Annotated in this window: 98 protein-coding genes, 1 pseudogene and 1 CRISPR repeat array (1 of these 100 running past the window's edge); of the genes and pseudogenes, 55 read left to right on the top strand and 44 right to left on the bottom strand. The window is 45.7% G+C overall.

What is annotated here, in order from left to right:
• The 7 genes and pseudogenes from AO382_RS10425 to AO382_RS03710 form a co-directional block, all read right to left on the bottom strand.
• Nucleotides 1–374 (bottom strand): annotated as a pseudogene (locus AO382_RS10425) (IS5 family transposase); its annotated part reaches 261 nt to the left of the window's first position; the annotation flags it as partial.
• 480 nt (nt 375–854) lie between these two features.
• Entirely contained in the window at nt 855–1049 is a 195-nt protein-coding gene (locus AO382_RS10420; RefSeq protein ID WP_081261357.1) for a type II toxin-antitoxin system YafQ family toxin, read from the bottom strand.
• Nucleotides 1027–1314: a type II toxin-antitoxin system RelB/DinJ family antitoxin gene (locus AO382_RS03730; RefSeq protein WP_064618307.1), complete on the bottom strand. Its 288-nt coding sequence runs from the start codon at nt 1312–1314 to the stop codon at nt 1027–1029. The genes AO382_RS10420 and AO382_RS03730 overlap by 23 nt, the downstream gene beginning before the upstream one ends.
• 149 nt (nt 1315–1463) lie before the next feature.
• A complete protein-coding gene (locus tag AO382_RS03725; RefSeq protein ID WP_064618305.1) occupies nt 1464–1757 on the bottom strand; it encodes a type II toxin-antitoxin system RelE family toxin in 294 nt (97 codons plus the stop codon).
• Nucleotides 1747–1995: a type II toxin-antitoxin system Phd/YefM family antitoxin gene (locus AO382_RS03720; RefSeq protein ID WP_064618303.1), complete on the bottom strand. Its 249-nt coding sequence runs from the start codon at nt 1993–1995 to the stop codon at nt 1747–1749. The genes AO382_RS03725 and AO382_RS03720 overlap by 11 nt, the downstream gene beginning before the upstream one ends.
• Before the next feature lie 252 nt (nt 1996–2247).
• On the bottom strand, nt 2248–2511 hold the full coding sequence (locus tag AO382_RS03715) for a thermonuclease family protein (RefSeq protein WP_064618302.1): 264 nt from the start codon (nt 2509–2511) through the stop codon (nt 2248–2250).
• A gap of 230 nt (nt 2512–2741) precedes the next feature.
• Nucleotides 2742–3098, bottom strand: a complete 357-nt coding sequence (locus tag AO382_RS03710; RefSeq protein ID WP_064618300.1) for a hypothetical protein — start codon at nt 3096–3098, stop codon at nt 2742–2744.
• Nucleotides 3099–3202: 104 nt separating this feature from the next.
• On the opposite strand from AO382_RS03710, the gene AO382_RS03705 reads away from it, so the two are divergent.
• On the top strand, nt 3203–3457 hold the full coding sequence (locus AO382_RS03705; RefSeq protein WP_064618298.1) for a hypothetical protein: 255 nt from the start codon (nt 3203–3205) through the stop codon (nt 3455–3457).
• A gap of 30 nt (nt 3458–3487) precedes the next feature.
• On the opposite strand, the gene AO382_RS03700 is transcribed toward AO382_RS03705, so the two are convergent.
• Together AO382_RS03700 and AO382_RS03695 are read right to left on the bottom strand one after the other, a co-directional pair.
• Nucleotides 3488–3907, bottom strand: coding sequence for a lytic transglycosylase domain-containing protein (locus AO382_RS03700; protein ID WP_064618297.1), 420 nt, complete (start codon nt 3905–3907; stop codon nt 3488–3490).
• A 139-nt stretch (nt 3908–4046) separates the two neighbouring features.
• Nucleotides 4047–4475, bottom strand: a complete 429-nt coding sequence (locus AO382_RS03695) for a hypothetical protein (protein WP_064618295.1) — start codon at nt 4473–4475, stop codon at nt 4047–4049.
• 43 nt (nt 4476–4518) lie between these two features.
• A CRISPR array of direct repeats spans nt 4519–5989; the repeat unit is 28 nt; unit sequence TTTCTAAGCGACCTGTGCGGTCGTGAAG.
• Between the two features lie 285 nt (nt 5990–6274).
• Between AO382_RS03695 and cas1f the strand changes: the two genes are divergently transcribed.
• From cas1f to AO382_RS03625, 14 genes are all read left to right on the top strand, one after another.
• Nucleotides 6275–7225: a type I-F CRISPR-associated endonuclease Cas1f gene (gene cas1f / locus AO382_RS03690; RefSeq protein WP_064618293.1), complete on the top strand. Its 951-nt coding sequence runs from the start codon at nt 6275–6277 to the stop codon at nt 7223–7225.
• A gap of 1 nt (nt 7226) precedes the next feature.
• Nucleotides 7227–10640 carry a type I-F CRISPR-associated helicase Cas3f gene (cas3f, locus tag AO382_RS03685; RefSeq protein WP_064618291.1) on the top strand — a complete coding sequence of 1138 codons (3414 nt, stop codon included), beginning with the start codon at nt 7227–7229 and terminating at the stop codon, nt 10638–10640.
• Nucleotides 10641–10873: 233 nt separating this feature from the next.
• A complete protein-coding gene (locus tag AO382_RS03680; protein ID WP_064618289.1) occupies nt 10874–13324 on the top strand; it encodes a type I restriction-modification system subunit M in 2451 nt (816 codons plus the stop codon).
• Between the two features lie 10 nt (nt 13325–13334).
• Nucleotides 13335–14564 (top strand): restriction endonuclease subunit S, encoded by a 1230-nt coding sequence (locus AO382_RS03675; protein WP_064618287.1) that lies wholly within the window; start codon nt 13335–13337, stop codon nt 14562–14564.
• A gap of 107 nt (nt 14565–14671) precedes the next feature.
• Nucleotides 14672–15751, top strand: coding sequence for a helix-turn-helix domain-containing protein (locus tag AO382_RS03670; RefSeq protein WP_064618285.1), 1080 nt, complete (start codon nt 14672–14674; stop codon nt 15749–15751).
• Nucleotides 15729–16220, top strand: a complete 492-nt coding sequence (locus AO382_RS03665) for a PIN domain-containing protein (protein WP_264753396.1) — start codon at nt 15729–15731, stop codon at nt 16218–16220. The genes AO382_RS03670 and AO382_RS03665 overlap by 23 nt, the downstream gene beginning before the upstream one ends.
• 26 nt (nt 16221–16246) lie before the next feature.
• A complete protein-coding gene (locus AO382_RS03660; RefSeq protein ID WP_064618281.1) occupies nt 16247–19342 on the top strand; it encodes a type I restriction endonuclease subunit R in 3096 nt (1031 codons plus the stop codon).
• Complete coding sequence (locus AO382_RS03655) at nt 19339–20037, top strand: M48 family metallopeptidase (protein ID WP_063453873.1); 699 nt, start codon at nt 19339–19341, stop codon at nt 20035–20037. The genes AO382_RS03660 and AO382_RS03655 overlap by 4 nt, the downstream gene beginning before the upstream one ends.
• Before the next feature lie 41 nt (nt 20038–20078).
• Nucleotides 20079–21452, top strand: coding sequence for a type I-F CRISPR-associated protein Csy1 (gene csy1 / locus AO382_RS03650; RefSeq protein WP_064618279.1), 1374 nt, complete (start codon nt 20079–20081; stop codon nt 21450–21452).
• On the top strand, nt 21449–22384 hold the full coding sequence (csy2, locus tag AO382_RS03645; protein WP_064618277.1) for a type I-F CRISPR-associated protein Csy2: 936 nt from the start codon (nt 21449–21451) through the stop codon (nt 22382–22384). The genes csy1 and csy2 overlap by 4 nt, the downstream gene beginning before the upstream one ends.
• 29 nt (nt 22385–22413) lie before the next feature.
• On the top strand, nt 22414–23421 hold the full coding sequence (csy3, locus tag AO382_RS03640; protein ID WP_064618275.1) for a type I-F CRISPR-associated protein Csy3: 1008 nt from the start codon (nt 22414–22416) through the stop codon (nt 23419–23421).
• Nucleotides 23418–24008: a type I-F CRISPR-associated endoribonuclease Cas6/Csy4 gene (gene cas6f / locus AO382_RS03635; protein ID WP_064618273.1), complete on the top strand. Its 591-nt coding sequence runs from the start codon at nt 23418–23420 to the stop codon at nt 24006–24008. Before csy3 ends, cas6f begins: the two co-directional genes overlap by 4 nt.
• Before the next feature lie 177 nt (nt 24009–24185).
• On the top strand, nt 24186–24476 hold the full coding sequence (locus tag AO382_RS03630; protein WP_064610229.1) for an oxidative damage protection protein: 291 nt from the start codon (nt 24186–24188) through the stop codon (nt 24474–24476).
• Nucleotides 24477–24547: 71 nt separating this feature from the next.
• Nucleotides 24548–25030: an acyl-CoA thioesterase gene (locus AO382_RS03625; protein WP_064618271.1), complete on the top strand. Its 483-nt coding sequence runs from the start codon at nt 24548–24550 to the stop codon at nt 25028–25030.
• Nucleotides 25031–25120: 90 nt separating this feature from the next.
• Here the strand turns inward: AO382_RS03625 and mpl are convergent, their stop codons facing one another.
• The 10 genes from mpl to AO382_RS03575 form a co-directional block, all read right to left on the bottom strand.
• On the bottom strand, nt 25121–26521 hold the full coding sequence (gene mpl, locus AO382_RS03620; RefSeq protein WP_064618269.1) for a UDP-N-acetylmuramate:L-alanyl-gamma-D-glutamyl-meso-diaminopimelate ligase: 1401 nt from the start codon (nt 26519–26521) through the stop codon (nt 25121–25123).
• Between the two features lie 104 nt (nt 26522–26625).
• On the bottom strand, nt 26626–27135 hold the full coding sequence (locus AO382_RS03615) for a disulfide bond formation protein B (RefSeq protein ID WP_064618267.1): 510 nt from the start codon (nt 27133–27135) through the stop codon (nt 26626–26628).
• A gap of 105 nt (nt 27136–27240) precedes the next feature.
• Nucleotides 27241–28791 carry a glutamate--cysteine ligase gene (gshA, locus tag AO382_RS03610; RefSeq protein ID WP_064618265.1) on the bottom strand — a complete coding sequence of 517 codons (1551 nt, stop codon included), beginning with the start codon at nt 28789–28791 and terminating at the stop codon, nt 27241–27243.
• Nucleotides 28792–28939: 148 nt separating this feature from the next.
• Complete coding sequence (gene erpA, locus AO382_RS03605) at nt 28940–29272, bottom strand: iron-sulfur cluster insertion protein ErpA (protein ID WP_064618263.1); 333 nt, start codon at nt 29270–29272, stop codon at nt 28940–28942.
• Nucleotides 29273–29418: 146 nt separating this feature from the next.
• Complete coding sequence (locus tag AO382_RS03600) at nt 29419–30279, bottom strand: ABC transporter ATP-binding protein (protein WP_064618261.1); 861 nt, start codon at nt 30277–30279, stop codon at nt 29419–29421.
• Nucleotides 30269–31153, bottom strand: coding sequence for a nitrate ABC transporter permease (ntrB, locus tag AO382_RS03595; protein WP_064606437.1), 885 nt, complete (start codon nt 31151–31153; stop codon nt 30269–30271). Before ntrB ends, AO382_RS03600 begins: the two co-directional genes overlap by 11 nt.
• On the bottom strand, nt 31143–32558 hold the full coding sequence (locus AO382_RS03590; RefSeq protein WP_064618259.1) for a CmpA/NrtA family ABC transporter substrate-binding protein: 1416 nt from the start codon (nt 32556–32558) through the stop codon (nt 31143–31145). The genes ntrB and AO382_RS03590 overlap by 11 nt, the downstream gene beginning before the upstream one ends.
• An 82-nt stretch (nt 32559–32640) precedes the next feature.
• Nucleotides 32641–34029, bottom strand: coding sequence for an FAD-dependent oxidoreductase (locus tag AO382_RS03585; RefSeq protein WP_064618258.1), 1389 nt, complete (start codon nt 34027–34029; stop codon nt 32641–32643).
• On the bottom strand, nt 34026–35198 hold the full coding sequence (locus AO382_RS03580) for an acyl-CoA dehydrogenase family protein (protein WP_064618257.1): 1173 nt from the start codon (nt 35196–35198) through the stop codon (nt 34026–34028). The genes AO382_RS03585 and AO382_RS03580 overlap by 4 nt, the downstream gene beginning before the upstream one ends.
• A 255-nt stretch (nt 35199–35453) precedes the next feature.
• On the bottom strand, nt 35454–35999 hold the full coding sequence (locus AO382_RS03575) for a carboxymuconolactone decarboxylase family protein (RefSeq protein ID WP_064602318.1): 546 nt from the start codon (nt 35997–35999) through the stop codon (nt 35454–35456).
• Nucleotides 36000–36217: 218 nt separating this feature from the next.
• Here AO382_RS03575 and AO382_RS03570 point away from each other — a divergent pair, with 218 nt between their 5' ends.
• The 5 genes from AO382_RS03570 to AO382_RS03550 all read left to right on the top strand — a co-directional run bounded on the left by AO382_RS03570 (nt 36218) and on the right by AO382_RS03550 (nt 42140).
• Nucleotides 36218–38167: an ATP-binding cassette domain-containing protein gene (locus AO382_RS03570; RefSeq protein ID WP_064618255.1), complete on the top strand. Its 1950-nt coding sequence runs from the start codon at nt 36218–36220 to the stop codon at nt 38165–38167.
• Between the two features lie 6 nt (nt 38168–38173).
• The gene (locus tag AO382_RS03565; protein WP_064618254.1) at nt 38174–39013 is read left to right on the top strand and encodes a J domain-containing protein; all 840 of its coding nucleotides are present in this window, start codon (nt 38174–38176) and stop codon (nt 39011–39013) included.
• Between the two features lie 84 nt (nt 39014–39097).
• Nucleotides 39098–40075, top strand: a complete 978-nt coding sequence (locus AO382_RS03560; protein ID WP_064618251.1) for a YheT family hydrolase — start codon at nt 39098–39100, stop codon at nt 40073–40075.
• A gap of 6 nt (nt 40076–40081) precedes the next feature.
• Nucleotides 40082–41191, top strand: coding sequence for a metallophosphoesterase (locus AO382_RS03555; RefSeq protein WP_064618249.1), 1110 nt, complete (start codon nt 40082–40084; stop codon nt 41189–41191).
• A 94-nt stretch (nt 41192–41285) separates the two neighbouring features.
• The gene (locus tag AO382_RS03550; RefSeq protein ID WP_115346484.1) at nt 41286–42140 is read left to right on the top strand and encodes an alpha/beta fold hydrolase; all 855 of its coding nucleotides are present in this window, start codon (nt 41286–41288) and stop codon (nt 42138–42140) included.
• A gap of 117 nt (nt 42141–42257) precedes the next feature.
• Here AO382_RS03550 and dapB read toward each other — a convergent pair whose 3' ends face one another.
• The 6 genes from dapB to AO382_RS03520 form a co-directional block, all read right to left on the bottom strand.
• Nucleotides 42258–43055, bottom strand: a complete 798-nt coding sequence (gene dapB, locus AO382_RS03545; protein WP_064618243.1) for a 4-hydroxy-tetrahydrodipicolinate reductase — start codon at nt 43053–43055, stop codon at nt 42258–42260.
• Between the two features lie 44 nt (nt 43056–43099).
• A complete protein-coding gene (locus tag AO382_RS03540; protein ID WP_064618241.1) occupies nt 43100–44293 on the bottom strand; it encodes a PLP-dependent transferase in 1194 nt (397 codons plus the stop codon).
• A 143-nt stretch (nt 44294–44436) separates the two neighbouring features.
• Nucleotides 44437–45384, bottom strand: a complete 948-nt coding sequence (locus AO382_RS03535; RefSeq protein WP_064618239.1) for a bile acid:sodium symporter family protein — start codon at nt 45382–45384, stop codon at nt 44437–44439.
• Nucleotides 45385–45540: 156 nt separating this feature from the next.
• Nucleotides 45541–46698 carry a molecular chaperone DnaJ gene (gene dnaJ, locus AO382_RS03530; RefSeq protein ID WP_064618237.1) on the bottom strand — a complete coding sequence of 386 codons (1158 nt, stop codon included), beginning with the start codon at nt 46696–46698 and terminating at the stop codon, nt 45541–45543.
• Between the two features lie 210 nt (nt 46699–46908).
• Entirely contained in the window at nt 46909–47898 is a 990-nt protein-coding gene (locus tag AO382_RS03525; RefSeq protein WP_115346485.1) for a thioredoxin fold domain-containing protein, read from the bottom strand.
• A gap of 19 nt (nt 47899–47917) precedes the next feature.
• Complete coding sequence (locus AO382_RS03520) at nt 47918–48622, bottom strand: pseudouridine synthase (RefSeq protein ID WP_064618233.1); 705 nt, start codon at nt 48620–48622, stop codon at nt 47918–47920.
• A gap of 162 nt (nt 48623–48784) precedes the next feature.
• Between AO382_RS03520 and AO382_RS03515 the strand changes: the two genes are divergently transcribed.
• The 5 genes from AO382_RS03515 (at nt 48785) to sstT (ending at nt 53259) form a co-directional block, all read left to right on the top strand.
• Entirely contained in the window at nt 48785–49375 is a 591-nt protein-coding gene (locus AO382_RS03515; RefSeq protein ID WP_064618317.1) for a YigZ family protein, read from the top strand.
• A gap of 414 nt (nt 49376–49789) precedes the next feature.
• On the top strand, nt 49790–50116 hold the full coding sequence (locus tag AO382_RS03510; protein WP_049238037.1) for a TraR/DksA family transcriptional regulator: 327 nt from the start codon (nt 49790–49792) through the stop codon (nt 50114–50116).
• On the top strand, nt 50116–51012 hold the full coding sequence (locus AO382_RS03505) for a pseudouridine synthase (RefSeq protein WP_064618231.1): 897 nt from the start codon (nt 50116–50118) through the stop codon (nt 51010–51012). Before AO382_RS03510 ends, AO382_RS03505 begins: the two co-directional genes overlap by 1 nt.
• 152 nt (nt 51013–51164) lie before the next feature.
• Nucleotides 51165–51668: a ribonuclease E activity regulator RraA gene (rraA, locus tag AO382_RS03500; RefSeq protein WP_064618229.1), complete on the top strand. Its 504-nt coding sequence runs from the start codon at nt 51165–51167 to the stop codon at nt 51666–51668.
• Between the two features lie 379 nt (nt 51669–52047).
• Nucleotides 52048–53259, top strand: a complete 1212-nt coding sequence (sstT, locus tag AO382_RS03495; RefSeq protein ID WP_064618227.1) for a serine/threonine transporter SstT — start codon at nt 52048–52050, stop codon at nt 53257–53259.
• 51 nt (nt 53260–53310) lie between these two features.
• On the opposite strand, the gene AO382_RS03490 is transcribed toward sstT, so the two are convergent.
• Together AO382_RS03490 and ompR are read right to left on the bottom strand one after the other, a co-directional pair.
• The gene (locus tag AO382_RS03490; protein ID WP_064618315.1) at nt 53311–54336 is read right to left on the bottom strand and encodes a CobW family GTP-binding protein; all 1026 of its coding nucleotides are present in this window, start codon (nt 54334–54336) and stop codon (nt 53311–53313) included.
• Between the two features lie 63 nt (nt 54337–54399).
• A complete protein-coding gene (gene ompR, locus AO382_RS03485; protein ID WP_064611098.1) occupies nt 54400–55134 on the bottom strand; it encodes a two-component system response regulator OmpR in 735 nt (244 codons plus the stop codon).
• Between the two features lie 265 nt (nt 55135–55399).
• On the opposite strand from ompR, the gene AO382_RS03480 reads away from it, so the two are divergent.
• Nucleotides 55400–57766: a helix-hairpin-helix domain-containing protein gene (locus AO382_RS03480; RefSeq protein ID WP_064618225.1), complete on the top strand. Its 2367-nt coding sequence runs from the start codon at nt 55400–55402 to the stop codon at nt 57764–57766.
• A gap of 60 nt (nt 57767–57826) precedes the next feature.
• On the opposite strand, the gene AO382_RS03475 is transcribed toward AO382_RS03480, so the two are convergent.
• Together AO382_RS03475 and gltA are read right to left on the bottom strand one after the other, a co-directional pair.
• Nucleotides 57827–58525: a DUF305 domain-containing protein gene (locus tag AO382_RS03475; RefSeq protein ID WP_064618222.1), complete on the bottom strand. Its 699-nt coding sequence runs from the start codon at nt 58523–58525 to the stop codon at nt 57827–57829.
• A gap of 207 nt (nt 58526–58732) precedes the next feature.
• Nucleotides 58733–60022 carry a citrate synthase gene (gene gltA / locus AO382_RS03470; protein ID WP_064618220.1) on the bottom strand — a complete coding sequence of 430 codons (1290 nt, stop codon included), beginning with the start codon at nt 60020–60022 and terminating at the stop codon, nt 58733–58735.
• Between the two features lie 721 nt (nt 60023–60743).
• Between gltA and sdhC the strand changes: the two genes are divergently transcribed.
• The 7 genes from sdhC (at nt 60744) to lpdA (ending at nt 70463) form a co-directional block, all read left to right on the top strand.
• On the top strand, nt 60744–61133 hold the full coding sequence (gene sdhC / locus AO382_RS03460) for a succinate dehydrogenase, cytochrome b556 subunit (protein WP_078255892.1): 390 nt from the start codon (nt 60744–60746) through the stop codon (nt 61131–61133).
• 17 nt (nt 61134–61150) lie between these two features.
• Nucleotides 61151–61486 carry a succinate dehydrogenase, hydrophobic membrane anchor protein gene (sdhD, locus tag AO382_RS03455; protein ID WP_201030214.1) on the top strand — a complete coding sequence of 112 codons (336 nt, stop codon included), beginning with the start codon at nt 61151–61153 and terminating at the stop codon, nt 61484–61486.
• Nucleotides 61487–61552: 66 nt separating this feature from the next.
• The gene (gene sdhA / locus AO382_RS03450; protein ID WP_064610862.1) at nt 61553–63403 is read left to right on the top strand and encodes a succinate dehydrogenase flavoprotein subunit; all 1851 of its coding nucleotides are present in this window, start codon (nt 61553–61555) and stop codon (nt 63401–63403) included.
• Nucleotides 63404–63468: 65 nt separating this feature from the next.
• A complete protein-coding gene (locus AO382_RS03445; RefSeq protein WP_064610861.1) occupies nt 63469–64179 on the top strand; it encodes a succinate dehydrogenase iron-sulfur subunit in 711 nt (236 codons plus the stop codon).
• Between the two features lie 572 nt (nt 64180–64751).
• Nucleotides 64752–67598: a 2-oxoglutarate dehydrogenase E1 component gene (locus AO382_RS03435; RefSeq protein ID WP_064618215.1), complete on the top strand. Its 2847-nt coding sequence runs from the start codon at nt 64752–64754 to the stop codon at nt 67596–67598.
• Between the two features lie 95 nt (nt 67599–67693).
• The gene (gene odhB, locus AO382_RS03430) at nt 67694–68926 is read left to right on the top strand and encodes a 2-oxoglutarate dehydrogenase complex dihydrolipoyllysine-residue succinyltransferase (RefSeq protein ID WP_064618213.1); all 1233 of its coding nucleotides are present in this window, start codon (nt 67694–67696) and stop codon (nt 68924–68926) included.
• 88 nt (nt 68927–69014) lie between these two features.
• Nucleotides 69015–70463, top strand: a complete 1449-nt coding sequence (lpdA, locus tag AO382_RS03425; protein ID WP_064618211.1) for a dihydrolipoyl dehydrogenase — start codon at nt 69015–69017, stop codon at nt 70461–70463.
• Nucleotides 70464–70513: 50 nt separating this feature from the next.
• Here lpdA and AO382_RS03420 read toward each other — a convergent pair whose 3' ends face one another.
• The 4 genes from AO382_RS03420 to AO382_RS03410 form a co-directional block, all read right to left on the bottom strand.
• The gene (locus tag AO382_RS03420; RefSeq protein ID WP_064618209.1) at nt 70514–71011 is read right to left on the bottom strand and encodes a hypothetical protein; all 498 of its coding nucleotides are present in this window, start codon (nt 71009–71011) and stop codon (nt 70514–70516) included.
• 28 nt (nt 71012–71039) lie between these two features.
• Entirely contained in the window at nt 71040–71183 is a 144-nt protein-coding gene (locus AO382_RS10655; protein WP_154806255.1) for a hypothetical protein, read from the bottom strand.
• Between the two features lie 99 nt (nt 71184–71282).
• Nucleotides 71283–71516, bottom strand: a complete 234-nt coding sequence (locus AO382_RS03415; protein ID WP_064610856.1) for a YheV family putative metal-binding protein — start codon at nt 71514–71516, stop codon at nt 71283–71285.
• A 2-nt stretch (nt 71517–71518) separates the two neighbouring features.
• Nucleotides 71519–73645, bottom strand: coding sequence for a M3 family metallopeptidase (locus AO382_RS03410; protein ID WP_064618207.1), 2127 nt, complete (start codon nt 73643–73645; stop codon nt 71519–71521).
• A gap of 152 nt (nt 73646–73797) precedes the next feature.
• Here AO382_RS03410 and AO382_RS03405 point away from each other — a divergent pair, with 152 nt between their 5' ends.
• The 5 genes from AO382_RS03405 (at nt 73798) to clpX (ending at nt 78773) form a co-directional block, all read left to right on the top strand.
• Nucleotides 73798–74550 (top strand): endonuclease/exonuclease/phosphatase family protein, encoded by a 753-nt coding sequence (locus AO382_RS03405; RefSeq protein ID WP_064618205.1) that lies wholly within the window; start codon nt 73798–73800, stop codon nt 74548–74550.
• Between the two features lie 40 nt (nt 74551–74590).
• Entirely contained in the window at nt 74591–75193 is a 603-nt protein-coding gene (rdgB, locus tag AO382_RS03400) for an RdgB/HAM1 family non-canonical purine NTP pyrophosphatase (protein ID WP_064618203.1), read from the top strand.
• Between the two features lie 192 nt (nt 75194–75385).
• Nucleotides 75386–76720 (top strand): trigger factor, encoded by a 1335-nt coding sequence (gene tig / locus AO382_RS03395; RefSeq protein WP_064618201.1) that lies wholly within the window; start codon nt 75386–75388, stop codon nt 76718–76720.
• 88 nt (nt 76721–76808) lie between these two features.
• On the top strand, nt 76809–77462 hold the full coding sequence (clpP, locus tag AO382_RS03390) for an ATP-dependent Clp endopeptidase proteolytic subunit ClpP (RefSeq protein WP_064610851.1): 654 nt from the start codon (nt 76809–76811) through the stop codon (nt 77460–77462).
• 9 nt (nt 77463–77471) lie between these two features.
• Nucleotides 77472–78773 (top strand): ATP-dependent protease ATP-binding subunit ClpX, encoded by a 1302-nt coding sequence (gene clpX / locus AO382_RS03385; protein ID WP_064610850.1) that lies wholly within the window; start codon nt 77472–77474, stop codon nt 78771–78773.
• A 21-nt stretch (nt 78774–78794) separates the two neighbouring features.
• Here clpX and AO382_RS03380 read toward each other — a convergent pair whose 3' ends face one another.
• From AO382_RS03380 to AO382_RS03370, 3 genes are all read right to left on the bottom strand, one after another.
• Entirely contained in the window at nt 78795–79352 is a 558-nt protein-coding gene (locus AO382_RS03380; RefSeq protein ID WP_064618199.1) for a thioesterase family protein, read from the bottom strand.
• Between the two features lie 65 nt (nt 79353–79417).
• The gene (locus tag AO382_RS03375; protein ID WP_064618197.1) at nt 79418–79870 is read right to left on the bottom strand and encodes a surface-adhesin E family protein; all 453 of its coding nucleotides are present in this window, start codon (nt 79868–79870) and stop codon (nt 79418–79420) included.
• Between the two features lie 25 nt (nt 79871–79895).
• On the bottom strand, nt 79896–81017 hold the full coding sequence (locus tag AO382_RS03370) for a DnaJ domain-containing protein (RefSeq protein WP_064618195.1): 1122 nt from the start codon (nt 81015–81017) through the stop codon (nt 79896–79898).
• Between the two features lie 276 nt (nt 81018–81293).
• On the opposite strand from AO382_RS03370, the gene fadB reads away from it, so the two are divergent.
• The 3 genes from fadB (at nt 81294) to AO382_RS03355 (ending at nt 85217) form a co-directional block, all read left to right on the top strand.
• Nucleotides 81294–83447: a fatty acid oxidation complex subunit alpha FadB gene (fadB, locus tag AO382_RS03365; protein ID WP_064618193.1), complete on the top strand. Its 2154-nt coding sequence runs from the start codon at nt 81294–81296 to the stop codon at nt 83445–83447.
• 29 nt (nt 83448–83476) lie between these two features.
• Nucleotides 83477–84649 (top strand): acetyl-CoA C-acyltransferase FadA, encoded by a 1173-nt coding sequence (gene fadA, locus AO382_RS03360; RefSeq protein WP_064618191.1) that lies wholly within the window; start codon nt 83477–83479, stop codon nt 84647–84649.
• 103 nt (nt 84650–84752) lie between these two features.
• Nucleotides 84753–85217 carry a hypothetical protein gene (locus AO382_RS03355; protein ID WP_064618189.1) on the top strand — a complete coding sequence of 155 codons (465 nt, stop codon included), beginning with the start codon at nt 84753–84755 and terminating at the stop codon, nt 85215–85217.
• A gap of 39 nt (nt 85218–85256) precedes the next feature.
• Here the strand turns inward: AO382_RS03355 and AO382_RS03350 are convergent, their stop codons facing one another.
• The gene (locus AO382_RS03350) at nt 85257–86408 is read right to left on the bottom strand and encodes a patatin-like phospholipase family protein (RefSeq protein WP_064618187.1); all 1152 of its coding nucleotides are present in this window, start codon (nt 86406–86408) and stop codon (nt 85257–85259) included.
• 337 nt (nt 86409–86745) lie between these two features.
• Here AO382_RS03350 and AO382_RS03345 point away from each other — a divergent pair, with 337 nt between their 5' ends.
• The 7 genes from AO382_RS03345 to AO382_RS03315 all read left to right on the top strand — a co-directional run bounded on the left by AO382_RS03345 (nt 86746) and on the right by AO382_RS03315 (nt 97145).
• Nucleotides 86746–87477, top strand: coding sequence for a phosphoadenylyl-sulfate reductase (locus tag AO382_RS03345; protein ID WP_064618313.1), 732 nt, complete (start codon nt 86746–86748; stop codon nt 87475–87477).
• Between the two features lie 88 nt (nt 87478–87565).
• Nucleotides 87566–88489 (top strand): sulfate adenylyltransferase subunit CysD, encoded by a 924-nt coding sequence (cysD, locus tag AO382_RS03340; protein ID WP_115346486.1) that lies wholly within the window; start codon nt 87566–87568, stop codon nt 88487–88489.
• Nucleotides 88490–88629: 140 nt separating this feature from the next.
• Nucleotides 88630–89934: a sulfate adenylyltransferase subunit 1 gene (locus AO382_RS03335; protein WP_064618183.1), complete on the top strand. Its 1305-nt coding sequence runs from the start codon at nt 88630–88632 to the stop codon at nt 89932–89934.
• A gap of 109 nt (nt 89935–90043) precedes the next feature.
• Nucleotides 90044–92140, top strand: coding sequence for an ATP-dependent DNA helicase RecG (recG, locus tag AO382_RS03330; protein WP_064618181.1), 2097 nt, complete (start codon nt 90044–90046; stop codon nt 92138–92140).
• Nucleotides 92133–92780, top strand: coding sequence for a Crp/Fnr family transcriptional regulator (locus AO382_RS03325; protein ID WP_064618178.1), 648 nt, complete (start codon nt 92133–92135; stop codon nt 92778–92780). Before recG ends, AO382_RS03325 begins: the two co-directional genes overlap by 8 nt.
• A 66-nt stretch (nt 92781–92846) precedes the next feature.
• On the top strand, nt 92847–94076 hold the full coding sequence (locus AO382_RS10410) for an efflux RND transporter periplasmic adaptor subunit (protein WP_227513618.1): 1230 nt from the start codon (nt 92847–92849) through the stop codon (nt 94074–94076).
• Between the two features lie 9 nt (nt 94077–94085).
• Nucleotides 94086–97145, top strand: coding sequence for an efflux RND transporter permease subunit (locus tag AO382_RS03315; protein ID WP_064618176.1), 3060 nt, complete (start codon nt 94086–94088; stop codon nt 97143–97145).
• 15 nt (nt 97146–97160) lie between these two features.
• Here the strand turns inward: AO382_RS03315 and AO382_RS03310 are convergent, their stop codons facing one another.
• The 3 genes from AO382_RS03310 to AO382_RS03300 form a co-directional block, all read right to left on the bottom strand.
• A complete protein-coding gene (locus tag AO382_RS03310; protein WP_064618174.1) occupies nt 97161–97895 on the bottom strand; it encodes a peptidase in 735 nt (244 codons plus the stop codon).
• A 115-nt stretch (nt 97896–98010) separates the two neighbouring features.
• Nucleotides 98011–98841, bottom strand: coding sequence for a transglutaminase family protein (locus tag AO382_RS03305; protein WP_064618172.1), 831 nt, complete (start codon nt 98839–98841; stop codon nt 98011–98013).
• Between the two features lie 3 nt (nt 98842–98844).
• Nucleotides 98845–100983 carry a circularly permuted type 2 ATP-grasp protein gene (locus tag AO382_RS03300; protein WP_064618170.1) on the bottom strand — a complete coding sequence of 713 codons (2139 nt, stop codon included), beginning with the start codon at nt 100981–100983 and terminating at the stop codon, nt 98845–98847.
• A 292-nt stretch (nt 100984–101275) separates the two neighbouring features.
• Here AO382_RS03300 and AO382_RS03295 point away from each other — a divergent pair, with 292 nt between their 5' ends.
• From AO382_RS03295 to AO382_RS03285, 3 genes are all read left to right on the top strand, one after another.
• Nucleotides 101276–101878 (top strand): glutathione S-transferase family protein, encoded by a 603-nt coding sequence (locus AO382_RS03295; RefSeq protein WP_064611773.1) that lies wholly within the window; start codon nt 101276–101278, stop codon nt 101876–101878.
• Nucleotides 101879–101908: 30 nt separating this feature from the next.
• Nucleotides 101909–102151, top strand: coding sequence for a DUF2789 family protein (locus AO382_RS03290; protein WP_064611772.1), 243 nt, complete (start codon nt 101909–101911; stop codon nt 102149–102151).
• A gap of 130 nt (nt 102152–102281) precedes the next feature.
• Nucleotides 102282–102827, top strand: coding sequence for a DUF924 family protein (locus AO382_RS03285; protein WP_064618168.1), 546 nt, complete (start codon nt 102282–102284; stop codon nt 102825–102827).
• Here the strand turns inward: AO382_RS03285 and coaE are convergent.
• The 4 genes from coaE to pilB form a co-directional block, all read right to left on the bottom strand.
• Nucleotides 102819–103454, bottom strand: a complete 636-nt coding sequence (gene coaE, locus AO382_RS03280; protein ID WP_064618166.1) for a dephospho-CoA kinase — start codon at nt 103452–103454, stop codon at nt 102819–102821. The two genes, AO382_RS03285 and coaE, sit on opposite strands and share 9 nt — an antisense overlap.
• Before the next feature lie 134 nt (nt 103455–103588).
• A complete protein-coding gene (locus tag AO382_RS03275) occupies nt 103589–104362 on the bottom strand; it encodes a prepilin peptidase (protein WP_227513617.1) in 774 nt (257 codons plus the stop codon).
• Entirely contained in the window at nt 104359–105645 is a 1287-nt protein-coding gene (locus tag AO382_RS03270) for a type II secretion system F family protein (RefSeq protein WP_064618164.1), read from the bottom strand. The genes AO382_RS03275 and AO382_RS03270 overlap by 4 nt, the downstream gene beginning before the upstream one ends.
• A gap of 6 nt (nt 105646–105651) precedes the next feature.
• Complete coding sequence (gene pilB / locus AO382_RS03265) at nt 105652–107349, bottom strand: type IV-A pilus assembly ATPase PilB (protein ID WP_064618162.1); 1698 nt, start codon at nt 107347–107349, stop codon at nt 105652–105654.
• A gap of 156 nt (nt 107350–107505) precedes the next feature.
• Here pilB and AO382_RS03260 point away from each other — a divergent pair, with 156 nt between their 5' ends.
• From AO382_RS03260 to AO382_RS03245, 4 genes are all read left to right on the top strand, one after another.
• Nucleotides 107506–108729: a multidrug effflux MFS transporter gene (locus AO382_RS03260; protein ID WP_064618160.1), complete on the top strand. Its 1224-nt coding sequence runs from the start codon at nt 107506–107508 to the stop codon at nt 108727–108729.
• Between the two features lie 214 nt (nt 108730–108943).
• A complete protein-coding gene (gene purL, locus AO382_RS03255) occupies nt 108944–112888 on the top strand; it encodes a phosphoribosylformylglycinamidine synthase (protein ID WP_064618158.1) in 3945 nt (1314 codons plus the stop codon).
• A 351-nt stretch (nt 112889–113239) separates the two neighbouring features.
• Nucleotides 113240–114511: a sodium/glutamate symporter gene (locus AO382_RS03250; protein ID WP_064611765.1), complete on the top strand. Its 1272-nt coding sequence runs from the start codon at nt 113240–113242 to the stop codon at nt 114509–114511.
• 129 nt (nt 114512–114640) lie between these two features.
• Nucleotides 114641–115342 carry an IS1 family transposase gene (locus tag AO382_RS03245; RefSeq protein ID WP_064618156.1) on the top strand — a complete coding sequence of 234 codons (702 nt, stop codon included), beginning with the start codon at nt 114641–114643 and terminating at the stop codon, nt 115340–115342.
• The last annotated feature ends 1 nt before the right edge of the window (nt 115343 follow it).

Here is a 115343-nt window from a genome sequence, read left to right as displayed (position 1 = left end):
GTGCCATCAGTGATGATAAAGGTCATTGGATTACCATGAGCATCAACGGCTAAATGTATTTTAGTTGTATTACCCCCATGACTTTTAGCAATCGCTTGGTCTTTAGGGTTTGCTCCACTGCTATGTTGATGGGCTTTGATGTGGCTACCATCAATAAAGACCCATTCCATGTCTGGTTGGTTTATTACTTTGTTAAACAGTAAAATGAGCTTGTTATTGGCTGACCAACGGTTGAAGGCTTTGTAAACTGTATTGTGTTTCTAAAAATATCTGGGTAGGTCTCGCCATGGTAAGCCTAATTGCATTCGATACAATACACCTTCTACTGTCTTTTGTAAGTTGGGTTTGTCATACAATCCAATTTCAAGTAGAATGGGTTTAAGTCTTTTCCATTGCTTATCATTTAGCGCTTATCATTTAGCATGAGTTTGGGCTTAGTCATAGCGAGTAGTTCTCTTTTTGGTTCAGAGCTTAAAGTGTACTATCTCGCTATTTTTTTTGGCAAAATTTTCTTTCTCAATGTTCAACACGCCCTAATAGGGTTTGAAAAATATGGGTTAATATAAAATATCATGCTCATTCTTAAAAACTAATATTTTTGAGAAAATAATTCGCTATTTGATGAGACCAAATTACCGAGGTATTATTTTCAGCGTTTTTAAGACATGCTCAAATTGCTATTCAATGAATTTTGAATTCATGACAAAAAATATTTGTCAATGACCTTGTTGCAGAACAACAAAAAGCCCTAGCAGGTAGCAAGGGCTTTGGTTTTGGGCGGTAGATTTAGATTAGCCAAAAATTTCTGAATGAGAATTTAGACGAGCCAAGTACAATATTTCGCCATCACTTCGTTAAATCAACACCAAATCATTAGCCACATGGCAATCACGCCAACCTTGCCAATTGCCAGTCAGTGCATGGTCTTTATATTTGGCTGGCAGTGCCTCACTGCGACTAAGACAGGTCAAAACTTCAACCAAGTTTGTTGTTAGCTTGATTTTACGGATATCACGGTCAAAGTCTTTACTGGTCTTGATTTGTAACATGACCATGCTCCGCCAAAAGTTCATCAAGATTGGCATATGGCGTACCACCGCCATTGTCTAGCTCATACATTGCCGAAATGGTTTTAGCATTTGGCTGATAGTCGGCTTGATAGCTTAGGCTTAGGGGGAATTTACGAGTGGCAACAAGTTCCAAAAACAGCATTTTGACCGCTTGGCTTGGCGAAATGCCGTAACCGTCCAAAATTACCTTTGCTTGGTTCTTTAAATCGTCATCAATGCGGATATTTAGATTTGAAGTTGTCATAATTTAGGCTCACATTGCACATAAATTTAATTGCATTGTAAAGCTATTTTGGGGCAAAATCAAGCTAAAAATTTCAAATTCAACTGTTTTTGAGAAAATAATTCGCTATTTGACAAGACCAAATTACCGAGGTATTATTTTCAGCGTTTTTAAGACATGCTCAAATTGCTATTAAGTATTTTATATATACTGTCTCGTTTACCAATGGCAATAACAAGTACGACCACTTCATTATCGATGACTTCGTAAAGCAAACGATAACCAGCAGATCGCAACTTAATTTTATAACGATCTTTGGTGTTTGAACCCCTAAGTTTATTTTTTGGAATTTTTGGATTTTCCAAAATTTGCTTAAGTTTCTTTTTAAACTGATCACGAATATTGCTATCTAATTTATCATATTCTTTTTTTGCAGACTCTGTAAAGCTTAGGTTATAGCTCATCAATATTTACCCGAATTCTAGGTTCATTTTTTCGCTCCTCTGCAATTTGAGCAAGTTCTAGATCTTCGATGAGGTCGATCAAATCTTCATATCGTGCGGCTGGAACACAATAAAAGGCTGGCTCATTACGATTAAGAACAGCAACAGTTTCACCGTTGGCATTTTTCAAAGCATCCATTGGGCTTTTTTTAAACTCGCTGATGCTTGCAATGTATTTGCTGTAGATGGTGTTGAGCATAATTTGGTTCTCCTAGGGCTCATTAAACAATGGACTGCTTAGTCTTGTAACTAAGAACACCGACACATTGCTTGGGTTTCACAATGGGTGAGTAAGTTATCCATGGTATTATTATAATGTTTGTTAATGATACTTCTAATAGTATCATTAACAGTATCATTGGTCAATATATCCCATTGAAATTCTGCGTTTGCGTCGACGCAAATTATTTGGAAATAGAGATTACAATCCCACCCGTCAACTACAACTTACCTAAAAGTCTGCCATACTGATCTTTTTTTTGCTGTAGTAAACTTGAATTGTTTCACCGCTATTAATGCAGCTTCTTAAGTTGCTGCCGCTTTCTCGACCGTAGGCTTGCTTGCTTTCTTGCGCATCGATACCGACCAATCGTACACGAACAGTTTCACCTTGAGAACGAAAACTGATCGTATCACCATCTGGCGCCCGAATATCTAAAGACTTGGGTGGATTGATAACATATTGCTGTGCTTGTGCTGATGCACCAATAAGCATTAAAATTAGTAGAAAAAATCGCCTATAGCCTCTGTTGTAAAAAAATTGGGATAAAGCAAATGATTAACTCATTTCATTATCCAATTCAACCGCCCTATCACCAGAAAGATCGTGGCCTTGTTGCTGTCTTTCATATTCAGCAGCAGCCATAATCCTATGCTCATCATGCACCATAAAGATCGTAACTCTTTCGCCAAGCTCAATGTTTTTAAAATTCTCAGCATCGTAACTTAAGCCAATATTTTTCCAATTTGGACAATGGCTTTATCACCATCTTTATAAACCAAGTCGCCTGTTTGCGCATTATCAAATTTACTCCCATTTCTCAAAATTAAATTTGAAATCTCGGGTAGTTCATGCTGAATGCTTTCTCTATTTTCAAGAGCTTGATTTGCCCTATCTGATAGACTTTCATTTTGAGCCTGTGTATGCTGATTTTGAATGGCAGTATCGATGTTCTCATTATTACTGTTAGCTTTATCTGGTTCATCTTCTTTCGATTTAATACCAGGTGCTAAATCTTTACTGACATTTTGGACCGTCATTTCATCATGGACGATTTCTATTAAATTGTCGGTAATTGACATAACTCCTACCTCTTTTTTTGCTAGAAAAATAAAGGGTTTTGGTTTAAAATTATCTACATATTTATTGTTGATAAATATGTAATATTTCTAAGATGGATGAAAAAATGTTTAAAAAAATTATACTTTCAGCCTTAATTTCAGCGGGATTGGTTGCAACTTCTACAAGTGCTTTGGGATCAAATGCCGTGCAAGCTGACTTATGTTTCACATACAATACAACCATTGATGCTAAGTGGCAATGTAAAAACCTATCAAATGGCGCACCTTTATCTATTGATGAGATTTATAGCCATGGTTACCGTGTAATTTCAAGTGAATTTACGGGAAGGCTTTGGTTGATTATTATTGAAAAAAAGTAAATCAATGCCAGCCAAAAGCTGGCATTGATTTTAACGGTAATAGGCTACCCATTTTTGAATTTTAGGTACATAATCTCGCGTCTCTTTTGGCATAGATTTTTTACCTTTTAAGTGCTCACGTAAATTTCCCTGCCCCCAGTTGTACGCCTGCAATGCTTGGGTAATATCGCCATTAAACATTTTAAGTAGATAATTCATATAAAGCACTTGACCTCTAATCTGAGATCTAACCGCTTGACTTGATTGACCTGTTTGTACGTTAAATTCTCTAGCAGTCCCTGGCATGAATTGCGTTAAACCCCTTGCTCCAGCTGAAGAAACAGCATTTGGGTTCCAGGCCGACTCTTGATGAATTTGGGCTTTGAGATAAGGTATTAACTCAGGCGATACATTCATTTCCTTATACACTTGGTCTGCTATCGGCTCCCACTGATTGATACGTTGCTGCATTACAGTACTTAGATTTTCTCTATTCGATCGGACTACTTGTTTCTGTGTTGCAGTGCTATTTAGCGTACCAGTTGCGGGAGCCGTTACTTCTTTGGGGGCTGAAAATTGGAATCCTGTATAGCGTCTTGATAGTGCATCTCTATTTCATTATTATTTTTTTTAAATGTTTCGCCGCCACATCACCGATGTTCTGCGGCAGTCCATTTGTAGGTTTGGATTGTCCGAGATATGTTTGGTTTTTCTGCATAGCGATTGGATTTAAAGCATCTCGCATATTCAGCCTATCCGTACTTTCTAATTGCAAATAATCTTGTTGTGGGTCTATACCTAAATTTTTAGCTGCTTCTTGATATGCTTTGTCATACTCCTCGGGCTGCTTCATTCTAAATTCCATAATATCATGATCTAATTTGCCAACATGATCTAAAGATATACTGGTAGTCCAACCTGTATTAGTGTTAATTTCTTGACTCTTTCCAACTTCTACTGCGCCTGACATCTCAGAACTCCCAGAAGATACTAGCATAATATTTCTACTAATACCTTTTTCTGTCCTGTTTTCGGTCATGTTCTGATCTATTGTTGAATTAGTTTTGGTTTGTCCATTAAATTTTCTAAGCGACCTATGCGGTCGTGAAGTGGGCTGTCGTAATCATCACGACGCGGCGGTGTTTCTAAGCGACCTATGCGGTCGTGAAGGGTGGGTGGTTAGTTACTTGGATAGCTGTATTTTTCTAAGCGACCTATGCGGTCGTGAAGGGTGATTTGCACCACGCCAATCAGCCCTTAATTTTCTAAGCGACCTATGCGGTCGTGAAGTTACCAATAAGCCAACGACTTTAGCAGGTTATTTTCTAAGCGACCTATGCGGTCGTGAAGAAGATAAACCATAACGGTGTATACCCCATTTATTTCTAAGCGACCTATGCGGTCGTGAAGATAGTGTAAGGCTTTATGAATTGCTTGTTCAATTTTCTAAGCGACCTATGCGGCCGTGAAGATTTAACGACTGATATTGCACTTGGCAAGTACTTTCTAAGCGACCTATGCGGTCGTGAAGTCATAGCGGTGTGAGGCTAAGATTGTACCAATTTTCTAAGTGACCTATGCGGTCGTGAAGCGCTAAGCTCACAATAATACGCGTCTTCTACATTTCTAAGCGACCTATGCGGTCGTGAAGGAGAAATTGGCTCTTGGGTGGCTGTGGTGAGCTTTCTAAGCGACCTGTGCGGTCGTGAAGTTCCCGCCATGCCACTTTTTAAAAAAATAAGTTTTCTAAGCGACCTGTGCGGTCGTGAAGTGGCATTTGTACAAGTGTGTCGCCGTCGTGATTTTCTAAGCGACCTGTGCGGTCGTGAAGGACCTATCAACAGTCTCGCTTAGAACGTTAGCTTTCTAAGCGACCTGTGCGGTCGTGAAGATGCAGGGAAAATGCGGCATTCGCGGCATTTACTTTCTAAGCGACCTGTGCGGTCGTGAAGGTATTTTTACAAAATGGCATAAGAAAAAAATGTTTCTAAGCGACCTGTGCGGTCGTGAAGGCCGCGAATTCCACCTGAAAAAAACGGTAGGCTTTCTAAGCGACCTGTGCGGTCGTGAAGGCTAATATTATTTTTTATTGTAGTAATTAGCATTTCTAAGCGACCTGTGCGGTCGTGAAGCTCGTACCCGCGGCATTTTAGCTCGCGTTTTATTTCTAAGCGACCTGTGCGGTCGTGAAGTACTAGCTTGCTTGTTGCTTATTTGTTTAGATTTTTCTAAGCGACCTGTGCGGTCGTGAAGATAACTATATAAGCAAAAAAATTCTGTTGGCATTTCTAAGCGACCTGTGCGGTCGTGAAGATTCGCATGCGAAGAACTTTTTAAATGCGGAGTTTCTAAGCGACCTGTGCGGTCGTGAAGTTTTATTATAGGAGTTAACAGGCTAGAAAATATTTCTAAGCGACCTGTGCGGTCGTGAAGGATGCCATGAAGTTGGACTATGCCCCCAATGTTTTCTAAGCGACCTGTGCGGTCGTGAAGGTTAGCTCATTGACTAGCAGGTGTTTAGCAGTTTTCTAAGCGACCTGTGCGGTCGTGAAGTGTAATTATAACCGAAAAAATTAAGAAATAACAGCCATTTATGATGGATTGACCCTTTTTATCCAATCAAAAGTTGACTAGTTATAACTTATTGATTTTATTAAGTTTTTAAATAGTTGAAAAAATAAAGGTTTTTTTACACCCATCATCATCTGATGGCAAATTTAGTATAGCATAACTGATATGGCAGATGGATAATATAAGCTTATAATTTGGTCGCATCATCGCTTGACAGGCTATAATGGGTGTGATTAAATTAAATTCATCATTAAGGAAATTGACGTCATGGATACGCTCAAACCCACGGATCTTAAGGCAATTTTGCACTCCAAGCGCGCCAATGTATTTTATCTTGAGCATTGCCGAGTCATGCAAAAAGACGGGCGCATCCTGTATCTCACCGAAACCAAATACGAAAACCACTATTATAATATCCCCATCGCCAATACCACAGTTATCTTGCTTGGCACAGGGACATCCATCACCCAAGCCGCAATGCGAATGCTTGCCAGTGCAGGGGTTTTGGTGGGATTTTGTGGGGGCGGTGCGACGCCATTATTTTCAGGGGTAGAAATACAGTGGCTCAATCCCCAAAGCGAATATCGCCCGACCGAATATGTCCAAGGTTGGCTGTCGTTTTGGTTTGATGATAAAAAACGGCTCACGATTGCCAAAGAGTTTCAACAAAAGCGTCTAGCATTTACCCAAAAAGTTTGGTCAAAAGATAAGCAGCTGCAAGAGGCTGGGTTTGATGTCAGTGATCGTGATCTGGCACAGGCATTTGTGGCGTTTGACCACAAAATTCACCAAGTCACTAGCGTCAATGACCTTTTGCTGGCTGAAGCACTGCTGACCAAGCAGCTGTATAAATACGCAGCGACCCATTGCGGATTGTCTTTTGAGCGGAATTTTCATGCAGGCGACGACGCCAATAACTTTTTGAATCATGGCAATTATCTGGCATACGGGCTTGGCGCATGTACTTTGTGGGTGCTTGGCATTCCGCATGGATTTGCGGTGATGCATGGTAAGACACGGCGTGGGGCGCTTGTTTTTGATGTGGCAGATTTGGTAAAAGATGCCATTGTTTTGCCGTGGTCATTTGTTTGTGCAAAACAAAATTTTACAGAACAAGAATTTCGTCAAAAAGTCTTACAAAAATTCACCGAGCATAAGGCACTTGATTTTATGTTTAGTCAAGTCAAATTGGCATCGCAGTATTTTAAAGGCGTATAAAATGATTGTGACCTTTATTTCCCAGTGTGAAAAAAAGGCACTGCAACGCACACGCCTTGTGCTAGATGCGTTTGCCAATCGCATCGGTGATAATACTTGGCAGACCGTCATTACCGAAGATGGGCTTGTCATGGTCAAAAAACTGTTGGCACGCACAGCAAGCAAAAATACCGCCGTCAGCTGTTACCGTTTTCACACACGCAAGCACAGCGAGATGTTGTGGATTGTGGGTAATCGCCATAAATTTAATGAATATGGCTGGGTGCCAGTGAACCAAACACGCCGTAATATTTTGCACAGTGAATGGCAAAATAACTGGCAATATATCAGCGCCATTCAGATTATGGCGACTTTGGCGGCGCTATTGCATGATTTGGGCAAATCGACGCTTGGTTTTCAGCATAAGCTAAAACATGGCAGCACCCAAGGCGACCCTTATCGCCACGAATGGATTTCGCTGAAAATTTTTCTTTGGCTGATCCAAGATTGCCAAACGGATTCTCAGTGGTTAGAACGCTTTGGACGCATTGATGAGTGGCTAAAGACCCAAAAATTATCAGCGTTAAATGATTATTTAAAACATGATAATTTGGGTCATGCCGATTTATCCAAATTGCCACCACTTGGGCAGTGGGTGGCTTGGCTTGTTGTCAGTCACCACCGTTTACCGCCTTTGGTCAATGTATTTTTAAAGGAACAAGAACGCATAAGTTTTCAAACAAATGCCCCAACCTTAAAATTGTATTTTGAACGCTCGCTAACTAAGATTTATGCAGATTTCACCGCCAATGACCATTGGGTAAAAAATCCCAGAACCTTTGAAACAGCTCATAAAGCCAATAAACAGTTGGCTGATTTTTGGCAATTTAATCAATGTGTGATTGACAGTAACGCTTGGCAAAGTCGCATAAAGCGTTGGGCAAACAAAGCCATAAACGACCCAACTTTACAAGCACTGTCTGCACAAGATAAGCCGATTGATAACGCCATTTTACTGTATTTATCACGGCTGTGCTTAATGGTGGGTGATCATAATTATTCATCCTTAAAAGACAACGACCATCGCCGTGTTGCCACAAAATCCTCTTTAAATCTACTTGCCAATACCAACCGTAAAACAAAACAACCTAAGCAATTTTTAGATGAGCACTTGCTGGGTGTTGCTTCCTTTACGGCACATTTTGCTCGCTATTTACCGATTATCGGCGAGCAATTACCGTCATTGCAGTCGCATCGCCCATTAAGCAAAAATACCAATATTGACCGATTTATTTGGCAAAATCATGCCTTTAAAACTGCCAAAAGTGTGCAAGTTGACAGTGATACACACGGATTTTTTGGGGTTAATATGGCATCAACTGGCTGCGGTAAGACGATTTGCAATGCTCGTATTATGTATGGCTTATCAGATGAGAAAAAAGGGGCAAGATTCACCATTGCATTAGGACTGCGTGTATTGACTTTACAAACAGGTCTAAGCTTGCGTCAGGATTTACAATTAAGTGATGAGGTTTTGGCGATTTTGGTCGGCGGTGGCGGTATTCGGCAGTTATTTGAAATCGGTGAACAACAAAAAAACCAAGATGACTCAAGTACAGCTTGGGGTAGTGAATCAGCAGAGGCACTGGTAGATGGCTTTGTCGATTTTGCATCTGAGTATCATGCCGCCCATCTTGAGCTGGCTAAGCTGAATATTGATACTTTATTAGCTGATAATAAAGCCAAAGATTTACTACTTTCTCCGATAGTCACTTGCACCATCGATCATCTGATTGGGGCAAGCGAATGTAAGCGAGGCGGTGGCTACATTGCTCCCATGCTTCGCTTGCTGAGCAGTGATTTAATCTTGGATGAGCCTGACGACTTTGACCATAATGATCTGCCTGCATTGGCAAGGCTCGTGCATTTGGCAGGCATGTTTGGTTCAAAGGTGCTGCTGTCATCGGCGACGCTGCCCCCTGATTTGGTCGCTGGATTATTTGAAAGCTATTTGGCTGGACGCAAATTGTTCAATCAAAGCCAAAATAAACCCACGCTCCAAGTGGTATGCGCATGGTTTGATGAACAAAAAAATGGCACAGTGGTCGCTTCATGTGGCGAGATAGACAGCTTTAGACAGCAGCACCAAGCCTTTGTCAAAAAGCGCGTGAAATTTTTGCAGCAGCAGCCCATCCGCCGTAAAGCTGAGATTTTGCCGCTGGCTATCGCATATCATCAAGATAAAAACGCTGAATTTTATAGCACATTGGCACAAACTATCATTGATGGTGCTGTTCGGTTGCATCATTGTTACCATACCGTTGATAAAAAAACGGGCAAAAGTGCCAGCATTGGCTTGGTACGGATTGCAAATATCAAACAGCTCACACGCATTGCCTTTTATTTACAAGAGGCGCAAGTGGATGAAGATACGCACATCCATGTGGCATGCTATCACGCGCGTCAGCTTTTGATTTTGCGAAACCGTTTGGAATATGTCTTGGATAAAATCCTAAAACGCAGTGAACAAGATGATCAGCTGCTTTTTTTGCATGATGAGATTTGTGAACAAATGGCAAAAAGTCATGCCAAACAGCATATTTTTATGGTGCTAGCGACACCTGTGGCAGAAGTAGGGCGTGACCATGATTATGATTGGGCGATTGTTGAGCCAAGCTCAATGCGATCAATCATCCAGTTGGCTGGTCGAGTTTGGCGCCATCGACCCAAAAAACAGGCAGCCGATGCCAATATCCTAATACTGAATAAAAATATTCGTGCGTTACAAAATACCAATGGGCTTATATTTACCAAGCCTGGCTTTGAAACCAAAAAATATAAGCTGACAGAACATGACATGACCGCTTTAATAAGCGATAATCATCTAAGTCAAATTGATGCTCGCCCACGCATTTGGACAGATATCATCAAAGATAGACCCGAAAGTTTGGAGCAGCTGGAGCATACTTTGATGCATGATTTATTTGGGGCAAATAAAACCAATTATGTCAATGCCTATTGGCGAGAGGTTGGGGCATCTAATCGGGTGCATACACATCTGCAACAAATATCGCCATTTCGGCACAACATACAGCAAGATGAAGCGTGGGTGCTAATTCCTAATCAAATTGTAGATGGTCAGGGCGATGGATTTAGGGTATATGCCATGGAGGACATGAATCAACATGGTTTATCACATGCCAATCTGCACAACCATTATATTCAGATGATGGATTTTGATTATCATCATGCACAAATTAGCACTTGGCTGGTCTGTGATGTGTACGATGAAATTCAGCGGCTGCATACACATTTGCCAGAGCATAGTCTGTCTTATGTGGCAATACAATTTAGCAAAGTGGTGCTAGATAGCAATCAGGCTCAATGGTATTTTTCACCATTTTTAGGTGTGGTGTCGGAGCGGCTTGGCTCCTAACCACATTAAGCAACCTGTGCGGTTGGAAAGTTTAAGATACTATTTTCTAAGCCTTCTATACAAAGGATGAGTGTATTATATATGATGAAAGACTTTAATTTAATAAGATACTATGGTTGATTTATTATTTTGGATATAATTTAATAAAACTGCTTAGATGTGGCAAATATGCCTTGAATAACGATAGTATACTCAAGAAATATTTTTTAGATTTGATATTTAGGTGTTTAAACATGGCAATCAAAAAAACCGAACTCTACTCTTCTTTATGGGCAAGCTGCGATGAATTGCGTGGCGGTATGGACGCCAGCCTGTACAAAGATTACGTCTTAACTTTATTATTCTTGAAATACGTTTCCGATAAATTTAAAGCCAAAACAGGCATGATTGACTTGCCAAACGGCACGACTTTTGACGATATTGTCGCGCTAAAAAACACCCCCAACATTGGCGACAAGCTCAACATTATTTTGAAACAAATTGCCGAAGCCAATGATTTGCAAGGCGTGATTGATGTGGCTGATTTCAACGATGAAGAAAAGCTCGGCAAAGGTAAAGATCAAGTTGAACGCTTAAGTAATTTAGTCAGCATTTTTCAAAAACTAGATTTATCTACCAATCAAGCCGATGGCGATGATTTACTGGGCGATGCGTATGAATATTTAATGCGTCATTTTGCCACCGAATCGGGCAAATCCAAAGGGCAATTCTATACCCCTGCCGAAGTGTCGCGAATTATGGCGAAAATTATCGGAATTGCGCCCGACAGCCCTGCCAGCACCACGGTTTATGACCCGACCTGTGGCTCTGGCTCATTACTTTTAAAAGTGGCGACACAAGCAAATAACACGATTTCGCTTTACGGTCAGGAAAAAGACGTTTCTACGGCATCGCTTGCCCGCATGAATATGATTTTGCACAACAACGAAACCGCCGAAATCAGCACAGGCAACACCATTGCCGCACCTGCTTTTTTGAAAGATGGACAACTGCGCACCTTTGATTTTGCGGTTGCCAATCCGCCCTTTTCCAGCAAAAACTGGACAAACGGCATTAAACCCGAAAACGATGCTTTTGAGCGTTTCGCTTACGGCATTCCACCAGAAAAAAATGGCGATTATGCCTTCTTACTGCATTTAATCAAAAGCCTGAAACCGACAGGCAAAGGCGCGATTATTTTGCCGAATGGCGTGTTGTTTCGTGGCAATGCCGAAGCTAAAATCCGTGCAGAATTGCTCAAACAAGGCTTGATTAAAGGCATTATTGGCTTGCCTGCCAACTTGTTTTACGGCACTGGCATTCCTGCCTGCATTATTGTGATTGACAAAGAACACGCCCAAACCGCCCAATTTGCCAACGATGAACAAACCGAAGTGGTCAGCGGTGGCAACGTATTTATGATTGATGCATCCAAATATTTCATCAAAGACGGCAACAAAAACCGCTTGCGTGACCAAGACATTCACAAAATCATCGACACCTTTACCAAACGCTTGGAAATTGCCCATTACAGCCGACAAGTGAGTTTGCAGGAAATTGTAGAACAAGATTACAACTTAAATTTACCGCGCTACATTGACAGTGGCGAGCGTGAAGATATTCAGGATTTAAACGCCCATTTATATGGCGATATTCCTGTGGCGGATATTGATGATTTGGCGGACTATTGGCAGGCTTTCCCACAACTGAAAAATGAATTATTTGAAGCCAAAAGCGAACGCTATCATGCCAAACTGCCTGCCGAGCAAATCAAATCGCATATTTTAGCACATAGCGAATACGCGCAATTTAAACAGCGTACCCTGCAACCCTTTGCCCAATGGCAACACGCCAATAATTTACGCCAAATTGCACAAGGCAACCGCCCCAAAGAGCTTATTCACCAATGGAGTGAAAGCCTGCTTGATTGCTACAAAAACAGCCAACTGATTGCCAATTACGACATCTATCAAATCCTGATGAACTATTGGCAAGATGTGATGCAAGATGATGTCTATATGATTTGCCAAGACGGTTGGGATTTGGGCAAGCAGCTTTTGCGTGAAATCAAAAAGCCCGAAAAAGACGAAAATGGCAAAACGCCCAAAGCCGAACCGCACGATCTTGTGATTAACAAAACCAAATACAAAGCCGAGCTTATCCCACCGACTTTAATCGCCAAACGCTATTTTGGCGAGCGATTAGCCCAAATTCAAAGCTTACAGACGAATTTAGATACCGCCAGCCAAGAATTAGAAAGCTATTTGGAAGAACATGGCAATGGTTTATTAGAAAATGCGGTGGACAATAAAGACAAAATCACCACCAAAAGTCTAAAACTAGCCTTAAAAAACAGCATCGACAGCGAAGAGCAAACCGTCATCAAAAACGCCATAAAATTGTTTGAGGCGGAAAAACACGCCAAAGACGCACTCAAAACCGCCACCGAAGACTTGGATTTGGCGGTATTTATCCAATACGGCAAATTGAGTGCCAGCGATATTCAACAGTTGGTGGTAGATGACAAATGGCTTGCCGATTTGGGTGGATACATTCACAGCGAAATGGAACGCATAGTGCAAACCTTGGCAAGCCGTGTGCAAACATTAGAAACACGCTACCATGAACCGCTTTCGCAAATTGAAATGCAAGTGGCAGAATTGACCGCCAAAGTCAATGCCCATTTAAAAGCCATGGGTTTATAAAGGGGTAATCATGACAAGCTATAAACAGACTGAATTGGGTTTAATTCCGAGTGATTGGGAAGTGGTGGCTTTGGGGGATATTGGTGAAACTATCATTGGATTAACGTATAGTCCAAGCAATGTAAAATCTTTTGGAACACTGGTTTTACGTTCATCAAATATTCAAAATAACAAATTAGAATTTCAAGATAATGTTTTTGTAGATATGGTATTACCAGAACGGGTTATTACAAAAGAAAATGATATTTTAATTTGCGTGAGAAATGGTAGTCGTCAGTTAATTGGAAAATGTGCGTTGATTGATAAAAAGACATCTGGTTCAGCTTTCGGTGCTTTTATGTCTATTTTTAGAACATCTTACGCAAATTTTGTATTTTATGCTTTTCAATCATCGGTAATTCAAAATCAAATAAAAGAAGTAATGGGAGCAACGATAAATCAAATTACAAATAAAAATTTATCTGAATTCAAAATTTCAATCCCAAAATCCACTGCTGAACAAACCGCTATTGCCACTGCATTGAGTGATACTGATGCCTTGATTACCGAGCTGGAAAAATTGCTTGCCAAAAAACAAGCCATCAAAACCGCCACCATGCAACAGCTACTCACAGGCAAAACACGGCTGCCTGAATTTGCCCACCGTGCAGACGGCACACCCAAAGGCAGCCTAAAAACCGAATGGGGCGATATTCCTGAAGATTGGGAAGTGGTAGCGTTGGGTGAATATGTAAATATCTTTGATAATCAAAGAATTCCAGTTTCTGCTTCAAATCGTATATTTGGTAATATCCCATATTATGGTGCAAATGGTATTCAAGATTATGTAAATGGCTTTACCCATGATGGCGAATTTGTTTTAGTCGCTGAAGATGGAGCTAATGATTTAATCAATTATCCTGTTCAATATACAACAGGGAAAATATGGGTAAATAATCATGCTCATGTACTTCAGGGAAAGAAGAATATTTTATGCAATAAATTTTTAGCCTACTGTATTTCATCCATGAATATTAGCCATTATCTTGTTGGTGGTACTCGTGCAAAATTAAATGGTAGCACTTTAAAACAAATAGAAATTCTTTGTCCGCAATATAAAGAACAAACCGCCATCGCCCAAATCCTAGGCGATATGGATAGCGAAATTAAAGCCTTACAAGCGCGGATTGAAAAATTACGCGAAATCAAGCAAGGTGTGATGCAAAATTTATTAACAGGAAAAATCCGTTTGCCGTTTTAAGGTTTGCAAAATTTACAAAATTATGGTAGCACTCCATAACTTTCTTGGTTTACAATAACACTAGATTTTTAAAATTTGTAAACCAAGAAAGTTAAAAAGGGGCGATTATGATTGGCATTCGTCTAAAAATGGCACGAGAAGCTAAAAAGTTATCCATGCAGGGATTGGCGGATTTGGTCGGCTTAAGTGCCAATATGATTAAAAAATATGAGCATAATACCAGCATGCCATCGTCTGATGTATTGCTACGCCTGATGGATGTGCTGGGCGTGGAAATGGATTTTTTATTCCGCCCTATTCAGGTTGAATTGGGTGAGGTGGAATATCGCACCAAATCTAGCACACCCAAAAAACTGCTCAAGCAAATCACGGTTGATGTTACCAAACAAGCAGAACGCTGGCTAACACTCAAAGAGTTGTGGCTTGATTTTCCTGTCAAGCCCTATTGCTTGGAAGCAAATTTGCCAACAGTCCATTTACTAGATGATATTGAGCAGTTTGCCGATGCGTTGCGTAAGCATTGGCAACTAGGCACAAACCCCATTCCAAAAATGATTGATTTATTGGAGGATTTGGGGATTATTGTTATCGTGAGCGATGTCAATACTGACAATAAATTTGATGGTTTGCAGGCAATGATTAACAACACCCCGATTATTGTCGTATCTTCATCATGGTCAGGCGACCGTCAGCGATTTACATTGGCGCATGAATTGGGGCATTTGGTATTGCCTGCTTATTTATCCCATGATTTACCTGATGACTGGGATATTGAAAAAGCGTGCAATCGCTTTGCAGGAGCATTTTTATTGCCAAAGTCTCGCATGATTCATGAATTTGGCGAAAAACGCCAAAAGATTTACGCAAAAGAGTTGGCATATTTAAAGCGTGAATATGGCTTGTCGATGCGTGCGATTGCCTATCGTGCCAAAGATTTGGGCATTATTACCGCAACTTACCACAAGGGCATCAATATCATCTTTAATCAAAACGGCTGGCATAAACAAGAGCCTGAAGTGTATGCAAGCGAAAATACACACACCTTTAAACAATTGGTCTATCGTGCGGTTGCCGAACAGATAATTAGCGAATCTAAAGGAGCGGAGCTATTGGGAATGCCTATTTATCAGTTCATTCAGGAGCAAACTTTGAGCAATGGGACAAATGATGCAACAGATGCTGATTAGTGATGCCAATATTTTTATTGATTTGGATTGCTGTGGATTGACTGCATTGATGTTTAGCTTGCCTTATCGCTTTTGTACGCCTGATGTACTGTTTAAACGAGAATTGCGTAGGCAGCACGCCAATTTATTGCAAATGGGATTGCAACAATTAAGCCTAACAGAGCAATCAATGATTTATGTTGTTCAACTATCTAGCCAATACCGCAAAACCAGCATGCACGATTTAATGGCATTGTCGCTTGCTAAACAAGAAAGCTGCCCTTTATTAACAGGTGATAAAGCTTTGCGAGATGCTGCTCAAAAAGAAGCAGTACTCATCAAGGGCACAGTATGGGTATTAGAGCAGTTGGTTGTTCATCAAAAGATAGATAAAAATCAAGCGATAACAGCATTAGATACCATGAAATCTAAAGGTCGCAGATTGCCCTTTGACCACGCCAAGCAAATTATTTTGAATATCTGTATTTAAAAAGTTAAAAATCATAGGAAATCGCCATGTCCAGGACTATCCCCATCGGTCAAGTTGAACAAAAAACCCAAAACCGTGTGATCCAATTCTTTCAAAATACGCTGAACTATCGCTATTTGGGCGATTTGAGCGGGCAAGATAATAAAAATATCCGTGAAGATGATTTAACAACATGGTTGGCAAAGCGTGGTGTGTCTGATGACTTGATAAAAGACGCAATCATATTATTGCAAAAAGAAAATTATGTGGGCGGTGGTCGCCGTTTGTATGACGCCAACCAAGCCATTTATCGCTTGCTACGCTATGGCGTAAAAGTCAAAACGGGCGTGGGCGAACAAACGCAAACGGTGTGGCTGATTGATTGGGATAATCCGCATAACAATGATTTTGCCATTGGCGAAGAAGTCAGCATAAAAGGTGTGGCGTACAACAAACGTCCCGATTTGGTGCTGTATGTCAATGGCATCGCGTTGGCGGTGATTGAATTGAAGCGCTCTTCGGTGTCGGTATCCGAAGGCATTCGCCAAAACCTGTCCAGCCAACACAAAGATTTTGCCGAAGCCTTTTTTACCACCGTGCAATTGGTTATGGCAGGCAACGACACGCAAGGCATACGTTATGGCGTGATTGAAACGGGCGAAAAATATTATTTGCAATGGAAAGAAGACGGTAAAATTCAAGGCGATTTGGATACCGATTTGCAATCGTTATGCGACAAATCACGCTTTTTAGCATTGATACACGATTTTATGGTGTTTGATGCAGGGATAAAAAAAACCTGTCGCCCGAATCAATATTTCGGTATTCAGGCTGCCCAAGCCAAAATTGCCAACAACGAAGGCGGTATTATTTGGCACACCCAAGGCAGCGGCAAAAGTTTAACAATGGTGTGGCTGGCACAATGGATTTTGGAACAAGGTGGCGGCAGTCGTGTGTTGATTATTACCGACCGCACAGAATTAGATGAGCAAATCGAAAAGGTATTTAGTAATACCAACCACACGATTTATCGCACAACCAGTGGAAAAAATTTGTTAGATGTCCTTGATGAATATCAACCGTCTTTGATTTGTTCTTTGGTGCATAAATTTGGACGCAAAGGCACGGAAGACGACCAAGACGACAGCGAATTAAACGACTATTTGCGTGAAATTAAAGCGCGTGCTGGCGATTTTGCACCCAAAGGCAAGCTGTTTGTGTTTGTGGACGAATGCCACCGCACGCAATCGGGCAAATTACACGAAGCGATGAAAATGCTGTTGCCTGAAGCGGTGTTTATCGGCTTTACAGGTACGCCATTACTCAAATCCGACAAGAAAAAATCGGTGGAAGTCTTTGGCGGTTATATCCATACCTATAAATTTGACGAAGCAGTCAAAGATGGCGTGGTGCTGGATTTATTATATGAAGCACGAGACATCGAACAATCGTTATCATCGCACAAACGAATTGATAACTGGTTTGAAAATAAAACCCGTGGTTTAACCGATATTGCCAAAACGCAGTTAAAACAGCGTTGGGGAACGATGCAAAAATTGATGTCGTCCAAAAATCGTTTGGAAAAAATTGTGGACGATATTTTGCTGGATATGGATAGCAAACCGCGTATGTCTGATGGTCGTGGCAATGCGATTTTGGTGTGTTCCAGCGTGTATCAGGCTTGCCAAACCTATGAATTATTTAGCGAAACATCACTCAAAGATAAGGTAGCGATTGTTACCAGCTTTAAGCCCAACGCCAACGCGATTAAAGGTGAATTATCGGGCAACGGACAAAGTGAAGAAGAGTATAAATATAAAATTTACCGCAAAATGATTGCTGACTATTTCAGGCTGCCTGAAAACCAAATTGGCGACAAAGAAACCGAACAATTTGAAATAGACGTCAAAAAACGCTTTATTGAGCAACCCGCCCAAATGAAATTGTTGATTGTGGTGGATAAATTATTGACAGGATTTGACGCCCCGTCAGCGACTTATCTCTACATTGACAAGCCAATGGCAGACCACAATCTGTTCCAAGCCATTTGTCGTGTAAACCGCTTGGATGGCGACAGTAAAACGTATGGCTATATTGTGGATTACCGTGATTTATTTAAATCGCTGGAAAAAGCCTTTACTGATTTCACCCAAGAAGCCTTTGGCGAATATGAAGCCGAAGATGTCAAAGGGTTATTGCAAGACCGTTTGGCGATTGCCAAAGCCGACTTGGAAACCGCTTGGGAAGCAGTGCAAATGATTGTGGAGAATGTGCTTGCCCCCAAAGATTTGTCTGCCTATAAAGCCTATTTTTGCGGACAAGATACGCACAGCAACCTAGCCACAGAATTTCAAACACGCCGTTTGGCATTTTATCAGGCAGTGGTCAAGCTCATTCGTGCCTATTCAACGATTGCCAATGAATTGGTTTTGGCAGGCTACAGCGAACAGGAAGCGGTAGCATGGCATGAACGGGTAGAAAAATTCACTCAACTGCGTGATGACATCAAAATAGCAAGTGGCGATTATGTGGATTTGAAAGCCGTTGATGCCGATATGCGTTATTTAATCAATCAATATGTGCGTGCGGAAGACAGCGAAAAAATTGCCGATTTTGAAAACAAAGGTTTGTTGCAATTATTGGTTGAAAAACAAGAAAATATTCAAGACAATTTGCCGCCCAATATCGCATCAGACCCCAACGGCATGGCGGAAGCCATTGAAAACAATGTTCGCCGTAAAATTGTCGATGAAAACCCGATTAACCCGAAATATTACGAACAAATGTCTGTGCTGTTAGATGAATTGATTGAGCAACGCCGAAAAGGAGTGCTGAATTATCAAGACTATTTACGCAAAATCGCCCAGCTTGCCAAGCAAGTGATTTGTCCACCACAATCGCATTACCCAAAAACCATTAACACCGCTGGCAAACAAGCGATTTTTGATAATTTTTGTCAAGATGAAAATTGGGTCAATCGCTTGCATGATGCCATTCAAGCCCACAAGCAAGACGGTTATTTAAACAATAAAATGAAGCAGAGACATCTTAAAAATCAGCTTAATCCGCTTTTTGACGAGCAAGGGTTAAATGCCGATGATGTGTTGGCTTTAATAATGAAGCAGACGGAATATCAAGCATGAGTAATATGCAAATTGGCAATTTAAGCATTGATTTACAGCGAAAAGCAATTAAAAATCTGCACATTGCTGTTTTGCCACCTGTGGGCAATGTGCGGGTATCTGCACCGTTACGCATGAGTGATGATGCAATACGTTTAGCCGTTGCCAGCCGTTTGATTTGGATAAAAAAACAGCAAGCCAAGTTTGCAAACCAGGCGAGACAATCTGAACGCGAAATGCTGGCAGGCGAAAGCCATTTTTTGTGGGGCAAGCGTTATCGTTTAGAAGTGTTGCACACGACTGGCAGACATCGCATTGAACTTTCACATCAGAAAATCAATTTGTGGGTACGCGAACAGACCAGCCATGCCAATAAAATTGCGGTATTAGAGCAATATTACCGCGATGAACTCAAACGTGAAATTGAGAAATTACTGGCGATTTGGCAACCCAAAATGGGAGTGCAAGCCAGCCGTTTTGGTGTGAAGAAAATGAAAACCTTATGGGGTAGTTGCAATACGGTTTCAGGTAGCATTTGGCTCAATTTAGAGTTGGCTAAAAAGCCACGAGAATGTTTGGAATATGTGGTAGTGCATGAATTGGTTCATTTATTGGAACGTCATCACAATGCGCGATTTATGGCATATATGGATGAATTTTTACCCAATTGGCGACAACGTAAGACGTTATTGAATGAATTGGCGTTGGGAGTGTGATTAAATCATGAAATCTTTAATTAAGGAAGGGTATTGATAAGATGACTACGATAAACGACCTTGCTCTCACGGCAATCAGCAGATTTTTAGAGCAACAGATTGATTCTAAGTCAGAAAAGCTACAAAAACAGCTGATGAAAGCCCAAGAAGATGGCAATCATGCTGTGATAACAGAATGCCAGACACAAATTGACGAAATCAAAAAAAAGTTTGAACGTGTACATTGGTTGGATTTGGCTGTGAATAGCATGGCAAAACAGCTTAAATTTGGAACGCACATTTCCAAAGGCATTCATCCTGATGCCAAAGGTGATAATATCAATTTTATCCCAAAACAACAACGACTTAATACCTTGGTTGGTACTCATAGTCTTGCCAATCCTGCATTAGATGCGAATGGCAACGCAGCAGCTCTGCCGCTGGCATCATTTTTTGATTTTGATGTGGGGCAAGGCGTAAAAGTGCGTGATTTGATTTTAGCCGATAATGAGCAATTTATCGCATCTTTGTCTGATGATAAAGAGATGGCAGGTCATTATCATGCATGCTTTAAACACGTTTTACAAAGCACAATGGAAAATCCAGCGACCCATGAACGCAATAAACAAATGCTTTGGGTAACTAATGATAATACAGTTAATCATTTAGATGAACTGCAATACATCAATATCATTCCATTGTACCCATCAGCATTGACTTATGCGGTCTATTTAAAAATTAACGAATTAAGATATTCTGATGACAATAAAAAAGCCTTAGAGAATCGCTTTAAGCCCAATGCACTTCATACATCTTATGTCAGCATGCCAAATTTGGCAATCGTACAATTGGGCGGCTCAAAACCGCAAAACATCAGCCAACTCACGAGCCGACAAGGCGGGCGTAACTATTTATTGCCCTCATTACCACCCAAAATAAGCCAAGGCCGTGAATTTTCTTTATCCAAATTTTGTGAAAACTTTTTTGAGAGTAAAACTTTAAAATACCATATTCAAGATGATTTTAATTATGTGGTTCAAGTCGTTAAAGATACCAGAAATACAATCAATGTGCGAGATAAACGCAAAGATGCCATAGACCGCTTATTGCATACGATTTTTGGCATTGCCCATGCATTACAAAATAAACCAGCAGGTTGGTCAAAGCATTATGCACTGCCACTTGCCCAAAAAATATGGCTGGATCCGTATCGTGCTGATTTGGACGGTGAAGCTGAGTTTGCCAACGAAAAAGCTAAGAATGACTGGCAGAAGCTGATTTTAGAAGATTTTGCGTCTTGGTTTAATCAGCAATTGCGTAGCACGGTCAAAGAGCTAAAATTTGATTTTGCAGATGCAGAATACAATGAATGGCAACGAGAAATTGAAGAGATGCAAAAATTTTATGAACGCTTGGGCAAAGGGGTATTTTTATGAATGATAAAGTTAGGGTAGGGTGCGTGTATTTTCACAAAATGGTGATTTGTGATGCCAATACAATTTCTAGCCCTTTGACCTATGGCTTCCCTGCGATTACAGGCTTTACAGGTGCATTTCATGCCTTATCACGCACCTTAATGGCGGATGAGCGATTTGCTGATTTGGCATTAGGCGGTGTGCTATTGGCTTGTTATGAATGCACACCCAAAACTTATCAAGCAGGCAGATATCGTGACCATACTTTTAATCAAACTCGTAATCCACTCAAAAAAGATGGTAATACCGCCCCAATTGTGGAGGAAGGCAAGTGTAATTTGGTGATGAGCTTTGCTGTGGAGGTGTTAGCGTCTGATTTACTTTCAGAAAAACGCAGTCAAGAGCTGACCCAATTTTTATCACAAGCCATTTTTAGGCAGCGTATTGCTGGCGGGAGTGTGATGAATATTGCCAAAACCCATCCTGTACGGTATTTTGGTTTTGAAAGTATGCATCAGATTATACCACTTTTAATGCCTGCATTTGTTTTGATGGATGCCAGTTCTGAATTTGGTGAATTGATTGACAAAGCCCAAAGCACCGATCCAAAAGCCACACCGCTTGATGTACTGCTTGATGTGTGTACACTACACCATCAGCCAAAGCTGGGTTTAGATGATAATACCAAATGGCACACCAAATCTATCAAAACAGGGCATGGCTGGATTGTACCTATGCCAATGGGCTATCAGGCAATTAGTGAACAATTTAAGGCTGGTCAAATGGACAATGTGCGTAATCCTGAGTATCCAAGCCAATATGTAGAGGCGGTTTACGGTTTGGGTAAATGGGTGTATCCACATCATCTAAAGGATAATATTGAAACAGCCTTTTGGCGACAACACTATGATGAAACAGGTTTATATCTGCTGACACAAAACGAGTTATCATAATTTTAATCTTAATGAAATGGAGTGATCTGATGAGTCAATTAAAAACAGCAACTGTCTTAGCTTTTGAACGCAATTTGGATATTTCTGATGGTTTTATGGCACAAAAAAATAGCCAAAATGAAAACAGTGGGACTACTCCTGTGCGTATTCAGGAAAAATCTATCCGTGGCACAATCAGTAATCGTTTAAAAAATACCATTACAAATGACCCAGCTAAGCTTGATGCTGAAATTGAAAAAGCCAATTTACAAAAAGTAGATTCAGCATCTTTATTAGAAGATAATGATACTTTGGTTGTGTCATGGACATGTAAAGTGCTACCATTTGACGGCAAGCCTAATGTCTGTAATGACCAAGCTTATCAAGCCAAATTATTACAAACGGTGCAAGGCTATCTAAAAGAGCATGGTGTAAAGACGCTGGCACACCGCTATGCAACCAATATCGCTAACGCCCGCTGGCTATGGCGTAACCGTATCGGTGCTGAAAAAATTACGGTCAGTGTCACATGTAAATTGGCAGATCGGCAGCAGACTTTAACTTTTGACGCCAAAAGCATTTCTATTCATAATTTTGATACACAAAGCCCAGAGCTTATGACTTTGGCTAACTGGATTGAGCAAGGCTTAACCAATCAAGCATTTATTATTTTAAATATCACAGCAGAAGCGGTGGTTGGCTATGGTCAAGAAGTGTATCCATCACAAGAATTGATTTTGGATACAGGTAAAACCAAGAGTAAGGTTTTGTATCATATTAATGACAAAGCAGGCATTCATTCTCAAAAAATCGGCAATGCCATTCGTACCATTGATACTTGGTATCCAGACGCTCAATTTCCGATTGCAGTTGAGCCATATGGGCAGGTAACCACGATGGGTACGGCATTTCGCCAACCCAAACAAAAGCAGGATTTTTATTCCTTATTTGATGGCTGGATATTAAAAGATAACAAGCCAAGCGTGGAAAATCAGCACTATGTCATGGCGGTCTTGGTTCGTGGTGGTGTTTTTGGTGCAAGCGGAAAAGAATCATGAAATTTTATCAAGAAATTACCTTAATCCCCCAAGCGGATATCTCTCCTTATACGGTGTGGAGCAAGCTCTACACCCAGTTACATCTTGCCTTTGTTGAGCAAAAAGATGAGCAAGATAAAACGGTTTATGGTGTGTCATTCCCACAGTATCGAACCCGTGCTGATAAAAAAATTGCCTATTTGGGCTATAAGCTGCGAGTATTTGCACCGACTGAGCAGGCATTATCTGCCCTTAACTTGGATAAGTGGCTTGAGCGTTTGGCGGATTATATTCATATCAGTAGTATTCGCTCCGTGCCAAATGATATCAAAGGATATGTAAATTATTATCGTGCCACGCCCAAAATGACACTTGATGAGCGTATCACGCATCAAGCCAAACGGCATGGTGTCTCTTATGATAAGGCGGCTAAGCACTTTGAAAATTATGAAGAGCAGTCATTTGCGCATCCTTATGTCCAATTAATCAGCCAAACCAATCAGCAGTCTTATCCTTTGTACATTGGTAAGCAGGCAGCGGAGGTTCTCACTGATGGTAGATTTGGCACTTATGGCCTTAGTCGTACAAGTAGTGTGCCTGAGTTTTAATCATCAGATGTTAAGGTTTGTATGATAGCTTTTGTCCAACGCTTTCAAAGATTTGTTTTGACACAGTGATATCAAATCAATGATTGAGCAGGTTTTGGTAAATCCTTAGCCAATTTGGGTCAATATTTGTTATAATCAGTTCAACCGAATTTTTTACTTAATAAGATGAGGGCAATTATGCAGACCTTTAACCCAAATGATCATATGGTTTTTTGTCGTAAATATCAACAAAACCTTCCCAAATTACCCAATCCACCATTTCCTAATGCTAAAGGTCAAGAAATCCAAGATACCGTGTCTGCCAAAGCTTGGAATGCATGGCTTGAGTTACAGACGATGCTGATTAATGAAAAGCATCTAAGTATGATTGACCCACAAGCAAAAAAATATCTCAATGAACAGCGTGAGAAGTTTTTGGATAATGGCGATTATGAAAAACCTGCAGGTTATAAGCCGCCGCAGGCTTGATAGACCTAGTGTTGATCACACATTGCAGCTATATTTATAGTGATTCATTAACCAAATGATAAGGAAATAAGATGCTAAAAGTTGAAGGTGCGTTTGAGCCGATATTGACGGGTGATGACCGACCCGAGCCACTGCGCGACTATCCTGTCGTTCATGTGCAGCCGATCGCTTGGGGTGAGATGGATGGCTTTAATCATGTCAATAATGTGGCTTATTATCGCTATGCTGAATCGGCGCGTATTGCTTATATGCGTGCGATTGGCTTTATGGCGGCGCGCGAGGATTTATTGACGATTTTGGCAGGGTCGTCCATGCAGTACCGCCGTCCTGTAACCTATCCTGATACGTTGCTGGTTGGCGTGCGTATTAAGCATTTGGGTAGCACCAGCGTCGTCCAAGAATACGTCATGTACAGCCAAGCCCAGCAGGCCTTAGTCGCAAGCGGTGAGGCGGTCATCGTACGCACAGATACAGCCATGGTGAAGATGCCGTGGTCTGATGAAGAGCGTGCTTTGATTGAGCAGTTTGAAGGACGCGCCTTTCATCAGTCTTGATGATTATATTGAATGAAGGCTATCAGGTTTTGTTACTAAGACCTGATAGCCTTTTGATTCAAGGGCTTGGTTATTAGTCAGCCTTGGCAATCAAGGCTGACTAAGAGTATCTACCAGGCGTCCGTGGATACCCTCAAAGCCGCCGTTTGACATGATGATGATCGCATCACCTGCCCTGGCTTGCGTTTTTAGGTGGCTTAAGATGGCATCGACGCTGTCTAGCACAAGCTGATTAGGTGTAGAACCAATGGCTTCTTTGAGCCCCCAAGTCAGTCCTTTGGACTCATACCAGATGACCTGATCTGCCACGGCAGCCGAAGGTGCCAAATGCGGGCGATGGCTGCCAAGCTTCATTGTATTTGAGCGCGGTTCGATAATTGCCCAAATCCGCCGAGGAGCTAGGCGTTTTTTGGCACCATCAAGTGTGCTGCTAATGGCGGTTGGGTGGTGTGCAAAATCATCAAACACCAAAATGTCATCAATATCACCGATCAGCTCCATGCGCCGCTTAATTCCCCCAAACTGCGACAACGCATGACAAGCCGCCTCAACCGACACACCGATGTGGTGCGCTGCAGCGATGGCAGCCAGACCATTATTAACATTATGCAGTCCGCTCATCGACCAAGTCACGGACGCGCAGTCATCCCCATGACGCACCTCAAAAGATGAGCCGTCCTCAGCACCAAGTTTGGCTTGCCACTCAGCGGCGCCATTGTCGTCATTACCGCCATTTAGGTGGGTGCGCACCACAGGCGTCCAAACGCCTTTATCCAGCGTCGCCTCTAGGCTTGGGGTGTCCGCTGGTATGATGATTTGACCCTTGGATGGTATCATGCGAATCATATGATGAAATTGGGTCTGGATAGCATCAAGATCTGCAAAAATATCAGCGTGATCGTATTCTAGATTGTTTAAAATGGCTGTCGTTGGTCGATAATGTACAAATTTTGAGCGTTTGTCAAAAAATGCTGAATCATATTCATCTGCCTCAATCACAAAATACCGCTCGCCCAAGTGTGCACTGTGAGCAAAAGCTGTCTTTAGGCGATCGTCGGTGGTTTTTACCAGTGGCACACCACCGATCAAAAAACCCGTATTAATGTTTGAGAACTGCAATATCCAAGCCAGCATGGTGGTTGTGGTGGTCTTGCCGTGTGTACCTGCAACCGCCAAGACATGACGATCCTTGAGTACTGTTTCGTATAAAAACTGCGGACCTGAAGTATAAGGCAGGCGCTCATTTAACATATATTCAATGGCTGGCATACCTCGCTTACATGCATTACCCACCACGACCAAATCAGGCGCAGGCATCAAATGCTCTGCTTTATAACCCTCCCAAACCTCCACGCCAGCATCAGCAAGCTGCGTACTCATCGGTGGGTAAATATTGGCATCTGAGCCAGTCACTGTATGGCCCAAATCACGAGCCAGCAGAGCCAACGAACCCATAAAAGTACCACAAATACCTAAAATATGAATGTGCATGATAATCCTTAGTGGCAATGTTTTTATAATACCAAAGTCTTAGGTTGCTTTGGTGGTATCTTAAAGCCTGATATTTAATACGCTTTATTTAATACATTTTGTATTTAGTAATGATTATTTAATATTTTCTTTAAAATAATCACCTGAATCAAAGCGACGATTATGAATAAAATCATGGCTTGTGCAGGAATAGACAGCCCCATCAATGTCCAGTCAATCATGCCGCAATCGCCATTGCCTGTTAGTACGGTCGTGAGTACCTCTGACATGGGCATGGTCTGCACCCAATACTCAAGCCCCGGCCCACAGGCAGGCGGCTGTGCTGATGGGGCATAGTGAAGCCAAGTATGACGAGCTGCCACCCCAAACCCCCAAAGTGTGCCTACCATACTACCAACCCAAAGTATTAAACGCACCAGTTTCTGGTGTGGGTTGATGATGGCAGCAAGCAAGGCGAATATACCCATGATCCAAAGCCCAATCCGCTGAAAAATGCACAAAGGACAAGGGTTTAGCATTAAGTAATTTTGTAAATAACCAATAGCATAAACACTGCCTGCCACCATGATGAGTGACAAGATAATATTGAGTGTGCGATAGTTTGGCATCGTCATGATAAGCTCTTTTGGGTGAGTGAATGGTGAAAAATAATCCTATAAAAGCCCATATATGTTTTATGATGAACCATCGGGCCTACCAAACCTTTCATGTTTTATGCTTCAGCGGTAGGCTTTTAGATAGTCATCAAACCCTATCGTATCAGTAGCTTCCAGCTGGGCTTGTTCAATCAAGGAGGTGCGTGCAAGCTCATCAAACTCAGCCTCATCAACACGACTTAGTGCATGGGATAACAGTTCGGTTTGGTGCTTTTGAGCCAGTAATTTACCTAACGCCCAAGTGCCACCCACACGGTGTGAATCGGCAATGATTTGTGCTGATAAGGTAAAATCTGGATTGATTGCTTTGCCTTGCATCATCGTCAAAGCAGTGCGGTACTGGTTACTGCCATGATGTGCATCAAACGCATCGGCAATGGTCTGCATTTGGGTTAAGTGATGGATAATCCAATCATGCAGATTTTCTTTACCAAAATCAGTATCAATAGCGATGCCTGCTTGCCTGCCATGATTGACGATAATATCAATATTTTGATTTAGGCGTTTTTCTTCTTCTGACATGAGATAAGGCGAGTCGGTAAATAAGCAATACAATGCCAAAATCTCCAAAAAACACGCCGTTACGCTTGTAATCCCAATATCAGAATAAGGGTCAAGGTCAATGGCACGAAATTCTACATAAGCGATTCCTCGTGCTTGCAGTGCTTGCGTGGGTGTCTCAGAAGCTGTGGCAGTTTGTTTTGGGCGGATGGGGCTGTAATATTCGTTTTCAATTTGTAGAATGTGGTTATTAATCTGAATGGGTACGCCATGAGCGTCATCCACGCCGATGGCTTCAAAATCAGCATAAGGCGTTCCAATGGCTGCTCGCAGACCTTTGATATATTCATCCAAATGATTATAGCGAATATCCAAATCCTCTTGGACGCTATTGGTATAACCAAGCTTACCCATACGCAGGCTTGTACCGTTTGGCTGATGATAGCTACAGGTTGTACCAAGTGGTATCAAATTATGCTGGCGACCGCTCACAAAAGTACCGCATACCGCAGGGCTTGCACCAAGCAAATACAGTACCAAAGGTGTCAGGCGCTTAAAATTGCGAATCAATGCCAAATATTTATCATTTTTAAAGGCGGTTAAATCCTTTGCACCCTCGGCATGTTGCCATGCACCAAATAAATCATCACCGATGGATAAGTTATAATGCAAGCCTGCAATCGTTTGCATTTTACGGCCATAGCGTACCCCAAGCCCCGAGCGGTACAGCGTTTTGAGTTTACCGATATTTGACGAGCCATAGTCCGCCAATGGAATATCACTGTCGGTATCAGAGGTCATGCAAGGCATGGATAATGGCCATATCAGCTCATCATTTTCTAAACTGCGATGCACTAAAACATGCAAATCACGCAGCATATCAAGTGCTTGTTTAATTGATGGCATGGGTTTGGTAATCAGCTCAAGCAGGTTTTCAGAATAATCAGTCGTGATATAAGGATGTGTCAGCTTAGAGCCAAGTTTGGCAGGATGAAAGGTCTTGGCAGAATAGCCGTCGGGCTGCATTCTTAAGCCTTCTTTTTCGATACCACGCTGCATCCCTGCAACAAGATTGGGTTTAAACCAAAAAGGGAGTGTAAAGGTAGATGTCATGGCAGATACTTGATTGATGATGAGGTGCCAAATTAAAGCACGATGAGTATATTATAAGTCCAAGCGTCTTTGTTGGCAAAATTATTTGTACCAAGCTTGCAGTCGTGCCACCAAAAAGATGGCACAGTGACTGATGGCTGTCAAGTGACTAGATAGAAAATGATGAGCCACAGCCGCAAGTCGTGGTCGCACTTGGGTTATTGACAATAAAGCGAGAGCCTTCTAAGCCTTCGGTGTAGTCAATGGTTGAGCCGACCAAATATTGATAGCTTAAAGAATCCACGACCAAAACCTCTGAACCATTATCAAAAGTGGCATCATCATCGCCCAATTCTTCGGCAAAATCAAACCCATAGCTAAACCCCGAACAGCCGCCGCCCGTCACATAGACACGCAACATCAAGGCGTCGTTGCCTTCGGTGTGTTTGAGTTTGGCGAGCTTGGCAGCTGCTTTATCTGTGAGGGTAAGACCTGTATTCATATGAACCTTATCAAGTAAAAAGAGTGTCTATTTAAATAAGACCAACTGATGATTATACAAGGTTTTAAGGGTAAAAATAAACCTTAATTAATAAATTCTGTCAAAGTTGCTGAGCGATCAAAGCCCATGGCTAGTCAAATCATGATTTACAGCCCATCCCATTCGGCATGATTAAAATTAATCACTTTGGGTCTTTTGGGACGCTCAGGCGACTGCTGTAATGCCCGACTGCGATGCACCAAAAAATCAAGCAAATGATTGCGGATTTTGTAGTATTGATGATGGTGATGGATACTATCACGATGGCGTGGCTTGGGAATGGTATTTTCAACAATTTCTGCCAAAAATGCCCGTGGACCATTGCTCATCAAAAAAATGCGATCAGCAAGTAAAATCGCCTCATCAATGTCATGGGTAATCATAAATACCGTCTGATGGGTGTCTGCCACAATATTGACAAGCTCATCTTGGATGACACCGCGGGTGAGCGCATCAAGCGCCCCAAAAGGCTCATCCATCAGCAAAAGCTCAGGTTTTGTCGCAAAAGCGCGCGCAATGCCCACACGCTGCTTCATACCGCCTGATAATTGGCTTGGTTTTTTGTCTTTGACTTTGGCAAGCCCAACCATACCCAAATAAAAGTCGATTTGACGGTTTGTCTCGGCGACAGATAAATTTGGGGTTTTGGCTTTGAGTGCAAAACCGATGTTCTCACCGACCGTAAGCCAAGGCAGTAGCGCATGACTTTGGAACACCACACCACGCTCAAGTGACGGTTGGGTAACTGGCTTATCATATATCAAAATCTCGCCAAAGCTTGCTGCCTCAAGCCCTGCTAAGGCATTTAAGATGGTGGACTTACCGCAGCCTGAATGACCGATAAGGCAGATGAATTCGTTTTTTTGGATATTAAAATTCACATTTTCAAAAATATTTTCGCCATCACCGTAGCGTTTGGTGAGTGCATTAACCTGAATGAGTGGCGAAGCGGTTTGATTATTCAACATAACTCACCTTTTTTTGTAATATTGCAAATAACATATCCAAAATCATGCCCATAAGACCAATGAGTAGCACCGCAAAAATCACATTGGCAAGCGATAAATTATTCCACTGATTCCATACAAAATAGCCAATCCCTGTGCCACCGACAAGCATCTCGGCTGCCACAATCACAAGCCAAGCAATCCCCATGGAGATACGCATGCCTGTGACGATGGTGGGAGCTGCGGCAGGGATGACAATTTTGGTGGCAGTCTTGAAGGGTGATAGTTCAAGCGTCTTGGCGACATTACGCCACTCTCGGCGTACCGATGCCACGCCAAAGGCTGTGTTGGTAAGCATTGGCCAAATAGAACAAATAAAAATCACAAAAATGCTTGATGCGTTAGAATCTTTAATCGTATAAAGGGCAATCGGCATCCATGCCAATGGTGAGATGGGCTTTAAAATCTGAACAAAAGGCGTGGCGGCACTGCCAAGCACAGGTGACATACCGATGGCATAACCCAAAGGAATCGCCACAATCATCGCCAAGAAAAATCCAAGCAACACACGCCCAATGGAGTAACCAAGCTGTATGCCAATGCCTTTATCATTCAAGCCCTTGTCATAAAATGGGTCAGAGATATGCACCCATGCAGTCTTGGCAAATTCTGTTGGGCTTGGAAATTCGCTTTTTTGGATGGCGACAATCGCCCCAGGCTTGGTAAATTCAGGTATATCACCCATTAAAATACGATACTCTAGACGCAAAGGATCGGTGGGTGCGGTGATTTGCTTGGGCAAGGTGGCGGCGTGCCAAATGCCAATCACACTCAAGACAATAAGCAGTGATAATAGATAACCTTTGGCTTTGGTCGATAAAGATTTATACGCCATGTAATCTCCCTGTGGATTTGTGTCCGATGGCAAATGAGTCTAAATACGCATCAGGATCGGTAGCATCAAATTCTTTACCCATCACGGTAATTTTTGGCTCATCGTCTTTGACAGTGTAGCCCATGGCTTGCATTTGTTTTTTGGCATCGGTGAGCATAAATACTTGATTTGCGATATCTTGATAATTGATGTTGCCAGTTACATAACCCCATCGCTTCATCTGGGTCATCATCCAAGCCGCTACCGAGTGCCACGGCATCACATCAAAGCCCATGCGATCAGGCACATCTTGGATGGTGTCCACACCATCAGCAAAACGCCCCATGATAGATTGGCGTAGCACCAATTCAGGCTGATTAAGATAATTGGCAGGTGAGAGCAGTTTGGATAAGTCTTTACGAATACTTGGTTTATTTGCCATCACATTGGCTTTAATGATGGCACGATACATCGCCAAAAAAGTTTGGGGATAATCATTAATAAAACTTTGAGATGTCCCAAACGAGCAGCATGGGTGACCATTCCAAATGTCTCGGCTTAGGGTGTGGATATAGCCCGCCTTATCCCAAACCGCACGCTGATTGAACGGCTCAGGACCAAAAAACCCATCAATATTGCCTGCCTTGAGATTGGCAATCATATCAGGTGGCGTCGTTAAACGCAGTTTGACATCTTTATCGGGATCTAGCCCATGCTCGGCTAAAAAGTAGCGTAGCAGATAATTATGAATACTGTGCTCAAACGGAATGGCAAACGCCATGCCTTTCCAGTTTTTTGGATTGCGGTTATTTTTATGCTTAAGCGCCATAACGAGTGCTTGACCGTTCGTGTTTTGTATGGCGGCAACTTTCATATTCTGCTTGGCTGAACCAAGTCCAAGATTGATGGCAATCGGCATCGGTGCCAAAAAATGTGCAGCGTCCAGCTCTCGGTTCATCATTTGGTCTCTGACCAACGCCCAGCCTGCCCGTTTTAATAAATTGGCTTTGATGCCTTGTTCTGCATAATAGCCAAGTGGATCTGCCATAATCAGCGGCGTTGCACATAAAATGGGTAAAAAGCCAATATCCACCGACTTTTTTTCAGGCTTAAGCGTGTCAATGGCGGCAGCCTCTTGGAGCGTTGCGATGGGCAAAACACTGGCAATCGCTGCCAAAGCAGTTGTCTTACCGACAGTTTTAAAAAACGCACGACGGGTCGGCTCATCTGGAAACAACGCTTTGATTGCCACCGCTTCAATAAAATCGGTATTGGTATGCTCAATACGGCTGTGATCAGAGACGCATTCAAAGCGATCATCCAAAGGCAGCTTGTCATCACACTCGCTTTGGCTGCGATGGTTGCCACAGCGGCAACCAAAATTGAGCGGCTTGTCAGTATCGTCGGGGCGAAAAATATTTGACATGATAAAATATCAACTTATAAGACAATCAAGCGACACGCCACTTTTGATGATTCTTGAGCGGCAGATGTGCTTAATTTGATGTTTAATTGGCTTGGGGCGATGTTTTCATTTCAATTTTGGCGGAGATGACGCCGTCGCTACTTTGGGTGAGTATCAACTTGTCATTGGTATTTTCTTGTACTTGCCAGTCTTTGGCTTGATCGATTTCACCAGTTGCCGAAACGATGATGGATTTGGTTTTTAGGCGTATTAAGGGCGACTTGTGTTGATAGCCTGCGTGTGCCATATCGCTGATGTGATGTGCGATGGCGGCAGCTTGTTCACGCAAGGGGGCAACAAATCGGCACGGCTTATCATTAATGGCGATACAGTCGCCGATGGCATAGATGGCAGGGTGAGAGGTTTGTAGCGTCTTTGGGTTGACCACGATACCGCAGCGAATGTACTCAATGCCTGCACCTTTGGCAAGGCGATTATCCAATATAAGACCTGTGCTTGCGATAATCTCATCAGCGTAGAGACTTTGATTATTATAAGTAATCACATAGCCGTCATCTTGGGGTCTGATGTCTGTGATGTGAGCATCGCCAATATAATCAATACCAATCCCTGTCAGTGCATCACGCAGGCGTTCACCACCAATGGTGGGTAAAATCTCCGCCATCGGCAGGCTGTCACGGTTGATCAATGTAACTTGATGACCTGCTTTGGCGATGTCTTCAGCAATCTCTGTACCGATCATGCCCGCACCGACGATAGTGATGTGTTGATTGGGTTTGGCGATGAGTTTTTCTTGCAGCTTGGCAAACATATCAATGTGATTGACACGCCATACATATTCAGCAGGCAGGCTTGGCGGCAGCATTGGGGTCGCCCCTGTTGCTAGGATTAATTTTTGATAGCTAAAATTACCACGCGTGGTACGCACGATACGCTCATTAGTATCAATGCTTAGCACAAATGTTTGGGCAACCAAAGTCACATTTAAAGCCTGTGCTAAGTCGACAGCTTTTTTGGTGATGAGTGTTTCAGGTGTTTTGTTTTGGCTGATGGCGATGGAGAGCTGTGGCTTCATATAACGATCACCTGAATCGCTTGTGATTAAGGTGATGGGTAAGTTTTCATTGAGCTTTCTTAACGCTTCGATGGCTGTCCATCCTGCCGTGCCGCCGCCGATGACGATGACACCAGTCTCGCTGTGGTGACCAATTAGGGGGGCGATAACTTCGTCTCGGCTGACAAATGGCTCAAAATCTCGCTTGGTGACGCCGCACAACGGACACTCCCAATCTTCAGGAATATCCTCAAAACGCGTGCCAGCAGGTAATCCGCCATCAGGGTCGCCCAATTTTTCATCATAAATCCAGCCGCACGCACGACATAAAAATTGCTTCCAAGCACCACGACCATCGGTAGGATTACCGTTTGAGTCCATGTTTGATTTGGCTGAATTTGAAAGTGTATCGCTCATTTTGGAGATTTCTCGGTCAGTAGTTGGTGGGATAAGTAGCGTAAATGCTTGATGGCAGGTGTGACAATCGCCACGAAGTGCGCTTCACGAATACGCCTTTGTGGATTAGCGCTCATCAGATAGCCTTTAGCGCCTTGATGCAGTAGTGATGCTTGGGTGGCTTGTAGTGACAGCTCAGCACCTTGGATGCGAGTGTCTAGCACTTCTAAGAAAAAGTCTTTGTGTGTTTCAAAAGGTGTCTTGGCAAGCGCCAAAGTACGCTCAATCAAAGCATCAAGCTGTGTTTGTAGTGCGCCTGCTTGGTCTTCTAAAAATTGATTGACATGCCCAAGCTGAGCCTCTACCGCAGTGATGTCATGAATTGCCCCTTGGATAATGCCAGCACCGATACCCAGTTGCATGAGTACAAATGCCCCACGCACACGCTCAATAAAGGGCTTGGCAGGGTCAGCGATTAAGCTGTCATCAGGAACAAAGTAATCCGTTAAGGCGATTTGCCAAGTGCTTGACCCTTCCATACCGCTAAAGGTCGGGCAAGGGTTTAGCTGCCAGTTGCCTTTGCGTGCTTCATCAAATGATAATAAGAAAAAAATGTCTTTATCAGTCTGACCGCCGTGCTCGACGCTAGCGATTGCACCGCAATATTGATTGGGTGCAATGTGGCTTATCCACGGTAGCGTGCCTGACACCACATAGCCACCATTGACACGCTGTGCGCGTAGAATCATCGATTCAATATTAGCAAAGGTTTTCATGGGATTGGACAGTGCTGTCCCCCCAAAGCTTTCACCCAATGCGTGGCGGTGTAGGATATCGGATTTTAAGGCGTGATTGTCTGACTGGTCAAGATACAAAGCACAGACCTGATGACACCATGACAAAAACCCTGTCGTACCGCAAGTTTCAGAGATTTTTGCGGTCGCAAGAATGGCGTCACCAAAACGACCACCTTGTGCTGACAGATGTGTCGAAAAAGCCCCCAGTTTTGCCAATTGACTCATCTCAGCAGTGGGGTAATAGCCTTTATCGATGGCGATGGGGTCAAGCAGCTGCTTTGACGCTTGTGCAATATTGTCCAGTAAACCGCTGTCTTGCCAAAGCTGAATTGGCTCAAAGGCAGCATTGATAGGAGCTTGGCTATCATGATAAAAAGTGTGCAAGTGATTCATGTCTTTCTCAAACGATAAAATGACCAAAAAATGCGTGAATGATTAGATTGTAATCACAAAGTTTATCATTTTCTTATTCTAAATTAGAATAAATATAAGCCAAAATAATACATAGGCAGCAAAGTCATGCAGTATGGTGGCTGGCAGGATTTTTTGCTTGTGTGTCTAAAAAATTGCTTCAGGCGAACACCTGAAGCAATGAATTTTAGCGATTCATAAAAGCAGCAAAACTGATACAGTCAAGCTGATTAAATCTTAGGGTGCAAATGCTTGTAGCTCAGGGTTGATGTCAGTTTGGGCGACATTATTGGCGTAGTTACATAAAGTTGCCAATGCCACACCCATGACCACATCTAGGATATTTTGGTCGCTATAGCCAACTGCCTTAACAGCAGCAAGCTCATCATCAGAAACCTTACCACGGCGGTCAATTAGCTGCATGGTAAACTGTGCTAGGGCTTGATATTTTTCATTGTCTTCGATGGCGGTGCGACCACGCAAAGCGTTTAGCACATTTTCAGGCATCTGAAGTTTGGTGCCAGCTTTGGTGTGACCTGCCACACAAAAATCACAGCCATTATGAGCAGCAGCGGTAATTTGTACTACTTCAATTTCTTCAGCGGTTAGGCTGTTACGGCTGTTCATTTTGCCCACTTCTTGATACATCTCAAGTGCTTGGGGTGAATTTGCCAAAACACCGATAAGATTTGGGATAAAGCCATTGGCTTTTTGAACCATGCTAACGCGTTCTTTGGCTTTGTCTGAGGCAGATTCGGCGGTGTGTACAGTTAAGCGTGCCATATTTTTCCTTGTTTATTTTAAAGTTATCATAAAATCGTTCATCATCATAAAAACACAATCAAAGCTATTGATTTCAATGAAAGCTAAACAGCATATGATAAAAACCATTATTCTGATTATGTGTGATGATAATGTTAATATAGGTGCTCTGAGTAATTTTTACAAGAGTAATTAACAAAATATGCTAAAATGATTAAAATTTTATATGATGAATTGTAATGATAGAATTTAAAAATGTTGCGGTGCGTCGAGAAGGGCGGCTGTTATTCAGCGATGTTAATTTTCAGCTGCATAAGGGTCAAAAAATTGGCTTGACGGGCAATAATGGCACAGGAAAATCCACACTATTTGCCACCATTTTGGGTACACACAATACAGATGTCGGCAGTATTAGCTTGCCTGAGTCATGGCAGATTGCTCATATGGCACAAGAGGTCAGTGCAACAGCGATGAGTGCGATGGACTATGTGCTGTCAGGCGATGAAGAATGGTGGCAACTCAATTGGCAAATCAACCATCAAACCAGCTTAACTGATGGTCAAATTGCACCAATGTATCAGCGTTTTGAAGAAATTGATGGCTATCGTACACCTGCCAAAGCGGCGATGATCTTGGCAGGACTTGGCTTTGGTGAAGCTGACCACAGCAAGCAAGTATCCATGTTCTCAGGGGGTTGGCGTATGAGGCTTAATTTGGCTCGGACACTAATGCACCGAGCTGATGTGTTATTGCTTGACGAACCAACCAACCATCTGGATTTGGATGCCATTTTTTGGCTTGAAGAGTGGTTATTAAAATTTGAGGGACTTATTTTATTAATCAGCCATGACCAAGCCTTTTTAGATACAGTGTGCGGACATATTTTGCACATCGAGCAAGGACAAATCACGCTGTATACGGGTAATTATAGCCAATTTATTCGTACACGAGCTGAAAGGCTTGCCCAAGAACAACAAGCCTTTGAAAAGCAACAAGCCGTGCGTGCTCATCTTGAGGATTATATTCGTAGGTTTCGTGCCAAAGCCACCAAGGCCAAACAAGCCCAAAGCCGCATTAAGCAGCTTGACCGTATGGCGCAGCTGTCGCCTGTGATGGCAGACAATGGCTTTAGTTTTCGTTTTTATGAACCGCAACACATGGCATCACCGCTGATTTATTTGGATAATGCCACCATTGGCTATGATGGCATACCAATGCTAACAAAGATCAATCTACGCATCACCCCAGATGTACGATTGGGGATTTTGGGTGCCAATGGTGCAGGTAAATCGACACTCATCAAAGCATTGGTGGGCGAGTTGCCACTCATTGATGGTATCTACAAAGCCTCTGAGACATTACAGCTTGGCTATTTTAATCAGCATCAGATGGATAGCCTAGATGACGATGCCACACCCATGATAATGCTAAGGCGTCTGTCAGGTCAGACATCTGATGCCAATTTGCGTGCCTTTTTGGGTGGTTTTGGCTTTCAAGGTGAACGCATCGATACCCAAAGCCGCTTATTTTCAGGGGGTGAGCGTGCCAGATTAATGCTTGCACTGCTTGTTTGGCAAAGACCTAATGTGCTGATACTTGATGAACCAACCAACCATCTGGATCTACAGATGCGAAATGCACTTATGTTGGCATTGCAAGATTTTGCTGGGGCATTGATTTTGGTATCGCACGATCGAGATTTGGTTATGTCGGTGTGTGATGAGTTATTGTTGGTCTTTGATGGTCGTGCCACTGAGTTTGTGGGGGATATGGCAGACTATGCTGAGCATCTACGCCAAGCCAAAAAAGCACATCAAGCCAATCAAAAGATGGACAAATCCATTCATCAACAATCTACAAATACGGCAACTGGTCAAGAGATGTGCTTGCATGACAGCCTAAGTAAAGAAGATAGGCGTAAGAAAAATGCCCAAATCCGTGAACAAACAGCACCGCTAAGAAAGCAAATCGCTAAGCTTGAGGAGCAGCTTGGCAAACTGAGCGATACATTGGTGATTTTAGAAAATGAGTTGTCTGATGCTCGTCTGTACGAAGATGATTATAAGTCAGAATTATTGGACAAACTCAATCATCAAAACACACTAAAATCACAAATTGATGACATCGAAGAGCAGCTTTTGGTGGCAATGACTGAGCTTGAGGCACTAGAAGAGGCACTGTCAGGATAAGAATATATGAAAACTGTGTATCGCCAAGATTATTATCGCTTACTTGGCGTGGCTGATGATGCCGATACTGCCACTATTAAGCGTGCTTATCGCCAACACATCGCGCGTCATCACCCTGACCGTCAGGCGGATTCAGATGAGAATGTGGTGCATCAGCTAAACACCGCCTATGCCATCTTAAAAGATGACAAAGTACGCCGTCAGTACGACAGGCAGCTGCCACGCATTCGCCAAAAGCAGTGGTTATGGCAGCAGCGTGCCAAATTTTATGAGGTCAAGCAGGGGTTTGGTTATATTGCCAATACAGCTTTGGTGAATCTTGGGAAGCAACAATTTAATCGCCTCATCGTTGATGCACATCATACCAAACACATGGCACAAATAACGCAGCGAGCAGCCGTGCACCTTGGGCGTATCTGGCAGCGATTGATTGATGTATCTGCTAAGCTTGGCTATGATACAAGCTGCACGATCGGCTTACATACGGTATACGAAGGTGGCGAGATATTAATTCATTGGCAGGGCAAACGCTTTAAGGCGGTCTTGCCAGCGGGGCTTAGTCATGGTGATATCATTACCGTGCAGTGTCATGGGTCGCCTGTGCGTCTTAGAATCCAAACCAAGCCTGTGAATATTTATGTTAAAGGTCTGGATATCAATTATGTGATTTTTTTAAGCCCTAAGCAAGCAGCAAATGGCGATACTGTTGTGCTACCAAAGCCCATTGGTCTGACACTTACGATTCCACCAAATGGCAAATATCCGACAAAGATTATGCTATCAAACCAAGGACTTCGGCAGATGGCAAATACAGGAGATATGATTGTGCATCTAAATATCACCTAAACCTTCTTGCTGTATGATGGCATAATTTATTACTATTAATTAATCATTATTAAACTGATAATTTATATATTCTGTGAGTATTTTATGACTGTACAATTTTCAAAAACTGATTTTTTGCCACCGCTTTGGCTTAGAAATGCACACTTACAGACCATTTTACCACGCTATATCGCCAAAAACACGCCTGATTATCATCGCACGCTACTCAAAGACTCACTGGCACAAAGTGATGTTGCGTTTGATTATGTGATGGCTGATGATCAAAAAGGGGCTGATGGCAGATATATCACGCCCATTGTGGTGCTGTTTCATGGTATGGAAGGCTCAAGCCAAAGTCATTATGCACGCACATTGGCAAGTCATATCCATGCCAAAGGGTGGCATTTTGTGGTGGCGCATTTTCGCTCTTGTGGTGGCGTGGCGGTATCGGGCAAAGTGTTTTATAATGCTGGAGATACGGCTGAATTGGCACATTATTTGCAAGTTTTACAGCAGCAATTTACCACAATTTATGCCATCGGTGTATCACTTGGCGGCAATGCCTTGGCAAAATATATGGGCGAGTATGGGTCGGACGCCATTGCAAATCGTGCTGTGGTTGTCTCTGCACCTGTGGATTTGGCAAGTGCATCTATTGCCATGGAACGCCTGCTTGGTCGGTATATTTATACGCCTTATCTACTCAATCCCATCATCAAAAAAGCGTTAGATAATCGGCTAAGTCGTGAGGAGATTACAGCACTTAAGTCTGCTAAGCGTATGGCTGATTTTGATAATGCATTCACCGCACCTCGTCATGGTTTTCGCTCAAAAAATGACTACTATCGGCAAGCTTCTGCATTACCTTATCTACGCCACATTCAGCGACCAACCTTAATCATTACCGCCAAAGATGATCCATTTTTGGGCGTAACAGCAGAGCCTACCGATGTATCGGCAGATGTGCTACTGCTGGATACTCGCTATGGTGGACATATTGGTTTTGTTGATTATGATTATCAAAAAAGACAGTTTGATTTGGGATTTATACCACGCACGACGCTTGATTTTTTTGGTTTTTGATAAGGAATGATGATACGAATTTTATTTTTAACGACCATTGTCATTTTATTGCAGGTCTTTACCTATATTGCCGCGCGTGGCTTGGGGTGGTGGCTACCTTTATCACCCAAGCGATGTCGCCGCTTGATGATTGCTTGTTTTGTGATTGGTAATCTGTTTTTGGTGGGGCTGTTTGTTGGGGCGTTTCGCCTGACGCTTGGTTATTTGTCAATTTTGTGGGTATTGATGATGGCGATGGCGGTGGGTTTGGGCGTGTATTGCCTGCTCAAGGCACTAAAAAAACCTGCCGATCGCCCCACAAAAATCATCACGCCACTGGTGTTCATTGGACTGATACTGTCAGGGATTTATCATGCTTACACCCCGACGGTCAAATATCTATCCTTGACTTTGGATAAGCCTATGCCAACTGATGTGCGCATTGCGCTGGTGAGTGATTTGCATCTGGGGGCGATGGTGGGCAGTCGGCAGCTTGATAAGCTTGCCAAATTGCTCACAGATGAGCATGTCGATGTGCTGCTGATGCCTGGCGATATCATGGATGATGATATCATTTATTACCACCAAGAAGGCATGGAGAGCCATTTTGCTGATGTGGTAGCCAGCGCCCCGGCGGCGGTGTCATCTTTGGGTAATCATGACATTTATCGTGCGCACGCCCAAGATGCCATCATCCAAGCCATACAGCAAGCAGGCTCGATCCTACTGGATGATAAAGTGACGACCATCACCATCTCAAAAGGGGGTCTAAGCACGCCTTTGACCATCATCGGGCGCATCGACGATCATGATAAAAGCAGGGCAACAACGGCAGAGTTGGTGGCGATGGCAGATGTCAGCCATCCTGTGATTTTGCTCGATCATCGCCCAAGTCAGCTTGAGACCAATAGCCGCTTGCCGATTGATTTGCAGCTTTCGGGGCATACGCACCGAGGACAGGTGTTCCCTGCCAATTTGATTGCCAATGCCATCAATCGCATTGGATATGGTTATGACAAAGTGGGCGATATGCACGCAGTGGTGACATCAGGCTACGGGTTTTGGGGCGTGCCGCTTAGAATCGGCTCTCAAGCTGAGATTTGGATCATTGACTTATCAGGTCAATCATCGCCCTAGATTTTAATAAATAACTTGTCATAATAAACTGACTGGATGGATTAACCTTGGTGAATCAATGGATTGATGGATCAGCAGACGGATGGAAAAAATAATGCAAAAGATCACATTTACTGCCAAAGATGGCTATACTTTGGGTGGCACGTTTTTTAATCGATCAGGGGGCTTAACCCAACCCTATCCTGTGCTGATCGCCTCTGCCACAGGCATTAAGCAAGGGTTTTATTATGCTTTTGCTGAGCATCTGAGCACCCAAGGCTATGATGTGCTTTGCTTTGATTTTCGGGGTATTGGCGCATCTTTACACGGTGCGCTTAAGGACAGTCAGGCAAGCATTGACGATTGGGGCGTATATGATTTGCCTGCAGCGATTGATCAGCTGACCGATATGACTGATGCCGAGCAGGTCGCGATCATCGGACACAGTGCTGGCGCGCTTTTTTTGGGCGTTGCGCATAATCATCACAAAGTGGCGCGCTTGATCAGTGTCGCAGGCTCAACAGGCTATGTGCCTAAGCTTGGCGGACGCACCAAACTTTTGGCGCCTTTGATGTTTGAGGTGCTGTTTCGGGTGTCAAGTCGCACGCTTGGCTATGGCGCCACCAAAATCATCGGCATGGGCGAAAACTTACCCAAAAATGTCGCTCGCCAATGGCGCGAGTTTTGTAATACCGGTCAATACATCAAATATTCTATCGGCAGAACCATCTTTGATGACTATCATGACAAGATCAGCTGCCCGATCCATGCCTTTTATGCCACGGATGATGAGATTGCGACGCGTGAGAATGTGTATGATTTTTTTGCCTTATATCCGCATGCTCAAGTACACTATCATGAACTTCATCCTGCCGACTATGGTTTTGATGAGATCGGTCATATGAATATATTTAGACGCTCTTATCAGACGCTATGGCCGCTGCTGATTGATGCACTCAGTGAAGACTGACAGATAGGCTAAGTTAAGCACTCGTGCTCATGCTGCCACTGCCATCAGTCAAACAAAAAGCCAAGAAATTCTTGGCTTTTTTATTACCTACAAATTAGGTAAATCTGGTTTTTATACCTATTTAAGTCCTAAGACATCTTGCATGTCATACAGACCCGCAGGCTGATCTGCTGCCCACAGTGCAGCTCTTACCGCGCCTGTGGCAAATGTGGCGCGGCTTTGTGCCTTGTGGGTGATTTCGATGATTTCACCATCCATGATAAATTCCACAGTGTGTTCACCGACAATTTCGCCGCCGCGCACAGCATGGAAGCCGATATCGCCTGCTTGGCGCTTGGCGGCACCTTCACGACCATAGACGGCAGTATTATTCAGCGTTTGTCCGCGTGCTTCGGCGACAGCGCGCGCCATCATCAAGGCAGTGCCTGATGGCGCATCGATTTTGTGCTTATGGTGGTGCTCGATGATCTCGACATCGGCATCTAGCCCCAGTACGCGTGCGGTAGTGGCAAGCAAATTAAGCGACAGATTGACACCAGTTGAGTAGTTGCCTGCATAGACGATGGCAATGTGTTTGGCGGCGTCCTTGAGCTTAGCTTCTTGGTCATCACTAAGACCTGTCACGCCCATCACGAGCGGAATTTTGTGCGTAACGCACTGATCGAGTACGTCATCCAAAGCTTCGGGCAAACTAAAATCAATCATCGCCCCCAAGCCTGCAGCATCCAGTGTGGAGAGTGTGATGCCTGATTTATCGGTACCAATAAACTCACCAGCATCCACACCGATCAAGCTTGAGATGCTGCGCACATAAGCCCCGCCAAGCTCAGTTTTTGGGTGGGTTATTGCTGCTTCGATGAGCATTCGCCCCATACGCCCTGATGCTCCCATGATGCCAATTTTAAGCTTACTCATAACGATGTCCTTGTTTGGATGATAATTAATTGATTATAGCAAGGTTATTTTGATTTTTCATCATAATTTAAGCTGCCTAAAGCTGTCTTGATGTCATCGATCAAATCCTTGGGCGCTTCAAGCCCAACACAAAACCGCACCACATAGCGACCTTGTAGATGCAAGCTTGGCAGAGTGCGCATCTTAGTCAGATCGTACAGCATGACTAAGCTTGTTGCACTGCCCCAACTAAAGCCCAATTTAAATATCTTAAGAGCATCACAAAAACGGCAAACATCCGCCCAAGCGTAGCGCTCATCAAAGACCACGCTCACCAAGCCTGCCGATAACCCAGTTGGGCAGTTTTGTTGCCAAAAGTGGTGACCCAAAGTATCAGGATTGGCAGGATGAAGCACTTGGGCAAAAGCAGGCTCATCTTTTAGGTGTGCCAAAAGCTCAATGGCGCTTTTGCTTTGTGTTGCGTAGCGTAAGGCTAAGGTGGGTAGGCTACGATAAACACGCGCACAGTCATCACCTGAGATGCTAAAGCCTAAGAGGGCATGCATACGCAGCAGCTGCTTGTGCAGAGCCTCATCTTGGGTCACGATGCTGCCCATTAAGACATCACCGCCACCGCTGGGATATTTGGTCAATGCATGAACACAAATATCCACAGACGCGCCATCAAGATCAAATGGCGAATAAGCCAGTCCCGCGCCCCAAGTGCTGTCCAAAGCGATGCAGACATGATGCTCTTTGGCGATCTTGATCAGTCCTTGTAAGTCAGGAAATTCAAGCGTCACAGACCCCGCCGCCTCAAGCCATATCAGCTTACAAGCAGGCGTAGGCTGAAAGCTTTTGGCATCCAGTGGGTCGTATATTTTGATCACCACGCCGTAGCGTTTTTGAAGTTCGCGTAGATGCTCAAGATTTGGGCTGTACATATTTTCAGTGACCCATACCTCATCACCTTGTCCAAGCAGTGCTGTGTTCACCAATACGATGGCAGCAAGACCGCTGGGCGCTAAAAGCGCATGATTACCGCCCTCAAGCCTTGCCATCTGATCCGCCAGTAGATAAGTCGTGGGCGTGCCATGTGTGCCATAGCTATAATCATAGCGATCACTCCAGTGTCTTTGAAACAGCGCCTGAGTATTATCAAAGATGATCGTTGATGCGCGGTACACAGGTGGCTGTAGGCTGTTGATTTGTATGGGTGCTAGACGGGGATCGTGAATGAGCTGAGTGTGTTTGTCCATGGATAAGCCTTTATACAGATTAATCATTAGATTCAGCGATTGTAAAGGCTGCGAGTGGTGCTGTCAAATGCCAAACCAAAGCATTATTTTTATCACCAAAAAGCCCCGAGCGTGTCGGGGCGGCTTATCGAGTTTTAATAAGTTTATTTGGAGGCTTTATCATCATGCATGCGACTAAAAATCATCGCTAAGATGGGTCCAGAAATATTATGCCAAAAGCTAAAAATCGCGCTTGGCACCGCAATAAATGGATTCATCTTAAAGTGCACGGCAGCCAGTGCTGCGCCCAAGCCTGAATTTTGCATGCCCACTTCAATGGCGATTGCCTTACTGTCGTGGATGGGCAGCCTAAAGATTTTGGCGGCAGCATAGCCCACCAAATAGCCAAATCCATTATGCAGCGCCACCACAAAAAAGATAAACAAACCAGACTCAATGATGCGATCCTTACTCACTGCTACGACTGCCGCGACGATGAGCACGATCGCGATGACAGAGATCAAAGGCATGGTTTGGTTCACTCTTTGGACTTTTTGCTTGAATACCGAGCGGATGATAAGCCCAATAAAAACTGGCAAAAGCACCATTTTTAGTACAGAAACAAACATACCGCCTGCATCGACTTGTAGCCATTGACTGGCAAATAAATAAAACACAGCTGGCGTTAAAACGGGCGCTAAAAGTGTCGAGAGTGTCGTACAAGCAACCGATAAAGCGGTATTGCCCTTAGCAAGAAATGTCATGACATTTGACGAGGTGCCGCCCGGGCAGCAGCCGACCAAGATCACACCGATCGCCAAGTCAGGCGGCAGCCTAAATGCCTGCACCAACAAAAAGGCAATCACAGGCATCACGACATATTGAGCGATGACGCCGATTATTACCGCTTTGGGATTTTTGGTGACTTCTCCAAAGTCCTTGAAAGTCAAGGTCAAGCCCATACCCAGCATGACGATGCCAAGCAGATAAGGAATCCACGGCACAAACTGCTTAAACACATCAGGAAACTGCGCAGCAATCAGCGCAAAAACCACCACCCAAACGGCAAATGTCCTATTGACAAAGTTGGTGAGTTTTAATAAGCCATCCATCAAACATGCTCCAAATATTACAGCTTATATACAAAAAGTTTGGTTTAAATATTTTTTGAATAATAAATGTTATGAATCAGGTTGTCAAATTTAGCTTATTAAATATCATGCATAAAAAAGCCCCGAATGATCGGAGCTTTGGTAGATTACCAGGATTTAGTCAAATAAGTCTTTGACATCGTCTTTGATTTTATCAAAAAATCCTTTTTTCTTAGACTCACTGCTGTTTTCGGTGCTGAGCGTGCCTTGGAGCTGACGCAGCAGGTCTTTTTGTTCGCCCGTCAAATTCACTGGGGTTTGGACGACGATACGGCAAATTAAATCGCCTTGCATACGCCCTTGAACGGTCGTAACGCCTTTACCTCGTACACGCAGAAGTTTGCCTGATTGTGTCCCTTCAGCGACTTTAATTTTAACTTTACCATCCAAAGTTGGGATTTCGATTTCATCACCCAGCGCCGCTGACACCATCGAAATCGGCACATCCATATGTAGATCTGCACCATTTCTGGTGAAAGTTTCGTGCGGTTTTACGCGCACTTCGACATACAGATCGCCATTTGACATCCCTTGGTCGCCTGCCTCGCCTTTGCCAGCCAAGCGTACGCGGTCGCCATCATCCACGCCAGCAGGGATAGACACTTCAAGCGTTTGCTGCTTCATTTTTTTGCCTTCGCCGTGGCAGTCAGGACAAGGGTTTTTGATCTGTTTGCCTGTACCATGACAGTCCGGACAGGTCTGCTGCATCACAAAGAATCCTTGCTGCATACGCACTTGACCTTGACCATGACAGGTGCCACAAGTCACGATGTCGCTGTCCTTGACCGCGCCTTTGCCATGGCAGGTATCACAAGTGACGCTGGTTTGGTAAGTGATTTGTTTTTTGCAGCCCTTGACCGCTTCTTCGAGCGTTAGGGTGATGTTGTACAATAAATTGGCGCCTTGACGAGCCTGTCTGCGTGAGCTGCCACCCCCAAAACCGCCAAAGCCTGCACCACCGCCAAACGCCTGACCAAAGATGTCGCCAAAGATGTCATTAAAATCACCCCCGCTAAAACCACCGCCGCCAAAGCCGCCTGCGCCCATGCCTTGCTCATAGGCATCATGTCCCATGCGATCATAGGTGGCGCGCTTTTCAGCATCGCTCAGCGTTTCGTATGCCTTGGTGGCTTCCTTGAGCTTTTCTTCGGCTTCAGGATTATCGGGGTTGCGGTCAGGGTGATATTTCATCGCAATTTTCCGAAACGCCTTTTTAATTTCTTTTTCGTCGGCGGAGCGATCAACACCCAAAATGCTATAAAAATCTTTACTCATGTCAACATCCATAAAAAATACAAAAATATGCCTAAATATGGAGTTGCCAAGCCGATTTATCAAGCTGTAACATTAAAAAAAGCACAAAATCCCATCAATTGCCATCACATCAACCACTACAGCCGCAAAACGGCATCAGGATGTTTCACATGAAACATCCTAACTATTACTTAGGTCACCAAAGCTAATAAAGCTGCCGCCGAGCATGGATTACTCAAGCGATAAAAATTCGTAAATTTCATGGTTGGTCAAATCACCCATAAACAGCCTGCCTTGGGCATCAAAAACGGCAGGTGTCCCCATGATGGCAAGTGGTAGCGCTTGCTTTTGGGCAGTAAAAAGCGTGCTTTGGCTGTTTTGGCAAGCAGGGCGAGCGCTTAAAGTCATGCCTTTCATGGCGGCGGATAATAAGACGGCGCGCTTGGCATTATTTTGCTCGCACCAAATTTGCTGCATGGGTTTCAAAGACTCATCATAGATGGGGTAGCCGATGATTTTGACCGTGATGCCGCGGATATTAAGCTCATCGATGCGCTCGTGTAACACTTTACAATATGGGCAGTTGATATCACTGGCGATATACAGCACGGATTTTTGTGCAGTTTTGGCAGGGTAGATGGTCAGATGCGTATCGTTTAGTGTGCTAAAGACATGGCGATTTTTCGCTGCTTCGAACACGGGGCTGTGCTCAATGAACTGACCATTTTTTAGGCTCGCCATCGCACCATCCATCAGATACCGCCCATCGCCAGTGATCAAAAATGTGGTGTCGCCCATGCCTGAGATACCCCAAAGCACCCCTTGGATGCCAGTATGATAAAAGGCGGCGTCCTGCATGTCGTTCATGGCGCTCATGTTGTTTAATAAAGCGCTGCGGTGCTCGTCGCTGATGGGTGTGCCCATGGCAAGGGGCTTTTGGATACGATGATCAATGGGCGTGATGGGGCTTGGGTTGGGACTTGGCGTGCCTTGAATGACATAGTCTAGCCCATCGCTGATCAGCAGATGATTACCATCTGCCAAAGTGATCTGATGAAAGCCTAAGGCAGGGCTTGGCTCGATGGCAATGATCGGCGTTGTCAATCCTAAGTGGGTAAGCTTTGATCTGATGGCGTCATGGGCATCAGGCGTGTTGGCAGATGTGCTTAAGCTTAAGGGTAAACTGAACACCAAAGCCAACACATAAACAATCAGTTTCATAAAAATCTTATAGTAATTCTTAAAATTGAGCGATCTCATCGGCAGTCAAGAAGCGGCATTCGCCCATCTCAAGCCCATCTAGGCAGATATCGCCAATACTTGCGCGGTGCAGTTTGATGACTTTATTACCAAAATATGCCATCATGCGCTTAACTTGATGATATTTACCTTCGGTGAGAATGAGCACCGCGTGCGTTCCATCAATGAACGACAGCTCAGCAGGACGAGTTTTTTCGGTTTCGCCTTCTAACAAGATACCATTTGCCACTTGCTTGATGGCGTGCGCTTGGGCATCTGCATCCATCGGATCAGCAAGCGTTATCTCATAGCGCTTGGGCTGATGGCGCTTGGGACTGGTAACGCGGTGTAGCCACGCCCCATCATCTGACAGCAGCAGCGCGCCTGTGGTGTCCACATCAAGTCGCCCCGCGATACGAAGCGCCGCCACTTCAGGCACCGCGATCAAATCAGTGACGATCGGATATTCTTTGGGCTTGAGCGTGCACTCAAAACCATCAGGCTTATACAATAAAATATAGCGATTGCCATCAGCGACGCTTAACGGCTCACCTGCCCACAGCACTTCATCATTTGTCAAATCAATGTGATGGCTTGAGTCTTTGATGATGACATCATTGACGGTAATCTCGCCGGCATGGAGCACTTTTTTGGCGTCTTTACGAGACAGCTCCGTGGCTTTACTCAAAAATTTATCCAAACGCATAATCAGTCTCAGAAATTATTCCTACAAATTGCCCCAATTTTAGCACAGTTTGCTTGGGTGATTTGTAGTTTTGATGTTGCGTGGGATGGCTTGATGATGTACAAAATTGTGCAAATTGCCAAAATGTGGGACAATGACCCCATTCATCATGGAAAATATAAAGTGACTTATCAAACCCCAAGCGCCCCTTGTGAAGCGCTGTATGAAATCAAAAAAAGCGAATTTTTGGCTTTTGCTTACCCGATTAGCACGCGCGAGTCGGCGATGGCATATGTGCAGCAGCTGCGTGCTCGCTATCCTGATGCGCGTCACCACTGCTATGGCTACATTCTAGGCGATCCGCATAACACCACCAGTGCAGGCTTTGATGATGATGGCGAGCCCAATGGAACGGCAGGCAGACCGATTTTAGCTGTGCTGCAGCACAAAGGCATCGGCAACTGCATCATCATCGTGGTACGCTATTTTGGGGGTATCAAGCTTGGGGCGGGTGGGCTGACGCGCGCTTATGCGACCGCTGCACAGATGGCAGTAGATGCCATGACGCTTGAAACATTCTTACCCAAAGCGTCGATCAAGCTTCAGACCACATTTGCGCACGAAGCACAGCTTCGCTATCTGATCGCCAAAGCCGGTGGCGAGATTTTGCAGGTTGATTATGATGCCAATGTCCGCATCACCGCTGAGCTTGAAAGTGGTGCTTTGGCGGCTTTTGTGGAGAGTCTGGGGGTCTATGCGACGGTTGAAGACTAGGATTTAGCCTTAGAAATTTAGGAAATCAAGGCACACATAGCAAAAACCACAAGCCGAAACTTGTGGTTTTTTAGTGCAATCATTGCATATTTCCCTATGGTCGTCCTTCTAACAGCCATGCTATCCGTCGCAGTGGTACTTACCTGTACCCATTTCCTGTGCTGTTGAGTGTATTATGCCAAAGCTGACTATACAAAAATAGTGGCAAATGTCATCAATCCATGTAAGAAATATCTTACAAACCACAGTGATAAAAATTGGTCTCATTGGCTTTGATAAAGCATAATTCAAACGCTACCACGCAATGCTGAACCCACTCAAATAAAAACGATAAAGAGCATAAATCGCTATTGCCTTTTTTGAATAATTCATGAATAATGAAAATAAACAAAACTCTAAAAAACAGGAGGCATTATGCAAAATATCGACACTTATAAAGACGCCTTATTAACCCTAAAAGCAGAATACCAAGCGCGCATTGATAAAATCAGTGACCACATCGCTCACCCCCAAGATCAGATGCAGCAGCACTGGGACGACCAAGCCGTCGCCGCCAGTCGTGATGAGATGCGTAAGGCGCTCTTGATCGAAGCTGAACAAGGTTTAGTGTACGTCAATGCCGCACTGCGCCGCATCGAAGAAGGCGAATATGGCACCTGTGTCGAATGTGGTGAGCTGATCAATGAAAATCGCCTAAAAGCGGTGCCTTATACGGCATACTGTATCGAACACGCGCGCTGATGATGCGCGATGGCGTCTCACCAAGCCAGCTATATTTGCCAAAGAGTGCCGCTCAGCCTGCGACCATTTTTGAGTATGTGTATTCAAAGTTTCCACATGTTGGCTTGGCTGTTTGGCAAGCCAGATTTGAAGATGGCTTGGTCACTGACTCCCAAGGTATCGCCCTTAGGATAGATAGTCCGTATCGGTATGGCGAGACCATCAGCTATTATCGGCACCTGCCTGATGAGACGGTGGTGCCTTTTGAGCATCATATCATTTATGAAAATCAAGATCTCATGGTGGTGGATAAGCCGCATTTTTTGACGGTGGCGCCAGCAGGGCGCTATGTCCAGCAGACGCTCTTGACTCGCCTAAAGCGTATAACAGCCAATGGCGATCTGTCGCCTGTGCATCGTCTAGATCGAGAGACGGCAGGGCTGATACTATTTACCAAGACCAGCGGCGCGCGCCGGCTGTATCAGTCGCTGTTTGCCACACAGCAGATCACTAAGGTGTATCATGCCATCGCGCCCATGACGCAGGCGTACCGATTTCCTCTGGCGATGGAGTTACATCTTGAGCGCGGTGAGCCTTTTTATACCATGGCGGTGGGTAAAGATGCGCCAAACACGCGCACCGATATGGATGTTTTGGCGGTCAGTGAAGATGGCAAATGGGCAAAATATGAGCTAAAACCAACAACGGGCAAGCTGCATCAGCTGAGAGTGCATCTGAATTATTTGGGTATACCTATCGCTCATGACAGCTATTATCCTTCTGTGGTGCATCGCGCAGAAGATGACTTTGATCACCCTTTGCAGCTGCTTGCCAAGCGTCTGTCATTCACCGATCCGATCACTCATGAGCTGATGTCATTTGAATCAAGCTTTGAGTTGGATTTTTCCAAAGTTTAATTTTAAAGGCATTGCCAAGCGCATGGATCTTAGTGCGGTAGGTTATGCCATCCAGTCAAAGTTGGTTTGACAAACAATTTGTGCACAGTTATAGTGTGATCAATCACAATTTTGATCAAGTTTAATCAACTCAACTCAGCAAAGGAGTGTCTATGACGACCGATTTTATTACCTGTGATTTATTGGACGATCATAGCGATCAAGCCATCAGCGTGGTGAGCCCATCGATTGATGGTAAAAGCTTTCGTAATTTTGGCGGTCATCACAGCTTTGGCGGTCAAGTGGTGACGGTGAAGTGTTTTGAGGATAATTCTAGGGTCAAGGAGCTGCTCGCCACCGAAGGCAAGGGGCGCGTGCTTGTTGTAGATGGCGGTGCATCGATGCGCTGCGCTTTACTCGGCGATATGATTGCTGAATCGGCAGTTAAGCATGGCTGGGCGGGTGTGATCGTTTATGGCTGTGTGCGTGATGTCGATCAGATGTCAAAGATGCCGCTGGGTGTCCAAGCGCTTGCCAGTATTCCCCAAAAATCAACCAGAAAAGGCGTCGGTGAGACAGGGCTTACGATCAGCTTTGGCGGTGTGGTCATTCATGAAGGTGATTATATTTATGCTGATAATAACGGCATCATCGTCAGTGGCGAGCCATTAATCTAACCTTATATCATCAGCTCAGTAAGGCGCAGACATCACCTGCGCTTTTTTATTGGTCAAGTAAGCGGTTGACTGCTTGGCTTTGGTAGGAATATACTCAATGCACATCAATTTGTAATAGTACCGCAACAAATTCTGACTTTATGATAAAAAAGTGGTATAGTAGATCAGTTTTGTAAGTCTTGACTTGCGCTTGAACCGTTCATGATATGCTTCTAAATGAGATTTGCTGACTGTCAAACAGTTGATCAATGCATTTTTTGTGTGACAGATTTGATCCTCTTGATACTCAACCAAAACTAAGCCATCTGGATTATACCATCATTCCTTGGGCTCTTAGACAGATCACCGTGAACGGATTCTTATCATTTTAGGAGTGATTATGCGTTCGATTGTAGATGCTTATTTGCGTCTGGGTTTGGTGCCGCTGATTGTGCTGGCGCTGGTGATCGGGACGATTATTGGGGTAGTTGCCCCATCTTTTGGCTTAAGTTTGGGTATTTTGGGCTCAATTTTTGTGGGTGCGCTTAAGGCGGTTGCACCAGTGCTGGTATTTGTGCTGGTGCTGGCAGCTGTCTCAAATCAGCGTATCGGTGCAGACAGCCGTATCAAGCCGATCATTTTTCTTTATTTGGTCGGCACCTTTTCGGCAGCTTTAGTGGCTGTGGGCGCAAGTTTTATGTTCCCAACAGAATTGGTCTTAAACAATATCGAAAGCGTTGAGCAAGCAGCACCCCAAAGCCTGCGTGAAGTTTTGACCAATTTGCTCATGAATTTGGTTGCCAACCCTGTGGCATCACTTGCCAATGCCAATTATATGGGGATCTTAACTTGGGCGGTGCTGATTGGTCTTGCCCTTCGCCATGTGACGGAGACCACTTTGCGTGTGGTGTCAGATCTGGGCACAGCAGTGACCAGTGTGGTCAAATGGATCATCGCTTTGGCGCCTTTTGGTATTTTAGGCTTGGTGGCGTCGACTATCGCAGAAACTGGCGTGCAAGCACTGGTGGGCTATGCGCGACTATTGGCGGTACTGGTCGGCTCGATGCTGTTCATTGCTTTGGTGATGAACCCGATCATCGTTGCAGCGATGACTCGCAAAAACCCTTATCCTTTGGTCTTTACCTGCTTGCGTGAGTCTGGTGTGACGGCATTTTTCACGCGGTCATCGGCAGCGAATATCCCTGTGAATATGAACCTTGCGCGCAAATTGGGTCTGAGCGAAGATACATATTCTGTGAGTATTCCACTGGGTGCGACGATCAATATGGCGGGCGCTGCGATCACCATCAATGTCTTGACTTTGGCGGCGGCGCACACTTTAGGGATTGAGGTTAGCTTTGGTGCGGCGGTGCTGTTGGCGATTGTCGGCAGCTTGTCGGCATGTGGCGCTTCTGGTGTGGCGGGCGGCTCGCTTTTATTGATTCCTTTGGCGTGTAATTTATTTAACATTCCAAATGATGTCGCCATGCAGGTGGTTGCCATCGGCTTCATCATCGGCGTTGTCCAAGACTCTGCCGAAACGGCGCTTAATTCATCCACTGATGTACTATTCACAGCAGCGGCAGATCCAAAATACGCCCACTACGGCTAATACTCTTGCCAATGCTCAAAATGCCTTGCTGGTGCAAGGCATTTTTTTTCATTATTGAGCTGTGTAATCCATAGTTTGCACCAGATTCATTAGCTCATCATCCCAAGCCTGCCAGTCATCGTCTTTGGCGTCTTTTGCATCAAATATCAGCTCAATCTTACTATCATCTCGGGCGGTGGTATCTGTGATGCTGATGCTTTCGGGTGTGATATTGATCAAAAGCCAGCCTTCTAAAGTATGCACCACCCCTTTGATGCGTAAATAATTTGGGCGAGATAGCAGCCATTTTTGTAGATGATAGCTGTCAAATTGCCACGTGCTAGGCAGTCGCCAGCCGCCCACTTGATGCCCTGCCATCTGCTCATGATACCGATAGGGTAACTCATTTGGCCCTTTGATCATTTCGTCAGCAGTTTGAGTCATCGCCGAATTTGGTGCCCTTAAAGAGATGCGCTGAGTCGCTTTTTGAGCGTCGTGTGGTGTGGATAATAACATGCCAGCAGTATCTTGGCTTAAAGGCGCTTCATCGATGATGACAGCCCGTTCATTGATGCTTGTGATCCATGCTCTCAAAGCTTGCTGCTCATGATCTGAAAGAGCATCATGGCGATTGATAAATACAATATCAGCGTGGCGCACATGGGCAATGTAGCCATCATGAGTGCGATATTTTTCTTGTTGCCATTGAGGCGCGCTCAGCACACAGATGACCGCATTGAGCCTAAGTGTCGTTTGCCAGTGCGGTTCTGACAGCTGATCTAGCAGCTCATCAGGATGTGCAAGTCCCGTCGGCTCAATAATCAGGCGATCAGGATGATGCTCATGAATGAGCCTGACAAGTGCCACCTGCAAGGGTAGCTGACCTGTGCAGCAGATGCAGCCGCCATTGACTTCCTTGATGGCGATGTCATCACCAGTCACCAGAGCGCCATCTATGCCTATTTTTCCAAATTCATTAATCAGCAATGCCCATTTTTGATGAGATTTGTGAGCAATTAGGGCATTGATGAGCGTGGTTTTGCCAGCACCAAGAAAGCCTGTGACAAGCGTGGTTGGGATTTGGCGAATCGGTATCATGATGACTTGACTTATCAAAATAAAAATGGGACAAAACTGCCCCATTATAGCATAGGTTTACGATCAGCCTTCAGCACCATCTGGCACAAATACATAGCCCACACCCCAAACGGTCTGGATATAGCGAGCCTGAGACGGGTTGTCTTCGATCAATCTGCGCAGGCGTGATACCTGAACATCAATAGAGCGCTCCATCGCCCCCCACTCACGACCACGCGCAAGATTCATCAGCTTATCACGCGTCAACGGCTCTCTTGGATGCTGAACCAATGCTTTTAGAACGCTGAACTCACCAGTGGTCAAGGTAACGACATTGCCATCACGCTTAAGCGTGCGTGTGGATAAATCTAGCGTCCAAGGTCCAAACTCAACCACTTCCAATTGTTGGCTTGGGGCGCCTGGTAGCTCTCTGTTTTGGCGACGCAGTACCGCTTTGATGCGCGCAAGCAGCTCTTTTGGGTTAAAAGGCTTTGGCAAATAATCATCTGCGCCTGCTTCAAGCCCCGCGATACGATCGGCATCGGAGCCTTTGGCGGTGAGCATGATGATGGGAATGCCTGAATTTTCTGCACGCAGGCGCTGACAAATCGCGATGCCATCTTCATCAGGAAGCATCAAATCCAAAACGATCAATGAAAACATCTCGCGCGCGATCAGCTTATCCATCTGCTTGCCATCGTGCGCGACACGCACCACATAGCCGTCATCTTCCAAAAAGCGCTGCAACAGCGTGCGCAGCCGAGCATCGTCATCCACCACCAAAATACGGTGCGTCATCGTGTCTAAAGTTTCTGTCATATCATCTTTCCTTATCGTTATATACCCACTTTGTCAAGTCGGCTTGATACTCTTAGTGTACAATATTGCACAGCAAAATGTCACTAGTTTTATGTTAATTTTCTTTGAGAGCAAGTCAAAACTGCCTTAAAGTTTTGGTAGTATTTTTAAAGGATATTTCAAAGATTATTGGCAGACTTTGAGCGCTAGGCTTTGGTATTTTGAGCGAAAGTTGGTATAATAGGCGAAACATTTCCTGCCAATCGGCGCCATTGAAAGAATCTTTATGACCAACTCAACGACTGATACCGATATTCAAATCGACCATCAAGCCATCTATGCCAAATTGGCTGCAACGCATGCCATCAAAAGTGCGCAGGTTGAAGCGTTTGCTAGACTTTATGATGAAGGAGCAAGCGTGCCTTTTATTGCTCGCTATCGCAAAGAGCACACGGGCGGCTTGGATGATGAGATTTTGCGCGGACTTGAAAAATCGCTCATCGCCGAGCGAGATTTGGCAGCGCGTCGCCAAAAAATCCTAGGGCTGTTGGCTGCTCAAAATGTCCTGACTGATGAGCTTGGCGAGCGTGTGAATGCTGCCTCAACCAAGCTTGAACTTGAAGAGATTTATCAGCCCTATCGCCCGCGTCGCCGCTCTGTCGCTGCGCGCGCAAAATTGGCAGGGCTTGAGCCGATCGCGCATGCGGTTTTGGCAGGTCAAAACCCAGCAGCAGCGCTCGAGGGCTATGTGCCACCTGAGACGCTCACTGATGATAAAGGCGAAACGTTTGAGGCTGATTTTGGCGATCTTGATAAACAAATCAATGGCATTCAGGCGATTATTTTGGATGAATGGGCGACAGCGCTAGACTTATTAGATAAGGTGCGCACTGGATTTAATGCCACTGCAAGCATTCGCTCTGAGCTAATCGGCGAAGAAAAGCGCGAAGCAGGCGAGAAATTTAAAGATTATTTTGAGCACACCGAACCATTTGCCAAGCTGTCAAACCATCGCCTGCTTGCCATGCTGCGTGGGCGCCAGCAAAATGTGCTTGTGCTGCATGTTGATGGCGAAGATGAGCCATTTGTTGAGATGATCATGCGTCATTTTGAGATCGACCCAAAAGCTGCCAATGGCGAATTTTTGGCTGATACCGCCAAAAAACTTTGGCTCGTCAAATGGCGTTCACAGATTGAGCATCGACTGCTGACCGAGCGTCGCTTGGCAGCGGAGGCGGATGCCATCGCCGTTTTTGCAGAGAATCTTAAGCATCTGCTGATGGTCGCTCCAACGGGTCGAAAGGTGATTTTGGGGGTGGATCCAGGCTATAGTCATGGCGTCAAGATGGCAGTGATTGATGGCATGGGCGAAGTGTTGGCAGCCGACACGGTCTATCCTTTCAAGCCGCATAATAAACTGGACGAAGCCAAAGCCAGCATTGAGGCGCTGATTCAGGCGCATCAGGTTGAGTTGGTAGCCATCGGCAACGGCACCGCCAGCCGCGAAAGCGAGGAGCTGGTCAAGTCAATCATTCGCGAAGCTTCGCTTCCTGCTAAGGCGCTGGTGGTGTCAGAAGCAGGCGCGTCGGTTTATTCAGCCAGTGAGATCGCCTCCCAAGAGCTGCCTGATTTGGATGTGTCGGTGCGCGGCGCTGTGTCGATTGCACGTCGTTTACAAGATCCATTATCAGAATTGGTCAAAGTTGAGCCAAAAGCGATCGGTGTCGGTCAGTATCAACATGATGTCAATCAAACCGAGCTTGAAAGCAGCCTAGATAAAGTCACCGAAGACTGCGTCAATGCGGTAGGGGTGGATGTCAATACAGCAAGCCCAGCGATCTTGGCGCACATCTCAGGGCTTAATAAAAATGTTGCCCAACAAATTGTTGAGTATCGCCGCGCACATGGCGCTTTCACTAACCGTGAAGAGCTAAAAAATGTACCACGCTTGGGCGTCAAAACTTTTGAGCAAGCAGCAGGGTTTTTGCGCATCAAGGACGGCGACGAGCCACTGGATGCCACTGGCGTCCACCCAGAGAGTTATGGATTGGTGTATGAAATTTTAACTAAGCATGGTAAATCACTAGATGAGGTATTGGGCAATGAGAGCTTGACCAAAGCACTTAATGACAGCTCGGATAATTTTAGCCAATTGGCAACAGTTTTGAACGAGCTTGCCAAGCCTGCACACGATCCTCGCGGAGAGTTTCGTACGGCTAAGTTCCGTGATGATGTTAATGAAATCAAAGACTTAAAAGTAGGCATGACCCTTGAGGGTGTCGTGACCAATGTGACCGCCTTTGGCTGTTTTGTGGATGTGGGCGTGCATCAAGATGGCTTAGTGCATATCTCTGAGCTGTCCGATGGTTTTGTGACCAACCCTGCTGATGTTGTTAAGCCTCAAGATATTGTTACAGTTCGGGTTATTTCGGTAGATGAAGTGCGTGGGCGTATTGGCTTTAGTATGAAATCTGAAAAATCTGCCAAAGCTAATCAGTCAGCCAAGGCGGATAAAGCAGACAAATCGGCAAATCATAAGCCCAAAGCAGATCGCAAACCTGCTCGCCAAGACAAGCCAAAATCTACCGCCAAACCTGCCAAAACGATGGGCAGCTTTGGTGCGCTGTTACAGCAGGCAGGATTGGGTAAATAATTCGCTCATCTGACTTGCCAAGCCCATCAAGCGTGATTGCTTGATGGGTTTTTTGTTTGATTATTGGCTGATACCACGACTGCCGAGCCACTGTTTCATCAGTGCAATCTCTGGGTTTTGGGCGTCGATGATGTCTTGGGCAAGGTTTTTGATTTGGTCATCTTGACCGTATTTGAGCTGGATTTTTGCCATCTCGACTGCCCCTTGATGATGCGGAATCATCCCTTGGGCAAAGGCGATGTCAGCATCTTCGTGATGTACCCCTGTCATCATCGCATCATGTATACTCATGTCGCTAAGATAGGCTTTGGCGTGCTCGCTATTGGCATCGATGGCATCTTTATCTTGGGCGGTGGTCAGCCAATTTTGCATAAATTCAATCTCGGTTTGTTGTGTATCGATGATGTCTTGGGCAAGCTTACGCATGGCGGCATCTTTGCCGTATTTTAGCTCGATCTGTGCCATCTGTATCGCCCCTTGGTGATGCGGGATCATCCCTTCAACGAAAGCGACATCGGCATGAGCTTTGGTGGCAGCTGCCATCATCGCATCGTGCATGGTGTTCATCGACTGCATGTACTCGCTGGTGTGTGCAGCCATCGGCATGCTGGTATCGTGATGGGCGTGTGCTGCGTGCTGCGTCTCTTGTGCATTTTGTGTGCTTAGTGCAGCTGTTTGCTCGGTGCCAGCGGTGGGCTGACTACAAGCACTCAAGGCAGTAGCAAAAGCGATGGCAAGCAGAGATTTGTTGATGATCATGTCAGGCTCCTTGGTGGTGATTGATCGTATTATTATAAACCCATGCTTTTGGGTAGGACCAGTGTTTGTGTGTAATACTTTCTTGCTAGGATTTACACTCTGGCGATTTGGTCAGTATGGTGCTAGGGATGATGATATCTATAACACAAAAAATTTCCCCAAGCGATCACTTGGGGAAATTTTTATAGTAAATCCGTATGAAGCGGATTATTTACGTTTGTCCACAGGTACGAACTCACGATGCGTCTCGCCAGTATAACGCTGACGTGGACGACCGATTTTGAATGGCTCTGAGTGCATCTCGGTCCAGTGGCTGATCCAGCCAGCAGTACGCGCCAAAGCAAAGATTACGGTAAACATTGATGTTGGGATACCGATTGCTTTTAGGATGATGCCTGAGTAGAAGTCAACGTTTGGATAGAGTTTACGCTCAACAAAATACGGATCTTCTAGAGCGATCTTTTCAAGCTTCATCGCAAGCTCTAGCTTAGGATCATTGATACCCAAAGCGCCTAGAACTTCATCACAAGTTTCTTTCATGACCTTGGCACGTGGATCGAAGTTGCGATAGACGCGGTGACCAAAGCCCATCAATTTAACTTCTTTACGCTTAACCTTTTCCATGAACTCTTCGACATGCTCAACAGAGCCGATTTCGTCAAGCATCTCAAGAACAGCTTCGTTAGCGCCGCCGTGTGATGGACCCCAAAGAGCGACGATACCTGCTGCGATACATGCGTATGGGTTGGCACCTGTTGAGCCAGCCAGACGTACAGTAGAGGTTGAGGCGTTTTGTTCGTGATCAGCGTGAAGTGTGAAGATCTTATCCATCGCTTTGACTAGCACAGGATCGACTTTATAATCTGGCTCGCCTGGTGTTGCAAACATCATGTATAGGAAGTTTTCAGCGTAGCTGAAATCTTTACGTGGATACATGAATGGTTCGCCGATTGAGTATTTGTAGCTCATAGCAGCTAGAGTAGGTACTTTTGCGATCAAATCAACGGCAGTATTATCACGATGCTGAGGATCAGAGATATCTAGGTGGTTGTGATAGAATGCTGACAGCGCACCCACCACGCCAACCATGATTGCCATTGGGTGAGCGTCACGGCGGAAGCCTTCAAAGAATTTGCGCAATTGGTCATGTACTGACATGTGGTCAGAAACACGCTCATAGAAAGCTTCTTTTTGCTCAGCGGTTGGTAGCTCGCCATAAAGTAGAGCATAGCAGACTTCTAAGTATTCAGCATTTGAAGCCAAGTCGTCAATGGCATAGCCGCGATGCAAAAGCTCGCCTTTTTCACCATCAATATAAGTAATGGCAGATTCTACTGGCGCAGTCGCCATAAAGCCAGGATCATAAGTCCATAAACCTGCTTTAGCAACAGCACTGATGTCCAATACTGGACGACCCAAAGTGCTCTCCAGCACTGGCATTTCGTATTCGGTACCGTCAACGGTAAGAGTAACTTTCTTTGACATAATTGACCTCATCTATGGTTAAAATCATCTGAAAACCTTGCATTGTACATGACAACAGTCACCATACTTCCTTGTGGGTGCCAGCGATGCACCATACAATCAGACGAATAATTTCACACAAATTGGCTAAGCCTTCAGCCTAAATCGTGCGGCATCCTTGTTTTGTTATACATTCGCATCTGCGCACAGACACGCTCAACAGTGAGCCTTTTGGATAATACAAAAACTTTGACAAAGTTACAAGCCTTTTTCACATCAATAGCAAAATTTAGTGAACATCCACCCACTGGCTCAACTTTGATTTTAGGGGCAATCAGCTTGCTTGGCAAGCAGTTTTCAAAGCCTGACACTGTTTGTAACAATTAATTCACGCATTTGTGGGGTATTTTTTGGAGAAATTTCGGAAATTTTGTACAAAGTTTGGGATTTTGTTTGTAATTATTGAACAAGCGTTTTATAATTTATATTATTTATGTGTGCATTTTTCTAAACGATAATCAATGACAGTTATCAAAAATTTAGCGGTTGTTCAGTTTGGCAGCCTGCAAAAGATTTGATAAGTGCCTATCATAATGAAATTTTGCAATTTTTTTTGTGGTGCTCGCTGATCTCATCACTGTATGAGTCGTGAGTATTCATTGGGCGGCGCTTGATTGATAGATATTGACCGCCCAAGGGTACTGACAAGCCGGCCAGCTACTCCTTGCCATTTTTCGGCTTAAATTAGATAAGGATGCCCGCTGTGAAAAGCAACCGACCGATTAACCTACCGTTAAGCCAAGTCATCGCTGTGAACTCAAAGTCACCGATCGCTATGGCTTCTATTTTGCATCGTATCTCTGGTATCGTCCTTTTTGTGCTCGTGCCGGTGATGCTGTATATTCTTCAGACTTCTTTGTCGTCAGCTGAAGGTTTTGCGGCTGTATTTGATAATATGGCGCTACGCTTTGTGGCGTGGATCTTTGTCGCAGCGACCGGATACCACTTTGTGATGGGTGTGAAGCATTTACTTGCTGACGCTGGTATGAATGAAGAGCTCAACTCTGGGCGTACCGCTGCGGTGATTAGCTTTGTAATCGCGGCTGTGCTGATTGTCGCATCGTTTGTATGGGTGATGTTCTAATGAGAAATAATTCTGGTATTAAAAGTGCGACTGGCTTGACTGGTTCAGGTTCACGAGATTGGATTTTACAGCGTATCAGTGCGGTTGTCTTAGCAGTTTATAGCGTTGTTATGGTGGGTTTTTTCCTATTCAATGATGTCAATTTTGAAACATGGCAAGGCTTTATGCTAAGTTTACCAATGAAGCTATTTAGCTTGGTGGCGATTTTATCATTGGTATTTCACGCATGGGTGGGCATGTGGACGGTTTTGACGGATTATGTCAAATCATCAGGTCTGCGTTTGGTCATCCAATCTTTGGTGATTATCGCTATTTTGGTATATCTATTCTGGGGTGTGATGATTTTTTGGTAATTGACCAAAATTTGTGGCATTAGCCACCCACAGCATGAACACCAAGTGAAATAATTAGGAACTAACATGGCAACAAACCAAGATAACACAATTAATAATATCCCAACGCTAAACTTTGACGCAGTCATCGTTGGCGGTGGCGGCTCAGGCATGCGCGCATCTTTGCAATTGGTCAATGGCGGTATGAAAGTCGCTGTCATCACCAAAGTATTCCCAACGCGCTCGCATACCGTTGCTGCTCAAGGCGGTATCGGTGCGTCATTGGGTAATATGAGCAACGATAACTGGCATTTTCACTTTTATGATACCGTAAAAGGCTCTGACTGGCTTGGCGACCAAGATGCCATTGAATATATGTGCCGTGAAGCACCAAAAGTCGTCTATGAGCTTGAGCACATGGGTATGCCCTTTGACCGTAACGCAGATGGCACAATTTATCAGCGTCCATTTGGTGGTCACAGCTCAAATTATGGTGAAAAACCTGTGCCTCGTGCGTGTGCCGCTGCTGACCGTACAGGTCATGCGCTACTACACACGCTGTACCAAAAAAATCTTGAAAAAGGCACACAGTTTTTTGTGGAGTGGATTGCGCTTGACTTGATCAAAGATGACGAAGGCAACATCAACGGTGTCATTGCTTTAGAACAAGAAACAGGCAATATCTCAGTATTCCAAGCGCGCACAACCGTCTTGGCAACTGGTGGTGCAGGTCGTATCTTCAAAGCATCTACCAACGCCTATATCAATACAGGTGACGGCTTGGGCATGGCGGTACGCGCTGGCATTCCTTTGCAGGACATGGAGTTTTGGCAATTCCACCCAACTGGCGTAGCAGGAGCTGGCGTTCTATTGACCGAAGGCTGCCGTGGTGAAGGTGCGATTTTGCGTAATAAGCATGGCGAAGCCTTCATGGAGCGCTACGCCCCGACACTTAAAGACTTGGCACCGCGTGACTTCGTGTCTCGCTCTATGGACCAAGAAATCAAAGAAGGTCGCGGCTGCGGTCCAAATGGCGATTATATCGTCATGGACATGACGCACTTAGGCGCTGCAACTTTGATGAAGCGCTTGCCGTCAGTGTTTGAGATTAGCAAAAACTTTGGTAACGTAGACATCACCAAAGAGCCAGTACCGGTTGTGCCTACCATTCACTATATGATGGGCGGTATCCCAACCAACATCCACGGTCAAGTCACTGTACCAAATCTAGAAGGTCCAGTTGATGAGCAAGGTTTATATACCGAAGGTCGTATCGTCAAAGGTCTTTATGCCATCGGTGAATGTGCGTGCGTCTCTGTGCATGGCGCCAACCGTTTGGGCACAAACTCGCTGCTTGACTTGGTTGTGTTTGGTCGTGCAGCAGGTCAGCACATCATTGATGATTTTGCGCAAGCAGACCACAGCTACAAGCCGTTGAACCCACGCGTGCTAGACTTTACCATGTCTCGCCTAAATAAACTACAAGACTCAACCGAAGGCTACAATGCGCAAGAAATTGGCGATGAAATTCGTCAAATCATGCAAGATCACGCTGGTGTATTCCGTACCCAAGAGCTGATGGATAAAGGTGTTGAGCGTATTTTGGCACTTGAGCCAAAAATCAACCAAATCCACTTGGCGGATAAATCACAAGTGTTTAATACCGCGCGTATCGAAGCGCTAGAAGTCGCCAATTTATACGAAGTGGCAAAAGCGACAATGATCTCTGCTTCACTTCGTCACGAGTGCCGCGGTGCGCACATGGTTGTTGATTATGAACATCCAGCAGATTATGAGCCCGCGCCACTTGGTCGTAACGACAGCGAATGGATGAAGCACACGCTTTGGTATTCAGAAGGCAATAAAGTGGTGTATAAGCCAGTTCGCAAGCAGCCACTGACGGTTGAATATTGCGTACCACGCGTTCGTACTTTCTAATAGATTAGCCTAATTAGGCGGGTTGGCGTGTTGCTAACCCAACCAACAATTACTGGAGAAAAATAATGAGTCGAGGCACCCGTATCGTAGAGATCTATCGCTACGACCCAGACAAAGATAAAGCCCCTTATATGCAGTCATACGAAGTTGAGCTGCTTGATTCTGATCGTATGTTGCTAGATGTGCTACTTCGCCTTAAGCGCCAAGATGAAACACTGACTTTCCGTCGCTCATGCCGTGAGGGTATCTGTGGTTCTGATGGTATGAACATTAATGGTAAAAATGGCTTGGCGTGCTTGATCAACATGAACACTTTGCCAAATAAAATTACCATTCGCCCATTGCCAGGCTTGCCTGTGATCAAGGACTTGGTTGTGGACATGAACCAATTTTATGAGCAATACGAAAAAGTACACCCATACTTGATCAACAATCAGCCTGCGCCACCAAAAGAGCGTCTTCAGTCTCCTGAAGAGCGCGAAAAAATGAACGGTCTTTATGAGTGCATTCTTTGTGCGTGCTGTTCAACGGCTTGCCCATCATTTTGGTGGAATCCAGATAAATTCTTGGGTCCTTCAGCGCTATTGAACGGCTACCGCTTTATCATTGATAGCCGTGATACCGATACTCAAGCACGCCTAGCACGCTTAGACGACCCATTTAGCTTATTCCGCTGCCGTGGTATCATGAACTGTGTGAGCGTCTGCCCTAAAGGTCTAAACCCAACTAAGGCAATCGGTCATATCCGTAATATGCTATTGGATCAAGCAGGCTAATTGAGCATTTGATCTGACTGCCGCATCTGATCACTGATTGGGTGCGGCTTTTTTTTATGTGCCAAAATAGTAATTATATAAACGGTGGTCAAATCAATGTCATTGCCACTTTTAGGCGCACGCCTTGAGCCGTTGTTTGATAAATAAGTGTATTCATCGATGCGGTAAGCGCGGTAGATGATACAGCTGAGTGATATTTGGTCTGTCAAAGCACAGATATAAAAAAATCAGGTGAATGATTGGCAAGATGCGTTGCGTAAATTGAGGTAAAGAAAGGATTGGTAACTATATCAAATTTTATAATAAATTATGCCAAAAAACTATAATAGAGCACATTTGTACCACAAAAAATAAGGGTTTTGATTTCTGACACAAAAGTGTAAGATTCATTTGTATCTTTACTAAGATAATTGTGCCCCAACGCGGCATCTCGCCCTTGTTATCTTTAACCAAATGGCGTACACTATACGGGAGTATGCGTCAATTTTTGATGCGAATTGACAGCCGTCGCCGTCGGTAAAGATCGACGACATGGCAGACCCAACTTTTACTAATAAAATGGCGAAAGACGAATGACAAACAGTAAAGATACGGTGGCTTTTTCAAACACCGAGTTGGCAGCAGACAGTGCAGCCTATGTCGAAGCGCTGTATGAACAATATATGGCAGACAGCCAAAGCGTGAGCGAGGAGTGGCAAAAGTACTTTGAAACTTATCGCCAAGACACTGATGCGCCGCACAATGCGATCAAAGAGCAGTTTTTATTGTTGGCGCGCAATCAGGCAGCTGCGGGCCAAGCAGGTCCATCAAGCGATTGCAACCCTAAACAAATGGCAGTTCAAGCCTTGATTTCTGCCTATCGCCGCCGCGGTCACCGTAAGGCGAATCTTGATCCCTTAGGACTGCATCCACGTCCAGAAGTTGAAGATTTGACTTTGGAATTCCACGGACTTTCGGAGTTGGATTTGGACACCGTATTTCCAACCAATGATTTGGCAATCGGTAAATCTGAAGCTAAGCTTCGTGAAATCATTGAGATCTTAGAGCGTGTGTATTGCCAAAGCATTGGTTATGAATATATGCATGTTTTTCAAGCGGCTGAAAAGCGTTGGATCGAAAATTATATCGAATCAAATCACGGTCACATCAAGTTTAGTAAAGACAAAAAATTAGAAATCTTAGAGCGTCTGACAGCTGCTGAAGGTTTAGAAAAATACTTAGCACGTAAGTACACAGGCGTTAAGCGCTTCGGTCTAGAAGGCGGCGAAAGCTTCATTCCTGCAGTTCATGAAATCGTACAGCGCGCGGGCGGTCAAGGCTCAAAAGAAGTCGTTATCGGCATGGCGCACCGCGGACGCTTAAACCTATTGGTGAACATTTTGGGTAAAAACCCAGGTGATTTGTTTGATGAATTTGATGGCAAGGTTCAGCCTGTCAATGGCTCAGGGGACGTCAAATATCACAACGGCTTTTCTTCAAACGTGATGACACCAGGCGGTGAGATGCACTTGGCATTGGCATTTAACCCGTCGCATCTTGAGATCGTCTCTCCAGTACTTCAAGGTTCGGTGCGCGCACGTCAAGCACGCCGTTCTGAAAAATACGGCTTAGAAATTGATAATAGCACTGTGCTACCTTTGGTGGTGCATGGAGATGCTGCACTGGCAGGTCAAGGTGTGAACCAAGAGACTTTCCAGATGTCTCAAACACGCGCCTATAAGACTGGCGGCACGGTTCATATTGTCATCAATAACCAAGTCGGCTTTACCACTTCTCGTATTGAAGATGCGCGCTCGACAGAATATTGTACCGATGTCGCCAAAATGGTTCATGCGCCAATTTTGCACGTCAATGGCGACGATCCTGAAGCAGTGGTATTCGCTTCTCAATTGGCTGTCGATTATCGCCGTGAATTTGGCAAAGATGTCATGCTTGATATTTTCTGCTATCGCCGTAATGGTCATAACGAATCTGATGAACCATCTGCCACGCAGCCACTGATGTATGCAGTCATCAAAAAACTACCGACCACACGCGCCCAGTATGTTGAGCAATTGGTTCAAGAGGGCATCATCACCCATGAGCATGGTGCCAAGCTTGAAGATGACTATCGTGAATCACTTGATCGTGGCGAGTTTGTTGCAGGCGGTTTGGTCAGTGAGCCGAACACTGAGCTGTTCGTTGATTGGAAGCCTTATTTGGGTCACGATCTAGAAGACGACTGGGAAACGGGTGTCGATATCGAAAAGCTCAAATCCTATGGTCGCACGATGGCAAAAATCCCTGAAGGATTTACTCTACAGCGTCAAGTGGCGAAAGTTGTTGAGCAGCGTTTGGCGATGCAAACTGGCGAAGAGCCGCTGAACTGGGGCGCTGCTGAGACTTTGGCTTATGCCAGTCTTGCTGCTGAAGGCTCATTGGTGCGTATCACTGGTGAGGACGTCGGGCGTGGTACATTCTCGCATCGTCATTCAGAGCTGTATAATATGAATGATGGCAGCATGTATATCCCCTTGCAGCACATCACCGAAGATCAAGCTCGCTTTGCTACTTATAACTCACTACTATCAGAGGAAGCAGTACTTGCTTTTGAATATGGCTATGCCACCACAGTGCCGAACGCATTGATTATTTGGGAAGCGCAGTTTGGTGACTTTGTGAACGGTGCACAGGTGGTGATCGATCAGTTTATTTCATCTGGCGAAACCAAATGGCAGCGTGTCTGTGGTTTGACGATGTTATTGCCACATGGGTTTGAGGGTCAAGGTCCTGAGCACTCATCAGCGCGTTTGGAGCGTTTCTTGCAGCTGTGTGCTGAGGATAATATGCAGGTCATTACGCCAACAACGCCAGCACAGATTTTCCATGCCTTACGCCGTCAGGTCGTACGCCCAATCCGTAAGCCATTGATCGTGATGTCGCCTAAGAGCTTGCTCAGACATCCGCTTGCGACTTCTAATTTAGAAGAATTGGCATCAGGCAAATTTGAAACTGTCTTGCCTGAAATTGACTCAATCAATCATGAGCAGGTTACACGCTTAGTGCTTTGTGGTGGTAAAGTGTATTATGATTTGCTCGATCAGCGCCGCAAACTTGGTCAAGAGCATATCGCCATTGTTCGTATTGAGCAGCTGTATCCGTTGCCTGAAGAACGCATCTTGGCTGAGATTGACAAGTATCCAAACCTAGAAGAAATCATGTGGGCGCAAGAAGAGCCGCTGAATCAAGGCGCTTGGTATTACTTGGCACCTGAGCTGTTCCGCATGGTGGTACCTGCACCGACGAAGGCAAAAATCATTACGCCTTCGGCGCGTCCTGCCGCTGCTGCACCTGCGACAGGCTCACCAAAACTGCACGCCGAACAACAAAAAGCTTTGATTGCTGAAGCATTGGGCGTGACAGTCGAAGCCTTGAAGTAATATTCATTAGCCAAAGTGCTGCGCGCGTTTTGGCTAATACTATTTAGTATTTTAAAATAACACATTTTTGATTTATAAACTTGAAGGAGTTTATTATGGCTGAAATTAAAGCCCCCGTATTTCCAGAATCAGTACAAGATGGTACGATCGTTGAATGGCATGTTGCTGAAGGTGAAGCCGTTAGCCGTGATCAACTTTTGGCTGAAGTTGAAACTGACAAAGTGGTTCTTGAAATCGTAGCACCAGATGATGGCGTGATTACCAGTATCGTTAAGAATGTCGATGATACCGTATTATCAGCAGAAGTGGTTGCGATTTTTGAGGCAGGTGCATCAGCAGGCGAAGCACCATCAAAAGATGGTGAGCTGTCAAAAGACGAAGCTGATAAAGGTACGACCATTGATCCAGCATCGGTTGCAGCACCAGTACAACCAAAAGATGAATCAGCAACATCAGAAGCTGAATATAAAGATCAAAGCCCAGCAGTCAGAAAAGCCGCTAAAGAAACAGGTGTCAACCCTGCTGACGTTCAAGGTTCAGGTCGTGGCGGCCGTGTGACCAAGTCTGACATGGTCAATCCAACCTTAAAATCTGATAACGGTCAAGTGATTGCCACAGCTGTTGGTCAGCGCATCGAAAAACGCGAACCAATGACTCGTCTGCGTAAGCGTATCGCTGAGCGTCTACTGTCAGCCACTCAAGAAACTGCCATGTTAACAACGTTTAACGAAGTTAATATGAAGCCTTTGATGGACTTGCGTGCTAAGTACAAAGATCGTTTTGAAAAACGTCATGGCGTAAAACTTGGTTTCATGTCACTATTTGTTAAAGCAGCTACCGAAGCCTTGAAACGCTTCCCAGCAGTGAATGCATCGATTGATGGCAGCGACATCATCTATCATGGTTATTATGATGTGGGTGTGGCAGTATCATCAGATCGTGGCTTAGTTGTTCCAGTACTACGTGATACAGATCGTATGAGCATGGCAGATGTTGAAGCTGGGATCCGTGATTATGCGACAAAAGCTCGCGAAGGCAAGCTGAGCATCGAAGAGATGACAGGCGGTACATTCACCATCACTAACGGTGGCGTATTCGGCTCATTACTTTCAACGCCGATCATTAACCCACCACAAACTGCTATCTTAGGTATGCACGCAATCAATGAGCGTCCAATGGCAGTTGATGGCGAAGTGGTTATCCTACCGATGATGTATGTGGCGCTGTCTTATGACCACCGCTTGATCGATGGTAAAGAAGCGGTTCAATTCCTAGTGACAATTAAGGAATTGATCGAAGATCCATCAATGCTATTACTTGACCTATAAGGTTTAACAGATGGTTTTTGCAAAGGATTGTTGGATGAGCTCTGACAATTCTTTGTGCGTTTTTAAAATTTAGAAAAAAGAGAAGATGATGAAAAATTCGTATGATTTGGTTGTAATTGGCGGCGGTCCAGGTGGCTATGAAGCAGCAATTCGCGGCGCTCAATTGGGGTTTAGCGTTGCCTGTATCGAAAAGCGTGTGCACAAAGGTGAGCCTGCGCTTGGTGGTACTTGTTTGAACGTTGGCTGCATCCCATCAAAGGCATTGCTTGACAGTTCGCATCGCTATGAAGCTACCAAGCATGAATTGGCTGATCATGGCATCACCACAGGTGAAGTGGATATCGACATCGCCAAAATGCTTGAGCGTAAAGACAGCATTGTCAAAGGTCTGACCCAAGGCGTGGCAGGTCTTTTGAAAGGTAACGGTGTGGATTGGCTACAAGGCTGGGGCACATTGGTTGATGGTAAAGGCGCCGAAAAGCAAGTCAAATTCACACCGCTTGAAGGTGATGAAGCCACCATCACTGCCAAATATGTCATCCTAGCGGCAGGCTCTGTGCCTATCGAAATCCCCGTTGCTAAGACTGATGGCGAATACATCGTCGATTCAACAGGCGCACTAGAATTCAGCGAAGTACCAAAGCGTCTGGGTGTGATCGGTGCTGGTGTGATCGGTCTTGAGCTTGGTTCGGTATGGCGTCGATTGGGTGCAGAAGTTGTAGTTTATGAAGCCTTGCCAGAATTCTTGGCAGCAGCTGATAAAGACATCTCAAAAGAAGCAGCCAAACTGCTTAAAAAACAAGGCTTAGATATCCGTGTAGATACCAAAGTTACCAATGCCGAAGTGGTCAATGGTGAAGTGGTAGTGACTACTGATGTCAAAGGCGAAACCCAAACAGATACCTTTGATAAGCTGATCGTTTGTGTGGGTCGCCGTGCTTATAGCGAAAAATTGTTGGCAGAAGGCTGTGGTATTGAGCTGACTGAGCGTGGCTTGGTAGCGGTCGATGATCAATGCAAAACCAATCTAGACGGCGTTTATGCCATCGGCGACTTGGTGCGTGGTCCTATGCTTGCTCATAAAGCCATGGAAGAGGGCATGATGGCTGTTGAGCGTATTCATGGCGAAAAAGCTCAAGTCAATTATGACACCATCATCAGTGTTATCTATACTCACCCAGAGATTGCATGGGTGGGTCTGACTGAGCAGGCAGCCACCGAGCAAGGCTATGAGGTGAAAACTGGTTCGTTCAGCCTGTCAGCCAATGGTCGCGCGCTAGCGCAGGGCGAAGGCGTGGGTCTGATCAAGGTAGTGGCTGATGCCAAGACTGATCGCTTGCTTGGTATGCATGCAGTCTGTGTTGGCGCAGGCGACATCGTTCACCAAGGCATGATCGCGATGGAATTTGTTTCGAGCATCGAAGATCTGCAGCTGATGACATTCGCACACCCAACCGTGTCTGAAGCGGTGCATGAAGCGGCATTGTCTGCTGATGGTCGTGCGATCCATGCGATTCAGCGTAAGAAGCGTAAGTAATTAATGATTAATAAAAAAAACCGAGCTATGTGGCTCGGTTTTTTATTGATTTAGAAATTTTTGGCTTCTATCTGGCTTTGTTGAGTGTTTTCGAGTTGTTGCGCCTCTTGACGCATTCTACCAAATTCCTTTGTATAATATTCAACATAAACATTAAAATTACCCATGTGCGGCGATTCCACAACAATAATTTCATTATTAGGTGTCTGAAATTCGGTTTTTCGATCACCAACAAAAGGATCGATTGTGCGAATAATCTTATAGTTATTATTCTTAATATAAGAAACAATTTTATTGTAAGTTGTGTGATTTAAATGATCAGATTCATGAATTTGCATAAATACATAGACCAATTTTTGATCGGTATCAAAGCCAAATTGTGTATGGTTTAAACCTTCTAATTCAAAACCAGATCCGTCATTTTCTAAGAGATACCCACCAGCATAAGATTGATGATGCTCATTAAATTGGTAATTTAGAAGACGTTTTTTAACAGATTCAAAAGTTGAATCTTGCATTTTAAAGCCAAGCACATTTGTGCCAACCATTTTTGGATCATCTTCCGGGTCTAGCGAATTAAAATTTTGTTTGTTTGTTATAAGAAATATTTGATGATCCAGAAATTGCGTTAGGATCACTATTAGTTTTGGCGGCGCTTGTATCAGTGCAAGCGATGGTTAACAGTGATAAAAAACCAATGATTGATACTTTGCTTAGCATAACAGCCTCCTTTCTATGCTATAACTATTAACTTATTAAACATCCAAAGTTGATCAAACATCCCAGTCTTTAAGACTAGGATGTTTTTAGGGTTGAAAACTATTTAAACTTCACCACGCCCACACCATCGGCTTTGGCATTTTGAGCTTGGATGATGGCGGTCTCATCAGGCGTGGGGCGGCGCTCATTGTGCCCACACTCAATGCATTCAATATATTCATCATAGTCAGGCTCAAATACTTGGATTTGGACGATGACATCCATTTTTTTACAAGCTGGGCAGGCTACCCCTGCCAAGAATTGCCGCTTTGGGCGATTGGATTGATAACGCATGATCAGCTTCCTTGGCTTATCAGACCGCGATGGCGCAGCAGCGCATCTTGAGTAGCCTTACGCCCGCGGAATGCCACATAATTATCTTGAGCGTCGCGAGCGCTGCCTCGTGCCAAAATCTCATCGCGAAACGCCCGACCTGTGGTGGGATTAAACACCCCGTCTTCTTCAAATTTGCCAAAAGCATCTGCCGAGAGCACTTCCGCCCAAATATAAGAATAATACCCCGACGCATAACCCCCAGCAAAGATATGGCTAAAGCTATTGGCAAAGCGCTGATATTTAGGCGGTATGACTAACGCGACCTCATCACGCACTGTGTCTGCTACCGATAAGATGTCAGGATAAGTCACTTGCCCAAAATTTAACATCTTAGCGGTGTGTAGTCTAAGATCAAATAGACCAAACTCCATTTGGCGCAGCGTTTGCAGACCTGTTTGAAAATTTTTGGCGGCGATGAGTGCTTCTTTTTTATCGCTTGGCAAGGGCTCGCCCGTATCCACATGACGGCTGATTAAGCGCAGACCTTCATCGGTGATGGCAAAGTTTTCCATAAACTGACTGGGCAGCTCCACCGCGTCCCACTCCACACCGCTGATGCCAGCAACATCGGCGACATCCACCGTCGTCAGCAGGTGATGCAGGGCATGACCAAACTCATGAAATAAAGTATTGGCTTCATCAAAAGATAACAGGCTTGGTTTATCATTCATCGGCGGCGCAAAATTGCCCACAATAAATCCAACAGGCAGGCGCACCTCATCGCCTTTGACTTGGCGCTTTTGAAAATCGTCCAGCCAAGCACCGCCTTGCTTGCCAGCTCTGGCAAACAAATCAAGATACAGACCGCCCAGCAGCTCACCGCTGTCTACATCGTGGATCAGACAAAACAGCACATCTGGATGCCAAGCTGAATAGCTGCTTGGCTCGGCGATTGATAGGTTGATGCCAAATAATCTGTGGCAAATCTCAAACAAGCCTTCTAGCACAATCGGCAGCGGAAAATAAGGGCGAAGCTCATCGGTGGTCAGGCTGAATTTGGCTTGACGGATTTTTTCGCTGACATAAGCCACATCCCAAGGCTTAAGCTCATCTAGACCCAAGCTTTGGGCGTATTCTTTGAGCTCTTGGTACTCGGCATGAGCTTGCGGCTTGGCAGCTTGGCTTAATGCCAACAAAAACTGCTCAACCTCATCGCTATCATGAGCCATCTTGGTAGCAAGTGACAGCTCGCTATAATCTTGCATGCTAAGCAGCTTGGCTTTTTGGGTGCGCAGATTGATGATATCCACCATGATTTGTGCGTTGTCAAATTCGGTGGTATCTGGGCTTTGGTCGGAGGCGCGCGTATTATAAGCATGATACAGCGCCTCACGCAGCGCGCGGTCATCAGCAAACTGCATCACCGCCAGATACATCGGAATGTCTAGTGTCGCCACATAGTCCGTCTCAAGCTTAGCATCTGGATGGGCGGCGCGGTAAGTCTGCGCTGCCGATTTTAGTAGCGCCAAGCCATTGTCGCTGATGCCTGACAGCTCATCTGCGCGTAGCGGTCTGACAAAATGACGCGTCGCATCCATGATATTGTCAGCAAACTTTGCCGAAGCCAAAGACAGATTACTTTGGATATCGGCAAACTCGGCTTTTTTGTCCGCCTCTAGTGCCACGCCTGACAGACGAAAACTGCGTAAGGCTTTTTCGATGGCGCGCTTTTGGGCGGTGCTTTGATACGCTTTGGGCAGCTGATCAAAATTCTGCTCAACGAGCTGATACAGTGAAAATAACTGAACCGATTGCCCAAGGCGCGTCCCAAAAGCAGACAGCTTTGGCAAAACGTGATGATGCGCTTGACGGATCTCATCACTGCTTGCCACGCTGTTTAGATGTGATAATACGCCAAAATACCGTTCAACTTGTTCGCCTGAGTCATGAAATTCTTGGATAATGTCAAATGCCTTGGTCGCATCGCTCACCGCCTGCATCGCCTCAATCTCATCAAGGCGCTTGGTGGCAGCCTCCAAAGCTTGCTCGGTCAGCTGCTCAAGCTTATCAGGCGTGGCTTGATCAAAATCCACCAAATGCAGGCGCGGATCAAGCACAGTGTTGCGTAAAAGAAGATCGGTTGGCATGATAGTTTCCCTTAAAGTGTGAATTTATTGATAAAAATATAAGATATAAATGTGTATGGTTTTGGGTTTTGCAAGCGTATTTCATCAATCAATCCTCACCAATGAGCCGTGATCGTGCTACAATATCGCTCAAAGTCAGTCAATGAAATTGCATGAAAACCATCACCATCACCAGTTATAACATTCATAAAGGTATGTCGCCGACCAACCGCTTGGTGCGATTGTTGGGCATGAAAGATGCCTTATCAAAAATCGATCCTGACATCTTATGCCTACAAGAAGTCCAAGGGCAAAATCTCAAACGCGCGCTTAATTTTGCTGAATTTCCTGATGGCGGTCAGCACGAGTGGTTTGGCGAGTTTTTGGGCGTATCGGCAAGCTATGGCAAAAATGCCGAATACGAGCATGGACATCATGGCAATGCGGTTTTGTCGCGCCATCCGCTTGATCCTAAGCATAATTTGAATATCACCGTCAATCGCCTAGAAAAGCGTGGCGTGCTACATTGTGAGGTGCATCCTGAAGGGTGGGAACGTCCTTTGGTGGTGCTGTGCTGCCATCTGAATCTGTTGCACCGAGATCGCCTAAAGCAATATCAAGCCATTCGTGACTATATTACCACCTTGGCTGATCAAGTGCCGCTGATTTTGGCAGGGGATTTTAATGACTGGTCAAAAAAATCTTGCCAAGCGTTATCATCACTGGGGCTGAGCGAGGTGTTTTTGCAGTCGCATGGAGAGTATCCTGCTACTTTTCCTGCCAAAATGCCTGTGCTGAGTCTAGATCGCATTTATGTGCGTGGGCTTAAGGTGCATAATGCGATGGTGCATGGCGGCGTGCCTTGGTCAAATTTATCCGACCATTTGCCGATCAGTGCTGTGGTCTCATTGAGCAATGAATCATAAGTTTGGATGACATCTTAATCACTTAATCTAGGAATATCAGATGAAACAGTGGGTATTAGCCAGTAATAATCAGGGTAAGTTGGCAGAATTTCAGGCGTTATTTGATGACGCTAACTTGGGCGTTGAGATCATCACCCAAGGCAGCTTGGGGATTGGCGATGTCAGCGAAGATGGGAAGAGTTTTATTGAAAATGCCATTATCAAAGCACGCCATGCCGCCAAAGCCAGTGGGCTGCCAGCTGTGGCGGATGATTCGGGGCTTTGTGTACCTGTGCTTGGTAATGACCCTGGAATTCTCTCGGCACGCTACGCTGGGCGACATGGCGATGATGCCGCCAATAACGCTAAGCTGCTTGAAGCCCTAAAGCCGCATCGCGGTGATGCGCCAATCCAAGCGTTTTTTGTGTGCGTGCTTGCATATGTGCGACATGGCGATGATCCGATGCCACTCATTGCGATTGGCAAATGGCATGGCGAGATACTTAATGAACCTGTGGGCGAGCATGGTTTTGGCTATGATCCTTTGTTTTATATTCCTAATCTTCAAAAATCATCTGCCGAGCTTCAAAAAGCCGAAAAAAATGCCATCAGTCACCGAGCGCAGGCTCTCAAAGATTTGTTGACTCAGCTAAGAGCAGAATAGCTGGCTTGATTTTGGGGCTTTACTAAGGCTAATAGTTGTATTTTTCACAATGATTGGCTATACTGTATTGCTTTTAATATATTTATGTGGTTATAGTTAAATATTCTTTAATTGGAATATTAGTATATTTTCACAACTAGATTTTGGTCTTTTGACCGACTGTTTTTATTTTTAAACGAATTAAGGTGAGTTATGAGTGATTTACAAGTATCTGTGAATGTGGTTTCTGATAAAGAAACGCAGCTGACTGTCAAAGTACCAGTGGGCAACATTCAAAGTAAAGTTGAAAGCCGCATCCGCAGCGTGGCTAAGACAGCTAAAATTGATGGTTTCCGTAAAGGTAAAGTGCCAGTATCACACATCCGCTCACAGTATGGTGCTGGTATTCAGCAAGAAGTGATTAACGATGTCATTCGTGATACTGTCTTTGAAGCCATTGGCAACGAAAAAATCCGCGTCGTTGGCGTGCCAAACATTGACGATGTGAAGCTTGAAGATGATTTTTTGGTGTATCAAGCCACTGTTGAGACTTTCCCAGAAGTAGAAGTTCAAGGCTTGGGCGATATTGAAGTTGAGCGTCAAGTTGCCAGCGTCTCTGACGAAGATGTTGATACCATGATTGAAAATCTACAAAAGCAGCGCCAAACTTTTGAAACCAAAGAAGGCGAGCTAGAAGAAGGCGATCAAGCGACTTTTGATTTTGAAGGTTCGATTGATGGTGAAAAATTCGAAGGCGGCAGTGCCGAAAACCACACTTTGGTGATCGGTTCAGGTCGCATGATCCCAGGCTTTGAAGATGGCATGAAAGGCATGAAAGCTGGCGAAGAAAAAACCATCACCGTCACTTTCCCAGAAGATTATCAAGCAGAGCATTTGGCGGGTAAAGAAGCGCAGTTTGTGATCACTGTCAAAGAAGTCAAAGCAGCGACCTTGCCTGAATTGAATGAAGAATTTTTTGAGCTATTTGGTGTGACCGAAGGCGGTCTAGATAAGTTAAAAGCCGATGTTCGCAAAAATATGGAGCGTGAAGTCAAGCACGCTGGTCGAAATCAAGTCAAGCAAGCTGCGTTTGATGCACTGCTTGAAAAAAATGAATTTGATGTGCCAAAAGCCATGCTGGATCAAGAAATTGACCGTCAGCGTCAGCTGATGCTCAATCGCTTTGCCCAACAATTCGGCGCAAATCCTGCGACTTTTGATTCAAATATGCTGCCAAATGAGCTGTTTGAAGACCAAGCATTGCGCGCGGTGCGTTTGGGCGTTTTGGTAAGCCAAATCATCGATGCCCAAAAACTTGAAGTCGATCAAGAGCGTGTGACCGCCTTTATCGCAGAAGCTGCCGAAAACTATGAAGATCCAGCAGAAGTGATCGAATACTACACCAACGATCAAGCACAGCGTGCCCAAGTGGAATCTGTGGTGTTAGAAGATCAAGTGGTTGATTATCTGCTAAGCCAAGCTAAGGTAAGCGACAAAGAAGTCAAATATCAAGAGCTATTAGCAGCAGCCCAGCAGCAAGCCATCTAATCTTGCCAGTTGGATTGATTGATGATTTTACAAATGCCCCAGGCTTATGCGTGGGGTTTTTGTTCTAAAAATAAACCTTGGAATTATGATGAACATGAAACAAAATCCTTATTACGATCAGCTTGCTGATACTTTTTATGCGCCGCAAAATGCACTAGTGCCGATGGTGATTGAGCAGTCGGGTCGCGGTGAGCGCTCGTTTGATATTTTCTCTCGTCTTTTGCGTGAGCGCGTGATTTTCTTGACAGGACAAGTCGAAGACAATATGGCGAATTTGATTGTCGCTCAGCTGTTGTTTTTGGAGGCGGATAACCCTGAAAAAGACATTCATCTGTACATCAACTCACCAGGCGGCGTCGTGACGGCGGGCATGGCGATCTATGATACGATGAACTTTATTAAACCTGATGTCTCCACAATCTGCATGGGTCAGGCGGCATCGATGGGCTCATTTTTATTATCAGCGGGCGAAAAAGGCAAACGCTATGCGCTGGCAAACTCGCGCGTGATGATCCACCAGCCTTTGGGTGGGTTCCGTGGTCAGGCGTCTGATATCGAGATCCACGCTCGCGAAATCATTGAGCTAAAAGCCAAACTAAACCGCCTGCTGGCAGAACACACCGGTCAGCCGATCGAAAAACTTGAGCGTGATACCGATCGTGATAATTTCATGAGCGCCGAACAAGCGCGCGAATACGGCTTGGTGGATGTGGTGCTTGATAAGCGTCCAAAAACTCTATAAGGGGCTGTTATGACAACCAAAGAGATACCAAGCTGCTCATTTTGTGGTAAGAAAAAAACCGAAGTCCAAAAACTCATCGCTGGCAATGACGCCAATATTTGCAATGAATGCATCGAGGTGTGCGGTGATTTGTTGGGTGATTTGACCCAAAAACCCAAATCACGCAGAGCCACGACTGTCACTACCGACAAAACCGCCGAAAGTGCTCAGCCAAGCATGAGCGATGATCAAGCAGACGAGTGGCAAAACAAAGCGCTGCCCAAGCCAAAAGAGCTGCGCGCTCACTTAGATGACTATGTGATCGGTCAAGATGCCGCCAAAAAGGCGCTGTCTGTGGCAGTTTATAACCACTATAAGCGCCTAAAAGTTGCGGCAGATAAGCCTGATGCTGATGGCGTTGAGCTGTCTAAGTCAAATATCCTGCTCATCGGACCGACAGGCTCAGGTAAGACGCTACTGGCACAGACACTTGCCAAGATGCTGGATGTGCCATTTGCGATGGCGGATGCCACCACGCTGACCGAAGCAGGCTATGTGGGCGAAGATGTTGAAAATATCGTACAAAAGCTATTACAAGCCTCGGATTATGATGTCCAAAAAGCCGAAAAAGGCATCATTTATATTGATGAGATTGATAAAATTTCTCGCAAAAGCGAAAACCCATCAATCACGCGCGATGTCTCGGGCGAAGGCGTACAGCAAGCCCTGCTCAAGCTCATCGAAGGCACTGTGGCAAATATTCCACCTCAAGGCGGTCGCAAGCATCCACGCCAAGAGATGATTCAGGTGGATACCAGTAATATCCTAATGATCGTGGGCGGTGCATTCGCTGGGCTAGATAAAGTAATCCGTCAGCGCACCGAAAAGACAGGCATCGGCTTTAATGCTGATGTCAAAGCCCAAGATGAATCGAGCATCACCGAGCTGTTTCGTGAAGTTGAAGCCGAAGATTTGATTAAGTTTGGTCTGATTCCTGAGCTGATCGGTCGTCTGCCAGTGATTGCAAGTCTAGAAGAGCTGGATGAAGCGGCGCTGGTGCAAATTCTCACCGAACCTAAAAATGCGCTGGTTAAGCAGTATCAGTATTTATTTGAGATGGAAGGCGTTCAGCTGACTTTTGAGCCTGAAGCACTCACCGCCATCGCCAAGCGCGCCCAAGAGCGTAAGACAGGCGCGCGTGGTCTGCGCTCCATCATCGAAAATGTGCTGATGGATACCATGTATGAGCTGCCTAGCATGACAGATGTCAAAGAAGTCATCGTCACCAAAGGCGTCATCGAAGGTGGCGAAGCACCGATCACCAAACCCTAAAACCCAACCAATCCGCTGATATCACTCAGCGGATTGTTTTTGGGAGAATTGACGTATTTTGTCGGCATCGATCCACGCTTGCACCCACTCAGGCGGCGGCAGCTGAAAATCGGCATAACCTACCGCAGCCAGCACCTGCTCGGTGGGGATGGTCTTGCCAGTTTTGATGTTGGTGACGCCAGTACGTAGCAGGGCTTGGGAGGTGGCTTGACCATTGACTGTCATGACTTGCTCAATATAAAACCAGCGCTCATCGACACCGATCAAGTGGGTTTGGATGCTCAGTTTTTGAAACAGGCGCACACGCTTACGGTACTGCACGCTGCTGCCCGCCACGACTAAGCCCCATTTTTGGCGAAGTAGCTCTTTGCCAAGCCCTGTGCGGATCGCAAAATCCGTACGACCCAAGTCAAATAAGGTCAGCACGCGACCATTATTTAATTCAAGAAAATTATCAATATCATTGATATTACACGTATAGTGGATGACGCTCGTCCCTGTGATGGGCAGGTGCTCGCCGCGCAGCGCGCTGAGCGCGCTTTTGGTGATGGATACGCCCAAACGGATAAAAGGGTACATAATTAATCCTTAATAAGATCGCTCATCTCCCCGCCCTGCCTTGGGCGGATAGATGATGCTAGATGCTAGATACTGCCAAACTTCTGTCTTGCCAGACTACAGACGCTATCAAGCGTGGCCGCACCTATGCTATCAGGTATTGCACGATCCCAAGTGGCTGATGAAGTGGTTGAAATTGTCCAAGTCCCACTATCCACTAGCTGCCCTGTGCTGGTGTAGAAGTGTACGGCATCACCATTCGACTTTTGGTTTGAGCAGTCAAAGTATTGAAAGGCTGTCAGTTCTTGATACAGATTGCCATTAGGTGATTTTTGGGCGCTTGGATAAGTAGTCTTTGTCCAAGCGGTGTAGTACCGCCCACCCCCTTTAAAGCTGTGCCGCTTTAGACTGTCATAATCGACATAGTGGGTCTCGTTGTTAGATGAAGTTGAAGGAATAAAGCGCCAGTCGGCTGCTTGAGCAGGCAGGACGGTGAGTGCTGTCATCAGCATCAGGGCGATGGGATAGAGACGGGTCATAATAACTCCTTTTAATGGTTGAAAATCAATAATACTGGCTAAGCTCAGCAGCGCGCTCGTCAAGCTCAGGCACTTCGCACAGATAGCGCGCGACAGTCTGGTCGCTACGGCTTTGATAGACGCTTTGGGCGTAAGTCTTGCAGCGGCGTTCGCGATCGGCATTCACCGCGCGCTGCTCATCGCGCAGTATTTGGCGCATCTCGTCAGGCAGGCTATTCCAGACGGCGTTGATATTCGCCACGGCGTCATCATATAAGGCGCGCGCTTCACTTGGTGTGGTGTGGCTGACAGGATCATCGCTATCGACATAGACAGGCGTTGGGACATAGATCGGCTCGCGGACGATGGTCGGCTGACTGGAGATGCTGGCAGCATAGACGCGTAGGGTTTGGGTGCGCTCATCAAGCATGGGCACTTCGCAGTGATAGCGCGCCGCTTCGATATCTAGCGGATGGCTGTATTGGCTTGCGGCTTGTGCTTTACAGGTTTGTTCGCGTGCGTTATTGATGCTGCGCTGCTCGTCACGCAGCGAGTCTTGGGTGGTCTTGGGCAGGCTGTTCCAGACGGCATTGATGCGACCGACTGCCGCCAGATACGCAGCGTGCGCTTGATCGCGCGCGGCTTGCTGCTGTGGCGTGGCAGTAGGTGTCGGCGGGGCGATCGGTTCGATGGGGTGTAGCTCAGGTGCTTGGGTCGCCTGAGAGGGCGCCTGCTCAAGGGGCGTCACTGGCTCATCTTGATCCCCAAAAAACCCAGACGACGACACCAAAACATACGCCAAAACCGCCACCGCAATCAGCGCCGCCAGTATCCCGATCACCCATGCAGCAGCTGATGAGCCTTTGGCTTTGGGCGACTGTGTGCGATAGCCAGCAGTGCCGATGGGCGGCGTAGTGGCAGGGTGCGTGCCAAAAGGCGGCGGTGCGCTCTGCCCAAATTGGCTACTCATCCGCAGCCATGAGTCATACTCTGCACGCTTGATCGGATCAGACAGCACCGCATAAGCTTGGCGAATCTGTATCAGCTGCTCAGTGGCATTGGGCGCGGTTTGGTATTTTTGATTGAGTGCTTGATAAGCGGCATGAATGATTTCGATGCCTGCATTTTGGGAGATGCCCAAAATATCATAATAAGTTTGCTGTGCCATAAGAATGCTTAATCAATTAAAGAAGTGGATTATTACGCATATCTTATTAAAATAGCGAATTTTTGTAAATAATTATTATCCAGTCGCTAAATTTGAGCCAACTTAGAGAGCCAAGACCGCTTGACGCTGCAAGGCGTATCACCCAAAAATTGGTGACCCATCGGTCATATTTGATCAGTCAAATGACAGATGAAATAGCATGATCGGTGTGCTATATTAGGTGCACGGTTGCCAAAAGCAAGGCAGCGCGATTGACTAACACCATAAGGGGTATTCATGATTTATCAAGGAAAAAACATTCAGGTTGAGTTTCTCGACCAAGCAGCAGGTATTGTCAAATTTCATTTTGATGCCGCAGAGGAAAGCGTAAATAAGTTTGACAAAAAGACCACCCGAGAATTTGACGAAGCGGTGGCGGCACTTGAAGGTCGCGATGATGTCAAAGGTTTGGTCGTCACTTCAGGCAAATCTGTGTTTATTGCTGGGGCGGACATTACCGAATTTGTTCAATACTTCAAACGTTCTGAAAGCGAGCTTGAGACTTGGCTGCTTGATATTAATCGCATCTTTAACCGTTTTGAAGATTTGCCTTTCCCAAAGGTGGCAGCCATCAATGGTGCGGCACTCGGTGGCGGCTGTGAGATGACTTTGGTGTGTGAATACCGCGTGGCAGGCACATCTGCCCAAATCGGCTTGCCTGAAACTAAGCTTGGCATTTTCCCAGGCTTTGGTGGTTCGGTTCGTACGCCGCGCCTGATCGGTATTGACAATGCGCTAGAAGCCATCGCGACAGGTAAGGCTTATCGACCTGCTGAAGCACTGAAGCTTGGCTTGGTTGATGCGGTGGTCGCTGATGAGTCTTTGGAAGCGTCGGCGGTTGATTTGGTCAAAAAATGCTTGGCAGGCGACTTTGATTGGCAAGCCAAACGCCAAGAAAAGCAAGTACCAGTTAAGCTCAATCAGCTTGAGCAGGCGATGGCGTTTAATTCAGCCAAAGGCGTGATTTTTGCCAAAGCCAATCCAAAGCAATATCCTGCGGTGGCAATCGCTGTTGAGACCATCGAAAAGCATGTCAATCTAAACCGTGACCAAGCAATCGCGCTTGAAGCCAAAGGCTTTGCAAAAGCTGCGGTAACTCCGCAGGCAGCTGCTTTGGTGGGCTTATTCTTAAATGATCAAGCAGTCAAAAAACTTGCCAAACAGCACAGTAAAAATGCACAAAACATCGAACAAGCTGCTGTGCTTGGTGCGGGCATCATGGGCGGTGGTATCGCTTATCAAGCTGCCAGCAAGGGCTTGCCAATCATCATGAAAGACATCAAGACCGAGCAGCTAGATTTGGGTATGAATGAAGCCAGCAAGCTGTTGTCTAAAGAAGTTGAGCGCGGTAAATCAACGCCAGCTAAGATGGGTCAGACACTTGGCCGCATTCGCCCAACCTTGAACTATGGCGACTTTGGTGAAACTGACATCGTCATCGAAGCGGTGGTTGAAAACCCTGCAGTCAAAGAAGCGGTCTTATCTGAAGTTGAAGGTTTGGTAAAAGAAGATGCCATCTTGGCTTCTAATACTTCAACCATTTCTATTACTCGCTTAGCCAAAGCCCTAAAACGTCCTGAAAACTTTGTGGGCATGCACTTTTTTAACCCAGTGCATCGTATGCCTCTCGTTGAGGTGATCCGCGGCGAAAAAACCAGTGATGCCGCGATCGCAACGACAGTTGCGTTGGCACAAAAAATGGGCAAAACCCCTATCGTCGTCAATGACTGCCCAGGCTTTTTGGTGAACCGTGTGTTGTTCCCTTATTTTGGTGCATTTGATTTGTTGGTCAAAGATGGCGCGGACTTTGTGACCGTTGATAAGACCATGGAAAAATTTGGCTGGCCGATGGGTCCTGCGTATTTGCTGGACGTCGTGGGTATGGATACAGGCGTGCATGCTGCCAAAGTGATGGCAGAAGGCTTCCCTGACCGCATGAAGCCAGATTATAAAGGCGCAACACAGCTGATGTTTGAAAACAACCGTTTGGGTCAAAAAAATGGCGTAGGTTTTTATCAATATGAAACCGATAAGCGCGGCAAGCCTAAGAAAACCGCCGATACCACCACTTATGAGCTGCTAAACTCAGTTCAAACTGGCGATCAGACTTTTGATGAGCAAGAGATCATCGACCGCATGATGATCGCGTTCTGTAATGAAACGGTGCGCTGCCTAGAAGATAATATCGTAGCAAGCCCTGCAGAAGCTGACATGGCGATGATCATGGGCGTAGGCTTCCCACCATTCCGTGGCGGTCCATGCCGATATATCGACCAAGTCGGCGTGAAAAACTATGTGGCATTATGCGACAAGTACGCGCACCTAGGCAAGGCATACGAAGCGCCCGCTAAACTGCGTGACATGGCTGCAAATGGCGAGACTTTCTACTAATTATTGCTCAAATTATCAAAGGAAAAACAATGACAATTCTAAGTCCAAAAGATGTGGTGATCGTCGATGGCGTGCGCACGGCGATGGGTAAAACCAAAAATGGTATGTTTCGCAATGTGCGCGCTGATGATTTGTCGGCAGAACTGATCAAGGCGTTGATTGCGCGTAATGACATTGACCCAAGCGAGCTTGAAGATGTGATTTGGGGCTGTGTGAACCAAACGCTTGAGCAAGGCTGGAACATTGGTCGCTACGCTGCCTTGTTGGCAGGCGTGCCAAAAACTGTGGCAGCTCAAACCGTGAACCGTCTGTGTGGTTCATCCATGCAAGCTTTGCACACCGCTGCTGCTCAAATCATGACCAATCAAGGCGATATGTTCATCATCGGTGGTGTTGAGCATATGGGTCACGTCTCGATGATGCATGGCGTTGATCCAAACCCAAAAGCCTCTAAGCACTACGCCAAAGCCTCTAATATGATGGGCTTGACTGCTGAAATGCTAGGTCGCCTAAATGGCATTACTCGCGAAGAGCAAGATGTCTTTGGGGTAAATTCTCACAAAAAAGCATGGGCAGCTACCCAAGCAGGTCGTTTTGACAATGAAATTGTTGGCGTCGAAGGTCATGACGCTGAAGGCAATCTGCAGCTATGCACTGTCGATGAAGTGATTCGCCCTGATGCCAATTTAGAAGCATTCCAAGCGCTACGACCTGTGTTCGATCCTAAGAGCGGTTCGGTGACAGCAGGCACATCATCAGCGCTGTCAGATGGCGCGTCTGCAATGCTTGTGATGTCAGCCCAAAAAGCCAAAGACTTGGGTCTAAAACCTCGTGCACGCATCCGTGGCATGGCGGTGGCAGGATGTGATGCTGCAATCATGGGTTACGGTCCTGTGCCTGCTACCCAAAAAGCACTTAAGCGCGCAGGTCTAAACTTATCTGACATCCAAACCATTGAGCTTAACGAAGCATTTGCGGCGCAAGGTCTATCGGTACTCAAAGGCTTGGATTTACTTGACAAGCAAGACATCGTCAATCATAATGGCGGCGCGATCGCACTGGGTCATCCACTTGGCTGCTCAGGCGCGCGTATCACGACCACGCTTTTGAATGTTATGGAACAGCAAGATACGCAGCTTGGGCTTGCCACCATGTGTATTGGCTTGGGTCAGGGCATCTCAACCATCATTGAGCGTGTCTAAAACGTATTTAAGATGACGATGTGTGTGAATTAACACACAGCCACAACAAAAACCCAAGCATGACTTTGTGCTTGGGGTTTTTTAAATATATTAGGATAGGACGATGAAAACGCCTTTTTATTTTGCTGTCATCTTGACTGTAATCGGTATCCAAAGCAGTTTTGCTTTAGAGTCCAAACCTTATCAGCTGCCTAATGAAATTTATGATGGCTATTGGCTGATGACGCCGCCCAAAGATCAGCCTATGGTATCGATAGTGAGCTTTCGCCAGTCTGATAACGGCATGATCATCACCCAAAAAGTTGATTTTCGCTGCTTGCCACATGGCAGATATCAGCAGCTCGACTCAAGCATCAACACTTTGATGCCCGAAGGCGATAAGATGGCAATGACAGACCTTAAAACCAAAGAAAAATTTTCTTATCTGCAAGTTGTGAGTCTTATACCTAAGCAAAGTCTGACTTTAAGACAAAGTTTTGATGATGAGATTTTGTCTGTCGCTTTTCCTCATGGTATGCTGTTTAATTACGCTCATACCCCGACCGCCTCACCATCTTGCCAATTCTAATAAAAATACCGTCAAGATGCTTATGCTTGGCGGTATTTTTTATTGAATTGTTTGTATTTGGGCGTGTTTAAGCGCACGAGCATCTTCGATGGCTTTTTTGATGGCGGTGATTTGCGCGTCTGTAGCAAGCCTGCCTTCATTGATAAGCCGCGTTCGGTCGGTGCTGTCAAAGACAGCAGCACCTGTCATCTTGGGACGGATTAGGACATCGGCAGCATGGATATCTTCAGGCTCGGCGGTCATATTAGCACCCAAATTACCAAACCATCGAGAAAACTCGGAGGTCTTGGTAGGTAGCTGTTTTGGTAGAGAAATATTGGTGTTAGTAGGAATAGACTGCATGACCGCGCCAAGCAGATCGCCCAGTGGCATATCGACAGGCAAGCCTTTGGCAGCGTCATTGAGCTTATCGATATCGATTGGCACAGTCATGGTCTTATCGCCCCATTTGGCGCTGATGCCCGTCTCATTTCGTTGGATATTGATACTACTGCCTTGCGTGTGCGGAGTGTTTGAATCAGGTGCTTGTCTTTCGCCCATGACATCGACAGCGATGATGACATCAGCGCCCAGACTTTTGGCGATGCGTGTGGGTAATAACGCCACTTGTGAGCCATCTACATATTTTTTGCCACCTGTTTTGGGAATGCGTGGTGGGATGAATAATTTTGGGACGCTAGATGAGGCTTGGACAGCCAGTCCTGCTTCGCCAGTTCTAAAAGTTACTGCCGTATTGGTGTGCATCTGTGTTGCTACCGCCGCATAGCGTATGGGAAAAGCTTCGATGGGGCGATGGTTGACTTGTTCATTGACATAGCGACGCAGGCGTGTTCCGTCAATCAAGCCCTGCTGTGAGGGCGTAATTTCAATCAAATCCGTTTCTTTGACAGTATCGGCAAGAGCGATCATCTCAGATGGCGTCTTACCACTGGCATAAACCGCGCCCACCAAAGCCCCAGCGCTGGTGCCGACCACCATATCAGGGCGGATGCCATGCGCCTCAAGCGACTCGATCGCCCCAATATGCGCAAAGCCACGCGTGCCACCCCCACCAAGCACCAAAGCCACGACAGGGCGCGCCTCATCGGCTTTTGGCGTGGCTGACACTTGGGCGGTGGATGGCGGCGTGGTGCTACCACAAGCCGTCAGTATCAGTGCAAAGACAGGTACAGCTGCGACAGCCAATCTCATGACAACTCCTAAAACTCACAAAAAATAACTGTGAACTATATCATATCTTTGGTGCAAGGGTATTTGGCAAGTGCTATTTTATGTAAGGATTATGTAGAAATTGTACAGACATTCGGTGGTTATGACCGAAGTTAAAGGGGTTGGCATGCCTTATTTTGGGCGCTGATAGGTTAAGATTGGCTCAAATGGGATTACTAATGCCAAAAAGTGATTTACTTTGTACAAAAAGTTATTTTCGATTTTTTGGTGGTGGTGGTACTTTGTGCAGTATCCAAATGAACCGATCCGCAGATCAAATCATCTAGCCGTCTATTTAGCCAATTTGAGAGCCAAAATCATGATGATCAAACCTGTACTTTGGCAGATCCCAGCGCCAAGTGATGAGACCATTCAAGGTCTTGATGACAAAATCAACACCCTGCACGCGCGCTTAGCAGACATCCACGCCAAGCATCATGCCGTCAAGTTTGCCAGCAGCTTGCAGGTAGAAGATATGGTCATCACCGATGCATTGGCTAATCACCATCCCAGCACTGAAGTATTTACTTTGCAGACGGGCAGACTCAATGCCGAAACGCTCAGCCTCATTGACACCGTCAAGGCGCGCTATCCTGCACTGAATTTCAAAACTTATGAACCAGATCCACAAGCGGTGGCGGACTATGTGGCAAATCATGGCTTAAACGCTTTTTATGAGAGTGTCGATCTGCGCAAATCGTGCTGCTTTATTCGTAAAGTTGAGCCTTTAAATCGTGCTTTGGTCGATGCTGATGCTTGGCTGACAGGGCAGCGCCGCGAGCAGTCGGTCACTCGCACTGAGCTGAATTTGGCAGAAGCGGATCTAGAACGCGGTATCGCCAAATACAATCCGATTTTTGATTGGCAGGCGGCGGATGTGTGGGCATATATTTTGACCAAAAATATACCTTTTAATGAGCTGTATCACCAAGGCTATCCTTCCATTGGCTGTGAGCCTTGCACCATGCCCGTCAAACAAGGCGAGGACATTCGTGCAGGACGCTGGTGGTGGGAGCATAAAGACAGCAAAGAGTGTGGTCTGCACAAATGACTTTGGGCGAGTGTGTTTGGTTTTAAGCGTTTTATAAAGACAAGCCTAGGATTTAGACAAATTTTATTGAGATTGACAGGTAATTATCATGACAAAAACTACCCTACAAAATGAGCATTTGGATTGGCTTGAAGCAGAATCCATCTACATCATCCGCGAAGTGATCGCTGAGTGCCGTAACCCTGCTTTGCTGTTTTCAGGCGGCAAAGACTCTGTAGTGCTGCTTGCACTGGCGCGCAAGGCATTTGCCATCGAAGGTCGTGATGTGGCACTGCCATTTCCTTTGGTGCATATTGATACAGGGCATAATTATCCTGAGGTGATTGAGTTTCGTGATGAGCAGGTCAAAAAGCTCAATGCCCGCTTGGTGGTCGGTCATGTCGAAGACTCGATCGCCAAAGGCACAGTCGTACTGCGCAAAGAAACCGACTCAAGAAACGGCGCTCAAGCGGTAACTTTGCTTGAAACCATCGAGGCGCACCAATTTGATGCCCTGATGGGCGGTGCACGCCGAGACGAAGAAAAGGCGCGTGCCAAAGAGCGGATTTTTTCATTTCGTGATGAGTTTGGTCAATGGGACCCCAAAGCTCAGCGTCCTGAGCTATGGTCTTTGTATAACGCCAAGCACCATCAAGGCGAGAATATGCGTGTATTTCCGATTTCAAACTGGACGGAACTTGACATTTGGCAGTATATCGCGCGCGAAAACCTTGATCTGCCTTCGATTTATTATGCTCATGAGCGAGAAGTGGTCGAAAAAGGCGGGCTTTTGGTACCTGTTACGCCATTGACGCCAAAAGCCGATGGCGATGTCAGTGAAATCCGCTCAGTGCGTTTTCGTACTGTGGGCGATATCTCATGCACCTGCCCTGTGGCAAGCCTTGCTGTCACGCCCAAAGAGATTATCCAAGAGACTGCTGTGGTTGAGATTTCAGAACGCAGTGCCACTCGCCTTGATGATCAAGTCAGTGAAGCGGCGATGGAAGTACGCAAAAAACAAGGCTATTTTTAATACACCAAATACATAGTAAGACAATTTATCATCTTAATTGAATAATCTTGATTGAGCCATCGTCCCCACAAGCTGATCGCCAATCAATGTATTAAAACAAGCAAATTCACAAACAGATTATCAGCCAAAAGGACAGCCAGATGAGTCATCTAAATACCCATGCACCGCTAAGATTTATCACCGCAGGCAGCGTTGATGACGGCAAAAGTACCCTGATCGGTCGTCTGCTTTATGACAGTAAGGCACTACTGACCGATCAACTTTACAATCTAAATAACACCAAAACCGCAGGTGATGCCATTGATTTTTCGGCACTGACCGATGGGCTTTTGGCAGAGCGTGAGCAAGGCATTACCATCGATGTGGCGTATCGCTACTTTTCGACAGCCAAGCGTAAATTCATCATTGCCGACACACCAGGGCATGAGCAGTACACACGCAATATGGTTACTGGTGCTTCGACCGCTCATGCAGCGGTGGTACTCATTGATGCATCACAGATTGATTTTGGGCAAGCTGAAGTTCAGCTTTTACCACAAACTAAGCGGCATTCAGCCATCTTAAAGCATTTACGCTGCCCTCATATTATCGTGGCAATTAATAAGATGGATTTATTGAATTTTGATGAAAATAAATTTAGCACCGTTGTGTGTGCGTATAAAAAATTGGCGGCACAGCTGGATTTACAAGATGTCAAATTTGTGCCTGTTTCTGCCCTAAATGGTGATAATATCGTCCATAAGAGCCAAAATACACCATGGTATCAAGGTGGTGCGTTACTTGAGATATTGGAGAGTTTGCCTGTGGGTGAAGCGGTTTTGACGGATACGGCAGCGTTTCACTTGCCAGTGCAGTATGTGTTGCGTGCTGATGGCGACAAAAAAGATGATTTTCGTGGCTATCAAGGGCGTATCGAATCAGGCAGCGTTTTAGTCGGTGATAAAGTGCGTGTTGAGCCATCGGGTCGCATCAGCCATATCCAAGAGATTATCAGCCCCAATGGTGTCGTCAGCCAAGCATCTGTGGGTGAACAAATCACCATCACACTCACCGATGACATCGACATCTCTCGTGGTGACAGCATCGTCTCGGTGGCATCTCAGACCCTGCCGACCAAGCGTCTGCGTGCCACATTGTGTTGGTTTGATGAGCGTGCCTTAAATCCTGCCCGTAAATATTTATTAAAACACACCACCCAAACCGTTTTTGCCAAGGTTGATGAGATTCATCATGTGTGGGATGTGCATACTTTGTCAAATTTTGCTGATCAATCAACGCTGAATATCAATGACATTGGTGAGGTGAGTATGCATTTACAAAAGCCAATTTTGGCAACCCCTTACGCCCAAAATACCGCCACAGGCTCATTTATTTTGATTGATGAGGCGACTTATCATACCGTGGCAGGTGGGATGATTTTGGCAGAAGAGACCCAAGATTTTTAAGTAGATTTGGGATAAAAAGAAAAAATCTGACTAAAATGGTCGGATTTTTGCTTTTTTAACGGAATTATTTTACAATCATGATTGCATTTCATCATTTGTGGATAAATTTATGACCAAGCCCGTCATGACCATTCATTTGCCTGTGACTGCACTGTCTGGTGTGGGTCAGGCACTGGCTGGGCGATTGGTCGAGCTTGGCATTCATCGTATTTTTGATATGCTTTTGCACCTGCCACGAGATTATGAAGACCGTAGTCGTGTCATTGCTATCAAGGATGTTAGTCATGGTATGAGTGCGTTGGTGGCGGGTGTTGTAACTTGGGTTGAAAAGAGTCGTACAGGATTATCGGTGACCTTAGAGGATGCCACAGGGGAGATTACACTTCGGTTTTTTCATACTTATCCAAGTTTATTAACCACAATGACGGTGGGGGCAAAAATCACCGTATTTGGTGAGATCAAGGTCAGTCGCTACGGCACACAGATGTCTCATCCTGACTATCATCTGACAGGCACAAAAAAGCTTGAGTCTGGGCTGTTGCCCATTTACCCTACCATCAAAGGCATCAATCAAAATAAACTTAGGCAGCTGGTGCGTCTGGCACTGACAGCGGTGCAGCAAGATGGCATCCACTGCCTATCGGACGCGGAGCTGAAGGCGGCGGGCGTCGGGTTGACAGGCGATCTGCTGCCGGCGCTAGAGGCGATCCATCTGCCAGAGATGCATGCGGATATTTTTAGCCAAACTGCTTTGTTGGCAGGACTTAAAGATCGTACTCACCCCGCCTGTCGCCGTATTATCATCGAAGAGCTGGTGGCACATCAGGTCAGTTTTTTATTTCGGCGCAATAATGTCTATCAGCACAAAGCACCCAAATGCGACCCAATCAGCCCGCTTGCCAAGCAATTGGCGGCAAGCCTACCCTTTGAGCTGACCGCTGCCCAAAAGCGAGTCATTGATGAGGCAGTGTCTGATATGGCAACATCACGCCCCATGCTCAGGCTCATCCAAGGCGATGTTGGTGCTGGTAAGACACTGGTGGCTGCGATGACAGCATGCTATGCACTAGATAGTGGTTGGCAGGTGGCGGTCATGGCACCAACGGAAATCTTAGCAGAGCAGCATTTAATAAATTTTCAAAAGTGGTTTGAGCCTTTGGGGATTGGAGTTGGGTGGCTGGCAGGTAAGCAAACCGCCAAAGAGCGTACAGCAGCACTAGATGCCATCAGAAAAAATCAGGTGCAAATTGTGGTTGGTACTCATGCACTGTTTTCAGATACGGTTGTTTTTGCCAAATTGGGTCTTGTCATCATCGATGAGCAGCACCGATTTGGGGTAGAGCAGCGTCTGCGCTTAACCAATAAAGGTGTGTCAGGTGGAGTACCGCATCAGCTGACGATGACCGCCACACCCATTCCAAGGACGCTTGCAATGAGTATGTACGGTGATATGGATGTTAGTATCATTGATGAGCTGCCACCCAACCGCACGCCGATCACCACAGTGACGATTAACCGAGATCGCCGAGATGAGGTGATTGAGCGTATACAAGACAACTGTCAGGCTGGTAAGCAAGCGTATTGGGTGTGTCCACTGGTTGAGGAGTCGTCGGCTTTGGATGTGCAGTCAGCTCAGCTGACTTATGAGGATTTAAGCGATCGGCTTGATATTCGGACAGGGCTTGTGCATGGCAAGATGAAAGCTGTCGACAAACAGGCGGTGATGCAAGCGTTTAAGGCAGGCGATATAGATTTACTCATCGCCACAACCGTGATCGAGGTGGGTGTGGATGTACCCAATGCGTCATTGATGGTGATCGAAAATGCTGAACGCTTAGGATTGTCTCAGTTGCATCAGCTAAGAGGGCGTGTTGGGCGTGGATCTGCCAAAAGCTTTTGTGTGCTGCTATATCAGCTGCCATTATCACCAACAGGCATTGAGCGACTCAATGTACTCAAAGACAGCACCGATGGCTTTGTCATTGCCCAAAAGGATCTAGAACTAAGAGGTGCAGGCGAGCTTTTGGGTAAACGCCAAACTGGAGATATGGGCTATTATTTGGCGGATATTGTGCGTGATGAGGCACTGCTTGAGGCAGCAGGTGACATTGCACGCCAATTAATCAAAACTTCTGATAAACTGCCAACAGCATTGGCAATTATGAATACTTGGCTACCGGAATCTAAAGATTATGTCAATGTTTGATGACTATAGCTTGGCATTATTTGCTGATTGTACACGCTTGACTGACAGCCAAATCATCCACAAATGGATACAGCATTGGGCATATACCATGCCTGAGCTGAGCGAAGAGCAAGTCAAAGATGTGGTGAGAGGATTTCAGATACAGCGGCTGCCTGCAAGAAGCTATTGGCAAGTGGCAGGGCAGGTACAAGATCATATTGGCGTTATCTTGGCAGGATTGTGTAAGCTTGAATATCAGTCCGACCAAGGCAGTGTGGTCAATGTGCATTTTATGCAAGAAGGTGATGGTATTGGTGAATATCAAGCGTTTCTTGGTGATGAGGCTTGCCGATATAGCCTGCAGACCATTGAGCCGACTATTATCATCGCCATTAATTTGGCACATTATGAATACTGCTGTCAGCGTTATCCGATTTTTTATCGTTATATTAGCCAAAATCTGACCCAAGTCTTGGCACAAAACATCGCTCGTATCGACAGCCTGCTTATCACCGATGGGCAGGCTCGTTATGTTAAATTTATTGAAACAAATCCCAAATTGGCAGCCAGGCTTTCGGTTTCTGATTTGAGCTCTTATTTGGGGATGTCGCGCCAAATGCTCACCCGTATCCGCAAAAAACTGGGTCATCGGCGCGCATGACTAAAGCTTGGTCGTTTTGATGCTGAACAAATAAGCATTAACTAAATGGATGAAAATGGTATTTTTATGACTGCTAATCAAAATTACAAGTCACCACCTGCTCGACCCCTTTGGCAATGGATTGTATTTTTTGGGGTGAGTATGATTATTGGCGTACTCATTGGGCGATTTATGTTATCACCAAACCAAGAGACGCCGTCCAAGCAAGCTGCCCAAAACCAAAACGCAGCAGTGATGGCGGTGGAAGCGGTACATCCCACACCGATCACAATCAAAAATCACCTGCCAGCTAATGGCGTCGTGGCTGCGGTTGAGACGGCGGAGGTTGGTAGTCAGATCAGCGGTGTCGCCATCGAGCGGGTGCTTGTTGAAGTTGGTGAATTTGTCAAAGCAGGGCAAGTGCTTGCAACACTTGATACACGAACCTTTGAGCAGCAGCTATCTTCTGCTGAAGCTGAGCTTGCCACAGCGGTCGCTGCACAAGAAAAAGCGGCTGCCGATTTGGCGCGCACTGAGCCATTGTTAGCCATTGATGCGGTGAGCCGCCAAGAGGTCGATGCTTATCGTACTGCGCTTCGACAAGCTGAGGCGAATGTTGCTGCCGCCCAAGCTAATGTTGACAGTGCTCGCACCAATCAGCAGCGAGGTCTGATTACTGCCCCTGTTAGTGGCATAATCAGTGCCAAAAATGCACAAGTTGGTGCAGTGGTATCAGGTGCTCCACTATTTAGCATCATCATAGATGGCACGCTTGAGTGGCAAGCCGCCGTGCCACCTGCCGATGCCACCAATATCCATGTGGGCCAAACGGCGTCTGTTGAGATTGCAGGTCGGCAGGTGACAGGAGAGGTTACTCGCCTAAGTCCTGTTACCAATGATAGCCGAGATATCACCGTCCATGTGCGTCTGCCAAGAGGCAGCGGTGCCAGTGTTGGCATGTATCAATCTGGCGAGTTTTTATTTGATGCTCAAAGATATAATGCCATTCCGCTTAGTGCGTTGATGAGTTTAGATGGCTATGATTATGTTTGGCAATTAATACCAAATATCGGTGACGATGGTCGGACATATCACCAAGTCAAGCGTCGGCAGATTACCATCATCACCCAACAAGACAATCAAGTTGCAATAGATGATTTACCGCAAAGTGACTTGATTGTTGCAACCAGTGCCAGTTTTTTAGATGATGATGATTTGGTCATTGTCGCAACCATCAACGGGCAAGATGTGGATCATAATCAAACCAGTAAAGCGCCAAAACCTGCTTTAAACCCCAGTCATGGCAACACACGCTAAGGTGATATCATGAATATTTCGGCTTATTCTATCAAAAATCCTTTGGTTGCCATTTTATTTTTTACCTTGATGATGATTTTGGGAATTTATGGATTTTTACAAATGAAAATTCAGCAATTTCCTGATATTGACCTACCGGGGGTGGTAACAACCATTACTTTGGCGGGAGCATCGCCTGACCAGCTTGAAAATGATGTTGCCAAAAAAGTTGAAAATAAACTTGCCAATATTGAGGGCGTTAAAAGCATTCGTACCACACTACAAACAGGTGCGGTAACCATTTTTACGGTCTTTGAGCTTGAAAAACCGAATGATGAAGCACTTGACGATGTGCGTTCAGCTGTCAGCGAAGTTCAAGGGCAATTACCTGCTGCTGCCAATCCACCCATCATCTCAAAAGTCTCTACAGCAGGGTTTCCTGTGGCGACATATTCGGTTGCTGTACAGGGCATGAGCGATACCAAATTATCATGGTTTGTCGACGATACGATTACCAAGCAATTATCAAATATCGCTGGGGTGGGAAGTGTCAGCCGTATTGGTGGCGTTGAGCGGCAGATTTTGATACAGCCTAAGATGGATATGATGACAAGCTTATCCATGCCCATCAGCCAGCTGGCTCGGCAGATTTATGCCAAATGGCAAGATGCTTCAGGCGGTGAAGCAAAGATTGGCAATCAGATTCAGATAATACGCATACTAGGTTCAGGTCAACGGGTTCAGGAATTAAATGACCTACAAATCACCACACCAACAGGAACAGCGGTGCGATTGGGTAGTTTAGTGGTTATTGAAGATACCCATGCTGATATGACATCTTTAGCAAAGCTTGATGGTGAAGAGGTGGTGGCATTTAGTATCACACGCTCAAAAGGTGCAAGCGAGACCTCCGTGGTGACCGCAGTTGATGATGCCTTGGCTGACTTACAGGCTCAAATGACTGACCTGAAAATCGAAAAAATCGTTGATTATGCTGCACCCATCGAAGAAAGCTATCAAGCAACAATGCGTATGTTGATTGAAGGCTGTATTTTAGCGGTGATTGTGGTATTTATCTTTTTAAGAGATTGGCGAGCCACTTTTGTGGCAGCCACGGCATTGCCATTGTCTATTATTCCAACTTTTTTTATCATGTATTTGTTTGGTTTTAGCTTAAACATGATTTCGCTGCTGGCATTGACTTTGGTGATTGGTGTTTTGGTGGATGATGCGATTGTAGAGATTGAAAATATTGTTCGCCATCTTAATATGGGTAAATCCCCCATGCAAGCTGCCATTGAGGCGGCTGATGAGATTGGGCTTGCGGTCGTTGCAACAACTTTTACGCTGATTGCGGTATTTTTGCCAACGGCATTTATGAGCGGAGTTGTGGGGCAGTTTTTTAGCCAATTTGGTTGGACGGCGGTTATTGCAATTTTTATTTCACTGTTGGTTGCTCGCCTGCTGACACCGATGATGGCAGCGTATATTTTACGCCCATCCATTCATACCCAAAAACCTGCTGGTAAATTGATGAAAAATTATCTGAAAGTCGTGGCATGGACGCTCAAACACCGTGCCATGACGGTGCTGATGGCGGTGGGGTTTTTTGTGGGTTCGCTCATGTTGGCAGGGCTTTTGCCATCGGCGTTCATTCCACCTGATGAGATGAATCAAACCCAAGTTAGCATTGAGCTGACACCTGATGCAACCTTTGATGATACGCTGCGTATCGCCCAAATGGCGGTCAATAAAGTCAAAGCGGTCAAGGGGGTTGAAAGTGTCTTATTAACAGTGGGTTCATCACACGGCTCGGGCGACCCAAGTAGTATGCGTAGTGGATCGGTCAATACCGCAAAGCTTGATGTTAAGCTTTCTGACCGCACTTTACGCGCAAGCAAAGTGGACATCGAATCCCAAATCAATCAAGCATTATTGACAGTGCCGTCCGCGCGCTTTAATGTTGGTATCTCGACAGGCGGCGGCGAGGCAGGTTATGTGTTTTCGGTGACGGGCGCGGATAAAGCGCAGCTTGACGCCACCACCCAAGCCATCATCAGCCAAATCCGTGCGCTGCCGACAGTGGCAAGCGTCATCAATAATCGCTCTTTGCCCAGACCTGAGCTGTCAGTTATTCCTAATGAGCTGAGCATGGCGGATAAAGGCGTCACAACAGCAGATTTGGCAAATACATTGCGTGTTGCTACCCAAGGTGATTATGATAATGCCTTACCAAAGCTTAGTCTAGATACTCGCCAAGTGCCTATTGTGACTCGCTTAAGCCATGAAGATAAGCAAAGTTTAACTACTTTATCCAATCTTTATGTACCAAGCTCAAAGGCGGTGCCTGTTCAGATAAAAGATGTCGCATCTTTAAAATTCACCACAGGTGAGGCAAGTATTAGCCGTCTAGACCGTGAGCGTGCCATAAAAATTACAGTATTGCCTACCAAAGATGCCTCTTTGGGCGATCTGATTGATAGTGTCAAATCCACCCAAATTATGCAGAACCTGCCTAATGGCGTTCGTATTATCGATGAAGGGCAAGCAGAAGACATGGCGGAGCTGTTTTCAGGCTTTGTGCTTGCGATGGCGGTTGGGGTGTTTTGTATTTTTGCGGTGCTGATGCTGCTGTTTCATCGCGTGCTTCAGCCATTGACCATTTTGATGGCGCTGCCTTTGTCCATTGGTGGGGCATTTGTGGGTCTGATCGTGACAGGCAGCAGTATGTCGATGCCTGCGATGATTGGGCTGATTTTACTCATGGGTATTGCCACCAAAAACTCCATTTTATTGGTGGATTATGCCATCATTGCTCAAGATGAACAAGGCTTAAGTCGCTTTGATGCGCTCATTGATGCGTGTCGCAAGCGCGCCCAGCCCATCATCATGACAACCATAGCCATGGGTGCAGGCATGTTGCCTTTGGTGATCGGATTGGGTGGGGTTGATTCAACATTTAGCCGCCCAATGGCATCAGCGGTCATTGGTGGTTTAATCACCTCAACATTATTAAGCTTGGTGGTGATTCCTGTGTTTTATGCGTTGATGGACGATTTGGGAAAATGGTTCAAAACAAAAGCCGCCTAACTGGCGGCTTAAGGCTCACTGCCAATAGTCATCGGGTGAGCGCGGCATCTGTGATAAGAGGTGTCTAAGCCCGTCTGCCCAATGATCCCGCAGTGAGCCAAAATACGCATCGTTTTCATCGATGCGCTTGCCTACTGGTATGGCTAGGCTGTCGTTATGATAGACGACCAAATCAATCGGCAAACCCACCGATAAATTTGAGCGCATGGTCGAATCAAAAGAAATCAAAATCGCATGCAGCGCATCTTGCAGGCTGGAATGATAATCGATGGAGCGATCCAAAATGGGCTTGCCGTATTTGCTTTCGCCTAACTGAAAAAACGGCGTATCCGTCGTCGCTTTGATAAAATTGCCCTCAGGATAAATCATAAAAATCTCTGGCGGCTGATCTTTGATTTGACCGCCCAAAATAAAGCTGCTGGTAAAACCGCCTGTATCTTGGGCGAGCGTCTGTGAATAAGTGGTGATTTGGCGGACGCATTCACCGACCATCTGCGCTGCATCAAACAAAGTGGCAGCGTTGTGCAGGTTTTGGGTGATGCCAAGATTGATATTTTGCTGAAGCTTGGAGAACACCGCTTGAGAAGTCGCCAGATTCCCCGCCGTTTGTAAGGTCAAAAAACGCTCGCCTTCGATGCTGTATTGATACATTTTACGAAAAGTGGCAATGTTATCCATGCCAGCATTCGTGCGGGTATCACTGGCGAAAATCATCCCATCCTTTAGGCGCAGAGCAACACAATAAGTCATACAAATTTTCCAAATACAAAAATCCAAGCCAACCAAGCACCGCCGTGCTGATGGCGGTGCTATTATACGCCTGTCAAAGGGTATTTGTGAATCATTTTTATAGATCGCCTGGTAGCTAAGATTGGCTTTGAGCAGGTTCATCGTTTAATTGATGAATCCACACTTGGCTGTGCAAATTTTCATAGCCGCCGCCCAAGCGCACACCGCGTACGGGCGCGGCATCTAAATAATCACGCCCGATGGCGACATAGACATGCGCCTGCGGTGTGAAATGCTGATTTGACACATCAAAAGTGTACCAATACCCATCAATCCAAGCCTCAGCCCAAGCATGGCTTGCCATATGCTGTCCCATTGGCTCATACAGATAGCCTGAAATATAGCGTGCAGGAATCTGTAAATCACGCAAGCAGGCGATGAAAATATGGCTATGATCTTGGCACACACCTTGGGCAAGCTCAAAGGCTTCGGGGGCGGTGGTGCCCACGTGTGTGACATTTTGGCAATAGGGCACATGATGCAGCAGCGCCGCAGCAAACTGCTCAAGCAAGGCGCGTTTTGTGCTGCTATCTGAATGATGATAGTCTGCCAGATGATTTTCATAAAACTGACGCATGGCAGCGCTGCACGCCGTCAAAGGTGTCGGTACTGTATATAGTAGATATGGCACTTTCGGGTCATCAGCCAAATAAGGGGTGTCAGGATTGATGTTCACCACGCCTGAGGCTTGCATTTGTAGGTTATCGTGCGGCTCACTGTGGCTTAGCACCAGCCACTGATTGCCAAAGCCGTCTACTTGCGATTTGGCGACCTTGGGCAGCATCACTTGCCAATATTCGATGGTTTGGTGCGCCAATGATAGCGGCGTCATGCGGATATATTGCACACTGCGCTGTGCCAAATCATGATAAAAATAATTGGTCTGATGGGTAATTTGTAATCTCATGGCTTAAACCCCTTGTGCTAAAATGGCGGCAAATTCATCCCGCATTTGCCAAAAGTTCACCACTTTTTGGGATTTGGCAAGCTGATTTGCCAAGCGCTCAAGCTCACGCCAGCGCGTGTTTTCAGGCAGCGCACTCACCAGCTCGCGGAAGTTATTGGAGGCGTCTTGCCAATCTTCTTGAAGTAAAATATGACGCTCCAAAATCTCATAACAGCGACCCAACCGCCAAAACAGCACAACGGTCGCGTCTTCTTGTCTCATGGACTGATTACACGCATACAGCTGCAAGGTGGCAGCGCGGTACTTGGTGGCGTTTGCCAGTCGCTTGATGAATTGGTATAGCTCGGCGCTGTCTTTGCCGATAACGCCTGTGACTTCTTGGACATTTTGGTCGATGGCTTGGATGGTTTCGGGTATTTTATGTGCAAGTAGGCAGCGATACAGCTGCTCGGCACTGTCTTGTAGATGACCAGTGTGCTCCAGCCCAAATCCAAGATGGGTGTTAATATGCTCAATCTCAGCCAAGGTCAGCTCGTTATTTTTGAGGCGATTGATCAAATTGTCATAATGCCGTAGCCGCTCAGTATAGCGACCAAGCCACACCAAGCAGCTGGCAGTTGATAGCAGCAAGATCAGTGATTTTTTGTGATAGGTTTCATCCAAGATGGCTTGGCTGACGCGCGTTAAAGTCAGGTACGCATCTGCACTATTTTGTCCGCTTGGCAATGCCTTGGTATCCACCACCCAAGTGTCTTTGATGCCGCCGCCTTGGGAGGAGTTGACCACCAGCGATCCTTTGATCATCGCCACACGAGTCAAGCCGCCTGGTGTGATATCGACGCTGCCATCGCCATGCGATAAAATAAATGGACGCAAATCAATATGCCGCAGCTCGATGCCGTCTTCTGTGACGGTAGGACAGGTGGACAGCGCCAACGTCGGCTGAGCGATGAAACCTTCTGGATTGTCAAGTAGACGCTTTCGGTAGGCATCGATTTCTTTTTTGGTGGCGGCAGGTCCGATCAGCATGCCATAGCCGCCCGATCCTTGGGTTTCTTTGACTACCAGATCAGCCAAATTGTCCAACACAAAACCCAGCTCATCAGGATTGCGACATTGATAAGTCTCAACATTGGGCAAAATGGGTTTTTCGTTTAAATAATACTCAATCATCGCAGGCACGTACGGATACATGCTTTTATCATCTGCCACGCCTGTACCAGGGGCATTGGTGATGACGACATTGCCGGAGCGATACGCGCTCATCAGCCCTGACACGCCCAAGATGGAATCGGAGCGAAACGCCAAAGGATCCAAAAAAGGATCGTCAATACGCCGATAAATCACATCGACCTGCACCTTACCGCGCACGCCTTGGATATAGACTTTATTGTCTTCAACGATCAAATCATAGCCATGCACCAATGGCACATTCATCTCACGCGCCAAAAAAGCATGCTCATAGTAGGCGGAATTAAATCGACCGGGCGTCAGCACAACGATTTGCGGATCATATTTGTCGGTGGCGCTGGTCAGGCACGCTTTTAGGCGCTGCGGATAGTCAGAGATTGGCTTGATCGCCATACTATGATAAATCTCCCCCATCAGGCTTTCAGAGATGCCGCGGCTTTCAAGCATATAAGACACTCCCGAAGGCGTGCGCAAATTATCCTCCAAAACGCGATATTGACCCTGCTCATCACGGATCAAATCAATGCCGCTGACATGAGAGTAGATGGGCTTGGCAAGCGAAATATTCATCATCCAAGGCTCATAGCAGCCACTGGCATAGACATATTGGGCGGGCACGATGCCATCTTTGATGATTTGTTGATGATGATAAATGTCATCCAAAAAATGATTGAGCGCACGAATACGCTGCTGACAGCCTGCCTCAATGGTCTGCCATTCAGACAGCTCGATGATGCGCGGAATGATATCAAAAGGAATCATCCGCTCGATGTTATTGGCATCGCTATAGACCGTGAAAGTCACGCCCTTGCGATAAAAAATATTTGCCGCTTGCTCATTGAGCCCGTTTAGTGTGTCATTATTGGTGGCAGACAGCCATTCACCAAGTCCTTGGGCGCCTGCTCTGTAGCTGCCATCTGGGTTGAGCAATTCATCAAAACTGAGTGTCATCTTATCATCCTTGTCCGTACCGACCGAGTTATTTTGAGTTTAGCATACATTGAACCAAACAATAAAAACTTTTTATTCAAACGATACCCTATCTGATTAAGATTGTTGAGATTTTTGTGGAAATAATTAAAAAATGGTTAAAAATTTATCCAAACACTGCTTAATTTTTTGGTAACATTTGCCAACATTTATTGATAAAAATACACAATAATTCCTGTCACCGAACGTTAAATCTTGTTACAATGAAATCACCTAACTGACAAACTGATTTCAACAACACAAAGGAAGAAACATGAAACTGTATTATGCTCGAGGTAGCTGTGCGATGGCTTGCTGGATTGCGCTTGAGTGGGCGGGCGCTGACTACACTGTCCAAAAGGTCGATCCGCATTCTGAGGAATACACCAAAATCAATCCTTTGGCGCAAGTGCCAACGGTGGATATTGATGGACGCATTTTTGGGCAAGCAGGCGCGATTTTGCAATATATCGTGGATACTTATCCGCAGGCAGACTTGGGCGCAGGCGCTGATCCTTTGGATAAATTTGAATTTGATGAAGTGATGAGCTTTTTAAGCTCCGATTTGCACCCTGCATTTTGGCCATATTTTGTTCCACAGCGTTATACCACAGGCGAAAGCGACGCTGACATTGCTAAGGCAAAAGAAGCGTCGTATGCGCGCATTGACCGTGCGATGACTCATTTAGATAAGCTCATCGGTGATGGCACGCATGTATTTCAGGATAAAAAAACGGTCGCCGATGCTTTGGCATTTGTGATGGTGCGCTGGTCAAGAAAGTTAGAAAAATCTTGGGAAGCATATCCAAACATCGCTCGCTTTATGCACGCCATGAATGACGACGAAGCGACGCAATATGTGCTTAAAAACGCCTAAGACGGCTTAAAATCAACCCAAGGAGAAAATATGTTATTAAATAACGGCGATCACCACACCATCAATGAGCTGTTTGAGCAGCTAGGCTTGGATAGTAGCGATGAAGCCATTGAGCAGTTTATCGCAGACAATCAGCTGCCAGAAGATGTGCCCTTGAATGAAGCGCCATTTTTTAGTGAGTCACAGCGCAATTTTATTTCTGAAGCGTGGAAAATGGATGCGGTATTTGTGATGGCTGTAGAAGAGCTGAACGCACGCATTCATGGGAATTAATGACTTCACCGTCATTGCTAAGACTCTTCACCATAAAAAGATGGTCGTTATGATCATCTTTTTTATTTTATATAGGCTTTTGGTGTAATATCTATTATATCAGCCATACTTTACTATTAAGGAGGAGATAATGCATCCTTTGGCACAATCGGTATTGGAATTTTGGTTCTCAAAAGAGGCTCAGCCGCTGTGGTTCGCCAAATCTGCTGAGTTTGATCAAAAGATTCGTGATCAGTTTGGCGAAGTGCTAGAGTCGGCGGCAGCGGGCGAATGCGCAGATTGGCGCAGCGAGATGCTGGGTCGGCTGGCTGAGATCATTGTGCTTGATCAGTTTTCACGCAATATTCATCGAGACACGCCCAAAGCCTTTGAGACTGATGGTATGGCGCTGGTGTTGGCACAAGAAGCGATCGCATTACCTGAGTTTGAGTCTTTAAACCCAGATCAGCGCAAGTTTATGCTCATGCCGTATATGCATTCAGAGTCTAAGCAGATTCATAAAAAAGCCATGACGCTGTTTGAGCAATTCACCGATGCGACGACGGTAGACTATGAGCGTCAGCATAAGGTGATCATTGATGAATTTGGGCGCTATCCGCATCGAAATGCGATACTTGGGCGACCCTCTACCGCACAAGAGCAGGCGTTCTTAAAAAAGCCGAATACGTCATTTTGAGTCATGCTGTGCTGCCATCGCCAGATATTTTTGGTGAAGCGTATCAAGAGCTTGGTGAATCTCATCAAGTGTTTTATCATTGACTAAGATGTCTGCACCGATGTCTTGTGCCAGCACCAGTCGCTGTGCTCGGCTGATTTGCTTATCGATGATGGCTTGGATCTGAGCAGGATCATGACCATCGCGCTTGGCGGCACGCTGCCTTTGAGTCTCAGCGCTCGTATCCACGACTAGCACATGATCACAAAGCGACAAAAGATTAGGCGATTTATGTCGCCCCTCAAACAACAGTGGCACCGAAAGTATCGTATAAGCAGACTGCGAACCGTCAAGCTCATCTAAGATGGCTTGATGAATGGCAGGGTGTATGATGGCATTTAGCCGATCCAAAGTCTGTGGGTCGTTAAATACCCGCGCCCGTACCGCCGCACGATCATATCGTCCTTGATCATCAAGCACCCAGTCCCCGAGCGCCTCTTTTAGGCTCATCAAAAGCGGGCTACCGTCCGCCGTCAAGCGATGAGCGATGATATCGGCATCGACCACTGTGATGCCTTGCTTGCCAAGATAGTCGCTGACAGCGCTTTTGCCACTGCCAATGCCACCAGTCAAACCTAATATGAACATCCTTTCTCCTTATGATATGTTTAAATTTATGCTAAATTCACTGTCGTTATCATTTGAAATGAATGAACAAAAGCCCTGCGACCAAAAGTTTAGCATATCTGACCAAAGCAGTGAAAAAGATTTGATCAAAGCCCTTATCCGATCCCAGCAGACTTTAAGTATTCACCAAAGAGCAAAACCACCCACGCTGCCATTATCAAATAGGGTCCAAAAGCAAAAGCAGATGCCTTGCCTTGATGTCGTTGAATGATGATGCCTGCCACCACGCCCAGCGCTGCGGCAATAAACACAATCATAGGCAGCTGCCATGCGCCAAGCCATGCCCCGCAAGCAGCCAAGAGTTTGGCATCGCCAAGCCCCATGCCATCTTGGCGGCGCACCAGGCGATATAAGGCGTTGATGAGCCAAAGCACCAAAAACCCACCCACCGCCCCAAAGATGGCATCCGAAGGCGTGGTCAACACTCCAAAGCCATTCGCCATCAAGCCAATCATGCCAAGCGGCAGTACAAGGCGGTCGGGCAATAGCTGCACGCGATAGTCGATGCTTGATAGCCCAAGACCAAACCACACAAAAATCACCGACAAAGCACCAGTAATGGATATGCCTTGAATAGCCAGTGTGCCTACGCTGAGTAAGGCGCTGAGCGGGATCATGATGGTATATAAATAAGCAGGTGCGACTTTTTGATGATAAGGCGACCCAAAGCCTGTCAAAAGCTTATCTTGAGCGTCTGTTGAAATGATAGGATCGATCATCTGCATCGTCTCTGCCTGCCACTCAAGCATCATTTGATGGGGCAGGGTATACATCAAATGTGTAATATAGCCGCCCATGCCTGCGCCGAGCAGTGCGGCTAGGGCATACCACGCCCAGTCAGGCAAAGATGCCAATATAAAAGCCATCATGCGCCCATGCTCATATTAAATATTGGTAAATACATTGCCAGCACAAGCCCGCCGATTAGCACGCCCATGATAAGGATGATGGCAGGCTCAATCATGCCAATTAAGGCATCGGTTTTATCCTTGACTTCCTTGTCATGGTGCCTGGCAACTTGGTCAAGCATCTCAGACAGCCGACCTGAGGCTTCACCCACCGTCACCATCTGCACGCTCATGGGCGAAAATAGTTTGGCATCTGCCATGGCTTGCCCCAAAGGCGTGCCGGTTTTGACAGCTTTTGCGATCTTTTCGCTCGCATCTAAAAACAGCACATGATCACAGGCTCGCCCCGCCAATAAAATACTCTCTGCCAAAGGTACGCCCGAGCCAAAAGTGGTGGACAACGTCTGTGCAAAACGCGCGCTACCAACCGCTTGGATCAGCTTACCAAAAATCGGCAAGCCAAAAGCAGTTTTGGCACACCAAAGTCTTAGGCGTGCGCTGGTCTTATAAACATAAACAAATAGCCCAATGCTCGATGCCAGCACCAAAAGCAGTTGCCAAAAATGCGCTGACAGCCACTGCGACAGCGACAGCACCCACAGCGTCAGGGTTGGCAGCTCGTCGCCCATGCTGCCAAAGCTTACCGCAAAGCTTGGCACAACCTTTAAAAGCATCACGGTGCTGACGATGATCGCGGTCAATGCGATGGCGGCAGGATAGCGTAGAGCTTGATTGAGCTGAGATTGGCGAAGTGCTTGGTGTTCGGCGTGTTCGGCGGCTCGCTCAAGCATGATATCAAGCGCACCAGATTTTTCGCCAGCATCGATGAGCGCCAGTGTGAGGCTGCCAAATTCTGTATGAGCGCTGATCGCTTGGGCGAAGCTTTCTCCTTGCTCGATACGCTGCTTAATTTGGATCAGTTTGTTTGGTAGGCGGCGGTTCGTCGTGGTGTTGGCAGCGATATCTAGTGCATCGGTCAAAACGACCCCTGATTTTAACAGCGTCGCCAAAGTGCGAAGACTAAGCAAAATCTGCTTATTGGCAATGGGGCGCTCAAAGTGCCACCGCGTCCGCTTGGCAGTCAGATGGATGTGATAAAAGCCTTGTTTGCGCAGATGCGCCTTAGCTAGGCTTGTGTTATGGGCGCTGATTTGACCGCTGACTGTTTTGCCATCATGAGACTTGGCACGGTAATCAAATGTGAGCATTTTTGGCGATTTGGATAAGTTATCCACAGAAGGGCGATCTGAGATGATCTTATTCCTAATGCCTTGATTAATCAAATGTTTATTTAATTTTTTCATTAAAAATTATACTTTATCCACAGGATTATCCACAGAGCTAGAACGACTTTGCCACGATTCAGAAGTGACGCGATGCATCTCGGTGAGACTGATCTGACCGGCAAGTACTTTTTTGATGCCTGCTTGTCTAAGACTGTCATGACCTTGAGCACGCGCCCAAGCATCGATTTTGGCAGCGGATGCCTGCGCCAAAATCAGTTCAGCCATGGGCGGCGTGATGGGCAGCACTTCAAAGATACCCACTCGCCCCTGATGACCATCCTTGCATTTATGGCAGCCGACAGGCGTATAAAGCGTTGGGTGCATAGCGATGTCTTGATCGCTAAATCCTGCCGATCTGAGTACATCATCTGGTAAGGTGGTAGGCTGCTTGCAGGCGTCGCACAGTCGGCGAGCCAGCCTTTGGGCGATGATCAGGCTTAAGCTGCTTGCCAAATGAAAAGATGGCACGCCCATGCTATGCATACGCGTGATGGTATCGCTGGCTGAGTTGGTGTGCAACGTTGATAAGACCAAATGCCCTGTTTGGGCAGCGGTGGTGGCGATTTGGGCAGTGTCAGTATCGCGAATTTCTCCGACCATAATCACATCGGGATCTTGACGCAAAAATGCTCTGAGCGCATCGGCAAAATCTAGCTGTACTTTGGGATTGATATTAACCTGATTGACACCAGGCAAATTAATCTCAACAGGATCTTCGCAGCTTAAAATATTAATTTCAGGCTGATTGAGACGCATCAAAGCGGTGTACAGCGAAACTGTCTTGCCTGAGCCTGTGGGACCTGTCACCAAAATCATGCCTTGAGGGCGCGATAGCGCATGAATGAATAGCTGTTTTTGGGCGTCATCCATCCCAAGCGCATCTAGCCCAATGAGTGCCTGAGCAGAGTCAAGCAGTCTTAGTACCACCTTTTCACCATATAAAGTGGGCAGCGTACTGACACGAAAGTCCACTGAGCGCCCGTCTTGAGTATCGAATTTCAAGCGCCCGTCTTGAGCACGGCGACGCTCAGCGATATCAAGATTTGCCATCACTTTGATATAAGAGGCGATCTTGGCAGCCAAAGATTTGGGCGGACTATGTATCACTTGCATCACGCCATCAATGCGAAAGCGGATGCGATAACTGGCATCATAAGGCTCAAAATGAATATCGGACGCTTTTAGGCGGATGGCATCGGCGAACAGCTGATTGACAAAGCGTACGGTGGGGGCGTCATCCGCTTGAGCTTGGGGGCTTGATACTGTTTTTTGGGCGTCATCAAACGTGCCTGCACCCAAATACAGCCTATCTAATAAGGCGGAGAGCTTATCTTCTTCGACAAGCACAGGTCGGATCTGACGGCGCGCATGAAAGCGAATGGCGGCGATGGCGTCTTTATCGGTCACATCACTCATGGCTAGGGTCAGCGTGTGCTCATCGCAGCTTAAAGGCAGCATCCGATATTTGATAAACAGCGCAGGATCCAGACCAGTTTCGATGGCTTGACTAAGCTGATTGGGTAGTTCATAAATGGGTAGATTTTGGCTTAAGCTTTGGATGTGCGATAGCTGAGATGCGTCCATGAGCTGGCTTATGACCAGATGCTGAGCAAATGAGCGCTGCAAATGTTTGGCATCGGCGGCGGCTTTTGATAAGTCGTCTTCTTTCATCAGATGATGCTGTAAGATAAGGCGGGCGAGAGGCGGTAGGGCGATGGTCATGAGATGGCTTAGATTGATCGGATCATAAAGGGCTTATTATCATCGAAAACGCAAACTGTGCGCAAGGTCTTTTGACAGTTTCTAAAAATTAAAATTAACACAGTTGTGATACAATAACGATTTTTACGATAAACCCATACATAATTATAGATTAAAATGACAACAACAAATAATCACGATACAAAGTTTCCCGTGCTTTGGGTGATGATGCTGGGCGTGATGATTGCCATCGGACCTTTATCGATTGATATGTATTTGCCTGCGTTTCCGAGTATGGCAGAAGATTTTAGCGTCAATATCAGTACAATTGCCAAATCTGTGCCGGCGTATTTTTTGGGATTGGTGTTCGGGCAGCTGTTTTATGGACCATTTAGCGATCGTGTTGGACGAGTACGCCCGTTATACTTGGGCATGAGCATTTTTATCATCGCATCAATCATCTGTGCAACAACCAATAACGCATATGTGCTATTTATTGCAAGAACCTTACAAGCACTTGGTGCCTGTGTGACGACCGTTGTCACACGAGCTGCCATTCGTGATACGCTCAACCCCGTGCAATCGGCGCGTGCTTTTAGCTTGATGGTGCTGGTGATGGGCATTGCGCCGATCTTGGCACCCAGTTTGGGTGCGCTGATTTTAAGAGTGGCAGATTGGCATGGCGTATTTTGGTTTTTGGCAGGCTTTGGGGTGCTAAACCTGCTTTTGACCAAATTTTTCTTAAAAGAAACCCTAAAGCCTGAAAATCGCAATACCCGCCCAATGTCCGAAAGCTTTGGACAGTATCTTAGCTTGATGAAAGACCGTACCTTTATGCTGCCTGCAGTCGCATCAGGGCTGCTTCAAGGTGCATTTTTTATTTATTTGTCCATCTCAAGTGAGCTGTTTATGGTGAATTATCGGCTGACAGAGCATCAATTTGCCATCGCTTTTGGGATGAATGCTTTTGGATTCATTGCGCTAACCCAAGTAAATCAGTTCTTGACCAAGCGTTTTCATTTGGTGAGCTTGCTGCGCACTGGGGCGCTGATTCAGTTGATCGCTGCTGCGGTGCTGCTGATACTGGGTCTAAGCTTTGGCGGTGCGGCGAATTTTTATTGGGTATTTGCCAGTATCTTTATTTGTATTGCAGGGCTAGGTTTTACGCAGCCGAACGCGACCGCCATCGCGTTAGCATTTCAAAAAAAGCGTGCAGGCTTGGCAAGTGCACTACAAGGCGCGCTGCAGTTTTCAGTAGGTATTTTTGGCGGTCTGCTCATTGGCTTGTTTGATTTGGATCCTGTCACTAAGCTTGGCATCACGACCAGTATTTTGGTGGCGATTGGTACTTTTATGGTGTTTTTGATTGATCCAAAGCTTGATTTATCTAGCATGGACTAAGCACTTCTTTTGGGCGCCACCAAGCCCAAAATGATCTTGATAAAGACCGATTTTGTGATCAATGATCAAGCCGATTGTGCCATGAAAGGGGGATGAAATTTTCATCCCTTTTTTGATTTCATGAAAACATCGCCTTAAAATCTGTTATAATAAAAAACATTTATTTTTGATGATATTGCCACCTTTTTGGCGTCTTTAGCAAAGGGTAACCACCATGATGAGCACCATCGCAGGCTTAGGGTTTTTGACCGATTTCCAAGCACAAAAATTAGCCGACCAACTCAAACAAAAAGCTGGGCTAGCTATTCATGCCTTGAGCAGTCAGCAGGTTTATGTGTTTGATGAACCGCTGTCAGAGTCTGATCACAAAAAAGCGATTGATTTATTAAATCAAGGTCAAGCACCAAGCCTAAACAGTGCTGACGACGGACAAGTGCAGGTGGTGGTTGCACCGCGTTTTGGGACGATCAGCCCCTGGGCATCTAAGGCGACCGATATTTTTAATAACTGCGGCGTAGCGATTGGGCGTGTCGAGCGTGTGATCGTGTACACGCTGACAGGTGAAAACTTGCCCAAGCGCTTGCCTGCAGCTGCCGAAGCCATTTTGCATGATCGCATGACCCAAAGCTTGGTGTATGATTTGGCGGATGTGTCGGCGCTGTTTATTGATGGCGAGCCTGCGCATTTGGGCGCGGTGGATATCATGGGTTTTGGTAAAGATGTCTTGGTGGCGGCAAATACCGAATACGGCTTTGCGCTGTCGGCTGAAGACATAGATTATTTGGTGGATAATTTCACCAAGCTTGGTCGCAACCCAACCGATGTTGAGCTGATGATGTTTGCCCAAGCCAACTCCGAGCATTGTCGACATAAGATCTTTAATGCTGAGTGGACGGTCGGCGGCGATGTGCAGCCTAAGTCTTTGTTTAAGATGATTCGTAATACGCACGAAAAAAATTCTGACGGCATTTTATCGGCTTATAAGGATAACGCTGCGGTCATGGAAGGCTTCGTGGCGGAGCGCTTTTATCCAACCAAAAACGCCGATGGCGAGGCTCAGTATGACTTTCATAATGAGCAAATTGACATCCTAATGAAGGTTGAGACCCACAACCACCCAACCGCCATCGCACCATTTGCAGGCGCAGCGACAGGTGCAGGCGGCGAGATCCGTGATGAAGGCGCCACAGGTCGCGGCGGCAAGCCCAAAGCAGGCTTGACAGGCTTTAGCGTCTCACATTTGCATCTGCCTGATATGCCTGAAAAATGGGAAACTTCAGGTCAAGTCTCTGCTGCCGACTATGGCAAGCCTGCACGCATGGCATCGGCACTTGATATCATGATTGAAGGACCACTGGGCGGCGCTGCGTTCGCCAATGAGTTTGGTCGTCCTAATTTAAATGGCTATTTTCGTACTTTTCAGCTAGACACCTCCGATGCCCAAGATGGCAGCCAAATGCGTGGCTATCATAAGCCCATCATGATCGCAGGCGGCTATGGGAATATCAAGCGTGATTTGGTCCAAAAAAACACCATCCAAGAAGGCGATCTGCTGATCGTGTTGGGCGGTCCTGCCATGCAGATTGGTTTGGGCGGCGGTGCAGCCAGTTCAGTTGATAGCGGTGAGCTAGATGAAGGGCTTGATTTTGCGTCGGTGCAGCGTGACAATGCTGAGATGGAGCGCCGCTGCCAAGAGGTGATTGATACCTGCTGGGCGATGACCAAAGACGGAGTGGATAATAACCCAATCGTCTCAATCCATGATGTCGGCGCTGGCGGCTTATCAAATGCCATGCCAGAGCTGGTCGATGATCATGAGCTTGGCGCGCATCTGAATCTGCGTAAGGTGCCTTCGCTTGAGGCAGGCATGTCACCGATGGCGATTTGGTCAAACGAAGCTCAAGAGCGCTACGTGCTTGCCATCCGTCTAGAAAGTGAGGCGTTATTTGATAGTATCTGTGCTCGTGAGCGCTGCCCCTATGCCATTTTGGGTACAGCGACTACAGTGCGCCAGCTGACGGTGGATGACAGTTTATTACCAGAGCAGCCTGTGGATATGCCGATGCAGGTATTGTTAGGCGGTACGCCAAAGATGAAGCGAAGCTTTAGCCGTACAGCACCAAATCTCAAGCCGCTTGATACCGCCTCGGTAGATATCGCCACCAGTATCAAAGATGTTCTACGCCATCCGACAGTTGCCAGTAAGTCATTCCTAATTTCTATTGGCGATCGCTCGATTACTGGTATGGTAACCCAAGATCAATATGTTGGGCGTTATCAAGTGCCTGTGGCAGACTGTGCTGTGACGAGCACCGCACTTAACGCCATCACAGGCGAAGCCATGGCAATGGGCGAGCGTGCGCCAGTTGCACTCATCGATCCTAAGGCGTCGGCACGTCTGGCAGTTGGTGAGGCGGTGACCAACATCGCTTCAGCTCGGATTGCCAAAATCAGTGATGTCACCTTGTCAGCCAACTGGATGGCGGCATGTGGCGACGAAAAAGAAGATGCAGCCTTATTTGACGCCGTTCATGCTGTAGGCGAGGAGCTATGTCCTGCGCTTGGCATCACCATCCCTGTGGGTAAAGACAGCTTATCTATGAAAGCGGTTTGGAATGAGGATGGCACAGACAAGTCGGTCACGTCACCGATGAGCTTGATCATCACCGCATTTGCGCCTGTCCAAGATGTGGCAGGCACACTCACCCCAGCTCTAAAAAATACCGATTCGGCACTATATCGCATTGATCTGTCGGCAGGCAAGCTTCGTTTGGGCGGCTCAATCTTAGCGCAGACTTTAAGTCAGCTTGGTGATCAGTGTCCAGATTTAGAGCGCCCCGAGGATTTGGCCAATTTCTTTGCTTTCATTCAAGCGGCGGCAAAAGCAGGCATCATCCAAGCTTATCATGATATCGGTGATGGCGGTTTGATTGCGTCGGTTGCAGAGATGCAGTTCGCCAGTCGCATGGCGATTGGCCTTGCGCTGAGCGATGATAATCTACTAGGTCAGCTGTTCGCCGAAGAATTGGGCGCGGTGGTTCAAGTTCTGCCCGAAGATGTGGCAGCGTTTGTTGAATTAGCCCAAACACATCAGGTGAGCGAGTTTGTCAGCTTGATCGGTCAAGCCAAAACAACGCCTGCAGGCGGCGCTGGCATCGATGTATTAAGCATCGAAACGCCAAGCCAATCATGGTCATTTAGCCGCAGTGAGCTTCAAAAGCAGTGGTCAAAAGTCAGCCATGCCATCCAAAGTCTGCGTGACAATCCTGCATGCGCCGATCAAGAATTTGCGCTCATCGATGATACCACTCATCATGGCTTGATTGCTGATGCCAATTATGACTTGGATTTGGCGGTAGAAGCGCCGTATGTGAACAGTCGCACCAGCTTACCAAAAGTTGCCATTTTGCGTGAGCAAGGGGTGAACGGACATCTAGAGATGGGCGCAGGCTTTGTGCGTGCAGGCTTTGATGCCATTGATGTGCATATGAGCGACTTGATGAGCGGACGCATTAATTTGCGTGATTTTGAAGGATTGGTGGCGTGTGGCGGCTTTAGTTACGGTGACGTTTTGGGGGCGGGCTCTGGTTGGGCAAACTCAGTGCTGTTCCACGATGAGCTGCGGATGCAATTTGCCAGATTCTTCCATCGCCCTGAGACTTTTGCGCTCGGTGTGTGTAACGGCTGTCAGATGATGAGTCAGCTAAAAGACCTGATGATTGGCGCTGAACATTTCCCACGCTTTATTGCCAATAAATCAGCCCGTTTTGAGGCGCGTACTGTCAATGTGCGAGTTGAGCGCACCAAGTCGGTACTGTTAAAAGGCATGCAAGACAGCATTTTGCCGATTGCCATTGCTCACGGTGAGGGCTATGCCAATTTGGATGATAAATCCCTGTCAGAGCTGGCTCGCCATGGTCAGATTGTGCTGCGTTATGTTGATAGCCAAGGCAACCCTACCGAACATTATCCTTTAAACCCAAATGGCTCACCAGAAGGTGTAACGGGCATTTGTAGTAACGATGGTCGTGTCACTTTGATGATGCCGCACCCTGAGCGCACCCTGCGCGCGGTCAATCACTCGTGGAAACCTGATGAGTGGACTCAAGATGGTGCTTGGATGCGACTGTTCCGCAATGCGCGTGCGTTTTTGCGCTGATTGAGTATGATAAGCTAAATTTGGCTTATGATGACGAGACCCAAACCCCAAATCTGTGCGATTTGGGGTTTTTTAGATGTTTTTAGCTTGGTATTTGGCAGTTGGTGGCTTGGCTGAATCTTTTTGATGGACTTTTATAGGCTTTTAACAGTGACAAATTGCCGTTTTTGAAATATATTGTAACAAATGAATGCTGTAATTTTTTAAATACACTGATGACTGCAAAGAATATGCCTTATAATTGCCCGCGTCTATTGAATTGACTAAACAACTTGGGATTATCATGACTGGCTGGTGCAGCAGTATGAATGTGCATGATAAGGTGTGAAATTTGCCCTGATAGGAGCACTTATGGAAATTACTTTAAACGGCTATTATACGCTGATCTTGGCGACACTGGTATTGTTGCTGGGGCGTTTTTTGGTCAAGAAAATTAAATTTTTGGGGGATTTTAACATCCCTGAGCCAGTGGCAGGCGGTCTGATTGCTGCCATCATCGTGTATTGTTTGAATTTCTTTTTTGGCTACAGCTTTGCTTTTCAAAAAGAGTTACAAACAGCGTGTATGCTGATGTTTTTTGCTTCTATTGGCTTGTCGGCAGATTTTGGACGACTAAAAGCAGGCGGTAAACCTTTATTCATTTTCCTATTTGTCGTATCAGGCTTTATCTTGCTTCAAGATGCCGTCGGCGTCGGTTTGGCGACAGTGCTGGGCTTAGATCCTTTGATGGGATTGGTGGCAGGCTCGGTATCGCTGACAGGGGGTCATGGTACGGCAGGCGCTTGGGGATCGACCTTTGAAGATAAATATGGCTTAGTGGGTGCGACGACTTTGGGCATTGCTTGTGCTACCTATGGTTTGGTGGCAGGCGGTATCATCGGCGGTCCTGTTGCTAAGCGATTGACCAATCAGTTAGGGATTGAACCAACTGCCAAAAAAGCCGATCAATCAGAAGTTGAAAAGCTTGCCGCTAAGCACTCACTTTACAGCACCAAGCATGATCTTGATGACGATACCGCACACAAAGAGATGTTTGAAAGACCTGATAATATCCGTCTGATCACGGCATCATCAGCGATTGAGACACTGGCACTATTTGCGGCGTGTTTGGCATTTGCTGATATCATGACTGGAGTGGCAAGGGATACTTGGTTTGAGCTACCGACCTTTGTTTGGGCGCTGTTTGGTGGTGTGGTGATTCGTAATACTTTGACCACGATTTTTAATTTTGATATGTTTGATCGCGCCATCGATGTCTTTGGTAACGCGGCGCTGTCATTGTTTTTGGCGATGGCTTTATTGTCGCTCAAACTGTGGGAGCTGACCGACTTGGCAGGTCCGATCTTGATCATTTTAGCTGCACAGACGGTGGCGATGATTGCTTATGCGTACTTCTTGACATTCCGTGTGATGGGTAAAGATTACGACGCAGCGGTACTTGCTGCTGGTCATTGCGGCTTTGGCTTGGGCGCGACACCAACTGCCATCGCCAATATGCAGGCGATCACAGACCGCTATATGCCTTCTCATAAAGCATTCTTGATCGTTCCGATGGTCGGTGCGTTCTTTGTTGATATCATGAACGTGGCAATTCTACAAACCTTCATCGGTGTGCTTGGCTGAGTTGATCGCTGATCACCCATCAATAAAAATCCCAAGCACATTGCTTGGGATTTTTTGATACCTAAATTAGGTAGTGCTTTAAAAAGTATGCTGTAAAAAAACAGGCTGAGAAATTGATAAAATAGTGAAATGCAAATCACACTATACATCAACTGCCCAGCCTGTTTAGGGGACAGTATAAAGAAAAACGGTAAAAAAAGCTATGGTAAGCAGAACTACCAATGCAAAGACTGCAGGCGGCAATTTATTGGCGACCATGCGTTAAGTTATCTTGGATGTCACTCTCAAAAAGAAAGCAAAATACGCCAACTCATGGTACGAGGTAGTGGCATAAAAGACATCGCTTGCGTTGAAAGGATTAGCCAAGGTAAAGTATTAGCTACTTTGGAAAAATGCAACTACCGACTGATACCAAAGCAAAGTCACTATGACCAACTAGAAGTAGACGAGCTATGGATGTTCGTAGGTAAAAAGAGCAACAAACAATGGCTCATCTATGCTTACCACCGTCAAACAGGCGAAATTGTTGCCTATGTATGGGGAAAGCGAGACCTTAAAACGGTTAAACGATTAAGCGCAAAACCTCAAGCCTTGGGTGTAACTTGTGCTGTTATTGCCAGTGATAATTGGGATAGCTTCGTCACTGGCTTTAAAGGCTTTACTCAAAGAATTGGTAAATTTTTCACCGTGGGCATCGAAGGAAATAATTGCCGTATTCGGCATAGGATAAAACGAGCAGTTAGGCGAAGTTGTAACTTTTCCAAAAAACTCGAGAATCACTTTAAAGCCTTTGATTTAGTGTTCTTTTATATTAATAACGGGTATGTCTGAT

This window comes from Moraxella catarrhalis (assembly GCF_001656295.1).
Classification (GTDB): domain Bacteria; phylum Pseudomonadota; class Gammaproteobacteria; order Pseudomonadales; family Moraxellaceae; genus Moraxella; species Moraxella veridica.
The sequence above is the reverse complement of the archived record's forward strand: the minus strand, read 5'-3'. Positions and strand labels throughout refer to the sequence as shown.

Coding starts and splice junctions, on each gene's coding strand:
- fadA (WP_064618191.1), top strand. CDS start 83,477: ATGACAATTCTAAGTCCAAAAGATGTGGTGATCGTCGATGGCGTGCGC.
- AO382_RS03445 (WP_064610861.1), top strand. CDS start 63,469: ATGAGTCGAGGCACCCGTATCGTAGAGATCTATCGCTACGACCCAGAC.
- AO382_RS03630 (WP_064610229.1), top strand. CDS start 24,186: ATGCAGACCTTTAACCCAAATGATCATATGGTTTTTTGTCGTAAATAT.
- AO382_RS03505 (WP_064618231.1), top strand. CDS start 50,116: ATGATGCGCGATGGCGTCTCACCAAGCCAGCTATATTTGCCAAAGAGT.
- tig (WP_064618201.1), top strand. CDS start 75,386: ATGAGTGATTTACAAGTATCTGTGAATGTGGTTTCTGATAAAGAAACG.
- AO382_RS03475 (WP_064618222.1), bottom strand. CDS start 58,525: ATGATCATCAACAAATCTCTGCTTGCCATCGCTTTTGCTACTGCCTTG.
- sdhA (WP_064610862.1), top strand. CDS start 61,553: ATGGCAACAAACCAAGATAACACAATTAATAATATCCCAACGCTAAAC.
- fadB (WP_064618193.1), top strand. CDS start 81,294: ATGATTTATCAAGGAAAAAACATTCAGGTTGAGTTTCTCGACCAAGCA.
- AO382_RS10410 (WP_227513618.1), top strand. CDS start 92,847: ATGACTGCTAATCAAAATTACAAGTCACCACCTGCTCGACCCCTTTGG.
- AO382_RS03585 (WP_064618258.1), bottom strand. CDS start 34,029: ATGAGCGATACACTTTCAAATTCAGCCAAATCAAACATGGACTCAAAC.
- gltA (WP_064618220.1), bottom strand. CDS start 60,022: ATGAGGTCAATTATGTCAAAGAAAGTTACTCTTACCGTTGACGGTACC.
- AO382_RS03380 (WP_064618199.1), bottom strand. CDS start 79,352: ATGTACCCTTTTATCCGTTTGGGCGTATCCATCACCAAAAGCGCGCTC.
- odhB (WP_064618213.1), top strand. CDS start 67,694: ATGGCTGAAATTAAAGCCCCCGTATTTCCAGAATCAGTACAAGATGGT.
- AO382_RS03245 (WP_064618156.1), top strand. CDS start 114,641: ATGCAAATCACACTATACATCAACTGCCCAGCCTGTTTAGGGGACAGT.
- AO382_RS03315 (WP_064618176.1), top strand. CDS start 94,086: ATGAATATTTCGGCTTATTCTATCAAAAATCCTTTGGTTGCCATTTTA.
- erpA (WP_064618263.1), bottom strand. CDS start 29,272: ATGAATACAGGTCTTACCCTCACAGATAAAGCAGCTGCCAAGCTCGCC.
- AO382_RS03665 (WP_264753396.1), top strand. CDS start 15,729: ATGATGCAACAGATGCTGATTAGTGATGCCAATATTTTTATTGATTTG.
- AO382_RS03715 (WP_064618302.1), bottom strand. CDS start 2,511: ATGCTTATTGGTGCATCAGCACAAGCACAGCAATATGTTATCAATCCA.
- sstT (WP_064618227.1), top strand. CDS start 52,048: ATGCGTTCGATTGTAGATGCTTATTTGCGTCTGGGTTTGGTGCCGCTG.
- pilB (WP_064618162.1), bottom strand. CDS start 107,349: ATGACCATCGCCCTACCGCCTCTCGCCCGCCTTATCTTACAGCATCAT.
- purL (WP_064618158.1), top strand. CDS start 108,944: ATGATGAGCACCATCGCAGGCTTAGGGTTTTTGACCGATTTCCAAGCA.
- AO382_RS03285 (WP_064618168.1), top strand. CDS start 102,282: ATGCATCCTTTGGCACAATCGGTATTGGAATTTTGGTTCTCAAAAGAG.
- AO382_RS03700 (WP_064618297.1), bottom strand. CDS start 3,907: ATGCAGCAACGTATCAATCAGTGGGAGCCGATAGCAGACCAAGTGTAT.
- AO382_RS03580 (WP_064618257.1), bottom strand. CDS start 35,198: ATGAATCACTTGCACACTTTTTATCATGATAGCCAAGCTCCTATCAAT.
- AO382_RS03705 (WP_064618298.1), top strand. CDS start 3,203: ATGTTTAAAAAAATTATACTTTCAGCCTTAATTTCAGCGGGATTGGTT.
- cas1f (WP_064618293.1), top strand. CDS start 6,275: ATGGATACGCTCAAACCCACGGATCTTAAGGCAATTTTGCACTCCAAG.
- rdgB (WP_064618203.1), top strand. CDS start 74,591: ATGAAACAGTGGGTATTAGCCAGTAATAATCAGGGTAAGTTGGCAGAA.
- AO382_RS03670 (WP_064618285.1), top strand. CDS start 14,672: ATGATTGGCATTCGTCTAAAAATGGCACGAGAAGCTAAAAAGTTATCC.
- mpl (WP_064618269.1), bottom strand. CDS start 26,521: ATGCACATTCATATTTTAGGTATTTGTGGTACTTTTATGGGTTCGTTG.
- AO382_RS03355 (WP_064618189.1), top strand. CDS start 84,753: ATGAAAACGCCTTTTTATTTTGCTGTCATCTTGACTGTAATCGGTATC.
- csy1 (WP_064618279.1), top strand. CDS start 20,079: ATGACTACGATAAACGACCTTGCTCTCACGGCAATCAGCAGATTTTTA.
- AO382_RS03270 (WP_064618164.1), bottom strand. CDS start 105,645: ATGAAAAAATTAAATAAACATTTGATTAATCAAGGCATTAGGAATAAG.
- AO382_RS03680 (WP_064618289.1), top strand. CDS start 10,874: ATGGCAATCAAAAAAACCGAACTCTACTCTTCTTTATGGGCAAGCTGC.
- AO382_RS03305 (WP_064618172.1), bottom strand. CDS start 98,841: ATGAGATTACAAATTACCCATCAGACCAATTATTTTTATCATGATTTG.
- coaE (WP_064618166.1), bottom strand. CDS start 103,454: ATGTTCATATTAGGTTTGACTGGTGGCATTGGCAGTGGCAAAAGCGCT.
- AO382_RS03615 (WP_064618267.1), bottom strand. CDS start 27,135: ATGACGATGCCAAACTATCGCACACTCAATATTATCTTGTCACTCATC.
- AO382_RS10420 (WP_081261357.1), bottom strand. CDS start 1,049: ATGTTACAAATCAAGACCAGTAAAGACTTTGACCGTGATATCCGTAAA.
- AO382_RS03625 (WP_064618271.1), top strand. CDS start 24,548: ATGCTAAAAGTTGAAGGTGCGTTTGAGCCGATATTGACGGGTGATGAC.
- AO382_RS03335 (WP_064618183.1), top strand. CDS start 88,630: ATGAGTCATCTAAATACCCATGCACCGCTAAGATTTATCACCGCAGGC.
- AO382_RS03490 (WP_064618315.1), bottom strand. CDS start 54,336: ATGATACCGATTCGCCAAATCCCAACCACGCTTGTCACAGGCTTTCTT.
- csy2 (WP_064618277.1), top strand. CDS start 21,449: ATGAATGATAAAGTTAGGGTAGGGTGCGTGTATTTTCACAAAATGGTG.
- AO382_RS03710 (WP_064618300.1), bottom strand. CDS start 3,098: ATGTCAATTACCGACAATTTAATAGAAATCGTCCATGATGAAATGACG.
- csy3 (WP_064618275.1), top strand. CDS start 22,414: ATGAGTCAATTAAAAACAGCAACTGTCTTAGCTTTTGAACGCAATTTG.
- AO382_RS03660 (WP_064618281.1), top strand. CDS start 16,247: ATGTCCAGGACTATCCCCATCGGTCAAGTTGAACAAAAAACCCAAAAC.
- AO382_RS03655 (WP_063453873.1), top strand. CDS start 19,339: ATGAGTAATATGCAAATTGGCAATTTAAGCATTGATTTACAGCGAAAA.
- AO382_RS03375 (WP_064618197.1), bottom strand. CDS start 79,870: ATGACCCGTCTCTATCCCATCGCCCTGATGCTGATGACAGCACTCACC.
- gshA (WP_064618265.1), bottom strand. CDS start 28,791: ATGACATCTACCTTTACACTCCCTTTTTGGTTTAAACCCAATCTTGTT.
- AO382_RS03435 (WP_064618215.1), top strand. CDS start 64,752: ATGACAAACAGTAAAGATACGGTGGCTTTTTCAAACACCGAGTTGGCA.
- AO382_RS03550 (WP_115346484.1), top strand. CDS start 41,286: ATGCAAAAGATCACATTTACTGCCAAAGATGGCTATACTTTGGGTGGC.
- AO382_RS03300 (WP_064618170.1), bottom strand. CDS start 100,983: ATGACACTCAGTTTTGATGAATTGCTCAACCCAGATGGCAGCTACAGA.
- AO382_RS10655 (WP_154806255.1), bottom strand. CDS start 71,183: ATGCTAAGCAAAGTATCAATCATTGGTTTTTTATCACTGTTAACCATC.
- AO382_RS03565 (WP_064618254.1), top strand. CDS start 38,174: ATGAAAACTGTGTATCGCCAAGATTATTATCGCTTACTTGGCGTGGCT.
- AO382_RS03730 (WP_064618307.1), bottom strand. CDS start 1,314: ATGACAACTTCAAATCTAAATATCCGCATTGATGACGATTTAAAGAAC.
- ntrB (WP_064606437.1), bottom strand. CDS start 31,153: ATGGCGTATAAATCTTTATCGACCAAAGCCAAAGGTTATCTATTATCA.
- AO382_RS03420 (WP_064618209.1), bottom strand. CDS start 71,011: ATGGTTGGCACAAATGTGCTTGGCTTTAAAATGCAAGATTCAACTTTT.
- AO382_RS03555 (WP_064618249.1), top strand. CDS start 40,082: ATGATGATACGAATTTTATTTTTAACGACCATTGTCATTTTATTGCAG.
- AO382_RS03575 (WP_064602318.1), bottom strand. CDS start 35,999: ATGGCACGCTTAACTGTACACACCGCCGAATCTGCCTCAGACAAAGCC.
- AO382_RS03590 (WP_064618259.1), bottom strand. CDS start 32,558: ATGTCAAATATTTTTCGCCCCGACGATACTGACAAGCCGCTCAATTTT.
- AO382_RS03510 (WP_049238037.1), top strand. CDS start 49,790: ATGCAAAATATCGACACTTATAAAGACGCCTTATTAACCCTAAAAGCA.
- AO382_RS03535 (WP_064618239.1), bottom strand. CDS start 45,384: ATGGATGGCTTATTAAAACTCACCAACTTTGTCAATAGGACATTTGCC.
- cas3f (WP_064618291.1), top strand. CDS start 7,227: ATGATTGTGACCTTTATTTCCCAGTGTGAAAAAAAGGCACTGCAACGC.
- AO382_RS03290 (WP_064611772.1), top strand. CDS start 101,909: ATGTTATTAAATAACGGCGATCACCACACCATCAATGAGCTGTTTGAG.
- AO382_RS03310 (WP_064618174.1), bottom strand. CDS start 97,895: ATGACTTATTGTGTTGCTCTGCGCCTAAAGGATGGGATGATTTTCGCC.
- AO382_RS03275 (WP_227513617.1), bottom strand. CDS start 104,362: ATGATGGCTTTTATATTGGCATCTTTGCCTGACTGGGCGTGGTATGCC.
- AO382_RS03695 (WP_064618295.1), bottom strand. CDS start 4,475: ATGACCGAAAACAGGACAGAAAAAGGTATTAGTAGAAATATTATGCTA.
- AO382_RS03325 (WP_064618178.1), top strand. CDS start 92,133: ATGTTTGATGACTATAGCTTGGCATTATTTGCTGATTGTACACGCTTG.
- AO382_RS03525 (WP_115346485.1), bottom strand. CDS start 47,898: ATGAAACTGATTGTTTATGTGTTGGCTTTGGTGTTCAGTTTACCCTTA.
- dapB (WP_064618243.1), bottom strand. CDS start 43,055: ATGAGTAAGCTTAAAATTGGCATCATGGGAGCATCAGGGCGTATGGGG.
- recG (WP_064618181.1), top strand. CDS start 90,044: ATGACCAAGCCCGTCATGACCATTCATTTGCCTGTGACTGCACTGTCT.
- AO382_RS03480 (WP_064618225.1), top strand. CDS start 55,400: ATGACCAACTCAACGACTGATACCGATATTCAAATCGACCATCAAGCC.
- AO382_RS03540 (WP_064618241.1), bottom strand. CDS start 44,293: ATGGACAAACACACTCAGCTCATTCACGATCCCCGTCTAGCACCCATA.
- AO382_RS03570 (WP_064618255.1), top strand. CDS start 36,218: ATGATAGAATTTAAAAATGTTGCGGTGCGTCGAGAAGGGCGGCTGTTA.
- AO382_RS03345 (WP_064618313.1), top strand. CDS start 86,746: ATGATGATCAAACCTGTACTTTGGCAGATCCCAGCGCCAAGTGATGAG.
- AO382_RS03295 (WP_064611773.1), top strand. CDS start 101,276: ATGAAACTGTATTATGCTCGAGGTAGCTGTGCGATGGCTTGCTGGATT.
- ompR (WP_064611098.1), bottom strand. CDS start 55,134: ATGACAGAAACTTTAGACACGATGACGCACCGTATTTTGGTGGTGGAT.
- clpX (WP_064610850.1), top strand. CDS start 77,472: ATGACAACCAAAGAGATACCAAGCTGCTCATTTTGTGGTAAGAAAAAA.
- AO382_RS03520 (WP_064618233.1), bottom strand. CDS start 48,622: ATGCGTTTGGATAAATTTTTGAGTAAAGCCACGGAGCTGTCTCGTAAA.
- AO382_RS03260 (WP_064618160.1), top strand. CDS start 107,506: ATGACAACAACAAATAATCACGATACAAAGTTTCCCGTGCTTTGGGTG.
- sdhC (WP_078255892.1), top strand. CDS start 60,744: ATGCCCGCTGTGAAAAGCAACCGACCGATTAACCTACCGTTAAGCCAA.
- AO382_RS03415 (WP_064610856.1), bottom strand. CDS start 71,516: ATGCGTTATCAATCCAATCGCCCAAAGCGGCAATTCTTGGCAGGGGTA.
- AO382_RS03725 (WP_064618305.1), bottom strand. CDS start 1,757: ATGAGCTATAACCTAAGCTTTACAGAGTCTGCAAAAAAAGAATATGAT.
- AO382_RS03720 (WP_064618303.1), bottom strand. CDS start 1,995: ATGCTCAACACCATCTACAGCAAATACATTGCAAGCATCAGCGAGTTT.
- AO382_RS03560 (WP_064618251.1), top strand. CDS start 39,098: ATGACTGTACAATTTTCAAAAACTGATTTTTTGCCACCGCTTTGGCTT.
- AO382_RS03600 (WP_064618261.1), bottom strand. CDS start 30,279: ATGTTGAATAATCAAACCGCTTCGCCACTCATTCAGGTTAATGCACTC.
- AO382_RS03410 (WP_064618207.1), bottom strand. CDS start 73,645: ATGCCAACCGATCTTCTTTTACGCAACACTGTGCTTGATCCGCGCCTG.
- cysD (WP_115346486.1), top strand. CDS start 87,566: ATGACAAAAACTACCCTACAAAATGAGCATTTGGATTGGCTTGAAGCA.
- cas6f (WP_064618273.1), top strand. CDS start 23,418: ATGAAATTTTATCAAGAAATTACCTTAATCCCCCAAGCGGATATCTCT.
- AO382_RS03675 (WP_064618287.1), top strand. CDS start 13,335: ATGACAAGCTATAAACAGACTGAATTGGGTTTAATTCCGAGTGATTGG.
- dnaJ (WP_064618237.1), bottom strand. CDS start 46,698: ATGAGTAAAGATTTTTATAGCATTTTGGGTGTTGATCGCTCCGCCGAC.
- AO382_RS03250 (WP_064611765.1), top strand. CDS start 113,240: ATGGAAATTACTTTAAACGGCTATTATACGCTGATCTTGGCGACACTG.
- AO382_RS03405 (WP_064618205.1), top strand. CDS start 73,798: ATGAAAACCATCACCATCACCAGTTATAACATTCATAAAGGTATGTCG.
- AO382_RS03350 (WP_064618187.1), bottom strand. CDS start 86,408: ATGAGATTGGCTGTCGCAGCTGTACCTGTCTTTGCACTGATACTGACG.
- clpP (WP_064610851.1), top strand. CDS start 76,809: ATGAACATGAAACAAAATCCTTATTACGATCAGCTTGCTGATACTTTT.
- AO382_RS03370 (WP_064618195.1), bottom strand. CDS start 81,017: ATGGCACAGCAAACTTATTATGATATTTTGGGCATCTCCCAAAATGCA.
- rraA (WP_064618229.1), top strand. CDS start 51,165: ATGACGACCGATTTTATTACCTGTGATTTATTGGACGATCATAGCGAT.
- lpdA (WP_064618211.1), top strand. CDS start 69,015: ATGAAAAATTCGTATGATTTGGTTGTAATTGGCGGCGGTCCAGGTGGC.